The sequence below is a fragment of the Agromyces arachidis genome (assembly GCF_052805135.1).
Genome location: NZ_JBRBDK010000001.1, coordinates 112834 through 225581, shown reverse-complemented (window position 1 = coordinate 225581; position 112748 = coordinate 112834). Strand labels below are relative to the sequence as shown.

The following is a 112748-nucleotide window of genomic DNA, read 5'->3' as shown; positions in this document are numbered from 1 at the left end:
GTAGGGCACGGCGGCGACGTACGCGGGCGCCTCGACCGGCGCCTGGATCGTGAGGATGTCGGCCCAGCCGTGGACTGCGCCGATCGCGAGCCCCGCGAGGGAGGTGAGGCTCGGCAGCACGCCGAGCAGCGCGGCATCCGGCATCACGAACGGCGTGCCGACGAGGAAGTACAGCGCGATGCCGAGCAGCACGGTGGTGACGACGCCGAGGCGCAGGAGCGAGCCGGCGACGGCGGCGAGCGTGCCGACCACGATGCCGGCGACGGCCGCCGCGAGGAAGTCGAGGCCGCCGAAGCTGGTCTCGTAGCCGACGACGCCGACGAGCGACAGCAGCGACAGCACGCCGAGGTCGGCGAGTGCTGGGCGGGGCAGTCGGGTCACGGGCGCACTCTCCGCACGAGTCGTGAGAGCTCGTCGAGCGCGCCGACGGTGACGACGGTCGACTCCCCCACCCGGGCGATGCGCGACGCGGCGCCGATCTCGGCGCGGAACGCGATCACCAGCGTGTCGGAGCCGAAGACGGGCTCCACCGCCCGGAACTCCGCGACCGGGGTGCGCGAGCCTGAGACGACGATGACGACGCTCGGCGCCGGGATCCGTCGGGCCGCCACGCGGACGAGGTCGCGAACGGATGGCGCGGACGCGCCCGCGCCGCTCGAGGCATCGCCGGCCCCGAGGTCGCCGACGTGCTCGATGCGGCTCGTGTCGTCGAGCAGTGCCGTGGGCGTGGCGGTGGAGAGCGTGAGCCGGTCGGTCGCGACCGCGAGGCGCGTGGCATCCCGGATCACCTGGACGCCGAGCGACGCGAGCACCGAGACCGCGAGCTCGAACTCCGCCTCGGAGCCGTACTGGTCGGCGCGCGTGGCCTGCACGAGCAGCAGCTGCGAGCGCCGCGTCTCCTCGTACTGCCGGACCATGAGCTGCCCGGTGCGCGCCGACGTACGCCAGTGCACGTTGCGCAGCGCGTCGCCGGGCTCGTACGCGCGCAGGGCGTGGAACGAGATGTCGTTGTTCGTGATCGTCTTCGTGACCTCGCCCTCGAGGTCGCGCACGAGTCCGGCTGCCGACGGCTTCAGCCGGGCGGTGACGGGGTGCACGAACAGTTCGACGGGGTCGGTCCACCGCACCTCTCGACGCAGCAGGCCGAGTTGGTCGCCGCGAACGGATACAGCGGGGCCGGTCACGATCACGGCGCGCCGCTGCGTCGGCACGGCGAACAGCTCCTCGTGCTCGCCGCGGGGCGGGATCGCGGGGATCACGAACTCGGCGAGCCCGGCGCCGACGGGCAGCTCGAGCTGCGACGGCACCGACGCCGCCTCGCCCGTGTTCGCCACCACGAGCCGGCCGAGCGCCCGCTCACCGGCCACGACCCGGCGGGGGTGCAGCTCGATCGCGACGCGGTACCGCACGCGTCCGAAGACGAACGGGATCGCCACGACGAGCGCGGCCAGCAGCGTCGCCCCGACGAACGCGAGTTCGATCCAGCCGAGACCCCACGCGATGCCGAGCGAGATCGTTGCGACTGCGAGTACGAGCCATCCGGCCGGTGAGACGACGCCGGTGACCGGAGCGGCGAACGCCGCGACGCGGTCGCCCGCTCGTCGCAGCCGGGTGCCGTTCGCGGTGACGGATGCCGCGATCGAGCGCCGCACGGAGCGCAGTGCGATGCGCGCCTGCGACGGGACCTTCGGTGCCGGGGGCGCGCCGGATGCGGCCGTCATGCCGCCCGGTACGCCGGCGGCGAGACGTCGCCGACGACGCGCGCGACGATGTCCTCGGCCGTGACGCCCGCGAACTCCGACTCGGGGTCGACGATGATGCGGTGCGCGAGCACCGGCACGGCGAGCTCGCGCACGTCGTCGGGCGTCACGTAGGTGCGACCGCGCGAGATCGCCCAGGTCTTCGCCGTGCGCGCGAGCGCGAGCGCGCCCCGCATGCTGACGCCGAGTGCGGAGTCGCGGTGATCGCGCGTGGCCGAGACGATCTGGTTGAGGTACGACAGCACGGCCGCGTCGACGTGCACCTCGGACGCGAGGTGCGCCATCGTCGTGACCGAGCTCGACGCGATGATCGGCGAGACCTTCGAGGCGCGGGCGCGGTTGGCCGAGTCGAGCAGGAGCGTGACCGCGGTGTCGTGGTCGGGGTAGCCGAGCGAGGTCTTGACGAGGAACCGGTCGAGCTGGGCCTCGGGCAGCGAGTACGTGCCGGCCTGCTCGACGGGGTTCTGCGTCGCGATGACCATGAAGGGGCTGCCGACCTCGTAGCCCACGCCGTCGACGGTGACCCGGCCCTCCTCCATGACCTCGAGCAGCGCCGACTGGGTCTTCGGGCTCGCCCGGTTGATCTCGTCGGCCAGGACGATCGAGGCGAAGATCGGCCCGCGGTGGAACTCGAACCGTCCCTTGCCCTGGTCGTAGATCGTCACGCCCGTGACATCCGACGGCAGCAGGTCGGGCGTGAACTGGATGCGCGAGTGCGTGCCGTCGAGCGTGTTCGCGAGCGCCTTCGCGAGCACGGTCTTACCGGTGCCCGGGTAGTCCTCGAGCAGCACGTGACCGTCCGAGAGCATCGCCGTCACGACGAGCTCGATGACGTCGCGCTTGCCCAGGATCGCGCGGTCGACGTTGTCGACGAGCTTCGAGAAGGCGTCCTGGAACCACAGGGCCTGGTCTTGGTTCACGGTCATTGCTCGTTCGTCTCTTCCTCTGTCGATTCGTCGCGGTGGGATCCGCGGCTCACCAGTCGTTGCTCCGGATACCGTCGATGACGACCCACGCGTCGGGGTTGCCGCACCACGAGTCGGGGAACGAACCGGAGTACCGGCCGGTCCCGTTCCGGACGTCGATGCGGATGTTCGTCGACAGGCGCGTGCCGCTGCAGTAGGCGTACCCGGAGGCCACGCCGTCGGGGAATCCGTTCACCGTGACGTCGTAGTGCCAGCAGGTGTTGTTGCAGTAGCCGTACTGCCCGTCGTACGGGCCGAGCGTCGCGCCCTTGCGCAGCGTCACGGTCTTCGGCTCGTTCTGGACGCCGAAGGAGTCCGAGGCGGCGGCCCCGGCCTTCCCGCTGCCGAGGTTGACGGCGCGCACCTGGACGGTGTGCGATCCGGCGCCGACACCCGTGAAGCGATGGCTGCGGTCCTGTCCGGAGTTCTGCCAGCTCCCGCCGTCGATCCTGACGTCGTACCGGACTGCCCCGCCGCCGGTGTTGGACGGCGCGGCCCAGCTGACGTCGACGCTCGTCGGCGCGTAGCCGTTGGGCTGGGCGCGCACGTTCTGCGGCGCGCTCGGCGTTCCGTACGGCGTCGCCGACGCCGAGAGCGGCGACCATTCGCTCCAGCCCTTGGCGTTCTGGGCGCGCACCGTGAACCGGTACGCGGTGCCGTTGGCGAGGCTGCCGATCTGCTGGTCCACCCCGGCGGCGTTCGCCCCGAAGTCGCGGACGGAGCCGTTCACGTCGACCTGGTACGCCGTGATGGGCGAGTTGTTGTTCGCGGGAGCCGCCCACCTGACCGTCACCGTGCGGTCGCCGGACGAGACGATCGCCGGCGCCGCCGGCCGGTCGGGCTTGTCGCGCACCACCACCGTCACCCGGCCCTGCGTCTCGCGCGCGGGGTCCCTCGTGCCGTCCTGCACCCGGTAGACGACGCTGAGCGTGCCCGTGAACGCCGCGCCGGTGCGCACGGTCACGTCGGTGGCCGTGTGGCTCGCGGTCGCGTTCGCCCCGACATCCGCCTGGTCGATCTGCGCCGAGACGATCCGGAGCGGCGAATCGGGCGCGAACGGGTTGAAGTCATTGGCGAGCACGTCGATGGTGCGGGTCTCGCTGCGCACCATCTCGACCGGCCCATCGTCGTTGGCCTGCGGCAGCGCGCGCGTCGACGACACCACCGCGACGTCGACGTACCCCGGAACGCGGAAGTCGTTGAACACCACGTCGAACGAGATCCGGGCCCGCGTGCCGGGCTGCACGCCGAGCGGCGACGACACCCGCAGCAACGACCCCTCGACGATCTCCGCCCGGATGTCGGCGTTCGCACCGGACAGGTTCTGGTACGACACGCGCTCGATGTTGTCGCGATTGGGGTGGTCGGTCGACGAGCGGAGGTCGACGGTCAGCGGCGTCTCGCCCGCCTCGATGGTCTCGCTCCGCGGGGTGAACGCCGGCGGCGCGTCGTTGAAGTTCGGATCACCCACCGTGATCGGGATCGTGAGGATCGCGCTGCGCCCGACCGGGTCGTCCGCACCCTTCCCGTCGGTGACCTCGAAGGTGACCGAGGCCGGCCCGCGGTAGTCGGCGGCGGGCACGAACTGCAGCGCGGTGCCGCTCACGAACGGCGCCTCCCCCGAGTTCGTCGCCGACGCCGAGAGGATCGTCGCGGGGTTGCCCGACGGCACGACCACGAGGTCGTCGACGTTCCAGCTGATGCGGCCGTTCATGGGCACGATGATCTCGCCGAGCTCCTTGAGGTACGGCGCCGGGAACTTCGCCTTCTCCTCCGCGAGCAGCTCCTCGGGGGTCTTCGGCCGCTGGGTCTCCTCGACGGTGTCGTCGCCGGACGGCACGGGCGGCACGATCACGAAGGCCGTCGCCGAGAGGTCGTCCAGCGTGTTCGTCAGGCGGTAGGCCACGGCGTAGCGCTCGCGCCCGGGCTCGACGTCGATCGTGCCGTCGGATGCCAACCGGGCGCGATCCGCGTTCGGCCCCTCGAGCGTCACCTCGAGGTCCTCGACGAGGCCGCCGGGATTCGTGGCATCCGACAGCGGGTCGACCGTCACGGTCTCGCCGTCCACGACCTGCTCGGGCTCGATGACCCGGTCCTCCGCGGTCGGCGGTTCGATCACCGCGTCATCCGTCACCGCCACCTGGAGGAAGGCGGTGTCGGCACCGCCGCGGCCGTTCGAGATCTCGTAGCGGATCGTGTACGCCGCCTCCTGCTCGGGCGCCGTGACGACGATGCGCCGGCGATCGCGGATCTCGGCCTCGATGCCGTCGTCGACCTCGGGCAGGTCGACGACGCGCAGCCGGTAGCCGCTCGGGTCGGAGTCGTTCAGGAGCACCTCGACCGAGGCGGTCCGGCCCGGCTTCATCTCGATCGCGTCGTCGACGGCCTTCGGGGGCAGCTGCACGGCCGGGCGCGGGATCACGCCGATGCGGATCGTGCCCTCGGCGGTCGCGCCGTACGTGTCGCGCACCTCGTAGGTGAAGCCGTCGGTGCCCGCCGAACCCGAGAGGGCCTCGTACGTGAACGACGTGCTCGTGCGCTCGATGATGCGTCCGAGCGTCGGTGCCGAGCCGATGCCCGTGAGCGTCACGGAGTCGCCGTCGGGATCGAGCTGGTCGAGCGGCACGTCCACCGTGACCGCGGACCCCGCGAACGTGCGGGACGTGACCGGCGTCGGCAGCGGTTCGCGGTTCTCGCCGGCGTCCTTCGCGACGACCGTGAAGCGCACGGCGGCCCGCGCGGTCTGGTCGTGGTCGTCGCCGACGGCGTACACGACGCCGTAGGCGCCCGGCTCCTCCGGCGCCTGGAAGCGCACGGTGTCGTCGTCGACGAACGCGAGGCCGTCTCCGACCTCGACGTCGACCAGCTCGGGCGCGACGTGCAGGGTCGCGGCATCCGGGTGGTAGTCGTTCTCGAGCACGGGGACGGTGACGATGTCGCCCGCGCGCACGATCGCGCCGTCGTCGACGGCGACCGGCGGCTGGTGCTTCACGAGCGGCGGCACGGGCACGACGGTCACGGTCGCCGTCGACGCGTTCACGCCGTCGGACACCGTGTACCCGACCTGCACCTGCTCGTCGATCGCCTGCGAGGCCGTGATGCGGAGCGCGGTGTTCGTCAGGATCTCGACCGACACCAGGCCCTCTGCGGCCGCGTCGTCGACGGTCTGCACCGCCAGCACCCGACCCGACGGCGAGACGTCGTTCGCGAGCACGGGGACCGTGAGCGGCTCGCCCGCCCGCAGGTACGCCGTGTCCTTCACCGCGATCGGCGGCGGCGCCTCGCCGGGCGGTTCGACGACCTGCACTCGGACCAGCCCCTTGCCGACGGCCGCCCCGGCGCCGACGTCGTAGAGGAACACGTACTCGCCGGGCTCGTTCGCGGAGAACGCGATCGTGCCGCGTTCGACGTTCGGGATGACGGCGACCCCGTCGGGTGCGTCCGCCACGCCGAGCAGCTCGAGCCCCGCCCCCGAGGGCGAGAGGTCGTTCACGAGGGGCTCGAGGAGCTCGGTCTCGCCGACGAACGCCTGCGCGAAGTCGGGCGTGCCGATCGGGTTCAGCGTGCCGGTCGGCTTCACCTCGACGACGAGCGTGCCGGCCGCGGTCGTGCGGCCGTCCGAGACCGTGAACTTCACCTCCTTCGTGCCGAGCTCGGCGGAGCGGTGCTCGAACGTCACGAAGCCGTCGGGGCTCGATCGCACGGTGTCGCCGCCGGTGGGCGAGGCGTTGACGAGGTAGAGGTCGTCGCCGTCCGGGTCGTTCCAGTCGGCGAGCACGTGGTACGAGAGCTGCTGGCCCTGCTCGACGCTGATCGCGCCCGACCGCATCGAGACGGGGGCGGCGTTCTCGCCGTCGGGCACGATGCGCACGTTCACGGATGCCTCGGAGACGCCCCCTCGCCCGTCGTCGACGCCGTAGCGGAACGACACGCTGCCCGCGGCGCCCTCGGCCGGCGAGAACTGCAGCGCCCGCCCGCCGTCGATGAGCTCCAGGCGCCCGGCGGATTCGGGCACCTCGGACGTCGACGCGATCGTGAGCACGTCGCCGTCGGGGTCGGTGTCGTTCTCCAGCACCTCGAGGATCGTCGTGCGGGCCGGCCGCACGCCGTAGTCGTCGTCTCGCGCGACGGGAGGACGGTTGACGTCGGTGCGCTCGGCGAGCGTGTCCTCGAAGGTCTGCTGGGCGGACTTCTCGTCGCCCTCGAGCTCGTCGGACTCCTCGGGCGGCGTGACCTCCTCCCAGTTGTCGACGAGGCGCAGGTCGGAGTCGACGAGCCAGGCGTTGCCGTTGTTCAGGTCGTTCAGTGCGATGACGTCGCGGTTCACGCGGAACTCGAGGCGCGAGCCCGCGGTCGGCTGGTCGATCGGCACGCGCGCCGGCTCGGCATCGTCGCACGCGGCCAGGTACCGCTGCCCGGCCGCCCACGCGCCGTGCAGGCACGAGCCGAGTCGGACGGGCGCCGCGACCTCGTCGCCGTTCGCCGCGGCGACCTCCGCGCCGCTGTCGATCACCCGGATGTCGCCGCCGCCGAGCGGCACGTCGAGGAGCCCGGTCGCGGTGGCGAGCGCGACCCGGTCGCGGTCGGGCCCCGACTGCTGGATGCGGAGCGCGGGCTCCGGCAGCCCGATCTCGCGCCCGTCGACGATCACGGCGTCGGCCTCGACGTCGAGCACGACGGGCCGCTCGCCGATGGCCGCCAGCTGGTGCCGGCCGATGCGCGGCAGCGGGGACCGCGCCGGGTCGTCGGCGTCGCGGCGCAGCTCGATCAGCTCGCCGTCGCCGGGCGACGTGGCGAAGATCGTCCCGTCGCCGCTGACGGCGACGCGGCCGTCCTCGCCCACCTCGGCGATCGGGTCGGTGCCGCGGTGGTCGAACGACAGGTCCGCGCCGGCGGCCACGCGCCAGAGCTCGCCGTCGGGCGAGAGCACGGCGATGACGTCGCCGCCGTAGGCCAGCCGGGACGCCGGCGGCACGTCGATGCGCTGCACCAGGGTCGTGAACGAGGCGTCGATGCGCTCGACCGACCCCACGCTCGGGTCGTACAGGAACGCGTCGTCGCCGTGCTGGAGCACGTCGACCTCGTTCGTCGCGACGGCGACGGCGGCGTCGAGCTCCTCGATCTGGCGGTTCAGGCGACCGGCGAGCAGCTCCTCGGCGTTGGTCACCCAGACCTCGCGCGCACGGAGGTCCGGGTCGGTGACGGGGAAGCCCTGGTGCAGTGCGGCGATGCCGACGGGCACGCCGGCGAGCACCGCGAGGGCGGTCACCGAGGCGGCGCGGCGACGGGCGCGCACCCAGGACCTCAACGTGACCAAGCTCGTCTCCCCGCGTGCGTTCCGTCGGTAGGGCGTCGGATGTCGCCACCGGAGACCGGGCCGACCGCGGATCACGCTAACACGGCCCCCGGAGCCCCGGAAACGGGGACCACTGCCCATTCGAACGCATGAAACGGAGGAGGGGCTCCGGCGCCCGGACGCCGGTGCCCCGGGCGCTCACGCCTCGCCGGCGCGCTCCAGCAGGGCGAGGTCGTCACTGCTGACGAGGCGGGTCGCGACCGCGTATTCGACGAGCCGCGCGCGCCGGTTGGTCGCGAGTCTCCCCCGGCCGCCGCGCAGTCCGTCGACGCCGATCCGGTCGAGCTTCTCGCAGACGTTGTCGAGCTTGCGGTTGAACGTCGTCATGCTCCAGCCGAGCCGGGCGGCCGCCTCGGCCGAGCTCGGGACCGTGGCGCGGCCCGCCGAGGGCTGGGAGAGCACCTGCTCGGCGAGCGCGACCACGAGCAGTCGCTGGGTGGTGGTGAGCGTGACGGGCAGCACCGTGGTCCCGCCGTCGGCGGGCTGCGCGGTGAGCGAGGTGTTGTAGAAGTCCTCCTCGGCGTGGACGGTGAAGTCGTACGTCGTCGCGCCGGCGCTGAACATGACGTGCACGGTCTGGAAGACCAGCGGCAGCTTCGCGCCGGGAGCCACCCACGCCTGCACGCTCCCCGTGGCATCCGACACCGTCGCCGAGAGCAGCTGGCCCACGTTCGACAGCCACCACAGGCCGAACTCGCTCGAGAGCGTCAGGAACGTGCGATGCAGGTACGGGTTCTCGTCGATGGTGAGGTCGGACTCCCGCCCGATCCCGAACGTGCGCCCCTCCTCGACGGTGTACCACTCGCCGCAGTACTCGACGCGCAGCGGTCTCATCCGGTGCACCCCGTGACCGGCTCCGAGGTCTTGCTGCCGCGCTGCACCTGCACCTCGATGCACACCGTCAGCCCGTCGGCCACTCCCTCGACCACGAGCTCCGGCCCGTCGTCGACGGCCGTCGAGCCGGATCCGTCCGCGTTCCGCCACCGGTACCGGTCGCCCTCCTCGGCTCCTTCGTGGCGCACGGCGAACACGACGCGCCCCGTGCCGTCGGGCTCGCCCGGTGCGATCTCGGGCGCGGGCACGGTCGCGGCGACCACGGCGTCCTCCGCCACGACCGGGGTCGCCGGCCGGGCGCCGCCATCGCCGAGCGACCCGCCGAGCACGATCGCCGCCCCGGCGGCGACCACCAGGGCGGCGGTCGCGACCGCGCCGATCGCGGTCGCGACCGCGCGTCGACGTCGCATGCCCGTCGCGTCGTCGGTCTCGTCCGGCGGCCCCGCCGGGTCGACCGCAGGCGCCGCGGCGGGCGCGACGACCCGCCCGGGCACCTCGACCGCCACGGCCGCGCGGCGGGCGGCGACCGACGCGCCGCGCAGCACGGTTCCGTCGTCGACGAGGTCCGAGGCGGGGCCGACCGCGTCGGCCAGCGGCTCCTGGGCGCGGACCTCCCGCACCCCGCGTGCCCTCGTCGCGTCGTACTCGCGAGCCGGGTGCACCGGCACCGGGGGTCCCGCCGACCAGGGGCCGGCCGGGCCCACGGGGTCGCCCGGGTCCACGACCCGGACCGATCGCGCGCGCGTCGCGTCGTCGGCGGCGTGCTCGCCGTCCGCCGCCGTTCGATCGGCGTCATCCGTCGCCGTCGCGACCGGGATCGCCGGGACCTCGATGCCGGTCACCGAGTACCCCAGCTCGAGTTCGACGCGCTGCAGCGCCCGCCCGAACTCGACTGCGCTCTGGTACCGGTCCTCGCGCTGCACCGCCATGCCGGCCGCGAGCACCTCGCGCAGCGCGTCCGGGACGTCCTCGCGGTCGATCGGCGTGATGCGCCCCCGCTCGATGCGTCCGATCAGGTCGAGCGGCCCGTTGGAGCGCCCGGGCACCTCGAACGGCGTGCGCCCCGCGAGCAGGGTGTGCACCGTCGCGGCGAGGGCGAACACGTCGCTGCGGGTGTCGGGCCGGGGGTCGTCCTCGAAGAGCTCCGGCGGCGACCACGGCACGCTCATGCCGATCGCCGCGCGATCGGAGCCGGTCGCGGAGCCGGTCGCGAGCAGGTCGCCCGCGAACGACATGGTGTGCACGGGCAGCTCGCCCTCGAGGTCGCTGGAGATGCCGAAGTCGCTGAGCGCGGGCCACCCGTAGTCGTTCGTGAGCACGTTGGCGGGCTTGATGTCGCGGTGCAGGATGCCCGCGGCGTGCGCGGTCGCGACCGCGCCCGACAGTCGGATGCCGGTCCGCAGGGCGTCCTCCACGGTGAGCGGCTGGCGCTTGTACCGCTCCGACAGGCTCGGCCCGGAGCAGTACTCCATGACGAAGTACGGCCGTCCGTCGGCCGAGACGTCGGCGTGGAAGATCGTGACGATGAACGGATGCGCCGACAGCCGGGCCATCAGGTTCGCCTCGGCGACGAACTGGGCTCGGGTCCCCTGGTCGATGTCGTCGGCGAGGAGCACCTTCACGGCGACCTTGCGTCGCGGGAGCTTCTGCTCGTAGAGGAAGACGTCGGCGAACCCGCCGGAGCCGAGCAGCCCCATCGGCGTGTAGCCGGGGAGGTCGGGCGGCGACGACGGCGAGCGGCGCATCAGCGGACCACCACCTGGACGCTCCAACCGCCGCCGAGGTCGATCACCGTCTCGGGGAGCACGGGCATCGGCTCCGACGGGCGCAGGCGCATGGGGGGCTGGCCGGGGGCCACCACGCTGGTGCCGTTCCGCGACGCGAGGTCGGTCACGACGGCCGTGCCTCCCTCGTCGGCCACGCGCACGTGGGTCCGCGAGATGTCCGGGTCACCCGCGCCGATGACCACGGGCCGCGGCACGCGTCGACCGGCCACCCGCCCGATCGCCGGGGATCGGCCGAGGAGCAGCTCGCCCGTGATGGGCTCGAACGAGCCGTCCGGCATGCGCAGTGCGAGTCGGTCCTGGGATGGCGCTCCCGGGCGATCGCCGGCCGCCGACTGCGCCGACGATCCGTCGCCGCGCAGCCGGCGGAGGTCGGCCGCGGCGACGGTCAGTCCGTCGTGGTCGCCGAGCGGCGCCTCCTCGCCGACGTCGCGGGGCGGCACGATGGTCGTCGTCGACACCGCGGACCGGACCGCCGGGCTGCCGGCGACATCGGTCGGCCCGTCGCGGTGCGCCGCCGGCGACTCGATCCGGGGTCGCTCGGTGCGCGAGAACCCGACGACGGTGTCCTCCACGGGCGCCATGGCCTGCGCGCCGACGGCGCCGTCGGGCCATTCGACCACGGATGCCGCGACCACGCCCTCCACGATCGGCAGCATCGCGTCGGTGCCGCCGGCTGCGGCGGCCGCCTCGTCGACCGCGACGACGACGCTCGCCGGTCCGCTGAGGACCCGCTCGTTCCAGGTCGCCGCCGATCGGCCGTCGATCGCCTCGCCGCCGACTCGGACGGTCAGCGGACCGCGGACCACGACGCGTACGGAGCCCTCGTCGGGCTCCCGGACCACGAGCGCGAAGCCGGGAGCCGAGCTCACTCCGCCGGCGATGAGGCGGTCGATGACGCGTGCCGCGACCTCGGGCCCCTCGAACCCGGGCCAGAGCGCAGCGAGGTCGGCCGAGCGGTCGGCGGGAAGCAGCAGCAGCGCGCCGGCCCGCAGCGCCGCGAGCCAGCCTCCGGTCGGATCAGGTCGGTAGTCCGCCACCCTGATCCCCCGTTCCCCTCGGCCTGGTCTGCTCGACGTCGCGAGGCATGGCGTCGTCGCGGTCGCGGGTCGCCTCGCCCTCGTCGCCGGTGTCGCCGTCCAGGTCGGACTCGACCACCACGGCGGTGACGTTGTCGCGGGCTCCCGCAGCGAGGGCCGCCTCGACCAGCTCGCCGGCGAGTCCGCCCTCGTGCGTCGAGCCGCCCGAGAGGATCGCCGCGATCGCCTCGTCGCCGACCTCCTTGGACAGCCCGTCCGAGCAGATCAGGAAGACCTGCCGTCCGCCTGCGGGGATCAGCCAGACGTCGGGCTCGACCACGTCGTCGGCGCCGACGGCCCGCGTGATCACGTTCCGGTCGGGGTGGCGTTCGGCGTCGTCGGCGTGCAGCAGCCCCGCGTCGACCATCTCCTGCACCGCGGAGTGGTCGACCGTGACCTGGTCCAGCCGCCGACCGTCCCAGAGGTACACCCGCGAGTCGCCGACGTTGAACACCATCCAGTGCACGCCGCGCCCGTCGCCCGCTTCGACGAGGGCGACGCCGGCCACGGTCGTGCCCGCGACCGCGGTGCCCTCGTCGCCCTCGGTCGAGAGCGACCGGACGACCTCGTTGGAACTGTGGATCGCGTCGAGGACCTGTTCGGGGCGCGACGGCGCACCCGTGTCGAGGTGGCGACGGAAGGTGTCGACCACGGCGCGGCTGGCGGCGTCGCCTCGCGCGTGCCCGCCCATGCCGTCGGCGACCACGAACACCGGCGCGTGGGCGAGGAGCGCATCCTCGTTCACCGACCGGACGCGGCCCACGTGCGTGCGGGCGCTGTGTGCGATGCGAGCGGAACCGCTCGGGATCTCGACGACACCGCTGCCATCAGACGTCACTGGTCGGGTCCTCTCTGCGGGGTAGGGACGGCGCGGAGGCGCAGTGGCTCAACGGTAGCAAGACCGGGACGTGCTCCGTGCCCTCCGAGCCGTCCCGATCGGGCTCAGCGTTCGACGGCGGACTCGTCGCGCGGGGCGCGATCGCCTTCCTCGGTGAAGTGCGGGATCTCCTCGCCGAGGGTGTGCCCGCGGCGGCGGGCGTCGAGGTTCGCCTTGGCGACGCTCGCCACGGTCGCGACGACCATCGCGGCCACGATGACGGCGAGCGAGGCCCAGGTCGAGATCTCGGGCGCCCACTCGATGTGCTCGCCGCCGTTGATGAACGGCAGCTCGTTCTCGTGCATGGCGTGCAGCACGAGCTTGACGCCGATGAAGCCGAGGATGAACGCGATGCCGAACTTGAGGTACTCGAGGCGCTCGAGGAGCCCGCCGAGCAGGAAGTAGAGCTGGCGCAGCCCCATGAGCGCGAACACGTTGGCGGTGAAAACGATGAACGGGCTCTGCGTGATGCCGAAGATGGCCGGGATCGAGTCGAGCGCGAAGATGAGGTCGGTGGTGCCGATGGCGACGAACACGATCAGCATCGGCGTGAAGAAGCGCCGGCCGTCGATCGTGGTCCGCAACCGGATCCCGTCGTAGTCGTTCGTGATCGGCAGTCGCCGCCGCAGGGCGCGGATGAGGAAGGTGTCGCCGCCCTCCTCCTCGTGGTCGCCGAACGCCTGGTTGTACGCCGTCCAGAGCAGGAAGGCGCCGAAGATGTAGAAGACCCAGCTGAAGTTCTCGATCAGCTGCGCGCCCAGCAGGATGAAGATGCCGCGCAGGATGAGGGCGAGGATGATGCCGACCATCAGCACCTCCTGCTGGTACTTCCTCGGCACGGCGAACCTGGCCATGATGATGACGAAGACGAACAGGTTGTCGATCGACAGGCTGTACTCCGTCAGCCAGCCCGCGAGGAACTGCGCGCCGTGCTCGGCGTCGCCGATGACGAACATGAGCCCCGCGAAGACCAGCGCGAGCGCGACGTAGAAGACCACCCACAGGGTCGACTCGCGGAACGACGGCACGTGCGGCCGCTTGATGACGAGGAGCAGGTCGGCGACCAGGATGAGGGTCAGCACGACGAGCGAGCCGACTTCGAACCAGACGGGCAGTGCGGTCACGTGACGCCTTTCCGGGGTGTGAGGGGACGGTGAGGACCGAAAGTCTCTCCCGGCCGCACCTCGTGCCGCCGCCACGCCCGGAGCGGCATCGACGGCGCTCGTACTGACGATCGTGGCCCGAGGCGGAACCTCGGCGGGATACTCCCCTTCGTTCGGACGAGTCTAGCCGCAGCGAGGCGGAGGCGAGCCGGACGGATGCGGGCCGGGCGGATGCACGACGGGCGCAGGCCGGGAAACGACGAACGCCCCCGCATGCTGCGGGGGCGTTCGCCTGTCGTGGTGACCCCAGCGGGATTTGAACCCGCGCTACCGCCGTGAGAGGGCGGCGTCCTAGGCCGCTAAACGATGGGGCCTCGTTGCGACGTGAATGAGTATGGCATACCGATCCGGCGCATTCCAAATCGAGCCGGCGCAGCGGCCGCGGCGCACGTCAGGCGAACACCGACAACGCACCCGGGACCGCCTCGACCTCGACCGGCAGGGCGCCGAGCCGCTCGCCATCGGCGTACGCGACGATGCCCTCCCCCTCGATCCGCACCCGCCGCACCTCGGCGAACTCGACCGCCGGGTGGTTCACGTGCTCGCCGGCGAACACCCGCGGGAACACGCTCAGCAGTCCGGCGCGCGAGAGCGGATGCACGATGAAGACGTCGAGCATCCCGTCGGTCAGGTCGGCGTGCGGCACGATCCGCATCCCGCCGCCGAGGGAGGGCGTGTTCGCCACCGAGACCAGCATCGCCGCCTGCTCGCGCACGGCGCCGTCGAGGGAGAGCCGGTAGCGCAGCGGACGGAAGGTGGCGAGCTCCCGCAGCAGCGCGAGCGTGTAGCGGCTGGGGCCCCTCGGCCGCGTCATCCGGTTCGCTCGCTCGTTGACGACGGCGTCGAAGCCCGCCGACAGGACGCACGCGAACCACGTCGTGAGCTCGCCGTGATGGACCAGTCCGAGGTCGATGGACTGCGGCGGCCTGCGCAGCGCCTCGACCAGGGCGTCGATCCCGGCCTCGGGATCGTCGTGCGGCAGGCCGAGCGCGCGTGCCAGGTCGTTGCCGGTCCCCGCCGCGACGATGCCGAGCGGGACGCCGGTGCGCGCCACCATGTTCACGCCGAGCGAGACCATGCCGTCGCCGCCCACGACCACCAGCCCGTCGGTGCCCTGCTCGAACGCGGACTGGGTCTCGCGCCGGAGCAGCTCGAAGTTCGCCTCCCGCAGGAGGGTCACCTCGTAGCCCTCGTCGATGAGGCGCCGGGCCACGGCAGGGCCGACGCTGCGGTTCCGGCCGAAGGCCGCGGAGGGGTTCACTGCGAGCAGCAGCCGCCGGGGGGAACGGGGACTCATGGTCAGATTGTGGCAGCACCACCGGTTGCATGTCGCCGATGCACCGTGTTGGCTCTGAAGATGCGCGTCACGAAGCTGGAGCATGCCGCCCTCGTCATCGAGCACTCGGGCGATCGCCTGTTCGTCGATCCGGGCAAGTTCACGACCCCGATCACCGAGGCCACCGGGGCGCTCGCGGTCGTGATCACCCACCTCCACGACGACCACTGGACGCCGGAGCAGCTGGGCCGCATCCGCGACCGGAGCCCCGACGTGCGGTTCCTCGGCCCGCGGGGCGTGGTCGAGGCCGCCGCCGAGGCCGGGATCGAGGTGGAGCAGGTCGAACCGGGCGACGAGGTCGAGGCGGGTCCGTTCCGACTCCGCTTCTTCGGCGGCCGGCACGCCGTGATCCACGCGTCGATCCCGGTCATCGACAACGTCGGGGTGCTCGTGAACGACGCGCTGTACTACGCCGGGGACTCGTTCGCCGTGCCCGACGGGGTCGAGGTCGACGTGCTCGCCGCGCCGGCGGGGGCGCCCTGGATGAAGATCGCCGAGTCGATGGACTACGTGATGGCCGTTCGGCCCCGGCGCGCCTTCCCGACGCATGAGATGGTGCTCTCCCGTGCCGGCAAGGACCTGTCGAACACGCGGCTCGCGTGGGCGACCGAGGAGGTCGGCGGGGAGTACCTGGCGCTCGAGCCCGGCGACTCGTTCGACCTGTGATCGACGTCGCGATCGCGACGACCAGTCGCCCCCACTGTCGATGAGCGACAACGGACGCCGCGCTCGGGGACCGGTGTGTTGGAGGACAACTCCCGACTTCGCCGCTATCCATTGACGAAACCGCAGCGCGCTGACAGATTCATGCCACTTTCGGCGTGAACCCGGGTCGGCGGCCGCGATGACGAGGCCGACGCACCGCGACGCGCCGAGGTGGCGTCGCTCCCCGCACCCCGGCGCGCCGTCGTCCTGCACCGCACCCCGAACCGGGACGCCGTCGGCGCGCCCGGAACCACAGGAGCCTCAATGACGAGAATCGACCCTGCCCTGCATCGGCACGGGATCGGCGTCCGCATCGCCGCCATCGCCGTGACCGTCGCGCTCATCCTGCTCGCGGCGTTCTTCCTGCTGACCACGAGCACCATCTCGGCAGGCGCCGAGCGACTGTCCGACGGCGCCGGCCTCGCCGACGCCGGTTCCGCCGAGCTCGCCGAGGGGGCCGGTCGACTCGCGGACGGCTCCGGGGAGCTCAGCGACGGGGCGGTCGCCGCGGCGAACGGCGCCGAGAAGCTCTCGACGGGCGCCGAGTCCGCCGCTGCCGGCGCGAACCGGGCCGAGACGGGTGCGGCCAAGGCCGCCGCGGGCGCGCTCGAACTCTCGGACGGCGCGGCACGTGCCGCCGACGGCTCCCTCCGGCTCTCGGCGGGCGCCGAGCGCATCGCCGGCGGGACCGGCGCGCTCGCCGACGGGATCGGTCGGGCGAACGACGGCGCCACCGCGCTCGCGGACGGCGCCGGACGCACCTCCTCGGGTGCGTCGAGCCTCGCGGGCGGCGCGGCGACACTCGCCGGCGGCGCCGTCGCCACCGCCGACGGTGCCGCCAAGGTGCGCGACGCGGCGGCCTCGGCCGCCGCCGGCGCCTCGAGTCTCGCCGACGGCGCGGGCGCGCTCGCGACGGGCGCCGCCAAGGTGGAGGCCGGTGCCGGTGCGCTCGCGTCGGGTCTCGTCGACGCCGACGCGGGCGCGTCCGCGGTCGCCGCGGGCAGCGCGGCCGTCTCCGCCGGCGCCGCCCAGGTGAAGGCCGGCACCTCGCAGGTCGCGGGCGGCAGCGCCCAGGTCGCCGCGGGCCTCTCCCAGCTCCACGACGCCCTCGTCGCCGGCGGCGCGAGCGCCGAGCTCATCGCGCAGGCCGCGGCGCTGCGGGATGCCGCAGCGACGGTCTCCGGCGGCGCGGCTGCGGCCGCGAGCGGCGCCGCGAGCCTGGCCACCGGGGCGGAGGATGCGAGCGCCGGATCCGCGAACCTCGCCGCAGGGATCGACTACGCCGCCACGAAGGCCGGCGAACTCGCCGCGGGCGCCGCCCAGGTCTCGGGCGGTGCCGACGCGCTCCAAGCCGGATCCGCCTCCCTCGCCGCGGGGACGACGCAGCTGGCCGGCGGCGCCGGCCAGGTCGCCGCAGCGAACGCGCAGCTGGCCGACGGGACGCATCGCGTCGCGGACGGCGCTGCCGAGCTGTCCAGCGCCGCCGCACGCGTCAGCGCCGGAGCCGCCGCGGTGCGGAACGGAACCTCGGCCCTCGACCGCGGCGTCGAGGACCTGGTCAGCGGCACGCAGGAGCTCGCGGCCAAGTCGGGCGAGCTCGCCGTCGGCGCCCAGAAGGTCTCGACCGGAGCCGGCACGCTCGCCGCAGGCACCGGCACCCTCTCGCAGGGCGTCGCCGACCTCGCGGACGGCCTCGACAAGCTCGCGACGGGCGCCGGCGACCTCGCATCGGGCACGCAGACCCTGGCCGACGGCAGCATCGTGCTCGCGACCGGTGCCGGCGACCTGGCCGCCGGCGCCGGGGAGCTCCGTGACGGGAACGGCCAGCTCGCGACCGGGTCCGCCCAGCTCGCGGCCGGCACCGCGAACGTCGCCCCCGTGGCACTGCTCCCGTGGATGGTCGTCTTCGGGGCGCTCGCGCTCGCCGCGATCGCCGCCTGGGTCGTGCACCGCGTGCGGCACGGACGGCTCGTGACCGCCTGACGCACCCGAGCCGAAGGCGTCCCGCGCATCGCGCGGGGCGCCTTCGTCGTGTCGGGAACGTTCCGTCCTACCCCGGCGACGGCGTGACGGTGGGTTCGGCCGGGTCCGCCTGGCCCGGCGGCGCGACCGGAGCGGGCTCGACCGGCGTCGGCTCGGGCGCGGGCTCCGCGGTCGGGTCCGGTGCGGGCGGCGCCGGCGCGGCCGGCGGCTCGGGCGGTGCGGCCGGTCGTTCGACGGCGTTGGCATTGACATCGTCGTCGCCGTCGTCTCGCCCGGGCGACGTCGGTGCCGGGGCGGGCTCGATCCCGGGGATGTCGACGCGCGGCACGACCGGCTCCATGCCGGCCTGGGTGAACGGGTCGCCACCGTACTTCGCCGCGGCGACCGACATCACCTCCGGCCACATCCGGTGCCTCGCCTCGGCCGCACGGCCGGTCTCGAAGAAGATGCCCCGCTGGTTGGCGTCGCCGTTCACGCTGACGACGCCGACGGCGGTGGCGACCTTCGAGCTGGCGCCGATCATCCAGGTGTCCTTGGCACCATCCGTCGTACCCGTCTTGCCGATGAGCGGCACGGACGGCACGGTGTTGGCGTTCGACTGCTGGCCCGTCCCGCTGGTCATCACCGCGCCCATCGCGGTGTGCATGGCGGCGGCGACCTCGGGCACGACGGATTGCGTGCAGTTCGACTTCGGCGGCGCGATGTCCTGCCCGTCCCGCCCGATGATCCGGTCGATCGCGATGGGCGAGCAGGTCACGCCGTTGTTGGCGACTCCGGCGAAGGCCACGGCCATGGTGAGCGGTGCGACCTCGTTGGTGCCGATGACCGACGACGGGCCCTGCTGCAGCACGTCCCCGTTCGCCCGGTGCACTCCGAACGCCTCCGCGCGCTTGCGGATGCCGCAGAGGTCGAGCTCCTTGGCCATGCCGACGAACCCGGTGTTGATCGACCCGATGGTCGATTCCATCGCGCTGTAGTTCGCGCCGGCCTCGTTCGCGTCGTTGCGCGGATTCCAGTCGCCGGCGAAGTGCGGTCCGAGGCAGCTGTCCTGGAACGTGCCCCAGTTGCTCTTGCGCCGCGAGTCGACCCGCTCGCCGAGGCCGCGGCCCATGCTCAACCATTCCGCGAGCGTGAAGATCTTGTACGACGAACCCGGCTGGAAGCCGCGCGATCCGCCGTAGTCGTAGTCGGTGTTGTAGTTGATGCTCGTGTACTGCGGCCCCTTCGCGAGGACCGCCGGGTCCTGGCTGTAGGTGCGGTTCTGCGCCATCGCGAGCACCCGGCCGGTCCCGACCTGGACGGAGGAGATCACGCCGCCGACGTCCCAACCGGGATAGGTCGCCGGCACGTGCGTGGTGACCGCCTTGACCGCGGCGGCCTGCAGGTCGAGGTCGAGGGTGGTGTGCACCTCGTAGCCGCCGCGCCGGAAGTTGAGGAACCGCTCCTCCTCGTCCTCTCCGAACGTCGGGTCGTTCTGCAGGATGTTCTTGACGTAGTCGCAGAAGTAGGCGTTCGGGCCTGCGGTCTGGCATCCGGTGCTGGGCTCGGTGATGACCGGTTCGACGGGCGTGGCGAGCGCCTCGTCGAGTTGGGCGACCGTGATCTTCTCCTCGGCGAGCATCGCCCTGAGGATGTAGTCGCGGCGCGCGGTGTTGGCCGCGTAGCCGTTCTCGACGCCGTTCTCGGGGTCGGCCGGCTGGTCGAGGCGGAACTTGCCGGGGTTGTTCACGATCGCGATGAGCGAGGCGGCCTGCGCGAGCGTGAGGTCGGCCGCCGTCGTGCCGTAGTAGTACTTGGCCGCGGCCTCGATGCCGTAGACGGTTCCGCCGAAGCCCGCGATGTTGAGGTAGCCCAGCAGGATCTCGCTCTTGGTGTACCGCTTCTCGACGCCGATCGCGAGGCGCATCTCCTTCAGCTTGCGGTCGATCGTGGTCTCGGTCACCGCGTCGTAGCAGCCGTCGCGCTCCTCCTGGTCGGCGGCGAGCCGCTCGCATTCCTGGACCCGCACGTTCTTGACGTACTGCTGCGCGATGGACGATCCGCCCTGCGTCTCGCGGCCCGTCGCGGTCGTCGCCGCCGCGCGGATGGTGCCCTGCAGGTCGATGCCGTTGTGGTCGTAGAAGCGGGGGTCCTCACCGGCGATCGCGGCGTCCTTCACGAACTGGCTGACCTGGTCCCACCCGACCTCCACCCGGTTCTGGTCGTAGAACGAGGCGAGCAGGACCCGGTCGCCGTTCGACCGCTTCGCGTAGATGTTGCTCTTCTCGCTCAGCTCGCCGATCTGGAGGTAGCTCGGCAGGTTCTCGAACATCGAGATCGTGCTCGAGGCGGCGACCCCTGCCGCGGCGAGCGCCGGGGTGACGGCGACGGTCACGAGCATCGCCGCCGCCGAGCTGGCGGCGACGAGGCCGATGAACCCGCCGAGGACGCCGAGCGGCGTGCGCGTCTCGGCGAAGTCGCGATTGCGCATGTTGCGGCGGTCCACGGAACATTCCCCCGATCACTGCGAGCGGGTGCCGGCCGTTCGGTCACCGGTCCGCGACGCAGGTGTCCATTCCATCGAATCGCAGGGTGGTCGCGATGTAAAGCCGCCACGAGCGGGGACTCGATCACGGTCCTGTAACGCGAAAAGACCCGCGATCGCTCGCGGGTCTCATTGCTGGGGTACCTGGACTCGAACCAAGAACAACTGAACCAGAATCAGCCGTGTTGCCAATTACACCATACCCCAAGGCCGGCGAACCGAGGTTCCCGGGCCGACATGTAACTGTAGCCTACGGGCCCTCCCTCGCCAAACCGAGGGACCCTCAGCCGATGAGGGCCGCGAGCCGGTCGATCCGGTCGAGCGAATCGACGCGGCCGAGGATCTGCATGGACTCGAACAGGGGCGGCGAGACGCGCCGCCCGGAGACCGCGACGCGCACCGGGCCGAACGCGACTCGCGGCTTGAGCCCGAGTCCGTCGACGAGCGCGTCCCGCAGCGCCTCCTCGATCTCCGAGTGCGTCCACGACTCGCCGGGGATGCGCTGGAGCGCCTCGCGCGCCGCCGAGAGCACCTCGGGCGCGTCGGCCGGGAGCGTTCCGACCGCCGCCTCGTCGTACTCCAGCTCGGCGGCATCCGTGAACAGGAACCCGAGCATCACGGGCGCCTCCCCGAGCAGTCCGATGCGCTCCTGCACGAGCGGCGCCGCCTGGGCGAGCAACGCCTCCTCGGCCGGTGCGATCGGCGTCTCGACCACGTCGGCGGCCTGGAGGTAGGGAACGGTCCGCGCGGCGAAGTCGGCCGCGTCGAGGCGCCGCACGTGATCGCCGTTGATGGCCTCGGCCTTCTTCAGGTCGAAGCGCGCGGGGTTCGGGTTCACGTCGGCGACGTCGAAGGCGGCGACGAGCTCGTCGCGGCTGAACACGTCGCGGTCGGCCGAGAAGCCCCAGCCGAGCAGCGCCAGGTAGTTCAGGAGCCCCTCGGGGATGAAGCCGCGGTCGCGGTGGTGGAACAGGTTCGACTCGGGGTCGCGCTTCGACAGCTTCCGGTTGCCCTCTCCCATGACGTAGGGAAGGTGCCCGAATCGCGGCACGAAGCTCGTCACGCCGATGTCGATCAGCGCGTGGTACAGCGCGACCTGGCGGGGCGTCGAGCTCAGCAGGTCCTCCCCGCGGAGCACGTGGGTGATGCCCATGAGGGCGTCGTCGACCGGGTTGACCAGCGTGTAGAGCGGGGCGCCGTTCGGCCGCACCACCACGAAGTCGGTGGTCGATCCGGCTGCGAAGTCGATCCGGCCGCGCACGAGGTCGTCGAAGCCGAGGTCGACGTCGGGCACGCGCAGGCGCAGCGCGGGCTCACGGCCCTCGGCGCGGAACGCCGCGCGCTGCTCGTCGGTCAGGTCGCGGTCGAAGTTGTCGTACCCGAGCTGCTTCGGCCGGCCGGCCGCCTCGTTGCGCGCGTCGATCTCGTCGGCCGTCGAGTAGCTCTCGTAGACGTGACCGGCGGCCTTGAGGCGCTCGATGACGTCGGCGTAGATCTCGCCGCGCTGCGACTGGCGGTACGGACCGTGGGGGCCGCCGACGTCGATGCCCTCGTCCCACTCGAGCCCGAGCCAGGTGAGCGCGTCGATGATCTGCGCGTAGCTCTCCTCGCTGTCGCGAGCCGCGTCGGTGTCCTCGATGCGGAACACGAACGTGCCGCCCGTGTGGCGCGCGTAGGCCCAGTTGAACAGGGCCGTGCGGACGAGGCCGACGTGCGGCGTTCCGGTGGGCGACGGGCAGAAGCGCACTCGGACGTCGGCGCCGGTCGCGGTCGTGGTGGGGTGGGTCGTCTCAGGCATCGCCATCAATGGTACGGCCCGCCGCCGCCCCGTCCCGTCCGGAGACGAGGGCCGCGAGCAGGCCGGCGGCGGCCGCGACCGCGGGCACGCCGAGGGCGCCCTTCGCGGTGACGAGGTGCATGGTGCGTCGGTCGTCGTTGGCGGTTCGCCGGATGGAGACCCCGGGGCGGATTCCGGCGGATCGCACGGCCAGTTCGGGCAGCACGGCCACGCCGAGCCCGGAGGCGACCATCTCCTCGACGGCGACGAAGTTGTCGGTCTCGACGGCGATGCGGGGCACGAAGCCGGCGGCGTCGCAGAGCTCGAGCAGGTGACCGCGGCACCTCGGGCATCCGGCGATCCACGCCTCCCCCGCGAGACGCGCCAGCTCGACGACCTCGGCCTCCGCGAGCGGATGCTGCGCGGGGAGCACCACGCGCATGGGGTCTTCGCCGATGGAGACGACGTCGAGTCCGCGAGCGCTGTCGCGATGCGGGTCGGCGCGGTCGCCGGGATAGCTGAAGGTCAGCGCGAGGTCGGCGCGATCCTCGCGGACCGCCGCGACCGCCTCGGGCGGCTCGGCCTCCACGAAACTCACCCGCACGCCGGGATGACGCTCGGCCATGCGGGCCATGAACGCCGGCACCAGCGTCGGCGACGCCGACGGGAAGGCCGTCAGCCGCACCTGCCCCGACCTCAGCCCGCGGAGGTCGGCGAGTTCGCCGCGCGCCGCCTCGAGCGCGGTCGCCACTGCCGCGCCGTGCCGCGCGAGCACGCGCCCGGCCGGAGTGAGGCGGATCCCGCGGCCCGTGCGCTCGACGAGCGCCGTTCCGGCGTGGCCCTCGGCCCTACGGACCTGCTGGCTGAGCGCCGGCTGGCTGACGCCGAGCGCTGCAGCGGCGGAGGTGATGGATCCGTGCTCGGCGACGGCTCGCAGGGCGAGCAGGCCTGCGGCATCGACGGCGAACGGAGAGGTCGCGGTGTCGGAGCCCATGCGACCAGCATAAGCAATCCTTATGCGCCGAATGCGAGACTGCCACTTCCGCTGATCGTTCGCACGGCGCAGGCTGTCGGTATGTCCCGCTCGACCCCGCTCCCCCGCCTCCCGGAGCCGGCCGGTCCCCTCCCCAGCTTCGCGACCGGCCGCGGATACCTCGCCGCGTGCACGCTCGGCATCCCCGCGAGGGCGACCGTCGAGGCGCTCTCGAACGACCTCGACCGGTGGTCGGCCGGCCGGAGCTCGGCCGCCGACTACACGGCCGTGGTCGAACGGGCCCGCGGGCACGCGGCGAGCCTGCTCGGCACGAGCTCGGACCGGATCGCCGTGGGCTCGCAGGCCTCGGTGTTCGTCGGGCTCGCCGCCGCATCCGCACCGGCGGGCGCGCGCATCGTCGTCGTCGACGGCGACTTCAGCTCGGTCGTTGCCCCGTTCCTCGCACGAGGCGACCTCGACGTCCGCCAGGTGCCGCTCGAGCGCCTTCCCGATGCGATCGCTTCGGGCACGTGGCTGGTCGCGTTCTCGCTCGTCCAGTCCGCGACCGGCGAGATCGCCGACGCAGCGTCGGTGGTCGCGGCGGCACGGTCGGCCGGGGCCCTCGTGCTCGTGGACACGACGCAGGCTACGGGCTGGATGGCGACCGACGACCTCGGTGCCGACGTCGTCGTGTGCCACGCCTACAAGTGGCTCTCCGCTCCGCGCGGCGCCGCCGTCATGGCCGTCAGCGACCGGGCGCTCGCGGAACTCCTCCCGCTGACCGCGGGCTGGTACTCGGGCGAGGATCCGTGGGCGTCCTGCTACGGCCCGGAACTGCACCTCGCCGACGGCGCGCGCCGGTTCGACGTGTCGCCCGCCTGGCACGCGTGGGTCGGAGCAGAGGTCGCGCTGCGGCTGGCGGCCGGGCTCGACCTCGGGCAGGTGACCCGCCACGACCTGGCCCTCGCCGACGCGTTCCGGGAACGGCTCGACCTGCCGCCGTCGGCGAGCGCGATCGCGACGTGGCCGGATCCGGACGGGTGCGACCTGGCCGCGCTCGCCGCCGCGGGCGTCACCGCATCGGGTCGGGCGGGGCGGGCACGCGTGGCGTTCCACCTCTGGAACGACGAGGAGGACGTCGACCTCGCCGCGACGGCGCTCGGCCGCTGACGTCCGCCGTCGGCCGTGGCGTGCGGTCGCCGGACCGAGGGCTCAGCCGGCGGCGCGGACCGGGTTCGCGAGCGCGCCGAGCCCGGTGACGCTGACCTCGACGGTGTCGCCGACGGCGAGCGGTCCGACCCCGGCCGGCGTGCCGGTGAGGATGACGTCGCCCGGCAGCAGCGTGAACACGTTCGACGCGTAGGCCACGATGGCGGCGACGGAGTGGACCATGTCGGCCAGGCGGCCCTCCTGCCGGCGCTCCCCGTTCACGCTCGTCTCGATCGTGCCGCGGTCGAGGTCGACGTCGGTGTCGATCACCGGCCCGAGCGGGCAGAAGGTGTCGAAGCCCTTCGCCCGGGTCCACTGTCCGTCGCTGCGCTGCAGGTCGCGGGCGGTGACGTCGTTCGCGATCGTGTAGCCGAAGATCACGGATGCCGCGTCGGCCTCGCTCACGCGACGTGCGATGCGGCCGATGACGACGGCGAGCTCGCCCTCGAACTCGACCTGCGAGCTCTCCGGCGGGAGCACGATGGCGTCACCGGGCCCGATCACGGCCGTGTTGGGCTTGAGGAAGAGCAGCGGCTCGGCCGGCGACTCGCCGCCCATCTCGGCGGCGTGGTCGTGGTAGTTCTTCCCCACGGCGACCACCTTCGATCGCGGGATCACCGGCGCGAGGAGCTTCGCCTCGGCCAGCGGCACGCGCTCGCCCGTCGGGTCGTACCCCGCGAACATCGGGTCGGCCTTCAGGACGACGAGCTCGTGCTCCTCCTCGTCGACGATGCCGAACGAGATGGACTCACCGTGGGCGAAGCGCGCGACCTTCATGCCCCAAGCCTATTGGTCGGACCCCGGACGGCTCCGGCGCCGGCGTCAGCCGTCGAGGCGGAGCATCCAGCCGTGGCGGTCCTCGACGCGCCCGTACTGGATGCCGGTGAGCTCCTCGCGCAGCGACAGGGCCAGCTCGGAGGCCTCGGGCCCGTTGTGGACGATCTCGAAGTCCTCCGCGAGCAGGCGCCCGATCGGCGTGACGACCGCCGCGGTGCCGCAGGCGAACGCTCCGACGATCTCGCCGGATGCCGCGCCCTCGCGCCACTCGTCGATCGTGACCGGCCGGCTCTCGACCGAGTGGCCGCGGTCGCGCGCGAGCTGGAGCACCGAGTCGCGCGTGATGCCCTCGAGGATCGAGTCGGACTCGGGCGTGACGAGGCGACCGTCGCGGTGGACGAGGATCACGTTCATCCCGCCGAGCTCCTCGAGGTAGGTGCCCTGGTCGAGGAAGAGCACCTGCTGGCAGCCGTGCTCGGCCGCCTCCGCCTGGGGCAGGAGGCTCGACGCGTAGTTGCCGCCGGTCTTCGCCGCGCCCGTGCCGCCCTTGCCCGCTCGGGCGTACTTGGTCGACAACCAGATCGACACCGGCTTCACGCCGCCGTGGAAGTACGCTCCCGCGGGGCTCGCGATCAGGTAGTAGGCGACCTTCTTCGCCGGGCGCACGCCGAGGAACGCCTCCTTGGCGAACATGAAGGGACGCAGGTACAGGCTCGTCTCCGGCGCCGAGGGGACCCACGCGGCATCCACGGCGATGAGCTGCTCGAGCGAGTCGATGAAGTACTCGGTCGGCAGCTCGGGCAGCGCCAGCCGGCGCGCCGAGCGCTGCATGCGGGCGGCGTTCTCGTAGGGCCGGAACGACCACACCGAACCGTCGGCGTGCCGGTAGGCCTTGAGCCCCTCGAAGATCTCCTGCGCGTAGTGGAGCACGGCGGCCGAGGGGTCGAGCTGGATCGGCCCGTAGGGCGAGACGCGCGGACGGTGCCATCCGCCCTTCTCGGACCAGCAGATGTCGACCATGTGGTCGGTGAAGTGGTTGCCGAAACCGGGGTCGGCGAGGATGGCCTCGCGCTCGGCGTCGGTCTTCGCCGCCTCGTTGCGCGTGACCTGCCAGGTCAGGCCGGCCGGCGACGGGGTCTGCAGGGTGAGGTTCGTCGTGGTCACGATGTGCTCCTTCGAAGCGGGTCAGTGGGCGCCGACGGCGGCACCGATGCGGGCGGCGATCGCGTCGCCGATCTCGGAGGTCGAACGCCGCGCGCCGCCGCGTTCGGCGACGTCGGCCGAGACCGCCTCGCGCACCCGCTGGGCGGCGGCGGGGTACCCGAGGTGGTCGAGCAGGAGCGCGACCGAGAGGATGGCCGCGGTCGGGTCGGCGATGCCCTTCCCGGCGATGTCCGGAGCCGAACCGTGCACGGGCTCGAACATGCTGGGGAACCGGCCGTCGGGGTTGATGTTGCCCGAGGCCGCGAGTCCGATGCCGCCGCTGATCGCGCCGGCCAGATCGGTGAGGATGTCGCCGAAGAGGTTGTCCGTGACGATGACGTCGAATCTAGCAGGATCCGTGACGAGGAAGATGGTGGCGGCGTCGACGTGCAGGTAGTCGACCGCGACCTCCGGGTACTCGGCCGCGACGGTGTCGACGATGCGCTTCCAGAGCGAGCCGGCGAAGACGAGCACGTTCGTCTTGTGCACCAGGGTCAGCCTCTTGCGCGGGCGTGCCGATGCCGCCGCGAACGCGTAGCGGACGACGCGCTCGACGCCGTACGCGGTGTTCACGGACACCTCGTTCGCCACCTCGGCCGGCGTGCCGACGCGGATGGCGCCGCCGTTGCCGACGTACGGGCCCTCGGTCCCCTCGCGGACGACGACGAAGTCGACCTCGCCCGGGTCGGCGAGCGGGCTCGCGACACCCGGATGGAGGATGCTCGGGCGGAGGTTGACGTAGTGGTCGAGCTCGAATCGGAGCTTCAGGAGCAGCCCGCGCTCGATGTTGGCTCCGGCGAGCCGCGGGTCGCCGGGCACGCCGCCGACCGCGCCCAGCAGGATCGCGTCGTGCGTCTTGATCGCGGCGAGGTCGTCGTCGGTCAGGGTGTCGCCGGTCTCGAGGTACCGCCCGGCTCCGAGCGAGAAACGCGTCTGCTCGAACGCGACATCCGATCCCGCCGCCGCGTCGAGCGCCTTCAGCGCCTCGCCGACCACCTCGGGTCCGATGCCGTCGCCCGGGATGACCGCGAGCCTGACCGTGGGTACCATGAACTCTCCTTCGTGCGCCAGCCCTCCCAGAGTACTGTCCGAGTGAACCCCTGCTCACTACACTCGGCCTCAAGAGGGGAGGCCCCCCGCCTTCCCCGTGCGCGGCACACGCCGCCCGAGTGAAAGCAGGCACCCCCTATGAGCATCGGTCTCGGAATCGTCCTCTTCGCCATCGGCGCCGTCCTCGCGTTCGCGCTGAACCTGGCGGTCGACTGGATCAACCTGCAGATGGTCGGGTACATCCTGATGGCGGCGGGCGCCGTGGTGATCATCATCGGCCTCGTCCTGCTCGCCCGCCGTCGCAGCTCGGTGTCGACCTCGCGCACCACCGTGGACCCGGCCACCGGCGACCGCGTGACGCGCCAGGAGACCTCGCGACCGGACGACACGACCGCGGTCTGACCCGCACCGATCGCCCCCGCGGGGCGTCGCCTCACTGCGAGGCGGCGCCCCGCGGCTCGTTCAGGGTGGTCGCGGCGACGATCCCGGCGGCGACCATGAGCAGCGAGCCGATGAGGGCGGTGACCGTGATCCCCGAGGCGAAGGCGTCGGCCGCGGATGCCGCGAGCTCGGCGCCCGTCGCCGCGGGCAGGGACTCGGCGAGCGCCATCGCGCCCGCGAGCGTCTCCCGCGCCGCATCCGCCTGGCTGGCGGAGAGGCCGACGGGCAGCTCGATCGCCGTGCGGTACCACGCGGCGAGGATGCTGCCCAGCACCGCGGTGCCGAGCACGGCGCCCAGCTCGTAGGCGGTCTCGGACACCGCCGATGCCGCGCCGGCCTTCGCCGACGGGGCACTGGAGAGGATCAGCTCGTTCGAGACGGTCTCGGCGACGCCGATGCCGACACCGAGCATCACGAACGCGATCACCACCCCGGCCACCCCGTGGCCGGCCGTCATGGCGATCACCAGGTAGCCCGCGGCCGACAGTGCGATCGCCGAGGGGACGAGCACCCGCGGGTGCACGCGGCGCGAGATCGGCACGACCGCGAGACCGGCCGCGATCATGGCGACCAGCCCGGGGGTGAGGGCCAGTCCGGCCTGCACCGGCGAGAGCCCGACGATGAGCTGCAGGTGCTGCGAGACGAAGAAGAGGAACCCGACCAGCGCGATGACGCTGAGCAGGTTCACGAGCACTCCGCCCCCGAACGAGCCCTGTCGGAAGAGGCGCACGTCGAGCATCGGGGCCGACGAGCGCAGCTGCCGTCGCACGAAGAGGGCGCCGAGGGCGAGGCCGCCCGCCAGCGCGAGGACGCCGACCGCGTCGAGCCCGTCGATGGCGAGGTGCTTGATGCCGTACACGGCGCCGCCCATCGCCGCGAACGAGAGCAGGATGCTCGGCACGTCGATCGGCCCCGGGGCGGGGTCGCGGCTCTCGGGGATGAGCGACGGCACGAGCACCACGAGCGGCACGAGGACGGGCACCGCCAGGAGGAACACCGACCCCCAGGCGAAGTGCTCGAGCAGGACGCCGCCGACGATGGGCCCGAGCGCGCTGCCCGCGGCGAAGCCCGACGCCCAGATCGCGATCGCGAGTCGGCGCTGCTCCCGGTCGGCGAACACCGAGCGGAGCAGCGACAGCGTGGAGGGCATCAGCATCGCGCCGAAGAAGCCGAGCGCAGCGCGGGCGAGGATCAGTGCCTCGGCAGTGGGCGCGTACGCGGCGGCCACGGACACCAGCGCGAAGCCGATCGATCCGATGAGCAGCATCCGGCGCCGTCCGAACCGGTCGCCCGCACTGCCCATCGCGACCAGCAGGGCGGCGAGGACGAGCGGATAGGCGTCGATGATCCACAGCTGCTGCGCGGCCGTCGGCCCGAGGTCGAGCGCGATGGCCGGCAACGCGAAGCTCAGCACCGTGTTGTCGACCGAGACCAGCAACACGGGCAGCATCAGCACGGCCAGCGCGATCCACTGCCGCCGCGTCGCCCGCGCCCGGCGGCCGGGGTCGATGCGGTCGGCGGCGGATGCCGCGTGGGTGGCGCTCGTCGTCTGGTTCGTCATGGGTCTCGTCCTATTACTGTACCGTCTGGACGGTAGAGTATCAGATGCCGAAGACCCCCTCCTCGCTACGATCGGACGCATGAGCCGCCCACCCGCCGCACGCGACGCCGTGCTCGACGCCTTCGAGCGCATCCTCATCGACGCGGGCGAGCGCGCGGCCACCCTCGACGCGACAGCGAAGGCCGCGGGGGTGTCGAAGGGCGGGCTGCTCTACCACTTCGCCAACCGGGAGGCGCTCGTCGACGGCGTGCTCGAACGGTTCTCCCGGCTCGTCGACGACGACATCGCCGTGCTCGAGCGCGCCCCAGAAGGGGCGGTCGCGTACTTCGTGCGATCGTCGGTCGCGATCGGGTCCCCGCTCGACCGCGCGGCGGTCGCCGCGACGCGCCTCGCGCAGGCCGGCCACGAGGCCGCCGCCCGCACCATCCGCTCGGTGCGCGAGCGCTGGCTCGAGGCGGTGCGCCGGCACGTCTCCGATCCGACCGTCGCGCTGGCGATCACGCTCATCGGCGACGGCCTGTACTACGACTCGGCCCTGCACGGGCAGGACCCGGAACTCGGCATCGACGCGCCCGCCCCCGCGGAGATGGACGCGCTGGTGGCGCTCCTCGAACGCCTCGCCGGGGACGCCCCTACGACTCGGTGATGTCGATCTCGACCATGGCGTCGGCGTCGATCGCCGTGCGCACCCGCTCGATGACCTCGGTCGGAACGGGCGAGTCGACCGTGAGCACCGACAGCGCCTGGCCGCCCGCCTCGCGCCGCGCGATCTGCATGCCCGCGATGTTGATCCCGGCGTCGCCGAACTCGCTGCCGTAGACCGCCACGATGCCCGGGCGGTCGGTGTAGATCATCACGATGTGGTGGTCGGCGATCGGCACCTCGATGTCGTAGCCGTTGATGCCGACGAGCTTCTCGGTCTGCTTGGTGCCCGTGAGCGTGCCCGATACCGACACCTGGGTGCCGTCGGCCAGCGCGCCGCGGAGGGTGATGACGTTGCGGTACTCGGGGCTGTCGGCGTCGGCGATGAGGCGCACCGCGATGCCGCGCTGCTCCGCGAGCAGCGGCGCGTTGACGTACGAGACCGTCTCGCTCACCACGTTCGTGAAGACGCCCTTCAGCGCCGCCAGCTTCAGCACGCTCACGTCGTAGTCGACGAGCTCGCCGTGCACCTCGACGTCGAGGCTCGTGAGGGGCCCGTGTGCGAGGCCGGCGAACAGCTGGCCGAGCTTCTCCACGAGCGGGATGCCCGGGCGCACGTACGGGTCGATGACCCCGCCGGCCACGTTTACGGCGTCGGGCACGAGCTCGCCCGCCAGCGCGAGGCGCACCGACCTGGCGACCGAGATGCCCGCCTTCTCCTGCGCCTCGTCCGTCGAGGCGCCGAGGTGCGGCGTGACGACGACGTTCGGCAGGGCGAGGAGCGGCGACTCCTTCGGCGGCTCCTGCACGAAGACGTCGAGCCCTGCGCCCGCGATGGTGTTCGCGACGAGCGCGTCGTGCAGCGCGTCCTCGTCGATGAGGCCGCCGCGCGCGACGTTCACCACGTATGCCGTCGGCTTCATCTTCGCCAGCTGGGCGGCGCCGATCATGCCGGTGGTCTCCGGCGTCTTGGGCATGTGGATCGTGATGAAGTCGCTGCGCTCCAGGAGCTCGTCGAGGGTGACCGTCTGCACCCCGAGCTGCTGCGCTCGGGCCGCCGTGATGTAGGGGTCGTAGGCGATCACCTCGACCCCGAACGCCTGCAGTCGCGCGGCGATGAGGGCGCCGATGCGGCCGAGGCCGATGATGCCGACGGTCTTCTCGTAGAGCTCGGTGCCGGTGTAGGCCGAGCGCTTCCACTCCCCCTGCGCCAGCGCGGCGTGCGCGGCGGGGATGTGACGGGCCAGGCTCAGGATGTGACCCACGGTGAGCTCGGCGGCCGAGATGATGTTCGAGGTCGGAGCGTTCACGACCATCACGCCCGCGGTGGTCGCGGCCTTGATGTCGACGTTGTCGAGCCCGACGCCGGCGCGGGCGACGACCTTCAGCGATCCGGCCGCGGCGATGGCCTCGGCATCGACCTTCGTGGCCGATCGGACGAGGATGGCGTGCGCATCGGCGATCGCCTCGAGGAGCGCCGGGCGGTCGGTGCCGTCGACGTTCCGGATCTCGAAGTCGGGTCCGAGGGCATCGACGGTGGCGGGCGAGAGTTCTTCGGCGATGAGCACGACCGGCTTCGACACGATGGGTCCTTCACGGGATTCGGATGGGTGCGCGTGCACGCATGCGCCGGCATCGTCGGAGGCGCGGGGACGGGCTCATGCTACTTGAGCCGCCGGACGGCTCCGAATCGTGTGACGTGCGCAGGCGAGCGCGCACCCTCGCCCGAGGTGCTCAGGCGAGCAGGGCCCCGACGCCGAACATCAGCAGGATGTCGAGGTAGAGCAGCGCGGAGACGGCGAGCCCCGCGAGGTACACCGCCGCCTGCACGACGGCGGAACGCCGCCGTCCGATGAGGAAGGCCGCGGCGAACAGCGCGACCGGCAGGAGGATCGCCGCGATCAGGACGACCCAGCCCAGCCCGCCGATCGTGGTGCCGAGCGTGTCGGCGAGCCCGGCCACGCCCACGAGGTTGCCGACCGCCTCCCATGCGTCGTACGCGTAGAACAGGCCGAAGGCGATCGCGAGGGCGACCTCGATCCAGAACGGCGTCGGGCGCACCGGCGCCGGGGCCTCGGTCGCGCTCACGCCGTCACCCCCGCCACGAACGGGACGGGCAGCAGCACCACGGCGCCGACCAGCAGCCACACCAGGCGCGCCCTCGTCCGGCCGCGCGTCAGCGTGAAGCCGACCCCGAACCACAGGGCGGGCGCGAGCACCGCGATCCAGAGGCCGAGCGAGAACATGAACTGGCCGACGGGGTCGGCGGCGGGGTTCTGCACGCGGAGCACGGTCAGGATCCAGCCGAGCGTGTACAGCAGGTAGACACCGCCGAACACGCCCAGCAGCACGAGCTCGGCCGAGCCGGGCTGGTCGGGCCCGCCGACGGCGGTCTCCGCTTCCCGGTCCGCCGATGCCGCGGCGTCCGTCTCGCGATCGCGCGGCGCCGCCGCGGGCGCCGGCGCGCCGACGGCCCGCCACCCGGGCGCGAGCGTGGCGTCGTCGTCACCCTCCCAGCGAAGGGCCTCGTCCTCGTCGTCGCCGCCTCGGGTCATGGCGCCCAGCCTAGCGGCGCCACCCGCCGCCGGACATGCGGAGGCCGGTGGCGCCGGGATGATCCCCGCGCCACCGGCCCGTCGTGCATCCGCGATCAGAGCTCGCGCGATCAGAACACCGGAGCGCCGTCGCGCACGAGCCGCCAGTTCGCGACATGGAAGTCGGCCGGGTCGATCACGCCGGCCTCGCTCGCGTACGAGACGATCGCCTCGCGGATCGCGACCTGCGCGTTGTAGACGACCGGGGCGGTCGTGATGTGGGGGAACCCGCCACCGCCCGACTGGCGGTAGTTGTTGACGGCGACGAGGAACTGCTGGTCGGGTGTGACCGGGGTGCCGCCGTACGTGAGGTTGGCGATGCGCGAGCCCACCGGCTTCGAGATGTCGATGTCGTAGTCGATGCCCGAGAACTGGTCGAAGTTGTAGTCCGGGGTTCCGCCCGCGTTGGTCCACGACGTCGGCGAGACCGGGTCTCCCGGCCCCACCTGCGCGAAGTACTTCACGGAGTACTCGAGGTACTCGGCGATCTGCGCACCCGTGAGCACGGACGCGAGGAGGGTGTTGTCGTAGATGTACAGCCCCGCCACGTCCTTGATCGTGACCTCGCCCGCAGGGAAGGTGGCCGCCCGGTTGAACGGGGCCGCGATCGAGACGATCGGCAGCGCCGCCTCGGGGGTGCCCGCCACGGCCGCCGCGACGGTCGCGGTCTGCACCGCGTTGACGTAGTCGAGGATCGGGGTGTCCTTCCAGCACGCCTCCGCCGCCGACATCGCCACGACCGACGTCGCGACCGGGGTGTTCACGTACTGCACGACCGCGTCGTGCTGCGCGCGGACCACGCCGACCAGGGCCGGGTCGTCGACGACCGTGTTGGTGTTCACCGTCGTCGCCGAACTCGATGCGACGCTCCACTTGCCGCGGGCGAACTCGAGGGTGAGGTCGAAGACGCTGACGCGCTGCCCCCAGTTCTTCGGTTCGCTCAGGATCACCCGGCGCCCGGTCTCGGCGTTCGTGACGAACCGCTGCGGGACGTCACGGTGGGCGTGGCCGAAGAGGATGGCGTCGATGCCCGGCACCTGCTCGGCGACGAGCGCGGCGGCGTTCTCCACCGGGAGCTCGTCGCCGTACGACGAGAGCCCGCTGTCGCCGGAGTGGGCGCTCACGACGACGATGTCGGCGCCGTCGGCCTTCATGACCGGCACCCAGCGGGATGCCGCCTCGACGAGGCCCTGCACCTCGATGCGGCCGCTCACGTTGGCCTTGTCCCAGATGACGACGCCCGGATTGGTGAGTCCGAGCACGCCGACCCGGATGGGCGGCCGGCCGCTCACCTTGATCGTCTTGATCGTGTAGGGCGTGAAGGCGGGCACCTTCGTGTCGGCGTGCACGGCGTTCGCCGCGAGCACGTCGGCGTCCATCTGCGAGATCCAGTACTCGAGGAACTCGAGGCCGTAGTTGAACTCGTGGTTGCCGAGGGCGACCGCGTCGTAGCCGATCGCGTTCATCTGCGCCGCGATCGGGTGCGTGGCGCCCGACTTCGTCACCGGGTCGACCAGCGCGTAGTAGAACCCGAGCGGCGAGCCCTGGATCGTGTCGCCCGCATCGAACAGCAGCGTCCGGTCGCGGCCGCGCTGGGCGCGGATCTGGTTCACGACGCTCGACACGCGGGCGAGGCCGACGGCGTTGCCGGCGCTGTCGCTGTACGTCGCGTCCTTGTAGTAGTCCCAGTTGACGGCGTTGCTGTGCAGGTCGGACGTGCCCATGATCGTGATGGTCACGGCGCCCTCCGGCGGGGCCGCGTGCGCCGCCGCCGGCCATCCGGCCGCGGCGAGGACGCTGGCAGCGGATGCACCGACGAGCACGTTGCGCCGGCTGAGGCCGGTCGCGACAGGCGTCGCCGCCTCCTCCTCGGGGACGGCGCAGGAGCACCAGCGCGGGGTGGGTTCGGGGCGGGGGTGGGAATGACGGGTCATGAACTCAGATGTGACCACAACGGGTGCCGCCGAGACAAGGGGTACGAGGCGGAATTCCCGTGCTCATTCGCGCACCCGTCGGATCGCGACGCGGGTCGAAGTGCCTTGACGCCCGTCGCCGGGCCGTGCTGCCATGGCGCCATGGCATCAGTGGTCGAACTCGATGCGGACTACCTCGTCGTGGGGGCGGGGGCCATGGGGATGGCCTTCGTCGATGCACTCGTCGGCCACTCCGACGCGACCGTCGCGATCGTGGATCGGCGCCATGCCCCCGGCGGCCACTGGCTGGACGCGTACCCGTTCGTGCGGCTGCACCAGGCGTCGGCGTTCTACGGGGTCGCCTCCACGCTGCTCGGCGGGGGACGCATCCAGGTCGAGGGGCCGGAGACGGGCCTGCACGAGCGGGCGACCGCCGCCGAGATCTGCGCGTACTACGCCGAGGTGCTCGAGCAGCTCATGGGCACGGGGCGCGTGAGCTTCCATCCGGGTTGCGAGTACACGGGCGGGCGCAGCTTCCGCTCCCGCATCAGCGGGGTCGAGTACGTCGCGCCCCGGGCCCGCCTGGTCGACGCGGCGTACCTCGCCGGCGACATCCCCGCCACGACGCCGCCTCCGTTCACGACGGAGGGCGGCGCGACCGTCATCCCGGTGAACGACCTGGTCCGGGTGACCGATCCGCCCGACCGGTACGTCGTCGTCGGGGCGGGCAAGACCGCGGTCGACGCGTGCGTCTGGCTGCTGCAGAACCACGTCGACCCCGGCGCGATCTGCTGGGTCCGGCCGCGCGACGCGTGGATGCTCGACCGGGCCGTCGTGCAGCCCGACCCCGCGGTCTTCACCGGGATGGCCGCCGGCGTCATGGAGGCGGCGGCCGCGGCGAGCTCGGCCGACGACCTGTTCCTCAGGCTCGAGGATCGGGGGATCATGGTGCGGATCGACCCGGCCGTCACGCCGACGATGGCGAAGACGCCGACGCTCGCCCGCTGGGAGCTCGACCTCGCCCGGCAGGTGACGGATGTCGTGCGACGGGGTCACCTGCGCGCCGTGTCACCCGGCCGCCTGCGCTTCGACGACGGCGACGTCCGGATCCCGCCGAACGCGATCGTCGTCCACTGCGCCGCATCCGGCCTCGGTTCGAGGCCGCTCGTGCCCATCTGGCAGCCCGACGCGATCCGCCCCGGCCCCGCGGCGCGGATCGGGTTCCCGTGCTTCGGGGCGGCGCTCACCGGCTACGTGGAGGCGACGCGAGACGACGACGACGTGAAGAACGACGCCTGCCGTCCCTCGCCCTACGCGAACACGCCCGCCGACTGGATGACGATGCAGGTCATCGGCGGTGAGGCGGCCCGCGCGATGTCGCGGCATCCCGACCTCAGGGAGTTCGCGAACGCGACGACGCTCAACCCGTCGCGGATCCCGCCGGATCGAGCCGACGACCCCGACGTGGCCGCCGCGATCACCCGGTTGAAGGCGTCCGTCGGCCCCGGCCGGGAGCGGCTGGCCCGGCTCGCCGGGGGCGCGGCGGCCTGATCGCCTCACGGCGCGACGAGCATGCGCCGAGACGACGGTCGCCCCGACCCTCCGGGGCGGGGCGACCGTGCGCGAACCGGCGAGGCCGTCGTCGACGACGCCTAGCGGGCGACCTCGCCGTCGACGTAGTCGTCCTCGTCGACCTTGGTCCAGGCGAACAGCTTGCGCAGGTCGCGACCCGTGGTCTCGATCGGGTGGCCCTGGCCCTTCTCGCGCAGCTCGAGGAACTCCTTGGCGCCGTTGTCCTGGTCGTCGATGAAGCGCTTGGCGAAGGTGCCGTCCTGGATGTCGGCGAGCACCGCCTTCATGTTCTCCTTGACGCGCTCGTCGATGACGCGGGGGCCCGAGACGTAGTCGCCGTACTCGGCGGTGTCGGAGACCGACCAGCGCTGCTTCGAGATGCCGCCCTCCCACATGAGGTCGACGATGAGCTTCAGCTCGTGGAGCACCTCGAAGTAGGCGATCTCGGGCTGGTAGCCGGCCTCGGTGAGGGTCTCGAAGCCGTACTGCACGAGCTGCGAGACGCCGCCGCAGAGCACGGCCTGCTCGCCGAACAGGTCGGTCTCGGTCTCCTCCGTGAAGGTCGTCTTGATGACGCCGGCGCGGGTGCCGCCGATGGCCTTGGCGTACGACTTCGCGAGCTCCCACGCGCTGCCCGAGGCGTCCTGCTCGACGGCGATGATGTCGGGGATGCCGCGGCCGGCGACGAACTCGCGGCGCACGGTGTGACCCGGCGCCTTCGGCGCGACGAGGATCACGTCGACGCCCTCGGGCGCCTCGATGTAGCCGAAGCGCACGTTGAAGCCGTGGCCGAAGACGAGCGTGTCGCCCGCCTTCAGGTTGTCCTTCACGGACTCGGCGTAGATGTGGCGCTGGAACTGGTCGGGCGCGAGGATGACGACGACGTCGGCCCAGGCCGCGGCATCCGCCACGCTCTTGACCTCGAAGCCGGCCTCCTCGGCCTTCGCCGTCGACTTCGAGCCCTCCTTGAGGCCGATGACGACGTCGACGCCGGAGTCGCGCAGGTTCTGCGCGTGCGCGTGCCCCTGCGAGCCGTAGCCGATGACGGCGACCTTCCTGCCCTGGATGAGCGAGAGGTCGGCGTCCTTGTCGTAGTAGATCTCAGCCATGTGCGGTCTTTCTCCTCGTTGTGGTTCAGGTGAGCGGATGCCGCGGCGGCGCGCTGCGGCGTCCGCCGGTCAGTTCTTGTAGACGCGTTCGGTGATCGACTTGCCGCCCCGGCCGATGGCGAGCAGCCCCGACTGGGCGATCTCCTTGATGCCGTAGGGCTCGAGCACGCGGAGCAGGGCGTTGGTCTTGCCGGAGTCGCCGGTGACCTCGATCACGAGCGCGTCGGTCGACACGTCGACGACGCGGGCCCGGAACAGGTTCACCGCCTCGAGCACGGCCGAGCGGGTCGCGTTGTCGACGCGCACCTTGATGAGCAGGTGCTCGCGTTGGACGGACTGGGCGGGATCGAGCTCGACGATCTTGAGCACGTTGACGAGCTTGTTCAGCTGCTTGGTGACCTGCTCGAGCGGCAGGTCCTCCACGTCGACGACGACGGTGATGCGCGAGAGCCCCTCGATCTCGGAGTGGCCCACCGCGAGCGACTCGATGTTGAAGCCGCGACGCGAGAAGAGCCCCGCGACGCGGGTCAGCAGGCCGGGCTTGTCCTCGACGAGGAGGGAGAGCACGTGGGTCGACATGTTCAGTCCTCCTGGCTGAAGGCCGGCGAGTGGTCGCGGGCGTACTGGATGTAGGAGTTGGAGACGCCCTGCGGCACCATCGGCCACACCATGGCGTCGGCGGAGACGACGAAGTCGATCACGACCGGTCGGTCGTTGGTCTCGAGCGCGAGCTTGATGGCGTCGTCGACCTCCTCCTCCTTCGTCACCCGGATGCCGAGCGCGCCGTAGGCCTCCGCCATCTTCACGAAGTCGGGCACGCGCACGGTGTCGTGGCCGGTGTTCAGGTCGGTGTTCGAGTACCGGCCGTCGTAGAAGAGGGTCTGCCACTGCCGGACCATGCCGAGCGAGGAGTTGTTGATGACCGCGACCTTGATCGGGATGTCGTTCAGGGTGCAGGTCGCGAGCTCCTGGTTGGTCATCTGGAAGCAGCCGTCGCCGTCGATCGCCCAGACGGTGCGGTGCGGCTCGGCCACCTTCGCGCCCATGGCCGCCGGAACCGCGTACCCCATGGTGCCGGCGCCGCCGGAGTTCAGCCAGGCGTTGGGTCGCTCGTACTTGATGAACTGCGCCGCCCACATCTGGTGCTGGCCGACGCCGGCGGCGTACACGCCCTCGGGGCCGGTCAGCTCGCCGATCCGCTGGATCACGTACTGCGGGGCGAGGAGGCCGTCGGAGGTCGGCGAGTAGCCGAGCGGGAACTCCGAGCGCAGGCCGTCGAGGGTCGACCACCAGTCGGCGATGTCGGGCGTGGTCTGCTTGGCCACCTCGCGGTACGCCGCGAGGAGGTCGACGAGCACGTCCTTCGCGTCGCCCACGATCGGCACGTCGGCGGCGCGGATCTTGCCGATCTCGGCCGGGTCGATGTCGACGTGCACGACCTTCGCCTCGGGAGCGAACAGCGCCGCCTTGCCGGTGACGCGGTCGTCGAACCGGGCGCCGAGCACGACCAGCAGGTCGGACTCCTGCAGGGCGAGCACGGCCGGGACCGTGCCGTGCATGCCCGGCATGCCGAGGTGCTGCGGATGGGAGTCGGGGAACGCGCCGCGCGCCATGAGCGTCGTGACCACGGGCGCGCCGGTGGCGTCGGCGAAGGCCTCGAGCTCCTGCGCCGCACCGGCGCGGATGATCCCGCCGCCCACGTAGAGCACGGGCCGCTTGGCCTCGGCGATCATCTGCGCCGCGGCGAGCACCTGCTTGCCGTGCGCCTTGGTGATGGGGCGGTAGCCGGGCAGGTCCATCTTCGGCGGCCACTGGAAGGAGAACGTCGCCTGCTGCGCGTCCTTCGTGATGTCGACGAGGACCGGGCCGGGCCGGCCCGTGGTGGCGATGTGGACCGCGGCGGCGATGGTCGCCGGGATCTCCTCGGCGGTCTTCACGAGGAACGAGTGCTTCGTGATCGGCATCGTGATGCCGACGATGTCGGCCTCCTGGAAGGCGTCGGTGCCCATGAGGTTCGAGAACACCTGGCCGGTGATCGCGAGGAAGGGCACCGAGTCCATGTGGGCGTCGGCGATCGCCGTGACGAGGTTGGTCGCGCCCGGGCCCGACGTGGCGATCGCGACGCCGAGCCTGCCCGACGAGGACGCGTAGCCCTCGGCCGCGTGACCGGCGCCCTGCTCGTGGCGGACGAGGATGTGGCGCAGCTTGCGGCTGTCGAGCAGGGGGTCGTAGACGGGCAGGATGGCGCCGCCGGGCAGGCCGAAGACGTCGGTGATGCCGAGCAGCTCGAGCGAGCGGACGACCGCCTCGGCTCCGGTGAGCATCTCCTGGCCGCCGGGGGCCTGCGTCTGCGACAGGCTGGCGGGCGAAGGCACGGGACTGGCTTCCGTGGTCATTCGTTTCCTGTTCATGGTGCGATGGTGTTCGGGACAGGCGAGGGCCTCAGCCCGTGGTCGCGCCTTCGGCTGCGGAGCGCACGAGCTTGGAGTACTTCGCGAGGACGCCTCGGGTGTAGCGCGGGGGAAGCGGCGCCCAGCCGTCGCGGCGGGCTGCCAGCTCGGTCCCGTCGACCAGTAGGTCGATGGAACGAGCCGCGATATCGACCCGAATCAGATCACCATCGCGCACCAGCGCGATCGGACCTGCGTCGACCGCCTCGGGTGCTATGTGGCCGATGCACAGGCCGGTTGTGCCGCCTGAGAATCGTCCGTCCGTCAAGAGTAGTACATCTTTTCCGAGCCCTGCGCCCTTGATGGCGGCGGTGATGGCGAGCATCTCGCGCATGCCGGGACCGCCCTTCGGCCCCTCGTAGCGGATGACGACGACGTCGCCGGCGTTGATGTCGCCGGCGGTCAGGGCGTCCATCGCGGCGCGCTCGCGCTCGAACACCCGTGCGGGACCCTCGAACGTCGCGGCGTCGAATCCAGCGGTCTTCACGACGGCGCCCTGCGGCGCGAGCGACCCGTGCAGGATCGTGAGGCCGCCGGTCTCGTGGATCGGGTCGTCGAGCGTGCGCAGCACCTCGCCGTCGAGCGCCGGGATGTCCATCTCGGCGAGGTTCTCGGCGAGCGTCTTCCCGGTGACGGTGAGCGCGTCGCCGTGCATGAGGCCGGCGTCGACGAGCGCCTTCATCAGGACGGGGAGCCCGCCGCGGCGGTCGACGTCGTTCATGACGTACTTGCCGAACGGCTTGAGGTCGCCGATGTGCGGCACCTTCGATCCGATCCGGTTGAAGTCGTCCAGGGTGAGCTCGACCTCGGCCTCGCGGGCGATCGCGAGCAGGTGCAGGACGATGTTCGTCGAGCCGCCGAGCGCCATGCCCACGGCGATGGCGTTCTCGAACGCCTTCTTGGTGAGGATCTGCCGTGCCGTGATGCCCCGCTCGAGCAGGTTGACGACCGCCTCCCCGGAGCGGTGCGCGTAGGCGTCGCGCCGGCGGTCGGCCGAGGCGGGCGACGCCGAGCCGGGCAGCGAGAGCCCGAGCGCCTCGGCGACGGAGGCCATGGTGTTCGCCGTGTACATGCCGCCGCAGGCACCCTCGCCCGGCGCGAACGCGCACTCGATGCGCTTGGCGTCCTCCTCGCTCATGCGGCCGGCCTTCACCGCGCCCACCGCCTCGAACGAGTCGATGATCGTGATGTCCTTCTCCGTGCCGTCCGACAGGCGCACCCACCCGGGGGCGATCGACCCGGCGTAGAGGAAGACCGAGGCGAGGTCGAGCCGCGCGGCGGCCATGAGCATGCCCGGGATCGACTTGTCGCACCCGGCGAGCAGGACGGAGCCGTCGAGCCGCTCGGCCTGCATGACGACCTCGACCGAGTCCGCGATGACCTCACGGGAGACCAGCGAGAAGTGCATGCCCTCGTGGCCCATGGAGATGCCGTCCGAGACCGAGACGGTGCCGAACTGCAGCGGATAGCCGCCGCCGGCGTGCACGCCCTCCTTCGCCGCCTGGGCGAGCCGGGCGAGCGAGAGGTTGCAGGGCGTGATCTCGTTCCACGAGCTGGCGATGCCCACCTGGGGCTTGTCCCAGTCGGCGTCGCCCATGCCGACGGCGCGGAGCATGCCCCGACTCGTGGTGGCTTCGATGCCGTCCGTGACGACGCGACTGCGGGGCTTGCGATCGATCTCCGACATGGATCGAGTCTACGGCGACGTGCATATGCGTTGCGCCGCGCCGGCGGCGGGCGCCGCGGCATCCGTTCGCCGTCGTGTCGAAGGCGGTGCCGGATGCCGTGCGCCGGCGCTCAGCGGGCCGATTCGCGGGCGTCGGCGAGGACCTCGAGCAGTTCGGCCACGTCGTCCGGCCCGCGCAGGCGGTAGGCGGCGAGGGACTTGCCCTGGCCGACCTTCACGCCGATGTCGTCGGTCTCGAGCGTCGCGAACGCGTCCTCGTCGGTGACGTCGTCGCCGACGTAGAGGACCGCGTCGGCGCCCGCGTGCTGGCGCAGCCGCGTCAGCGCCTCGCCCTTGTCGCTGGCGCGCACGGCGAACTCGAGCACGTTCTTGCCCGTGCGCGTGCTGAGGCCCGGAAGGGCCTGCTCGACGCGTTCCCGAGCCTCGCGCTGCAGGGCGGCACCGGCGCTCGCACCGAGCTTGCGGGTGTGCAGCGCGATGCCGGCGGGCTTGTGTTCGACCCAGGCGCCGTCGGCGGAGGAGGCCGCCTGCTCGACGATCTCGATGAGCTGCTCGAGCCTGGTGAGCTCGTTCTCGCGCAGGTCGATGGTCACGCCGCCGCCGTCGAGCTGCAGCTCCACGCCGTGCGAGCCGCTCAGCAGGGCCGCGACCGGCGGCGAGGCGACGTCCTTGAGGCTGTCGAGCGCGCGGCCCGACACCAGGGCGACGCGCGTGTCGTCGTCCTCCGACATCCGCTCGATCGCCGCGCGGGCGCGCTCGGTCGCGCGGGCGTCCTCGGGACGGTCGACGAGCGGCGCGAGCGTGCCGTCGAAGTCGAGCGCGACGAGCAGTCGCGGCGCCTCGGCGATGCGGGCGATCGCGGCGCGCAGCCCCTCGGGCACCCCCTGCTCGATCTTCCCCACGCCCGTCAGGGTCTCGAGGAACGTGGCCGACCAGTTCGCCACGTCGTTGTCCTTCACGCGCTTGCGGAGCGCCCGCATGCGGCGCGCCCGCTCGCGGGTGGGCATCTGCGTCGCCTCCACCATGGCGTCTTTGAGCCCCTCGATGTCGTGAGGGTTGACGAGGATCGCCTGTCGAAGCTCGTCGGAGGCCCCGGTGAACTCGCTGAGCAGGAGCACGCCGTCGTCGTCGAACCGGGAGGCGACGTACTCCTTGGCGACGAGGTTCATGCCGTCGCGCAGCGCGGTGACGAGCATGACGTCGGCGGCGAGGTAGAGGGCCGCCATCTCCTCGCGCGGGTAGCCGTGGTGCAGGTACGTGATCGCCGGATGGCCCAGCGTGGAGTGGTCGCCGTTCAGGCGGCCGACGAGCAGCTCGATCTCGTCGCGCAGCTGCCGGTACGTGTCGACCCGCTCGCGCGACGGGCTCGCGACCTGGACGAGCGTCGCCTGCTCGACCGTGAGCCGATCGTCGCGCAGCAGTTCCCCGAACGCCTTGATGCGGTGCCGGATGCCCTTGGTGTAGTCGAGGCGGTCGACGCCCAGCATGACCACGTCGGGGTCGCCGAGGCTCCGCCGGATCGCACGGGCACGTTCCTGCACCTCGGGCTTGCGCGCGAGCTGCTCGAAGGCGGAGGCGTCGATCGAGATCGGGAAGTGGCGCGCGACCACGTGCCGGGTCTCGCCGTCGTGCTCGGGCACCTCGATCACGCTGCCGCGGGTGCGGTGGCCGAAGAGCCGGCGGACCGCCCGCGAGAAGTTGCCGGCGTCGGCCGCCCGCTGGAAGCCGATGACGTCGGCCCCCAGGAGCCCGTCCACGACCTGTCGCCGCCACGGCAGCTGCGAGTAGATGCCGTAGGCGGGGAACGGGATGTGGTTGAAGAACCCGATGACCAGGTCGGGGCGCGACTCGCGGAGCATCCGCGGCACGAGCTGCAGCTGGTAGTCCTGCACCCACACGACGGCGCCCTCGGCCGCCGCGCGCGCCGCGGCCTCGGCGAAGCGCCGGTTCACCCGGACGTACGCATCCCACCACTCGCGGTGGAAGCGCGGCGGCGCGATGACGTCGTGATAGAGCGGCCACAGCGTGTCGTTGCTGAAGCCCTCGTAGTACTCCTCCACCTCGTCGGCCGACAGCGGCACCGGGACGATCGAGATGCCGTCGTGCTCGAACGGGTCGAACTCGCGGTCCGCGACCCCCGCCCAGCCGACCCACGCCCCCTCGTTGGCCCGCATGACGGGCTCGAGCGCCGTGACGAGTCCGCCCGGCGAGCCCTTCCACTTCGTGTCGGCTCCCTCGCCGCCGACGTAGTCGACGGGCAGCCGGTTCGACACCACCACCATGTCGTAGGCGGCGTCGCGGTACAGGTCGTCGGTCTCGGATTCGGGCTTCACGGCGTCGGGTCCTCCTCGGACGGATCGTCGTTCAGGCTAACAGGGGCCGGAAGTCCTCACCCGGCGTCCAGACACCGGGTCTAGACTTCCATCCTCATGATCCGCATCGGTATGAGCACCACCTGTGTGTACCCTCTCGAACCCGAGCACGCCTTCCGTTACGCGAAGGAGGCCGGGTTCGACGGCGTCGAGATCATGGTGACCCAGGAGCTCACCACGCAGGTCGCCGACGGCCTCGTCGAGATGGCCGAGCGGTGGGAGCTTCCGATCCTCTCGATCCACGCGCCGGTGCTGCTGCTCACCCACTTCGTATGGGGTCGCGACCCGCGGGTGAAGCTCGACCGCACGGCCGAGCTCGCCGCCGCCGTCGGCGCGGAGGCCGTCGTCGTGCACCCGCCGTTCCGATGGCAGTCGACGTACGCGAAGGAGTTCCTCCCCGCGGTCCGCGAGTTCTCCGGCGCGCACGGCGTCGAGATCGCGGTCGAGAACATGTTCCCGTGGCGCGCCGCCGGGCGGAACATGAAGGCCTACGCTCCGGGCTGGGACCCGCGCGAGATGGACTGCGACGCGGTCACCCTCGATTTCTCGCACGCGTCGCTCTCGGGCGTCGACAGCCTCGAGTACGCGAAGGACCTGGGCGACCGCCTGCGTCACGTGCACCTCTGCGACGGCACGGGGGCGATCGGCGAGGGGCAGATCTTCGACGAGCACCTGCTGCCCGGCCGCGGCACCCAGCCGGTCGCCGAGACCCTGCGCTGGCTCGCCGACCGCGGGTGGAACGGCTCGGTCGTCGCGGAGATCAACACGCGCAAGGCCAAGTCCGAGGAGGAGCGCCTCGACCTGCTCCGCGAGACCGTGGCCTTCGCGCGCGAGCACACCGCGGTCGCCCCGGCTCCCGAGCCGCAGGCGCCCGAGTCGCCGCTGGCCCGGATGCGGCACGCGATCGACGCGTTCCTCCCGCACCGCGGCTGACGCGGGCGGACCCGCGTCAGGCGGGCACGGCCATCGCCGGCCCGACGGCCCGGATGCCGCGTCGGCGGGCGATGACCGCCGCCGTGCCGACCGCGCCCAGCAGCCCGAACAGCGCCACCGCCGCGGCCGCGCCGGCGACCTCGCCGCCGCCCGCGCCGCTCACGATGAGCTGCATGCCCTGCACCGCCCAGGTGAGCGGGAGGAACGGGCTGACGGCCTGGAACGGACCGCTCACCACCTCGAGCGGGTAGAGCCCGCCGGACGCCGCGAGCTGCACGACGACGAGCACGAGCGAGACGATGGTGCCCGCCCGGCCGAGCCAGGCGCCGAGGAAGGCGTGGATCGCGGTGAACGCCACGGCGAGCAGTGCGGAGAACGCGAGCGTCTGCGGCAGCAGCGACCAGTCGACCCCGAGCGCGGTGTGCATGAGCAGGACGACGAGGGCCGCCTGGGCGAGCCCGACCAGCGATCCCCGGAACAGCGTGCGGGCGACGAGGGTCCCCGTCGACGCGGTGCTCGCGAGCGCCTCCCGGCCGAACGGCCGGAACACGAGGAAGAGGGCCATCGCCCCGAGCCAGAGCCCGATCGGCGCGAGCAGCATCGCGATGAGCTGCCCGAGCGAGTCGATGGGGTTGTCCCGTGCCGACGCCATCGTCACCGGGTCGGCGACGACCGACGCCGTCTCCTCCGGGTCGAGGTCGGTCAGCGCGGACGAGCCCTCGGCGCCCTCGGCCAGTCCGTCGGCGAGCTCACCCGTGCCGTCGGCGAGCTCCGCCGCCCCGGTCGCCGACGACGCGGCGCCGGACTCGAGCCGGGTGAGCCCGCTGGAGATCCCGTCGACCCCGGTCGCCAGGCCCGCGGCCCCGTCCCGGATCGCGGGCGATCCGGCCGCCGCCTGGCCCGCTCCGGCGGCGAGCTGCGAGATGCCGGACTGGAGCCCGTCGACGCCCGACCCGGTGCCGGCGACCAGCTGCGCGCCACCGGCCGCGAGCTCGTCGAATCCGGTCGCGGTGCCGCTCCGCAGCGCCGCTCCCCCGGCCTCGAGCTGTTCGAAGCCGCTCGCGACCTCGGTCCGCAGGACCCCGCCGCCGGCGACGAGCTGGTCGAACGCCCCGCCGGTCTGGGCGACGAGGTCGTCGCCGCCGTCGGCCGCGGCGCGCACCTGCGCGACGTACGCCTCGACCGCCGCGCGGGTGGCCGGGTCGGCGATCGACGCGGCCAGCGCATCGCCGCCGTCGGCCAGCTGCGCGATCCCCGCGACGTACTGCGCGGTGCCCGACGTCAGGCCCTGGCCCGTCTGGTCGACCCCGCCGACGTAGCCGGCGATCCCCTGGTCGACGCCGTCGCCCGCGGCGCCCACGCCGGCGACGTACTGCGCGATCCCGTCGTCGATGCCCGCTCCCGCGGCGCCCACCCCGGCCACGTACTGCGCGACGCCCGAGGTGATGCCGTCCAGCGACGCGGCCTGCCCGTCGAGCGTCGACACGCCGCCGGCCAGCTGTTCGACGCCCGAAGTGTACTGGTCGACCCCCGATGCGAACGCCGAGGCGCCGGCCGCGGCATCCGAGGACCCGTCGGCCGCGGTTCCCAGGCCCGACGCGAGCTGGTCGAGCCCGCCGGCGAGCGCGTCGGCGCCGTCGGCGAGCCGCCCCGCCCCGTCGGCCGCCTCGCCGAACGCCCCGCCGACCTGGATGAGGTTGCCGTAGAGGCCCTCGAGGTACTGGGTGGTGAGCTCCTGGCCGAAGGTGGTCGCGATCGCGTCGCCCACCGTCGCGGCCACGGTCCCGGCGAGGTAGCCGTGGGCGTCGTCGGTCCGGATGTCGAGGGCCGCGGTCGTCGGCGACTGGCCCGAGAGCGAGGTCACCGACTGGGAGAAGTCCGACGGGATGGTGAGCACGGCGTACGCGTCCCCCGAAGCCAACGCCTCGGCGGCCTGCTCGTCGTTCGAGATGGTCCAGTCGAAGCCGGTCTCGCCGTCGCCGGTCAGCTCGGTGACGAGCTGGCGGCCCGCGAGCACGGGCTGCTCGCCCCCGTCGGGCAGCGTGAGCGTGACCATCTCGTCGTTGTTCACGACGATGGCCGGCACGGCGTCGAGGCGGTCGTCGGCGCCGCCGACCGCGGCGGCCACGAGACCGGCCACGGCGAGGGGCACGGCGACCACGGCGGCGAGCAGCGCAGCGCGGCGGCCTCGGCGCTGCGCGGGAGAGGCACCGCCGAGGGCGGCGGCGGAGTCGGGTCGGGTCATCGCAGGGCCTCCTCGGGGCGGGCGGCGAGGTCGAGTTCTCGGATACCCCGCGCGGCGAAGTGCGCGCGGGCGGGAGCCGGGTCGGCGTCGGTCGGGACGGTCGCGACCAGCGCGACGCCGTCGGGGACGAGCTGCGCCAGCGCCCGCCAGGTGCGTTGATCGGATGCGTCGAGGTCGACCACCAGGGCGCGCGGTCGCTCGGCGAGCGCGGCGGCGGCCGCGACGAGCAGCCGCTCGAGCGGGTCGAGCTCGGCCAGCGGTGCGGCCGGCTCGATCGCCGCGGCGGGCCACGGGATGGAGCCGGTGAACGGCCCCGCATCCGGGCCGGCGCCGGCGTCGGCCATCGTCCGGGCGGCGGCCACGTCGTCGAGCGCGTCGTCGACCTCGTGGCGGGTGGAACCGAGGCGGTACCACGGGCGGGTCGCGTCGACCCGGCGGGCGATCAGGTCGCCCGCGGTCGGCGCGGTCGCGGCATCCGTCGACGCGTCGGCGATCGCGACGCGGCGCATGACGGCGTTCGCATCGGTCGGGAGCGGCAGCCCGAGCACGGCGAGGCGCCCGCCGGCGGGGAGCAGGCGGCCCGCGAGGGTCGCCGCGACGAGGCGGCGCTCGGCAGGTCCGCCGCGCACGACCAGCGCACCGCCGCGCGGCACGTCGAGCGAGATCGGGCCGATGGGCGCGGCCGGGTCGCCGACCAGGAGCCCGTCGGCGAGCACGTCGGCCCCGCGCCCGGCGGCCCATTCGGACTCGGCGAGGTGGGCGCGCAGGCCCTCGCCCTCGATGTCCACGTCCGGCAGCACCCGCGCGAGCCACCTCGGCAGCCACCACGCGTGGCGCCCGGCGAGCGCCATGGCGGCGGGCACGAACGTCATGCGCACGAGGAACGCGTCGAACGCGACGCCGAAGGCGAGGGCGAACGCGATGCCCTTGATCACGCCCGTGCCCTCGGGCACGAAGGCGAAGAAGACGAAGAACATGATGAGCGCCGCGGCCGTGACCACGCGTGCGGCGTGCTGGAAGCCGTGCATGATCGCCGTGCGCGGCTCGCCGGTCTTCACGAACTCCTCGCGCATGCCCGAGACGAGGAAGACCTCGTAGTCCATCGCGAGCCCGAACAGGACCGCCATGAGCAGGATCGGGAGGAAGCTGAGGATCGGGCCGGGCTCGACGTGCAGCAGGTCGGCGAGCCATCCCCACTGGAACACCGCGACCGTGAGGCCGATCGCGCCGAACGCGGACAGCAGGAAGCCGAGCGCGGCCTTCACCGGGACGAACAGCGACCGGAACACGATCAGCAGCAGCACGATGGAGAGCCCGACCACGATGAGGGCGAACGGGATGAGGGCGTCGTTCAGCCGCTGCGAGATGTCGATCGAGACGGCGGTGTAGCCCGTCACGGCGATCGGCGTGCCGAAGTCGTCGGCGATCTCGGGCTCGAGGGCGCGGAGGTCCTGCACGACCTGCTTGGTGTCGGGGTCGGTGGGGCCGCTCTCCGGGATCACCTGGATGATCGCGGTGTCGACCGTCTCGTTCGGCAGGCCCTCGCCCACGTACGCCACGCCGTCGACCTCGGCCAGGCGCTCGCCGATCGCGTCGAGGTCCTCGAAGATGTCGGTCGTCTGCGTGATGTCGACGGTCACGATCAGCGGCCCGTTGTAGCCGGGCCCGAAGCCGGCCTCGATCATCTCGAAGGCCTCGCGCTGGCTCGACCCGGCTTCGCCCTCGCCCCCGGGGAGGTTGAGGTCGAGGCTCGCCGCGGGGATCGCGGCGGCGCCGAGCAGGCCGACCACGAGCAGCACGAAGACCACGGGGGCCTTCAGCACGGTGTCCACCCAGCGACGGCCGAGCGTCGGCTTCCCGCCCTCGTCGGCCGCGACGGCGCGACGGTGGGCGCGGCTGCCGGGCTTCGGAGCCAGGCGGCCCTTCGCCAGCCCGAGGAGTGCCGGCAGCAGGGTGGCGGCGCCGATCACGGCGATGAGCACCGCGAACGCCGCCCCCACGCCCATGACGCTGAGGAAGGGGATGCCGACGACGAGCAGGCCGAGCAGCGCGATGATGACCGTGAGCCCGGCGAAGACGACGGCGCCGCCCGCCGTGGCGACGGCCTCGGCCGCGCTCTCCTCCGGGTCCATGCCGCGCGCGAGCTGCGTCCGATGGCGCGACAGGATGAACAGCGCGTAGTCGATGCCGACGGCCAGGCCGATCATGACGGCCAGCATCGGCGCGGTGCTCGAGACCGTCGCGAAGGCGGCGACGAGCGAGATGCCGCCGAAGGTGGCGCCGACGCCGACGATGGCGGTCAGCAGCGGCATGCCCGCCGCGAGCAGCGAGCCGAACGTGATGAGCAGCACGACGCCGGCGAAGAGCACGCCGAACACCTCGGTGATCGTGAGGCCGAAGGAGGTCTCCTGGAACACCTCGCCGCCGAACGCGACGCGGAGGCCGGCGTCTGCCCCGATGTCGCCCGTCGCGACGACGGCCTCGATCGACTCGTCGGTGACATCCGTCACCTGCCCGTCGAACTGGACCTGGATGTACGCCGTGCGCTCGTCGCCGGACACCTGGTCGCCGGCGTACTCGTCGAAGGGGCCGAGCACGCTCGCGACGCCGTCGATGCCCTCGAGCTCGCGTTCCATCCCGGCGATCGCGTCGCGGTACTCCCGCTGCTCGACCGAGGCCCCGTCGGGCGCCTCGACGACCGCCTTGGCCGATGCCCCCGCGGTCTGCGGGAAGACCGCCGCGAGCTGGTCGATCGCGTCCTGGGACTCGGTGCCCGGGATCGCGTACGACTCCTGGAGTTGGCCGCCGAGTCCGAGGCCGCCGCCCACGAGCGCGGCGAGCGCGATGATCCAGGCGACGACGACGAGCCAGGCGCGCCGGTACGCGAAGCGTCCGAGGCGGTGGAGGAGCAGTGCCACGTTCGGGTCCTTCAGTCGGTGGTGCGGGGGCGGGCGGGGGCGAGCACCTGCGGCAGCACCGCGTGGAGCGCCGCGCGCAGTTCGTCGTCGGAGGGCTGCACGCCGTCGTCGGCGAAGGTGCGGCCGGCGGTGAGCAGGAACGCGGCGCCGCCCAGGGCGATGCCGAACCGCACCTGGTCCTCGACGCTCTCGCGCTCCTCGCTGACGGCGGCCGCGAGCCGGCGGGTGGCGGCGTTCGCCCTGGCGACGATCGGCAGGTCGGCGAGGCTCGGCCCCTGGATCAGGAAGACGTGCACGGCCTCGCGATGCGTCAGCAGCAGGTCGATCACGCGCCCGAGCAGGCGACGGCGACGGTCGGCGTCGCGGCTGGCGAGGTAGTCCTCGAGCACCTCCTCGAACTCGGCGACCGCCGGTTCGATCGCGGCTTCGAGCAGGGCCTCCTTCGAGGCGTAGTGGTACAGCACGCTCGACTTGGCGTAGCCGGCGTGGTCGGCGATGTGCTGGAGCGAGGTGGCGGCGAAGCCGACGCTCGCGAACTGCTCGAGTGCGGCGTGCTTGAGCTCGTCGGCGGCGCGGGCGCGCCCGGGCGCCTTGGCATCGGTGGGCATGGCCCCACGCTAGTTGACCGATCGGTCAGATCCTGCCCGATCGGTCAGACTCCGGGTGTTCTCCCAGCGGCCGTGTCAACCGGTCGCACGCCGAGGTACCGGCCGATAGGTTCATGGCATGCGCAAGTACCTCTTCAGCGGTGCCGTCCTCAGCTCCCTCTTCGGCGCGGTCGGCGTCATCAGGGCCACCAAGGCGGGACCGCACGACTGGAGGCTCGTGCTCATGTGGATCTCGTGGGCCGCCACGCTGGCGATCGCGATCGGGACCGTGGCCGACGAGCAGAAGCGACGCGAACTGGCCGAGTAGCGCGCTCCGCGCCCCTCGGGCGCGCGAGCCCCCCGAGCGGGGGCGGCTCGTGCGCCCTCCGGCGTGTCCGCCCCGGCGTCGGCGCGGGCGGGCGGACACTGGTCGGTGACCGTCGTTCGCCGAATGAGATCCGCCGACCCGACACCGACGAGAGGACACCGATGTTCCGCCGCTGGCGCCGCGCGCGTCTCGCCGCCCAGGCCGCCGCCCACACCGCACCCGCCGCTCCGTCGCCCGCCGCGACGGCCGCAGACCTGCGCGGGGAGCAGATCTTCGAGCTCGTCAACGCGCGACTGTCCCGCTTCATCGGCCCGGAGGGCGACTGGTCGCTCGTCCGGCGCGGCGACGACGACACCGATCGCATCTTCCAGTCCATGCTCACCCACCAGATCGCCGCGGAGGTGACCCGCGCCATCCTCGAGGAGCGCGAGCAGGTCGCCGTGGTGGTGCCGGCCGAGGAGGCCTCGCTCGCACTCGCCTGGACGCCCGCCCCGCTGGTGATCTGGGCCGACCCCGTCGACCCGATGCCTTCAGCGGATGTCGTACCTGCCGCCGACGCGGCGACGATCCCCGCGCCGATGCCGGTGGAGGACGCCGTCAGGGCCGCCTGACCTCCGACCCGGCGGATCCTCCGCCGCGCCCGCCGCGCCGAGCGACCTCAGAGGCGCTCGAACACCATCGTCGCCTGGATGCGATCCCCGCCGCCGAAGCCGCCGGTCCCCGAGGAGGTGGTGCTGATCGTGTGCAGGCGGTACCCGAGCGCGGCCTGCTTGTTGATCACCTTCTCGAGCTCCGTGAGGTTCCCCGATCCCGAGCCGAAGAACTTCTCCTTCAGGACGACCTGCAGCACGACGTAGCTCATGCCAGCCGGCGCGGGGCGGGGCTGGGCGCCGGAGACGGCGTCCGCCTGGGCTCGGCCGATCATCCCCTCGATACCGGGCGCCTTGGGCGCGGGAGGCTGCACCGAATCGGTCCACTTCTGGCCGTCCCACCACCGCATCGTCCCGGTTCCGTCGTCGTACCACCCTGCCTGTGTGCCGGCCACGCGTCCCGCCCCTCCGGATTCGGACTCTCGACGCGTCCCAAGGTAGTGGAGCCGTCGCGGAACGGGTCGGCGCCACGCGCCCGCCTTCAGTCGCCGGGCGGGCGGCGCAGTCGCTTGACGTCGGTGCGGCGCTTCTTCGCGTCGAGCCGCCGCTCGGTCGACCCGCGCGTGGGCTTGGTCGGGCGACGCCGGGGCGGCGGCGGGCGCAGCGCCTCGGCCACCGCGTGGGCGAGCCGGGCCCGGGCCGCGTTCCGGTTGGCCAGCTGTGCGCGGTGCTCCGACGCGGTGACGGTGAGGACGCCGCCGACGATGCGCCCGCGCAGGCGTGCGAGGATCCGCTCCCGCTGATGGGCGGACAGCACGGCCGAGCCGGCGACGTCCCACGCGAGCTCCACCCGGGAGTCGGCCGTGTTCACGCCCTGGCCGCCGGGGCCCGACGAACGCGAGAACCGCCACGAGAGCTCCGACTCCGGGATCGTGAGTCCGGCGTCGACCCGGAGACCGGGACGGTGGGCGGCGGGCATGGACCCATCATCGCGCGTTCGACCGACCGCACTCCAAAATCCGCCGCCGATTCTTGTACGGCCACCTCGCGCGGCCGCTCCCCCGCCGTTCGTACCGTGAGGAACAGGGCCGAGAGCCCATCACGCCGACCAGGGAGCATCATGTCCGCAACCCAGCCCGCCGCTGCGACCCGCCCGCGCAGCACCGCGCGCGACCTCGCCCAGATCGCCGTCTTCGCCGCGCTGATCGCCGCGCTCACGCTGCCCGGCGCGATCAACGTCGGCCCCGTCCCGATCACGCTGCAGACGCTCGGCGTCATGCTCGCCGGCGCGATCCTCGGTGCGCGCAAGGGCGCGCTGGCCGTCACCGTCTACGTGGTGCTCGGCCTCGCCGGACTGCCGATCCTCGCCGGCGGCGCCGCGGGCCTCGGCGTGCTCGCCGGTCCGACCGGCGGCTTCCTCCTGTCCTTCATCCCCGCCGCGTTCGCCATCGGCTGGCTCGCCGCGCGCATCCGCCCGCACCTGAAGCTGTTCCCCCTGCTCGCCGCGACCATCGTCGGCGGCGTGCTCGTCGTCTACGTGATCGGCGTGCCGTGGCTCGCCGCGGTCACCGGCCTGCCCTTCGACCAGGCGCTGCTCGTCGGCGCCCTGCCGTTCCTGCCCGGCGACCTCGTCAAGGCCGTCGTCGCCGCGGCCGTCGCCACCGGGGTGCACCGCGCCTGGCCCGGCCTCATCGCGGCGAAGCCGTGGCCGTGGGCGAAGCGCTCCGACGCGGCATCCGTCGACGCCGGCGACGAGGCGTTCGCGCCCGACGCCGACGCGAAGGCCTGATGCCCGAGATCGTCTTCGATGGCGTCACCCACCGCTACGACGGTGACGCCGTGCTCGCCGACGTGTCGCTCACCCTCGCCGAGCGACGCGTCGGCGTGATCGGCGCCAACGGGTCGGGCAAGTCGACGCTCGCCCGCATGGTCAACGGGCTGGTCGCGCCCTCCTCCGGGCGTGTCACCGTCGACGGGCTCGACGTCGCCCGGAACGGCCGAGAGGTGCGTCGCCGGGTCGGGTTCGTGTTCACCAACCCCGACAACCAGATCGTCATGCCGACGGTGCGCGAGGACGTCGCCTTCTCGTTGCGGCGGCTGAAGCTGCCGGCAGCGGATGCCGCGGCGCGGGTCGAGCGGACGCTCGACCGGTTCGGGCTCACCGACCTCGCCGACCGGCCGGCGCACCGCCTCTCCGGCGGGCAGAAGCAGCTGCTCGCGCTCGCCGCGGTGCTCGTCGCGGAACCGGACGTGATCGTGGCCGACGAGCCGACCACGCTCCTCGATGCACGGAACGCCGCGCTCGTCGAGCGGCACTTCGCCGCGCTCGACCAGCAGCTCATCGTCGTCACGCACCGGCTCGAGGCCGTCGAGGAGTTCGATCGCGTCCTCGTCGTCGACGAGGGGCGCATCGCGTTCGACGGCGCTCCCGCGGCCGCGATCGACGCGTATCGGGGCATCCTGGCGTGATCGGCGTCCACGTCCCGGGCTCGTCGCCGCTGCACCGCCTCGGCGCCGGCGTGAAGCTCGTGCTGCTCGCGGCATCCGTCATCGTCGTCGCCGTGCTGCCGGAGTGGTGGATGGCCGCGATCGCGCTCGGCGTCGCGATCGCGCTGTTCGCGGTGGCGGGCATCCCATGGCGGGTCGCCGTGCGCCAGCTCGTGCCGGTGCTGTGGATCCTCGCCATCGCGGCACCGCTGAACGCGCTCTTCAGCGGCTGGGAGTCGGCGCTGGCCATGTCGATGCGGGTCGCGGCGTTCGTCGCGCTCGCCGCGGTCGTCACGCTCACCACCCGCGTCTCGGACATGCTCGACGCGATGCAGCGCGCGCTCCGGCCGCTCGGCGACCGGGTCGACGCCGACCGCATCGGACTCGTCCTCGCGATGACGATCCGCGCCGTGCCGCTCATGGTCGAGATCGTCCGCGCGGTCCTCGAGGCGCGACGGGCGCGGGGCGCCGAGGGGTCGATGCGGGCGATCGCGGTGCCGGTCGTGGTGCGGGCGCTGCAGACCGCGGACGGCATGGGCGAGGCGCTCATCGCCCGCGGCGTCGACGACTGACCTCCGCCGGGGGCGATCGCGCGGGATGTCGCCCGGGTCCGACAGACTGGTCCTCCCTGCAGACCGAGGAGACCCGAACCGGATGATGGGCGTCACCCATGCCACGAGCGGTGCCGCCGCGTGGATCGCGATCACCAGCACGATGCCCGTCATCACGTGGGGCGCGTACCCGCTCGACCCCGTCGGCGTGCTGGCCGGCACCGCCGTCTGCGCCGGTGCGGCGCTGCTGCCCGACGCCGACCACCACAGCGCCACGATCGCGCGATCGGTGCCGTTGGTCGGGCGGCTGGCGTCGGGCACGGTCGGGGTCTTCGCGGGCGGCCACCGCCAGGGCGCGCACTCCGCGGTCGCGGTCGGCCTGGTCGCGGCGGCCGCCTGGGCCCTCACCCTCGTCACCGTGCCGACCGAGCAGTTCGGCCCGATCGCGCTCGGCGCCGGCATCGGCACCGCGGCGCTGGCCGCGTTCGGGCTGAAGGCGCGGCGCTATGCGCGATCGTGGCCGGTCGCCTGGCTGCTCGGGGTGCTGCTCGGCGCCTTCATCGTCGGTTTCGCTCCCGACCAGGTCGGATGGTTCCCGCTCGCGGTCACCGTCGGCTTCGTCGCGCACCTGGTCGGCGACTTCCTCACGACCGGCGGGCTCCCGGGCCTGCTCTGGCCGTGGGTGCTGCGCCCTCCGGAGCAGCTCCGGCCGGTGCCGGTCGTCAACCGCATCTGGCTCCCGAACGGCTTCGTCGCCCTACCCGTGCTCGGCGACACCGGGTCGTACCGCGAGGCGCTCTTCGGTACGCTGCTCGCGCTGTACTGCTTCGCGGGATTCGCCCACGAGGGGCTCGTGCTCGCCGGCGTCGACCTGTTCGCGATGCTGGGCACGGAGGCCGCGGGGCCGATCGGAGGCGCACCGTGACCGAACCCCGCCCGCCCGCCTTCGACGTGGCCGTGGAGACCGCCGGCCCGTCGGGCGACCCCGAACGCGCGGCCGCGATCGCCGACCTGGTCAATCGCGTCTACGACGAGGCGGAGGCCGGCCTGTGGCGGCCCGGCGCCGAGCGCACGACCCCCGGCGAGATCGTCGGGCTCATCCGCCGTGGCGAGATCGTGACGGCCACGTCGGGCGACATCGTGGTGGGCTCGGTCAGGGTGCAGCAGCTCGACGCCGCGACGGCCGAGTTCGGCATGCTCGCCGCCGACCCCGAGCATCGCGGGCTCGGCATCGGGCGCGCGCTCGTCGCGTACGCCGAGCAGGTCGCGACCGAGCGCGGCGCGCGCACGATGCAGCTCGAGGTGCTCGTGCCGACGTCGTGGGCGCACCCTTCCAAGGAGTTCCTGCGGGCGTGGTACGCGCGGCTCGGCTACCGCGTGGTGCGCGTCGGCCATCTCGCCGAGATGTACCCGGAGCTCGCGCCGCTGCTCGCGACCGACTGCGACCTCCTGGTGTTCCACAAGCCGCTCGGCCCGACGCCCACGTGAGCCCCGCCGGGCGCGAAAAAGCCCCGGCGCTGGCGAGAGCATCCGGGGCTGTTCCGTGCACCCCCAGGGACTTGAACCCTGAACCCACTGATTAAGAGTCAGTTGCTCTGCCGATTGAGCTAGAGGTGCGTTTCGGCGGGATTTCGTGAACCCCGAACCGAGGATCAACGGTAGCAGGTGCTCGGGCCGATCGCGAAATCGGCTCCGGCCCGGGCGCGTCCCGCCCTGCCGTCGCGGAGTGGTGCCCGGTTAGGCTGGCGGGGTGACGGATGCCGCGACCCAGCCCGAACCCGATCAGCCCGACGCCGACGCGGTCGACGCCGACCTCGAGGCGCTCGCGCTCGACAACGACCTGGCCCTGGCGCTCGAACTCGCCGACCTGGCCGATGCCGCCGCGATGGAGCGGTTCCGCGCGGTCGACCTCAGCATCGACACCAAGCCCGACCGCACGTTCGTGACCGAGGCCGACCTGGCCGCCGAACGCGCCGTCCGCGACCTGATCGCCGAGCGCCGCCCGGGTGACGGCGTGCTCGGCGAGGAGTACGGCACGGCGGGTTCCGGCGCGCGGCAGTGGATCGTCGACCCCATCGACGGCACCTCGAACTTCCTCCGCGGCGTTCCCGTCTGGGGCGCGCTCATCGCCCTCACGGTCGACGGCGCTCCCGTCGTCGGCGTCGCGTCGATGCCGGCGCTCGGGCGGCGCTGGTGGGGCGCACAGGGGCTCGGCGCGTTCACCACCGACGCCCCCGGTGCGGAGCCCCGCGGCATCCGGGTCTCGCAGGTCGCCGACCTCGACGACGCCTCGCTCAGCTTCCAGAGCATCGCGCAGTGGCGCGACGCCGGACGACTCGCCCAGCTCGAGACGCTCGCCGAGCGCGTCTGGCGCGACCGGGCCTACGGCGACCTGTGGTCGTACTGCCTGCTCGCCGAGGGGCTGGTCGACATCGTCGCCGAGTTCGACCTCAAGCCGTGGGACATCGCCGCCGCGGTGCCCATCATCGAGGCGGCCGGCGGCCGGGTGACCTCGGCCTCGGGGACCGCGCTCGGCGACGGCAGCGTGCTCGCGACGAACGGATCGCTGCACGAGGGCGTGCTCGACGTGCTCGGGCGAGCCGCGGCATCCGGCACCGCCTGAGCCGGGTCGGGCCGGCGGACCGCCCCCGTGCGCGTCACACGCGGTGACCGGGGGCGGGAAGCAGCGTACCCTTGTGCATAGGCCGGGGGGCCGTGATGGGGGAAGAGCCAGGTGGTCGGACGGAGACGTCATCAGGTCGAGGAGCAGCAGCCGCTGGGTCCGGACGACGACCCGTACCTCGCGTACCTCCTGTGGCGCGAGGAGCGCGAGGCCGCCGAACGCGACGAGCGCGGCGAACGCGAGCCCGATGAGACCGAGTCGACGACGACCGGCGCCACCGGCATCCGCTCGCTGTTCGGGCGGCTCTCGGCGCGCCGTCACGTCAACCGCAGCTCCTCCTGACGGCGGAGCGTGCAGGACGGGGAAACGCCCCGAAGGAGGGCCGGCGTCGACCCTCGCGCCTCACCCCGCCGCGCGCTAGGCTGGCGCGGCCCGGTGCGCCGGTTCCGGGCGCCCGCATCTCGAGACTGGATCACGATGGTCACCACCCGAACCCTCGCGCGCCCTGCCGCACTCGTCGCCGCCGCCCTCCTCGCCGCCTCCCTGACCGGGTGCAGCGCGATCGGCCAGTTCCTCACCGGGCCGGCGCAGCCGGAGCGCGACGCGACCACCCAGGAGATCACCGAGGCGGGCGACGCCGACGTCTTCGCCCTGCGCGTCGGCGACTGCCTCGACATGGTCGTGGCCGACCAGGTCGAGTCGGTGCCCGTGGTCCCCTGCTCGGAGCCGCACAGCGACGAGGTGTACCACGACTTCCAGATGCCCGACGGCGAGTTCCCGGGCGACGACGCGGTGAACAGCGCGGCGGAGACCGGGTGCCTCGACGCGTTCCAGCCGTTCGTCGGCATGGCCTTCGAGGAGTCGCAGCTCGACATCTCGTGGTACGTGCCCACCCAGGACTCGTGGAACCAGATGAACGACCGCGCGATCTCGTGCATGGTCTCCGACCCGGCCGGCGAGGTCACCGGAACGCTCGCGGGCGCCGCATACTGAGCGGCGCGCGCTAGGGCCGCAGCGTCGGCAGGGGCCCGCCCGTGCGGGCGTCGGCCCACAGGTCGACGTCCGAGTCGACCGCGTGCCGGTCGATCTCGCGGAGTTCGTCGTCGGAGAAGTCGAGCCGGTCGAGCGCTGCGACGTTCTCGTCGAGCTGCGACACCCGGCTCGCGCCGATCACGAGGCTCGTGACCCGCTCGTCGCGGAGCGCCCACGCGAGGGCGAGCTGCGCGAGCGACTGGCCGCGAGCCTCGGCGATGGCGTTCAGCGCGCGCAGTCGCTCGGCCGTCGCATCCGTCAGCATCGACTCGTCGAGCGACTTGTCGGCCGCGGCTCGCGAGTCGTCCGGGATCCCGCCGAGGTACTTGCCGGTCAGCAGGCCCTGCGCGAGCGCGGTGAAGCCGATGATGCCGAAGCCGAGTTCGCCCGCGGCGTCGACGAGCCCCTCCGACTCGATCCACCGGTTCAGCATCGAGTACGACGGCTGGTGGATGGTCAGCGGCGTGCCCCGCTCGGCGAGCAGGCGGGTCATCTCGCGGGTGGCCTCGGTGCCGTACGACGAGATGCCGACGTAGTGCGCCTTCCCGGACGCCACGATGTGGGCGAGGGCCGCCGCGGTCTCCTCGAGCGGGGTCTCGGGGTCGGGTCGGTGCGAGTAGAAGACGTCGACGTGGTCGAGCCCGAGCCGGCGGAGCGAGGCGTCGAGGCTCGAGACGAGGTACTTGCGGCTGCCGCCGACGCCGTAGGGACCGGGCCACATGTCCCACCCGGCCTTGGTCGAGATCAGCAGTTCGTCGCGGTACGGCGCGAAGTCGGTGGCCAGCAGCCGGCCGACGTTCTCCTCGGCCGCTCCGTACGGCGGGCCGTAGTTGTTCGCCAGGTCGAAGTGCGTGATGCCGTGGTCGAACGCGCGGCGGGCGATCTCGCGCTGGCGCTCGAACGGCACGTCGTCGCCGAAGTTGTGCCACAGCCCGAGCGAGAGCAGCGGCAGCTTGAGCCCGGAGGCGCCGACCCGTCGGTACGGCACGCGGTCGTAGCGGTCTGCGGCGGCGTCGTAGCTCATCCGGCGATGCTACCGAGCGGATGCCGTCACCCGGCTGGGAACACGACGAGGGCCGCCCATCGGGCGGCCCTCGCGCGGCTGACTCGAAACGTGCGATGACGGCCGATGGTGGAGATGGGGGGAATTGAACCCCCGTCCATCGCTGTGATTCCACGCCTTCTCCGGGCGCAGCCTGTGCAAGCGTTCTGCTCGGCCCCGACCTTTGCCACAGGCACCCAAGTCGACAGGCCCAGCCTGAATGAAGTCCCGCACGACGCTCAGGCGACGACGTGCAGCGAGTTCCCTAGATGACGCCAGCGACCGGGGCGGGAACGGACCCGGGCTGACGGACTAACGGGCTCGCTTAAGCAGCGAGGGCGTAGTCGGACTGCGGCTTATTGGCAGTTATTGTTTCGCAGAGATCGTTTACGAGATAACCCTGCATCCTCGGCCCGCTTCTCGTGGGTTCGCAGACGATGTCGAAACCGATCATCCCCATGCATCGCCGCCCGACCGGGGTCGGACTGACGGGCCGTCAATCGCACGCTGTGGAGTTGCCATGCCCGGGATGCGAGACGTTGAACGCCCCGGTACCCGGCCCTACAGTCTAGAACAGGCGCGACCGCTCCGCCATTCCCGAGCGGATGTCACGAAGGGGATCGCATGGCCACCGTCATCGCCGTCAGCGGGCACGCCGAGGAGCGCACCGAACCCGAACTCGGGGCGGTGTCGCTGACCGTCGGCTCCTCCGGCGGCGACCGGGAGTCGTTGCTGCGCGACGTCTCGGAGGCGCACGAGGCCCTGCTCGCCGACGTGCGCCGGCTCGACGCGTCGGGGGCGCTCGAGTCGTGGTCCGCCGGCCAGTTGCGCGTGTGGTCCCACCGCCCGTGGAACGCCGAGGGGCGGCAGCTGCCGCTCGTGCATCAGGCGAACGCCGACGTCGAGGTGGTGTTCGCCGACCTGAGCGTGCTCGGGGGCTGGATCGGCCGCGTGTCGGGCGAGGCCCACATCGCGCTGGGCGGCATCGACTGGCGGTTGACGGATGCCACGCGCGAACGCGTGCTCGAGGCGGCGCAGCGCGCCGCGGTCGCCGACGCGGTCCGCAAGGCCGCCGTGTACGCCGAGGCCCTCGGCCTGGGGTCGCCGGTGCCCATCGAGCTCGCCGACAGCGGCATGCTCAGCGCGCCGCAGCCGATGCCGCGCGCGCACAAGGCGGTGATGATGCGCGCGATGGAGCTCGGCAGCGCGCCGGAGCCGGAGATCGCGCCGTCGAAGCTCCTGGTCGAGGCGTCCGTCGACGCGAGGTTCAGCGCCGAGTAGCGCCCGTCCGTCGCGGCGCCGGCGGGCTCAGCCGCGGTCGATGAGCAGCGCCTCGAGCGCGGCGAGCTCGTCGCGGGCGAGGCCGGAGGCGAGCAGGTACTCGCGGGCGGAACCGTGGCCGCGCTCCACCTCGTCGAGCGCCGCCTCGAGTGCCTCGCGGGGGCTGCCTCCCATGAGCGTGCGCAGCTCCGGGGTGTCGGGGATCCCGTAGCGGCCGATCATCGCCACCATCTCCTCGAGCCAGTCGCCCGCGAGGTGCGACTCGGTGAGGGCGTAGTCGACGATGACGGCCTCGCGGTCGACGCCCGCGGCGAGGAGCGCGAGCGCGACGACGACGCCGGTGCGATCCTTGCCTGCGGTGCAGTGCACGAGGACCGCGCGGTCGCCGGAGGACGCGATCTCGCGCACCGCATCGACCACGACCGCGGAGTGTCGGGTGACGATCCGGTGGTAGAGCTTCTCGAGCGAGATGCCGCCCTCGCCCTGCGATGCTCCGGATCCCTCGAACACGGGCAGCCGCCGCACCTCGACGTCGAGCCCGTGCAGGTCGTCGGGCATGAGGCGGGCCTCGTTGTCGTCGCGGAGGTCGATCACGACGCCGACGTCGAGTCGGCGGAGGGCCTGGCGGCCCTCGTCGCCGAGGCGGTGCAGCCCGTCGGACCGGTACAGCACGCCGCGCCGCACGGTGCCGTCGCGCGCGGGCAGTCCGCCCACGTCGCGGAAGTTGTACGTGCCCGGCACGGGGATGCGCGTCGAGATGTCCACGGATCGGAGCCTACTCGCGGAAGTCGGGGGGACGACTGGGAGAAACTACTTTCCATTCTGGCAAGTAGTTGCTACGTTGTCGCCATGACGATCGACGAACCCTCCGGCACCGCGCCCCACGACCGCGAGTTCCGCGCCGAAGCGACCGGCGCCGACGCAGCGACCGCGGCCGCCCGGCTCCGCGAGGCCGCCTCGGCGGGCCGCGTCGTGGCCGTGCAGGGCTCGGCCTCCGCGTCCGCCTGGCTCACCGGCCTCGCCGCCGCGAGCGCGCTCTACCTCTTCTCGCTCGGGTGGTTCGAACGCGCCGACGAGACGCAGATCCTCGGCATGTCGCTGGCCTTCGGCGCCGTCCTGGGCGTGCTGTCGGTCGTGCACCTGCGCCGCCTGCGGGCCGCCAGCCTCGGCTTCTCGCGGCGCTTCGGCCTCGCCGTCGGCGCGTGGGGCGCGGTGTTCGCCATCGCGCTGACGCTCGGCCTGCTCGTCTTCCCCGCATCACCGCTCTACTTCGCGTGCGCCGCGATCGCGACCGCGGCGCCGCCGCTGTGGGGATCGCTGCGCGAGCTGGTGGTCGTCCGTGGCTGACCGGGCCGGGCCCGCCGACGCGACGGATGGCGCGCACCCGCGCCATCGGCTCGACGCGCTGCTCCAGCGCCCGGTCCCATTCTCGATCTGCGCCCTGCTCGCCGCCGCCGACGAGGCCGAGTTCGCCTTCGTCCGCGACGCCGTCGAACTCAGCGACTCCGCGCTGAGCAAGCAGGCGTCCGCGCTCGAAGCCGCGGGCTACGTCGCCGTCCGCAAGGGGTTCGTCGGCAAGTACCCGCGCACGTGGCTGTCGATGACCGCCCGGGGCCGGGCCGCGTTCGCCGCGCACCTCGAGGCGCTGCGCGCGATCGCGGGCTGACCGGACGCTCGCGGACTCCCGACGGGGCCGGGCCTACTCCCCCAGGTGCCGGCGCGACGCCATCGCGCGCTGCGCCTCGCGGGTGTCCTGCCGCTCCCGCAGGGCCTGGCGCTTGTCGTACTCCCGCTTGCCCTTCGCCACCGCGATCTCGACCTTCGCCCGGCCGTCCTTGAAGTACAGCGAGAGCGGCACGAGCGTGTAGCCGCCGGCCTTGGTCTTGTGGCTGATCTTCACGATCTCGTGCTTGTGCAGCAGCAGCTTGCGCTTACGGCGAGGGGCGTGGTTGTTCCAGGTGCCCTCGGTGTACTCCGGGATGTGCACCGAGTCGAGCCACATCTCGCCGCCGTCGATGAAGGCGTAGCCGTCCACGAGCGAGGCACGGCCCTGGCGCAGCGACTTCACCTCGGTCCCCGAGAGCACGATGCCGGCCTCGTAGGTGTCCTCGATGGTGTAGTCGTGTCGCGCCTTGCGGTTGGTCGCGACGACCTTCTCCCCGCGTTCCTTGGGCACGGTGCGCTCCTCGATTCGATGACGGATGCCGCCGGCGACGGCCGACGAGCCCTTCAGTCTAGTCGGCGACGCGACATCCGCTCACTCGAGCCCCGGGTCAGACCCGGAGGTACCGGCCGATCGCGATCGCCGCGGAGACGGCCGCGAGCACGACCCCGATGCCGACCAGCAGCGGCACGACCAGCAGCGCGTCGCCGAGCCCGACGAAGGTGAACGACAGCGCGTCGGCGAGGTAGCCCTGCACGAAGAAGTGCACGATCGCCACCACGGCCCCGCCCGCCAGCAGCGAGCCGATCAGCCCGGCGAACACGCCCTCGAGCACGAACGGCGTCTGGATGAAGCGGTTCGACGCGCCGACCAGCCGCATGATGCCGAGCTCCTTGCGCCGCGAGTACGCCGACAGCCGGATGGTCGTCGCGATCAGCAGGGCCGCTGCGACGAGCATCACGCCCGCGACCGCGACCGCCGTGTAGCTGGCGGCGTTCAGCACGTTGAAGATCTGGTCGAGGTAGCGTCGTTGGTCGACGACCTGCTCGACGCCGGCGAGCCCGGCGAGGCTCTCCACGAGCACGGCCGACTGCGACGGATCGACCAGGTTCACCCAGAAGGTCTCGTTGAGCACGTCGGGCGTGACGTACTCCGCGGCGGGCGTGCCCTCGAACTGCTCCTGGAAGTTCGCGTAGGCCTGGTCCCGATCCTCGAAGTAGTACTCGTCGATGAACGGGGCGAGCGTGTCCCCCGCCAGTTGCGACTCGACCGCCTCCTTCTGCTCCGGCGTCGCCTCGCCGTCGAGGCAGCCCGCCGAGGTCGACACCGCGGTGCACAGGTAGACGGCGACCTGGGCCCGGTCGTACCAGTACCCGCGCATCTGCTGGATCTGCAGCTGCAGCAGGGCGGCGACGCCGACGAACGTGAGCGACACGAACGTGACGAGCACCACGGAGACCACCATCGTGGCGTTGCGGCGGAGCCCGCTGCCGGCCTCCGCGAGCACGAGTCCGAGCCTCACTTGACCGGCCCCACTTCCTGGTCGTCGTCGCCGGGGCGGGGTCCGGCGGGGCTGCGCAGTCCGAGCCGCTCGGCGAGCGTGAGGTTCGCCGAGCGCGGCGGGCTCGCCGGAGGCGCCGGGCGCCCGGGCGGCGCATCGGCCTCGTCGGCCGACGCGTCGGCGTCCTCGAGCGGCTCGACCGGCGCGGTCGCCGCGGCCGTGATCGCCGCGGCCTCCTCCGTGACCTCGTCGGTGACCTCGGGTTCGACGTAGAGCGGGGGCGCGTCGCGCATCATCTGGGGGGTGACCTTCGGCGCGGCCGCGGTGACGGTCGCCGGTTCCGCGGACGGCGCGCGCTCGGCGGACGCCGCGGCGAGGCCCTCGTCCCCGGCGGGCGACTGCTCGACTTCCGTGTCGCGCCGGCGTCCGGGGCCCTTGGACCTCGGCACGGCCGTGACCTTCGTCTTCGGCTTCCCCTTCGGCTTCTCCTGCGTGCTGGACGCCGTGGCGGCGGCCGCAGCCGGCGCTTCCGGCGACGCGGTCGCGTCCGCGGCGTCGACGTCGTCCGCCTGCTCGACGCCGGCCGCCTCACCGGCGGCCACCGCCGCGGCGACGGCGCCCGGCGGCGTGTCCTCGTGGATGGGCAGGTCCATGACCTGCTGGTTCAGGGCGTATCCGGCGCTGCGCGCATCCCGCACGACCTCGCCCGAGGAGAGCTCGATCACGCGCCGCTGCATCTGGTCGACGATGCCGGCCTCGTGGGTGGCCATCACGACCGTCGTCCCGCTCGCGTTGATGCGCTCGAGCAGCGTCATGATGCCCGCGCTCGTGACCGGGTCGAGGTTGCCCGTCGGCTCGTCCGCCAGCAGCACCTGCGGCTTGTTCACGATCGCCCTCGCGATCGCGACGCGCTGCTGCTCGCCGCCGGAGAGCTCGTGCGGCATCCGCTTGGCCTTGCCGTCGAGGCCCACGAGCTTCAGCGTCTCGGGCACCGCGGTCTGGATGTACCCGCGCGACTTGCCGATCACCCGCAGGGCGAACGCGACATTGTCGAACACGGTCTTGTTCGACAGCAGCCGGAAGTCCTGGAACACGACGCCCAGGTTGCGGCGGAACAGCGGAACCTTGCGCGTCGAGATCCGCTTGAGGTCCTGTCCGAGCACGTGGATGCTGCCCGCCGTCGGCTTCTCCTCCTTGAGGATCAGGCGCAGGAAGCTCGACTTGCCCGACCCGGAGGCGCCGACGAGGAACACGAACTCGCCGCGAAGGATCTCGACGGTGACCCCGTCGAGCGCGGGACGGCTCTGCCCGGGATAGGTCTTGGTGACGGAGTCGAAGCGGATCATCGCGTACGAGCGTAGGCGGAGTCGCGCCGTTTCGGGGCAGCGACACCGGGAACCCGGCTCGCGGCGGCCGGATCAGGACGGCAGGGAGGCCAGCTCCGAGTCCACCCGATCGGTCCACGCATCGACGGCCGCCCAGTCGCGGAAATCACCCTCCGGCAACGCCGGGTTGGCTGGCATCCAGTCGAGGATGCGATCGGGGCCGCGCAGCTTGTCGAAGTCGAGCGCACCGAAGAAGACCATGGTGCCGCGCGGCCGGATGCGCTCGCCGAACTCCTCGAACTCCTTCGGCTCCGCCGACACCAGCACGTCGTTGCCCTCGGCGTCGACGCGTTCCGTGCCGAGCGGTCCGCTGCTGAACAGCCACGTCGGCCGCCCCGCGAGCAGCTCGGCGTTGTGCCGCACGAACCGCCGGGCCTCCTTGCGCCACTTGCCGAGGTAGGCGGCGCTGCCGATCACGAACGCGTCGAACCCCTCCGGGTACTCGACGTCGTCGCACCGCTCGATGTCGACCTCGTGGCCGAGTTCGGTCAGGCGCTCGCCGATCCGGTCGGCGATCCCCCGGGTCGCGCCGTACTTGCTCGAATAGGCGACGAGTACTCGCATGGCCTCCTCCTCACGCACCGGATGGCTCGTGGGGGCGACGCTACGCGCGCGACGGCGCGCCGTTCAGTGCCGAAGGTCCCTGCGAGCGGATGCTGCGCGGCGGGTGTCCGCGCCGCGGCATCCGTCGGCCGGTCAGTCGTCGGTCTTGCGCTTGCGCCACTTGATGCCGGCGGCGATGAACCCGTCGAGGTCGCCGTCGAAGACCTGGCTCGGGTTGCCGACCTCGTGCTCGGTGCGGAGGTCCTTGACCATCTGGTACGGCGCGAGCACGTACGAGCGCATCTGGTCGCCCCAGCTCGCGGTGATGTTGCCCGCGAGCTCCTTCTTCTGGGCCGCCTCCTGCTCCTTCTGGAGCAGCAGCAGTCGCGACTGGAGCACGCGCAGCGCGGCGGCGCGGTTCTGGATCTGCGACTTCTCGTTCTGCATCGACACGACGATGCCGGTCGGCAGGTGGGTGATGCGCACGGCGGAGTCGGTGGTGTTGACCGACTGGCCACCGGGGCCGCTGGAGCGGAAGACGTCGACGCGGATGTCGTTGTCGGGGATGTCGACCTCCTGCGCCTCCTCCATGAGCGGGATCACCTCGACCGCGGCGAAGCTCGTCTGCCGCTTGCCGGCCGCGCCGAACGGGCTCATGCGCACGAGGCGGTGCGTGCCGGCCTCCACGGAGAGGGTGCCGAACGCGTAGGGCGCGTCGATCTCGAAGGTGGCCGACTTGATGCCCGCCTCCTCCGCGTAGCTGGTGTCCATGACGGTCGCGCTGTAGCCGTGCTTCTCGGCCCAGCGCAGGTACATGCGCATGAGCATCTCGGCGAAGTCGGCGGCGTCGACGCCGCCCGCGCCGGCGCGGATCGTGATGACGGCGGGGCGCTCGTCCCATTCGCCGTCGAGCAGGGTCTGCACCTCGAGGTCGCCGACGGTCTTCTGCAGCGCCGACAGCTCGGCGCGCGCCTCGGCGGCGGACTCCTCGTCGTCGGCCTCGCGGGCGAGCTCGACGAGCACCTCGAGGTCGTCGAGGCGCGACTCGATGCCGGTGATGCGGCTGAGCTCGGACTGGCGGTGGCTGAGCGCGCTCGTCACCTTCTGCGCGGCGTCGGGGTCGTCCCACAGGTCGGGTGCGCCCGCCTGCTCGCTGAGGCGCGCGATCTCCGCCTTGAGGGCGTCGACGTCGACGACGGCACGGATGTCACGGAACGTGGAGCGCAGCGCGGCGATCTCCTGCGAGAGGTCAAGATCCAACATGGCGCTCCCAGCCTAGTGGGCGGCGCTGGGCGCGCCCTGCGTCGGGCCTACGATCGATCGAGTGACGTCCGGCACCCCTCACCCGTTCTCGTGGCGCTCGATCGTCCTCCCGGCGTACCTGCCGACGCTGCTCTTCTCGCTCGGCGAGGGCGCGCTCATCCCGGTGATCCCGGTGGTCGCGACGGAGCGCGGCGCCTCCCTCGCGCTCGCGGGACTGATCGCGGCGATGCTCATGGTCGGCCAGCTGATCGGCGACCTCCCCGCGGGCTGGCTGGTCGCGCGCATCGGCGAACGCGCCGCCATGATCGGCGCCTCCGCGCTCGCCGCCGCGGGAACGCTGCTCGCCCTCCTGGTGCCCACCACGTGGGGGCTCGGCGTCGGAGTGCTCCTGCTGGGCCTCGCGACGTCGGTGTTCGGCCTCGCGCGCCACGCGTTCCTCACCAGCTACGTTCCGGCCCGGGTCCGCGCGCGTGCGCTCTCGACGCTCGCGGGCGTGTTCCGGGGCGGCTGGGCGATCGGGCCGTTCGTCGCGGCGGGCGTGATCGCCTGGACGGGTTCGCCCACCGCGGTGTTCTGGGTGCTCGTCGCATCGTGCGCGGCGGTGGTGGTCCTGCTGCTGGTGCTCCCCGATCCCGAGCGGGCGTTCGGCGCCGCGGTCCACGCACGTGCGGCATCCGTCGCCACGCACCCGAGCGGCGGGACGGATGCCGCGCACGGCGGCGTGCGGCACGCGATCGTCGCGAACCGCGCGGTGCTCGGGCGCATCGGCACCGGCGTCGGGTTCCTCGCCGCGGTCCGCGCGAGCCGCACGGTGCTCGTGCCGCTCTGGGCCGTGTCGATCGGCATGCGGCCGGATGCCGCGGCCCTCGTGATCGGCATCGCCGCGGCGGTCGACTTCGCCCTGTTCTACGTGAGCGGGCAGGTGATGGATCGGTACGGCCGACTCTGGAGCGCCATCCCGGGCCTCGTCGGCCTGGGCCTCAGCCACGTCGTGCTCGCGTTCACGCACGACCTGCCGGGGGCCGCCGGGTGGTTCACCGCGTGCGCCATCCTGCTCGGGGTCGCGAACGGGCTCACCTCCGGCCTGATCCTCACGCTCGGCGCCGATCTCGCGCCGGCGGCGAACCCCGCGCCGTTCCTCGGCGCGTTCCGCACGATCGCCGATGCCGGCGCCGCCGGGGCGCCGCTGGCCATCGCCGCGCTCACCTCCGCCGCGTCGCTCATGGCCGCGAGCGGAGCGATGGGGCTCGTCGGGCTGGCCGGGGCGGCGATGCTGTGGCGGTGGATCCCGCGGTACGTGCCGCATCCGGGCCGGCATCGGTCGCCGGCGCCCGAGCGTGCCGAGCCCGACGAGGTGTGGACGCCGGCCGCCGACACCTGATCGCCGACCACGGCCGAGCTGGCGTCCATCGTCCGCCGGCGCCGGAACGCCTGCGCCGCAGGTCGCCCGCCCGGTAGCGTCGAGACGGCGAGGGACGAGCGCGAGCACGGGAGGCGCGATGCGGGCGACGGTGGTCGGGGCCGGGATGGCCGGACTCGTGGTCGCGCGGCAGCTCGCCCTCGCCGGGTGGCAGGTCGACGTGCTCGAGCAGGCGCCGGGGCCGCGCGAGGACGGCTACATGATGGACTTCTTCGGGCACGGGTTCGACGCCGCCGAGCGGATCGGCGTGCTGCCGCGACTCCGGGAGGCGGCCTACCGCATCGGCGAGGTCGAGTACGTCGACGACCGCGGCCGGCGACGGGCGAGCCTCGACTACGACCGGTTCGCCTCCGCCCTCGGGGGTCGCCTCATCAGCCTGATGCGGCCCGACCTCGAACGGGTGCTGCTGGAGTCGCTCGACGTCGCGCCATCCGGTTCGGTGCGGGTGCACTACGACCGCCGGGCGGGCATGGGCGTCGGCGACGCCGAGGCCCGCCGGATCATCGACGCGGCCGACCTCGTGGTCGGCGCGGACGGCATCCACTCATCGGTGCGGCGCGGGCTGTTCGGCGACGAGACGGCGTTCCTCCGACCGATGGGCCTGCGCGCGGCGGCCTTCACCGTCGACGACCCGGAGCTGCACGCCAGGTTCGCCGGGCGGTTCGTGCTCACCGACACCATCGACCGGCAGGCGGGGGTCTACAGCCTCCGCGACGGTCGGGTCGCGGCCTTCCTCGCGTACCGCGAGGGCGCGTTCGGGCCGGCGATCGCTCCCCCGGGTTCCGAAGCCGTCATCGGACGGAGCGACGCCCGCGAGCGGCTGCGTCACGTTTTCGCTGGCATGTGGCCGCCGATCGACCGACTTCTCGAGGGCTGCCCGCCCGCCCCCTACGACGACGTCGTGGCGCAGGTCGACCTGCCGCAGTGGAGCGACCGGCGCCGGACGGTGCTCGTGGGCGACGCGTGCCAGGCGGTGTCGCTGCTGGCGGGTCAGGGCGCGTCGCTCGCGGTCGCCGGCGCCGCACTCCTCGCCGAACTCGTGGGACCGAACCGCGACGCGGCCGGAATCGGGAGCGCCCTCGCCGAGTACGAGCGACGCTGGCGTCCGGTCGTCGAGGAGACCCAGCTCGCCGGTCGCCGCGCCGCGAACTCCTTCCTGCCGTCGTCGCGATGGCAGCGGTTCGTCCGTCGGATCGTCCTGCGCGCCACCCGCCTGCCCGGGGTGGACCGCCTGGTCATGCGTTCCCTCGCCGGGTCGAGCGGAGTCCCCTGACCCGGCGACCTCCGTGTCGCGCGCGGACGGTCAGTGGAAGACCGACCGCGCGTCGGCGGTGACCTCGATCGGCACGGTCAGCGGCGTGAGGTCGGTGTGGATCGGCGCGTACCAGGTGGCGCGCACGGTCACGGTCGCACTCAGGCCGTCGTCCGAGGTCGCCCGCACGAGCTCGACCCCGCGGAGCGAGTGGTCTGCGTCGGCGAGGTAGGCGGATGCCACGGCTCCGACCTCGGCGTCGTCCAGTCCGATCGCGAGCCGGTCGCCGTCGATCCGCACCTGCTCGAGCTGCCACGATTCGGCCGCCGCGAGCGCCGCGCCGTCGGCCAGCGTGAACAGGCGCTTGCGGTCGAGGTAGAGCGACGTCGCCGACACGACGACCAGGACGAGCGCCAGCGCGAGCGCGCCGTAGAAGATCGTGAGCACCAGCGTCGACCCGGATTCCTCCGCGGCGGCGGCCGCCAGGCGCGGTCGCAGGCGCGCGCCTGGCCGTCTCACGACGGACCTGTGAATCGCGACACGGTGTGCGTGGCGATGCCGTCGAGGCGAACCGTCCCGATCGAGCTCGTCGCGAGCGCCTGCGGCACCAGGGGCAGGGCGATGACCGCGCCCACGCGCACCGTGATCCGGGTTCCCGGTTCGTCGCACGGGCCGGAGCAGTCGACGACGACCGAGGTCGTGTCCGCGTCGACGCCGTAGTCGGCGAGGACGACGCGGACGGTTCGTTCGACGGATGCGGCGGGCGCGCCCTCCGCCTCGAGCACCGCCACGCGCGCCGCCTGGCGCGCGGCGCCCTCGACGCCGAGCGCCGCGGCCTGGATCGACGCCATCGCGACGACGAGGTAGACCAGGGGCACGAGCAGGACGAGGCCGACGGTGAGGAACTCGAGCGACGCCGAACCGATCTCGCCCGCGAGCCGCTTGCGGACGGCGCGCACCGCGGCGGCGCGGGGGCGCGGTCGGCGCGGGTCACTTGATCGTCTCCACGGCGGCATGCCCGGTCACCTCCAGCGCGCGCTCAGGGCCGAGCAGGCCGACGACCGGCAGCGTCGTGCGCACCGTCACGGCGACCGCGGGCACACCGCCGACCGTCGTGGGCACGGCGCGGACCTCGCCCGCGTAGTCCGGTGCGATCGCCGCGCCGATGAGCGCTCGCGTCCGCTCGGCTCCCGCCGACGGCGAGGACCCCGCGAGGGCGGCGAATCTCGCCCCCTCGGCGGCCGCGTCGAGCACGGTGTTGCGCACGTGCAGCGCGAGGGCGAGCTGCACCACCGCGAGCAGGAGCACGGTGAGCAGGACCCCGACGAGCGAGAACTCGGCCACCGCGGAACCCCGCTCGTCGCGCAGGCGTTCGACGATGCGGCGCACGCCGCCCGTCAGAACCCGGTGACGCGGCCGATCGCCTGGTCGAAGACGCCGCTCAGCGCCGGGCCGGCGAGTCCCCAGATGACGATCACGAGCCCGGCGGTCATCAGCGTGATGAGTACCCAGCCGGGCACGTCGCCTCGGTCGTCGGCCAGGCGTCGTCGGATGGTGCGGAGCATGGGCGGTCCTTTCGGGATGGACGGATCGGGTGGGGATCGACGGCATCAGAAGCCCGCCTGGAGGACGAGGTAGCCGGGGAACAACGCGAACGCGATCGTCACCGGGAGAATGAGGAAGACGAGCGGGACGAGCATCGCGATCTCCTTGCGGCCGGCCAGTTCGATCAGGGTCCGCTTCGCCTCGGCACGGGCGTCGCCCGCCTGCGCCCGCAGGACGGCCGCGAGGGGCGCGCCTCGATCGAGCGCGCCGAGCACCTGGTCGAGCGCCCGGGACAGCCCGGGGTGCTCGAGCCCGTCGCGGAGCCGCGTCAGCGCATCGGGCAGCGGCACGCCGGCGCTCACCGCGGAGACGACACCGGCGAACTCCCCGGGCAGCTCTCCCGAACCGGCGCGGGCGACGCGCCGCAGCGCGTCGAGCATGCCCTCGCCGGCGGTGAGGCTGAGCGTGAGGAACTCGAGCATGGTCGCGAGTTCCGCCGAGACCCGGGCCAGGCGCCGACGGGCTGCCCGCTGCAGGACCCAGTCGCGACCGACGGCTCCGGCGACCGCGACGAGCACGGGCAGCGCCACCCGGACGGTGCCCGGCAACGCACTGAAGGTCGGGACGAACAGCGCGAGCGCGGTGCCGGCCGCGAAGCCCACGCCCGCCCAGGCGAGCTGCTCGCCGCGGAAGCGCTCGACGGTGACGGTCGAGCCGGCCTGCCGGAGCCGCCGGGCCACCGTGTCGTTGCCCCCGAGCAGCGCCGACATGAGCTCGCGCATCCGGCGGACGGCGGGGAGGACGAGCAGGCCGAGGACGCCGCCCGGGTCGCCGTCCGGACGGGCGCGCATCGCGCGCGCCTCGGCCGAGACATCCGTGATGTACGGCGCGACGCGATCGACGAGCCGCACGCGGCCGAGCCGGGGCATCGATGCGGCGATGAGCCACAGGCCGAGCCCGAGCACGGCGCCGAGCGCGATCGAGACGGCGGGGAAGGCGCTCAGGTGAACCAACGGCGCTCCTCGGGCAGGCGGCCGAGGCCGATCATGAGTCGGTACGCGACGACGGTCACGCCCACGCCGCACAGGATCAGCGCGGTCCCCGCCGCGGAGTCGTAGGCCCGCAAGGTCTCGGGCCGGCTCGCGAGCACGAGCAGGAGCAACCACGGCGCGGCGACGCCGAGCCGAGCGGCATTGCGGATCCACGACTGGCGGGCCCCCACCTCGGCCCGGAGCGTGGCGTCTTCGCGGAGGTACGCCGAGAGGCCCCTGAGGACCGCGGTCAGGTCCGTGCCGCCGACCTCACGCGCCATCCGGAGCGTCTCGAGGATGCGGTCGGCGGTCGGGTCGGCCAGCCGCGCCTTCAACGAATCGACCGCGGCCGAGAAGTCGCCGGTTCGCCGGAACTCGTCGTCGAACGCCGCGAAGGCCGATCGCGTCGTCGCCGGACCCAGCCGCGCGAGTGCACCGACGCTGTCGGGCAGCGACATCCCGGCGCGCACGCTCGCGACGAGGTGGTCGACCACGTCGGGCCAGATCGCGCGGTTCGCCGAGCGCCTGCGGTTCGCCCGCATGCGGATCACGACCGGCAGCACGGCCGCGCCGAGGACGCCGCCGACCAGCGTGAGCACGGGCACCGCGAACACCGCCTGTGCGAGCGCCGCGGTCACCGCGGCCAGCACCGCCGCTACGGCCGCGACGACGGCGACGGGCGCGCCCGGGATGCCGGCGAGCGCGAGCTCGTCGCGCAGCGGTGAGCGACGGCGACCCGGACGCGGCGCCTCGCCCCGGGCGGGCCACAGCAGCGGCGACGCGATGAGGAGCAGCCCGACGCCCAGCGCCGCACCGAGGACCGCGCTCACGCGGCCGGCTCCGCGACCTGCGCCGATGCCTGGCCCATCGTCGAACCTCACCCCTCCCGTGGTGCGCATCGTCCTCGTCGACCTCCGCATCCGCGTGCGGCCCGGTGGGGCCGGGGATCGGATGCCGGAGATCGGGGCGATGCCTGCACGATGACGGTATCGGTGCACGTCGCACGCGATGCGCCGCTCCCCGTCGCCTGTGGACAACCGACCCGGCCGGGTCAGAAGTCCCGGCTCGGTCCCGGGACCACCGGGCTGGGACCGTTGACGATCGCGCCCGAAGCGCCGACGGCGTAGACGCCGTTGCGCAGGCGCTGCCGCACCCGGCGGACGGCGTCGGTGACCGAATCCGCGAGGTCGCCCAAGGTCGGATCCTCCAGCACCCGGACGCCCATCGGCGTGGCCTCCGCGACGGTCTCGTCGCACAGCGCCACCCATGAGACCGCCAGGTCCTCCACCGCGAAGACGGGGAGCACGCCGGGCACCCAGAAGCGGTCGGTGGGCACGCCCGATGCGAAGTCGCAGTAGTCGGCCATCCGCAGGTACGCCTCCACGACCTCGTCCAGCGGTCGGAACTCGCCGCCCGGGAACAGGTCGGGCCCGGCCGGTTCGGCACCGTCGTGCCAGTGGTACAGGGTCTCCAGCTCCGGCGGGAGCGGGAACCCGAGGGCGCGCTGGGCCTGCGCGATCCGGTCGGGGTCCACCCCCGGCCGGAGGCTCGCCTCGATCGGCGAGCCCGCTCCGCGGAGGTCTGCCACCAGGCCGTCGAGCGCCTCGACGGTCGCAGGAACGATGCTCACGATGGCAGCATCCCACCGACGAGCCCGGGACCGAAGACCTCGTTCATGCGACGAGCTCGGGGGCATCGAGGACGATGCCGGGGTCGAACCCGGCGGCCGCGTACTTCTCCAGTCGCGCGGGCCGAGCGCCGGTCGCCACGAGCGCCCCGGTCGCGGGGTCGACCCGGAAGATCGCGTCGGCGTCGACCTGCGCTCCGGTGGTGCCGCCGGTCGGGGCGTCGATCGCGACCACCCGCCGGTGCCCGCGCCGATCGATCGCGAGGTGCACCACCAGGTCGACGCACGACGCCACGGTCGGCACGACGAAGCCGGAGTCGATGTTGCGCCCCGCGAGCAGGGGCAGCGTGCACAGCTTCGCCAGTGCGTCCTGAGCCGAATTGGCGTGGATGGTGCACAGGCCCGGCAGGCCGGAGTTCAGGGCGATGAGCAGGTCGAGGCTCTCGGCCTCGCGCACCTCGCCGACGATGAGCCGGTCGGGACGCATGCGCAGCGCCTCCTTGACGAGCCGCCGGAGGGTGATCTCACCGGTGCCCTCGAGGTTCGGCTGCCGGCACTGCATGGCGACCAGGTCGCGCACGTCGAGGTCGAGCTCGAACGTCTCCTCGACCGTGACGACGCGCTCCCCCGGTCGGGCGCCCGACATCAGCGCGTTCACCATCGTGGTCTTGCCGGTGTGCGTCGCCCCGGAGACGAGGATGTTCGTGCCGGCCAGGATGCCCATCCGCAGGAACTCCGCGGCCTGGCGCGTCAGCGATCCGAGCTCGACGAGCCGGCCGAGCGAGCGGATGCGCTGCTGGAACTTGCGGATGTTCACCGCCCAGTGCGCGCGCGTGACATCCGGGATCGCGACGTGCAGCCTCGACCCGTCGGGCAGCGACGCGTCGACGAACGGCGAGGAGAGGTCGACGCGACGACCGGAGTGACGCAGCATCCGCTCGACGAGGTCGCGGACCTCGCGGTCGGAGAGGACGACCGTGGTGAGCTCGGCCACGCCCGCCCGGGCGACGAAGACGCGGGTCGGCGAGTTGATCCAGATCTCCTCGACGGTCGGGTCGTCGAAGAACGGTTGCAGCGGCCCGTAGCCGGTGAGGGAGGCCACGACCTCGCGCGCCGCGTCGACCTCGTCGGCGAGCGGCTGGTGCGCGCCGGCGAGCGCACGCTCCGAGTATCTGCGCACCTCCTCGGCCGCATACCGCGACGCGAGCACCTCGTCTCGGGCGAGGTCGACGCCCTCGCGGAGCACTCGGCCTCGCACCCGTTCGGCGATCGTGCGCACGGGATCGGACATGGGGTCCATCTTGGAGATGCGCACCGCGGCGGCCCCGAAGTTATCCACATCGGCCGCAGACCGCCGATCGGGTCATCGCGCGACGACTCGCGCGCGGGTGCCTGTCGCCCCGCCGGGATGCGGAGCAGGATGGAGCCGTGCGAGGGGTCCTGCTCGATCTGGACGGCGTCGTCTACGTGGGCGACGAGGCGGTGCCCGGCGCGCCGGAGGCGATCGCCCGGCTCGCGCGCGACGGGGTGCCGTACCGCTTCGTGACGAACACCACGTCGCGGCCGCGGAGCGCGATCGCCGAGAAGCTCGCCCGGCTCGGGGTCGCGGCCGACGCCGACCACCTGCTCACGCCGGCGGTCGCGGCGACGGCCTGGCTGCGGCGGCACGCCATCGAGCGCCCCGCCCTGTTCGTCCCGGACACGACGGCGGCCGAGTTCGCCGGGTTCGAGCCGGTCGCGGCGTCGGCCGAGGAGGGCGCGGACGCCGTGGTCGTCGGCGACCTCGGCGAGCGCTGGGACTTCGCGACGCTGAACCGCGCCTTCCGCCTGCTCACGGCCGATCCCGCGGCACCGCTGGTCGCGCTGGGTCTCACGCCGTACTGGCGCGCCCCGGACGGGTTGCGGCTCGACGCGGGCGCGTACGTCCGGGCACTCGAGTACGCGACCGGACGCGAGGCCGAGGTGCTCGGCAAGCCCGACCCGGCCTTCTACGACGCGGCGGTGGCCGCGCTGGGGCTCCCCGCCGACGACGTCGTGATGGTGGGCGACGACATCAGGACGGATGTCGCGGGCGCGCAGCGCGCGGGCCTCGCAGGGGTGCTGGTGCGCACCGGCAAGTTCACGCCGCGCGACCTCGACGGCGACCTCCGCCCCGACGCGGTGCTCGACTCGATCGCCGACCTGCCGGAGTGGCTCGCGCAGCGATGACCGCGCCGGCGAGCCCTCAGTCGAGCCGGTCGACGGCCGCCAGGGCTCCCTCGAGGTCGGCGCCGGCCCGGTCGGCGGCATGCGCCGCGGCGTCGCGGTCCCGGGCCGCGGCGCGCTCGGCGTGCTCGGCCTCCGCCAGCTGCTCGCGGACCGCGTCGAGACGCGACTCCAGCGACTTCCGCTCCCGCTTGAGCGCGGCGACCCGATCCCCCGCCGACGCCGCCTCGGCCTCCGCGTCGCGCAGCGCGAGCCGGGCCGCCTCCGCCCGCTCCTGCGCCGCGGCCAGTTCGGCGTCCGCGTTCCGCCGCGCCTCCAGGTCGCCACCGTCATCCGGTCGGTCGTGCGACCGCCGTGCCGCGGCCGGCCGGAGCGTCGGGACCCCGCCGGCGACCGCCCCGGCGAGGTCGACTTCCGACCCGACGGCCTGCACCGCGCGCACCAGGCGGCCCGAACGGACCGCGGAGCCCGCCTCGGCCGACACGGTCGCGGCGACGAGCGTGCGCTCGACCTCGTCGAGGACCGCGCGCGACGGCGCCCGGTCGGCGGCATCCGCGAGCGTCGCCGCATGCCGGAGCAGGTCGCCGATCGCACGCCGCCGCTCGCCCACGAGGGCCGTCAGGGCCCGTCCGTCGCCCGAGGCCTGGGCGAGGGCCAGCTCGCCGCCGATCCCGACGAGGTCGCCGAGTTCGTCGGCGCGATCCCGGGCGAGCCGGTTGACGATCCAGGCTGCCGGCGACGGACGCCGCAGCGCGGCGATCCGCTTCGCGAGCTCCGCGTCGGACGCCTTCACGTCGGCGACGCGGGCGTTGCGAGCCGCGGTGAACTCCTCCGGCACGAGCCGGTAGAGCGCGTCGGCCGCCTCGGCCACCGCGTCGCCCGCCGCACCGCTCATACGGTCTCGACGTAGCGGTGCACGAGGTTGACCGCGAGCGCACCCTGCCCCACGGCCGACGCCACTCGGCGCATCACGTCGTGCCGCACGTCTCCCGCCGCGAAGATCCCGGGGACGCTGGTCTCGAGCAGGTACGGGTCCCGCTTCAGCTTCCAGCCGGGTGGGCGGTGGCCGTCGTGCACGAGGTCCTGGCCGGTGATGACGAAGCCTCCGTCGTCGAGTTCGACGAGGCCGCGCACGAGATCGGTGCCGGGAACCGCGCCGATGAACACGAACATCGCATCGGCCGGCATCCGCTCCTCGGCGCCCGTCACCGTGTCGCGCACCGTCAGCGCGGTGAGTCGCGGTTCGCCCTCCAGCTCGGTGACCTGCGCGTTGGGGCGCACGGTGATGTTCGGCGTCGCCTCGATCTGGTCGATGAGGTACTTCGACATGCTCCGCGCCAGCGACGGCGCACGGACCAGGATGGTCACGTCGGCCGCGTACCGCGAGAGGAACATCGCGCCCTGTCCGGCCGAGTTCGCCCCGCCGACGACCACCACCCGGGCTCCGCTGTAGCTGACCGCCTCGCTCGCGGCCGCGCCGTAGTAGACGGATGCCCCGTTGAGCCGCTCCTCGCCGGGGATGCCGAGCGTCCGTGCCTGGACGCCGGTGGCGAGCACGACCGCGCGCGACCGCAGCTCGCTGCCGTCGTCGAGCGTCACGATCTTGTACGAGTCCTCCACCCGGATCCGCGTCACCGCCACCGGGCTGAGGATCTCGGCGCCGAGCCGCTTGGCCTGCGTCACCGCGCGCCGGGCGAGGTCGGCGCCCGAGATGCCCTGCGGGAACCCGAGGTAGTTCTCGATGCGGGAGCTCGTGCCGGCCTGCCCGCCGGGCACCTCGCGTTCGATCACGGCCGTGCGCAGGCCCTCGGAGGCGCCGTACACCGCGGCGGCGAGCCCGGCCGGTCCGGCGCCGATCACGATGAGGTCGTAGAACGGCGCCTGGGGCGGCGCGCGCAGGCCGATGCGCTCGGCGAGCTCGTGCAGGTCGGGGCACGCGAGCATCGTGCCGTCGGGGAGGAACACCACGGGCAGGCGCGTGCTGCCGGGGTTCGCGGCCTCGACGAGCGCGCGGGCTCCCGCATGCTTCTCGATGTCGAGCCACTGGTACGGGATCTGGCTCCGCGCGAGGAAGTCCTTGACGGCGTGCGTCGTCGGCGACCACAGCGTGCCCGCGACCCGGATGCCCTCGTAGACGGGCGGCGTGCTGGCCTGCCAGTCGGAGAGCAGGTCGTCGACCACCGGGTACAGGCGCTCCTCGGGCGGGTCCCACGGCTTCAGGAGGTAGTAGTCGAGGTCGAGCGCGTTGATGCTCGTGATCGCGGCATCCGTGTCGGCGTAGGCCGTGAGCAGCACCCGCTTGGCCTGCGGGTACAGCTTGAGCGCCTCGCGCAGGAACTCGGTCCCGGTCATCCCCGGCATCCGCTGATCGACGATGAAGAGCGCGATCTGGTCCTCGCGCGTGCGGAAGGCGGTGACCGTCTCCAGCGCGTCCTGGCCCGAGCCGGAGCGCACGATCCGGTAGTCGTCGCGGTACCGCGCCTGCAGGTCGCGCGCGATCGCGCCGAGCACCTGCGGCTCGTCGTCGACGGTCATGATGACCGGCTTCGCCATCGCTCAGTCCTCCTCGACGTGGTCGGCCGGCGCGACGCCGACGGGGAGCCGGGCGGTGAACCGCGTGCGCCCCGGCTCGGATTCGACCGTGAGGTCGCCGTGGTGCTTCTTCACGACGATGTTGCGGGAGATGGGGAGCCCGAGGCCCGTGCCCTCGCCGGGCGCCTTCGTCGTGAAGAACGGGTCGAACACCTGCATGAGCTGCTCCGGCGTCATCCCGGGTCCGTCGTCCTCGACTTCGACGAAGACCTGGTCGTCCTCGTGGCGTGCGCGCAGGGTGAGCGTCCCCTCGCCGCCCATGGCGTCGATCGCGTTGTCGATGAGGTTGGTCCAGACCTGGTTGAGCTCGCTCGCGAACGCCTGGATGACGGGGAGGTCGTCGTCGTACTCGCGGACGACCCGGACACCGCGCTTCAGCTTGCTGTGCATGATGATCAGGGTGTTGTCGAGCCCGACGCGCACGTCGACGTCCTGCACCGGCGTCTGGTCCATGTACGTGTAGGTCTTCAGCGCCTTGACGAGGTCGACCAGACGAGTGGTGCCGACGGTCACCTCCGCGAGGAGCGCGTAGACGAGGAACTTCTCGCCGAGCCACCGCAGGATGACGCGGCGCTCCTCGTCGGAGAAGTCGGCGCCGAGCTCCTCCAGGTCGGCCACGTCGTATCCGAGGCTCACGAGCGACGGGGCGAGCTCGGACGGCTCGGGCACGCTGTGGTCGTACAGCCAGTCCTCGACCGCCGTCTCCCGGTCGATGCGCTCCAGCGCGGGAAGGTCGGCAGGGCGTTCCGCCCGGCTGGCCGCGAGGCTGTCGAGCGCGCGCAGTCGTTCGATCTTGGCGCCGTAGAGGCCGAGCCGGCCGAGTTCGAGCTGGATCACCTGGAGCCGGGCGAACGCCGCCATCGCCTGCGCCGCGCCGCGCTGCGCCGCCGAGGCGGGGTTGTTCATCTCGTGCGCCATCCCGGCGCTGAGCTTGCCGAGCGAGGCCATCTTCTCCTGGAGGATGAGCTGGTCCTGGATCTGGCTGATCTGCTCGAGCGTGGCCTGGAGCGCCTCGTTCTTCTCGCGCAGCTCCCCCGTGCGCTCGCGGAGCTCCAGCTCGCTCAGCCGCAGGGCCTCCTCGGCGGCCTTGCGCTCGCCGATGTCGCGGATGATGCCCGTGTAGAAGCGGTCCTCGTGCACCGTCCAGGTCGAGAGCGAGAGCTCGATCGGGATCTCCCGGCCGTCCTTCGTGCGAGCGGAGAGTTCGACCGTCGACCCGATGACGTGCGCTTCGCCGGTCTCGGTGTAGCGCTTCATGCCGGCGCGGTGCTGGTCCTGGAAGTGCTCGGGGATGACCAGTTCGAGCTGCTGCCCGACCGCCTCCTCCTCGGTGTGACCGAGGATCCGGGTGGCGGCCGAGTTCCACGAGACGATGCGGCCGGTGTGGTCGGCGGAGATGATCGCGTCGATCGCCGACTCGGTGACCGACCGGAACTTCTGCTCCGCCTGCTTGCGCTCGCTGATGTCGCGGATGATGCCCGTGTAGTAGCGGTCCTCGTCGAGGAACCACGTCGCGAGCGAGAGCTCGATCGGGAACTCCGACCCGTCCTGCCGGATGGCGGCGAGCTCGACGGTCGTGCCGATCACGTGCGTCTCGCCGCCCCCGGTGACACGGCGGATGCCGGTGCGGTGCAGGTCGCGGAACCGCTCGGGGATGATCAGCTCGAGCTTCTGCCCGACCGCCTCCGGCTCGGTGTGCCCGAACAGCGCGGTGGCGGCGCTGTTCCAGCTGCGGATCACCCCGGACGCGTCGGCGGAGATGATGGCGTCGATCGCCGACTCCATGACCGACCGGAACTTCGCCTCCGACTCGCGGAGCGCCATCCGCACCTTCGAGACGGTGACCTGGCGTTCGATCCGCGCGAGCACCTCGCGCGGATCGAGCGGCACCGAGATCAGGTCGTCGCCGGCCTCGAGGCTGCGCACGCGCCGCTCGGTGTCGGCCTCGTGCGCCAGGAAGACCACCGGCAGGTCGACGGCGTGCCCGGCGTGGTGGAGTTCGTCGACGAGGTCGAACGCGTCGGATCGACCGAGGCCGGTGTCGACGACGATGAGGTCGGGCGCCTGCTCGAGCGCCGCGCTCGCGTGGTCGAGGTCACCGGCGGCGTGGACCACGGCGTAGACGCCCTCGTCGAGGATGCCGCGCAGTTCGTCGACCGCGCGCGCGTCGTCGGAGACGACGAGGATCACCCCACGGTCGCCCAAGAGTCCCACCTCCCCCGGCAGCGTCGCACTCAGGACGGATCACTCGTCAGGGTAGCGAGGCTTCGGGGCATGGTGCCAGCACGCCGGATGCCGCGTCGCACTCCCGGCGGCTCAGCCGCCCGTCGTCGCGAGGATCAGCAGGGCCCCCTGGCTGATGACCACGAACCCGCCGAGGATGATCGCGACGAGCGAGATCCAGCCGGGCCCGGTCGCGGGGTCGGCGCGGTACTGCCGCCGCCCGATCACGCCGAGCGCGACGGCCACGGCGGCGATGCCGAGAGCCCAGAGCGCCGGCAGCGCGAGGGAGAGCACCGCGAGCAGGGCGCCGATCACGGCCGGCGCCGACACCGTGCCGAACCACCTCAGCACCGCCCCGCGCTCGGGCGGACGCCCCGCGTCCCCGCCATCCGCTCGCTCCGCCATGCGCCCCAGTCAAGCGCATCGCGCCGCCTAGACTGAACGGGCACTCGCGGGAGTGGTGAAATCGGCAGACACGCAGGATTTAGGTTCCTGTGCCTTCGGGCGTGTGGGTTCAAGTCCCACCTTCCGCACGACACGACACGACACGACACGGCACGTGACCGGTCGGCGAGCCGCCGGAACGGGCTCAGGCCAGCGACAGCACGAACGAGAGCACGAACCCGGCCGCGGTGCTGAGGGCGACCGCCGGGCCGCCGTGCTCGTACGCCTCGGGCATGAGCGTGTCGGCCAGCGAGGCGATGACCGCACCCGCGGCGAAGGCGAGCGGGAGCGAGATCGTCTCGGGATCGGTGTTCGCGAGCGGTCCGGCGCCGATCACGACCGCGCCGACCAGCAGCGCGGCGCACGCGGCCCAGAGCGCGATGATCCGACCGCTCGACTGCCCCTGGCTCTTCATCGACGAGGCTCCGACGAGGGCCTCGGGCAGGTTCGACACGAAGATCGCCGCGAGCAGGGCGAGCCCGCCGGAGCCGGCGCCGCCGAGCGCGACGCCCAGGGCGAGGTTCTCGGGCACGCCGTCGAGCGTGACCGCGGCGAGCAGCGCGATCCCGGCGGCGCCCCGCGTCGAGGCGGAGGTCGCCGGGCGGTCGTCGGCCGCGGCATCCGTGTCGAGCTTCACGCTGCCCTCGATCTCGGAGGTCGGCTTCGACCCCCGGCCGGGCTGCGCCCACCGGTCGAGCAGGGCGCTGAGCACGGCGAACACGATCGCTCCGGCCAGCAGGCCAATCGCCGCCCGCACGATGCCGCCCTGCTCGTAGGCGTCCTCGAACAGTTCGAACGCGAGCGCGGTGATGAGCGCGCCCGCCGCGAATGAGAGCAGGATCGCGAGGACCCGCTTCGGCAACTCGAAGCGCACGCCGATGAACGCGCCGATGAGCAGCGCGCTCGACGCGATGAGTCCGAACCACAGCGCGTTCAGCATGGCCCCAGTATCGGGATCCGCGGAGCCGTGACGCGAGGGCTTGACGCGGCGCGGTGCAGCGCTGCGGCCGACTCGGTAGAATCGCCCCGTCCAGGCGTCGCGACGACGCCGGTGCTCGGAAAATGGGCACGAAGCGACCGGCCCTCCGGCTTTCGCGAGACACATACGGAATCGATCCCGTCCGTCACGTCTCGAAAGGCTCCGCCATGCCCTCCGTCTCCGCCCACGTCGCCCGCACGCTCGCCGCCCACGTCGACCACGTGTTCGGGGTGATGGGCAACGGCAACGCCTGGTTCCTCGACGCGCTCGAGCGCGAGACGGATGCCGCGTTCGTCGCCGTGCGCCACGAGGTCGGCGGCGTGGTGGCCGCCGACGCCCACTTCCGCGCGTCGGGACGCGTCGCCGCGGCGACCGCCACCTACGGCGCGGGCTTCACGAACACGCTCACCGGGCTGGCGGAAGCGGTGCAGGCGGGCGTGCCGCTGGTCCTCGTGGTCGGAGACGAGCCCACCTCGGGGCCGCGGCCGTGGGGCGTCGACCAGATCGCGATGGCCTCGGCGGTCGGCGCCCGCACCTACACGGTGGGCCGCACGGATGCCGCGGCCACCACCGTCATCGCGATCGAGCACGCCCTCGCCTACGGCGTGCCGACCGTGCTCGCGATCCCGTACGACGTGGCCCGGCACGACGCCGGCGAGGTCCCGGCGCCGCTCCCCCTGCGGTTGCCGGAGCCGATGGCGCCCGCGGGCGCTTTCGCCGAGCACGCGATCGGCGAACTCGCGGCGCGGCTGGCGGAGGCGCGGCATCCGCTGCTGCTCGCCGGGCGCGGCGCGTGGCTCGCCGGCGCCGGCCCGGTGCTCGGGGAGCTCGCCGAGCTGACCGGGGCGCTCACCGCCACGACGGCGCTCGGGCGGGGCGTCTTCCCCGATGCACGATACGACCTCGGCGTCGCGGGCGGCTTCGGCGCCGAGGGCGCGATGGAGCTCGTGCGCGAGGCCGACGTCGCCGTGGTGTTCGGCGCCGGGCTCAACCAGTTCACGATGCGCTTCGGCGAGCTGTTCGCACCGGGCACGCACGTCGCGCAGGTCGACACGGCGCCGGCGGCGACGCATTCGCACGTCTCGGCCTTCGTCCGCGGCGACGCGGCGATCGTCGGCCGGGCCCTCGCCGAGGAGGTGCGCCGCGCCGGCGCAGCGCCGTCGGGCTGGCGCGACCGCGTCGACGTCGCGGCATCCGTGCGGCGCGACCCCGGTACGGGCATCGCCGACGACGGCCGGCTCGACCCCCGGTCGGTCGCCGCGCGGCTCGCGGAGCTGCTGCCCGAGGACCGCGTCGTCGTCTCCGACGGCGGCCACTTCATCGGCTGGGCCAACATGTACTGGCCGGTCGCGTCGCCCGACCGCATGATCATGGTCGGGACGGCGTTCCAGTCGATCGGGCTCGGCTTCCCGAGCGTGCCCGGCGCGGCCGCCGCGGTCCCGGATGCCGCGATCGTCCTCACCACGGGCGACGGCGGCGGGCTGATGGCCCTCGCCGACCTCGAGACCGCCGTGCGCACCGCGGCGGGCCGCGGCATCGCCGTCGTCTGGAACGACGCCGTCTACGGCGCCGAGGTGCACGTCTACGGCGAGCTGGGGGTCGCCCAGGCGCCGATGCGGATCCCGCAGGTCGACTTCGCCGGACTCGCCGAAGCGGTCGGCGCGGAGGCCGTCACGGTGCGCGCCCTCGACGACCTCGACCGCGTCGCGGCCTGGGCGGCCGAGCCGGTCGCGACGCGCCGCTTCCTGCTGCTCGACTGCCGGGTCTCGCCGCTCGTGGTGGCGCCGTACCAGCAGGAGATCCTGAACGTGAACCGCTGACGACCGGCTCGGCCGAAGTCGCTCCCGTCACCCGTGCCGGTGCGCACCGCGGGATACGGTAGCGGCATGAGGTCGACGCGGGATGTGGTCCGGATTCCGGCCGGCACGTTCCTCATGGGGTCGGACGAGTTCTATCCCGATGAGCGGCCGGTGCACCGCCGCACCGTCGGCGAGTTCTGGATCGACCGCTACGAGGTGACGAACGAGCAGTACGCCGAGTTCGTCGACGACACGGGCTACGTCACCGTGGCCGAGCGGGACCTCGACCCGGCGATGTTCCCCGGCGCCGACCCGGCCGACCTCGTCCCCGGCGCGATGGTGTTCACGCCGACGGACGGCCCCGTCGACCTTCGGGACTACCGGAACTGGTGGCGCTGGCAGCCGGGCGCGTGGTGGCGGCATCCCGCGGGCCCGGGATCCTCGATCGACGAACTCATGCGCCATCCGGTCGTCCACGTCGCGTTCGAGGATGCCGCGGCCTACGCCGAGTGGGCCGGCATGCGGCTTCCGACGGAGGCCGAGCACGAGTACGCCGCGCGCGGCGGCGCCGACGGCGCGCGCTTCGCATGGGGGCGGGATCCGTACCCGGACGGGGTGCCGCAGGCCAACACCTGGCTCGGTCGCTTCCCGTACGACAACCAGGGCGTGGGCGGGACCGCGCCGGTGGGCTCCTACCCCGCCAACGGCTACGGCCTGTTCGACATGATCGGCAACGTGTGGGAGTGGACGAGCGACTTCTACACCCCTCGCCACCTGAGCCTGTCGGACGTGCCGGTGGATCGCGGGAAGCGAACCGACCTGCTCGCCGCCGCCAGCGCGGAGCCCGGGTTGCCGGCCATCCCGCGCCGGGTCCTCAAGGGCGGATCGCATCTCTGCTCGCCCGAGTACTGCCTTCGATTCCGTCCCGCGGCGCGGTCGCCGCAGGCGGAGGACACGGGGATGTCGCACGTCGGCTTCCGATGCGCCCGCGACGCCTGACTCCGCAGGATCTCCCCTATTGCGCGCACGTCGCGCGTGGTTGAATCATCACGGCGAGACGCTCTCGGGGGAAGGCGGAACTCATGGCTGACAAGCCCAACATCCTCATCATCTGGGGCGATGACATCGGCATCTCGAACGTGAGCGCGTACTCCGACGGGCTCATGGGCTACCGCACGCCGAACATCGACCGCATCGCCGACGAGGGCGTGCGGTTCACCGACTACTACGGCGAGCAGAGCTGCACCGCCGGCCGTGCGGCGTTCATCACGGGCCAGAACCCCTACCGGACGGGCCTGACCAAGGTCGGATTCCCCGGCGCCGACATCGGCCTGCGCGCCGAGGACCCGACCATCGCGACCGCCCTGAAGGCCCAGGGCTATGCGACCGGGCAGTTCGGGAAGAACCACCTCGGCGACCGCGACGAGTTCCTTCCCACGCAGCACGGCTTCGACGAGTTCTTCGGCAACCTGTACCACCTCAACGCCGAAGAGGAGCCCGAGCTGCCCGACTACCCGAGCGAGCAGGACTTCCCGGAGTTCCGACGTCGGTTCGGCCCGCGCGGCGTGCTCCGATGCCGAGTGGATGCCGACGGCGCGCAGCACGTCGAGGACACCGGACCGCTGACGAGGAAGCGCATGGAGACGTGCGACGAGGAGTTCCGCGATGCGGCGATCGACTTCATGCGACGCAAGACCGAGGAGGACGCCCCGTTCTTCGTGTGGTTCAACTCGACCCACATGCACTTCCGGACCCACACCCGGCCCGAGGACGTCGGGCGCGCCGGGCGATGGCAGTCGACGTACCACGACACGATGATCTACCACGACGAGATCGTCGGCGCCCTGCTCGACGAGCTCGACGCCCTCGGCATCGCGGACGACACGATCGTGATGTACTCCACGGACAACGGTCCGCACATGAACAGCTGGCCGGACGCCGGCATGACGCCGTTCCGCAGTGAGAAGAACTCGAACTGGGAGGGCGCCTACCGCGTTCCGGCCATGGTGCGCTGGCCGGGTCGGATCCCCGCCGGCACCGTGCTGAACGGCATCGTCAGTCACGCCGACTGGTTCGTCACCCTCCTCGCGGCGGCCGGAAACCCCGGCATCGCTGAGCAGCTCCGGGAGGGCGCGGACCTCGGGGGCACGACGTACAAGGTGCACCTCGACGGGCACGACCAGCTCGACTACCTCACCGGCGAGACCGACACGAGCCCGCGCCAGTACTTCTTCTACGTCTCCGACGACGGCGACCTGACCGCCCTCCGCTACGACAACTGGAAGGTCGTCTTCCTGGAGCAGCGGGCGGGCGGAACACTGCAGATCTGGCAGGAGCCGTTCACCGAGCTGCGCTTCCCGAAGCTGTTCAACCTGAAGACGGACCCGTACGAACGTGCCGATGTCACCTCGAACACGTACTGGGACTGGGTGCTCGACCATCTCTTCCTCTTCGTACCGGCACAGGCCTTCGTGGCGGAGATGCTCCAGACGCTCGTCGAGTTCCCTCCGCGGCAGACGCCGGCGTCGTTCACGATCGACCAGGTGATGGCGAAGCTGCAGGACGTCGGCGGGGCTTCCTGACCCGTCTGCGCCAGGCGGACCGCGGCATCCGTACGATTGGCGGGTGACCGACACCGAACCGAGCGAGCCCGCGCCGATCGAGCCGGGAGTGTACGAGCACTACAAGGGCGCCCGATACGAGGTCCTGCTGTCGGCCCGGCACAGCGAGACCGAGGAGTGGATGGTCGTCTACCGCCAGCTCTACGGCGACGGCGGCACGTGGGTGCGGCCCGCGGCGATGTTCGCCGAGCGCGTCCGACAGGACGACGGCCGCAGCCTGGCACGATTCCGGCGCGTCGGCGGGCCCGACGACTGAGCTGTGAGCACCGGCGCCCGTCCGACGGATTCGCGGCCGTCGCCCGATCGCGTGGAGGCATCCGCTCGGTAGACTGCACGGACACGAGGACGCCGGGAGCCCCGGCGATCGCCGTGTCCATCGACAGGAGCCGTCCGTGATCCACACCGCGCTGATCCCCTGGCTGGATCCCGAGACGATCATCGCCGGCGCGGGCCCGTGGGCGCTGCTGGTGGTCTGCTTCATCGTCTTCGCCGAGACGGGCCTGCTGGTCGGGTTCCTCCTTCCGGGCGACACGCTGCTCATCATCTCGGGGCTGCTCGCGCATTCGACGCCGGAGCTGCCGAACGGGGTGTTCGGGGTGCCCGCATGGCTCGTCGCGCTCCTCATCGGGCTCTCGGCGTTCGTCGGCGGCGAGGTCGGCTACGAGATCGGCCACCGCGGCGGACCACGCGTGTTCGAACGCAAGGAGAGCGGCGTCTTCAGCGTGAAGAACGTCGAACGCACCAACGCGTTCTTCGAGCGCTTCGGTGGGCTCACGATCATCCTCGCCCGCTTCGTGCCCATCGTGCGCACGTTCGCGCCGGTCGCTGCGGGCGTCGGCCACATGCAGCGCGGCCGGTACTCGCTCTACAACTTCATCGGCGCGGTCGTCTGGGGCTTCGGGCTGACGATGTTCGGCTACCTGATCGGCTTCATCCCGCCAGTCGCGTACCTCGTCCGCGAGTACATCGACGTGATCCTGCTCGTGGCCGTCGGCGGCACCGCTGCCGTGACGGCCTGGCACTACTTCCGCGAGCGCGCCAAGGCCCGCCACGCGGAGCAGGCCGGCGAAGACGTCGTCACCGACGAGGATGAGGCCGAGGAACTGGTCCTCGACCCCGACGTGTTCGACCGCCCGCCGCACTTCGACGGAGACCACCCGCACCACGGCGACGAGCACCCGCCGCACGACGGTCGCTGAGCCGCCGCCGTCGGCTCGGCGGCGGCGGCGGCCGCCGTGCGAAGGTATATCGCATTGCGATATAGCGCCGCACGATCTAGGCTTCCGACTGCGGCGGATGCCGCATCGGAGGTGGTCGGGATGACCGAACGCAACGGACGCACGTGGTGGATCGCCGGCGCGGTCGCCGGCTTCGCGGTCGGCGCCCTGTCATGGGTGCAGTCGATCGGCTACTGGATCCAGCGAGGCTCGGGCGCCGCCGAACCGGCGTTCCTGTTCATCGATCACGACGGGCCGAGCGTGACCGGGGCACTGCTCGGCACCGTGTTCCTGGCGACCGGCGCGTTCTGCGCGGTCATGGCCGCTCGCGGCTCGCGACGCCCGACCTGATCGGCGGGCGCGACCCTCAGGCGGGATGGGGTTCGCTCCGGCGCACCCGGTCGCCGGTCGGCGCGGGGGTGACCGCCAGCCCCACCGCGAGCAGGACCGATGTCGCGGGGACCAGCCACACGGCGACGACCATCGCGGGACCGCGGAGGAATGCCTCCATGGGCGCGCCGCTGGCGAATCCGATCAGGGCCACGCCCAGCAACAGGACCAGGCTGCCCGCGACCGCGAGCGGCGCGAAGCTGAGGGCACCGAGCGCGCGGGTCCGAACGGCGATCACGCCCGCGGCGATCAGCACCCCGAGGATCGCCAGGAAGCCCGGGCCGACGAGGATTCCGCCGACGAGGTCGAACGCGTCCCGCAACGCCACGCTCGGCAGGACGTACCCGAACATCGCGGCGCCCCCGAGGCCGACCATCGTGCAACCGGCCACGGCCGCGATGCGCAGGGTCGACGCGGTCGCCGCAGTGGCGGCGGAGAGGCGGCGCACGAGCGCGACGAGTCCGATGGCGGTCAGCAGGGCTCCGACGAGGACGATCGTCGGATGCACGGCGACGTCGCTCGAATCGAACCCGACGGCCGCGCCGGTCTGGCGGACGAGCCCCCAGAAGCCGTAGCTGGAGTAACTGGCGATGACCATGGGCAGGCCGATCGCGGTCGCGATGCCGGCTCCGAGGCCGGCGAGGTTGACGTGCATGACGGACTCCTTCCGTGCGTGTTCCCGCATCGCCGCAAGCATCACGTCGACGACGATCCGCGTCCGCGCCGATCGCGCCGACGCGGCGCCCTGCGACTGCGCCTCGCGGACGGTGTCGCGGGCGAGCACCCGGATCTCCTCTCCGTACTCGGAGCGGAACTCCCCGGGCAGCATCAGCATCGCGGCGCCGAACAGGCGCCCCTCGATGCCGGTCGTGGACATCAGGCCTCGCCCCACCCCGTGAGCAGTCGCTTCAGGGCCGCCTGGCGGGCGAGGGCCGCGACGCGCGCGGCCTCTGCGGCCGCGACGCGCTCGCCGAGGCCGGTGATGCGGTAGTACCTGCGCCGTTCGTCGTCGAGCTCCGGGTCGACCCGCGTGGCCGCCTCCTCGATGAGCCCGAGCGCTCGGAGGCGCTTGATCGCCCCGTAGAGCGTGCCGGGCGCGAGCACGACCGAACCCTCCGTGCGTTCGCGCACCTCGCGCATGATGCCGTACCCGTGCCGCTCGTCGTCGGCGAGCGAGAGCAGGATGTGGAAGACCGGCTCGCTCAGCGGCAGCAGGTCCTTCGGCTGGGTGTCGGCGGTCATGCGCTCCTCGATCGTCCGATGTATCGATCTGCGGTATATCGCGCCACGATACATCTGACGGCGATCTGCGTCAAGGGCCGGTCCCCGTGCCTCACGCGTGCGTCGTCGACTCGCGGCGTCCGTGACCCGACGGCTCGAGCTGGAAGGTCGAGTGCTCGACGTCGAAGTGGTCGTCGAGGCATCCGCCGAGCTCGTCGAGCAGCGCACCGACCCGGCCCTCGGCGAACACGGCGGGTTCGACCTCGACGTGCGCGCTGAAGACGTGGGCGCCGGTCGTGATCGCCCAGACGTGCACGTCGTGCACGGCGACCACGCCACCCGTGCGGAGGATGTGATCGCGGATCTCCGCGACATCCGTCTCGGCCGGCACCGACTGGCTGAGCACCCGCATCACGTCGCGCAGCAGCAGGAGCGCCCGCGGCACGATGAGCCCGGCGATGAGCAGTGATGCGATCGGGTCGGCGGCGTCCCACCCCGTGACGAGGATCACGACGGCCGCGGCGATCACCAGCACCGAGCCGATGGCGTCGCCCAGCACCTCGAGGTAGGCGCCGCGGAGGTTGATCGACTGCGCCGCGCCGCCGCGCAGCACCAGGAGCGCCGCGATGTTCGCGAGGAGCCCGACGATAGCGATGACGAGCATCGGGCCGCCCGCGACCTCGTGCGCCTCCCCCGACGCACCCGAGGCGAGCCGCCCGATCGCGCCCGCGGTCACCGCGACCGCGACGACGACGAGCACCACGCCGTTGAACAGCGCCCCGAACACCTCGAAGCGACGGAAGCCGTAGGTCTGCCGGTCGTTCGCGGGACGCGCGGCGACGATCGCCGCGCCGAGGGCGACCACCAGGCCGAGCAGGTCGCTCGTCATGTGCCCGGCGTCGGCGAGCAGCGCGAGCGAGCCGGTCAGCAGGCCGCCGACGAACTGCACGACGACGAACGTCCCGATGATCGCGATCGCGATCCCGAGCCGTCGCCGGCCGGCGGCGTGCGCGTCGGCGGCATGGTCGTGCGAGTGTCCCATCCCCTCAAGCGTAGGCACGGATGGTGCGCCCCGCCGGTGATGGGAATGAGACCCGTTCTCGCGGCCCGTCCGGTGCGGTCGGTCCGCGCACGCGCGGAGACGGACTCAGGCGCTTCCTGCGACGCGCTCCAGCTCGGGCAGCAGCGCCCGGAACGCGCGTGCGCGGTGGCTGTGCGCGTTCTTCACCTCGGGCGCGAGTTCGGCCGCCGAGACCTCGAACCCGTCCGGCAGGAAGATCGGGTCGTAGCCGAACCCGTTGACGCCCGCGCGCTCGGTCGCGATGCGCCCCGGCCAGGTGCCGACCGCGGCGAACTCGTACGGCTCGCCCCCCGCGGCATCCGGCACCACCAGCGCGATCGTGCAGTGGAAGTGCGCGGTGCGATGCGGGTCGCGGAGGTCGGCGAGCTGCGCGAGCAGCAGCTCGAGGTTCGCCTCGGCGCCGCGGCCGGGGCCGGCCCAGCGCGCCGAGAAGATGCCGGGTGAACCCCCCATCACGTCGACCGCGATGCCGGAGTCGTCGGCGAGGGCGATGCGACCGGTGTGGGATGCCGCGGCGCGCGCCTTGATGAACGCGTTCTCGTCGAACGACGTGCCGTCCTCGACGGGCTCCGGCCCGTCGTACGGCAGCACGGTGATGCCCGGGAACTCGGCGCCGAGGATCTGCTGGAACTCGGCGACCTTGTGGGCGTTGTGCGTGGCGAGGACGACCTCGAGCTCGCGCTGCGACATCCGCTCGCCGCCCTACTCGCCGCCGAGGGACGCCTCGAGCGCGGCGCGCTGGATGGCGGTGAGCTCGCTGGTGCCCGCGAGCGCGAGGTCGAGCAGCCGGTCGAGCTCGCTGCGGTCGAACGGCGCGCCCTCGGCGGTGCCCTGCACCTCGACGAAGAGGCCGCGGCCGGTGGCGACGACGTTCATGTCGGTCTCGGCGCGCACGTCCTCGACGTAGGCGAGGTCGAGCATGGGGGTGCCGTCGATGATGCCGACCGACACGGCCGAGACGGTGTCGATGAGCGGCGTCGCCTTCTGGCCGATGAACTTCCTCCCGCGCGCCCACTCGATCGCGTCGGCGAGCGCGACGTACGCGCCGGTGATCGCGGCGGTGCGCGTGCCGCCGTCGGCCTGGAGCACGTCGCAGTCGATCTGGATCGTGTTCTCGCCGAGCGACTTCATGTCGACGACGGCCCGGAGGCTGCGGCCGATGAGCCGGCTGATCTCGTGCGTGCGTCCGCCGATGCGGCCCTTGACCGACTCGCGGTCGTTGCGCGTGTTCGTCGACCGGGGCAGCATCGCGTACTCGGCGGTGATCCAGCCGGTGCCCTTGCCGGTCATCCAGCGCGGCACGCCGTTGGTGAAGCTCGCGGTGCACAGCACCTTGGTCTGCCCGAACGAGATGAGCGCGCTGCCTTCGGCGTGGGCGCTCCAGCCGCGCTCGATGACGACGTCGCGGAGCGCGTCGGGCGTCCGTCCGTCGGCGCGGGTGATGGCGGCGGTGGGGTCGGTCACGGGGTTCTCCTGTCGGTGACGGATGCGGCGGGGTCGGCCGTGCCGCGCAGGCGGGGGCCGGGAAGCGTGAGGGCGCCGGTCTGCACGAGCTCGACGCTCGGGATGTCGGGGCCGATGAGGCGGTGCGCGAGGTCGAGGAACGCGGCGGACGAGTCGCCCGTCGCCTCGAACCGGTGGCGCGGGGGCGTCGGCGTCCGGCGCTCGAGTCCCCGGGAGACGAGCACGCGGTAGACGTCGTTGGCGGTCTCGACGTCGCTCGAGACGAGGCTCACGCCGTCGCCCATGACGTACGAGATCGCACCCTTGAGGAACGGGTAGTGCGTGCAGCCGAGCACCAGCGTGTCGACGCCCGCGGATCGCAGGGGCGCGAGGTACTCCTCGGCGACGGCCAGCACCTCCGGGCCGGTGGTGACGCCGGACTCGACGAACTCGACGAATCGCGGGCACGCCGCCGAGAACAGCTCGAGGTGCGGCGCGGCCGCGAAGGCGTCGTCGTAGGCGCGGGACTGGACGGTGCCGGCCGTGCCGATCACCCCGACCCGACCCGTCCGGGTCGTCGCGACGGCGCGCCGCACGGCGGGCTGGATGACCTCGACCACCGGCACGTCGTAGCGTTCGCGCGCGTCGCGGAGCATCGCCGACGACGCGGTGTTGCACGCGATCACGAGCATCTTCACGCCCTGCGCGACGAGGTCGTCGAGCACCGCGAGCGCGTAGCGGCGGACGTCGGCGATCGGCTTCGGCCCGTAGGGCGAGTGCTCCAGGTCGCCGACGTAGAGGATCGCCTCGTTGGGGAGCTGGTCGCGCACCGCGCGCGCGACGGTCAGCCCGCCGACGCCGGAGTCGAAGATCCCGATGGGTGCGTCCGTCACGGTCATCCAGCCTAGATGAGCGGATGCCGCGGCTAGGCTGGCACCGTGACCGGGTCTGCTGCGCTGCTCACCGACCGCTACGAGTTGACGATGGTGGATGCCGCGCTGCTCGACGGCACCGCCCATCGCGAGAGCCTGTTCGAGGCGTTCGCCCGGCGCCTGCCGGACGGCCGCCGGTACGGCATCGTCGCCGGCACCGGGCGCCTGCTCGAGCTCATCGAGCGCTTCCGCTTCCACGACGACGAGCTCGAGTTCCTGCGCGAGCACCGCGTCGTGCGCGACGAGACGCTCGACTGGCTGGCCGACTACCGGTTCCGGGGCGACATCTGGGGGTATCGCGAGGGCGAGGCCTACTTCCCCGGCTCGCCGCTGCTGACCATCCAGGCCTCGTTCGCCGAGGCCGTCATGCTCGAGACGGTCGTGCTCTCGGTGCTGAACTACGACTCGTCGGTCGCGAGCGCCGCCGCGCGCATGGTGTCGGTCGCACTCGGCCGCCCGGTGGCCGAGATGGGCTCGCGCCGCACGAACGAGGGTTCGGCGATCGCCGCGGCGAGGGCCGCCTACATCGCGGGGTTCGATGCGACCAGCAACCTCGAGGCGGGCCGCTCGTGGGGAATCCCGACGATGGGCACCGCGGCGCACGCCTTCACGCTGCTGCACGATTCCGAGGAGGCGGCGTACCGGGCGCAGGTCGAGGCGATGGGCGCCGGGACGACGCTCCTCGTCGACACCTACGACATCGAGCGCGGCGTGGAGACCGCGGTGCGCGTCGCCGGAACGGGGCTGGGCGCGGTCCGCATCGACTCGGGCGACCTGCCGACGGTCGCCGCCGCCGTGCGGGAGCAGCTCGACGGGCTCGGCGCGGTCGACACCCGGATCACGGTGACGAGCGACCTCGACGAGTACGCGATCGCGGCGCTCGCGAGCGCACCCGTCGACGCGTACGGGGTCGGCACGTCGGTCGTGACCGGCTCGGGCTTCCCGGCGGCGGGCATGGTGTTCAAGCTCGTGGCCCGTCGCGGCGACGACGACGCCTGGGTGAGCGTCGCCAAGGCGTCGACGCAGAAGCTCAGCGTCGGCGGACGCAAGAACGCGGCGCGCCGGCTCGACTCGACGCGCACGGCTCGCGAGGAGCTCGTGTTCGTCGGCGACGGCCCCGGCGGGCACGAGGAGTTCGAGGCGGGCGACGAGTTGCGCCCGCTGATGGTCCGGCTCATGCACGAGGGCAGGGCGGATGCCGCCTACACGGGCCACGCGGGCGTCGTCGCCGCGCGCGCGCACCGTGCCGAGGTCATGCAGGAGCTCCCGGTCGAGGCGTTCCGCCTCGGTCGCGGCGAGGCGGTCATCCCCACCTCGTACCGCTGACCCGAGGGGTCAGCCCTTCCGCAGCCGCTCGTAGATCTCCTTGCAGGAGGGGCACACGGGGAACTTCTCCGGATCGCGGCCCGGAGTCCACTTCTTGCCGCACAGCGCCCTGACGGGCTTGCCGGTCACCGCGGACTCGAGGATCTGCTCCTTCTTGACGTAGTGGGAGAAGCGCTCGTGGTCGCCTGGTTCGATGGTCTCCTCTTCGAGGAGCTTCTCGAGTTCGCGGTCGAGCACCGTGGTGCCCCCGCCGGGCGCGTCGGGATCGGCGATGCTCGCCTGCACGGGACGGATCATGGGCACGAGTCTACGCCGGGCTCAGGCCCGGACCGCCGCCTGCAGGATCTCGGGGCTGCGCCGGGTGAACACCCGGCCGCCCGCCAGCACGCCGACGACCAGCGTCAGCAGGCCGAGCGCCACGCCGGCGGCGAGCGACGCCATGTGCCACTCCGGGTCGACGAGGATGCCGAGCCCGGCGAAGACCACGGACGGGGCCGCGACGACCAGCGCGCCGAGCATCGTCACCGACTGCACGAGCGCGGTCACCGTGCCGCTCGACTGCGGCTGCTGGAAGGGGCTGTCGCCCGGCTTGACCACCGGATACGGCAGCGCCGCCGAGGTGATCGAGCCGATGCCGAGCCCCGCGAGCAGGAGCGCCGTGCTCACGCCGAGCAGCGACGGGAGCAGGCGCCAGTCGTCGAGGATGAAGACGGTGACGGCGCTGCCGAGCCCGATCACGAGGATCCCCGCGATCAGGACCGGGACGAGCCGCCCGGCCCGGTCGGCGGCGCCCCGGACGCCGGATGCCACGTGCAGCCAGACCGCGGTGCTGTCGAAGGCCGTGTCGTTGTGCAGGCTCCAGCCGAGCAGCAGGCAGACGAGCGGCACCGGGATCAGCGCCAGGTACGTCGGCGGCACGCCCGCGACGGCGAGCGGGAGGATCACGAGGATCGGGGTGACCGGCACCATGACCAGCGACACCCAGTAGCGCGCGTCGCGGAACCAGTACGTGATGCTGCGCGCGGCGATCGCGCCCGTCGCCCCGTGCGGCATCCGGCCGAACCAGCCGAGGCCGTGGTACGAGCGCGGGGCCGCCTCGCGTCCCGGCGTGACGAGCATCTTGGCGACGAGGCGATCCCAGGCGCGCCATGCCAGCCAGGCCGTGGCCGCCGCGATCGCGAGCTTGACGAGCGCGGGTCCCCACTCGCCGGCGGAGGCGTCGCCCGGCACGGCGAAGGCGGCACCGAGCGGGGTCCACGACAGCACCTCGGCGATCGTCGCCACCACCTGACGTCCGGAGACCGCCCAGTCGATCGTCGCGAGCGCCACCAGGATCGGGGCGAGCATGACGACCAGGAGCACGCCGATCACGCTTCCGACCTCGCGCGCCCGGCGGGTCTCGAGGAGCAGGCCTGCGATCCCGGCGGTGAGACGGGCGGCCAGCAGGCACGTCGCGAATGCGAGCACGGCCGAGACCAGCGCGAGGAGCGTCTCGAAGACGCCGCGCGACCAGGTCACCACGGTGCCGGCCAGCGCGATGGCGAGGGCCAGCGCAGGCACGCCGATGGCCGCCGCCAGCGCCAGGCCGAGTGCGAGCGTGCGGTCGGGCACTCCGAAGAGCGCGAACCTCCGGGGATCCATCGTGTCGTCCACGCCGAACACCAGCGGCACGAGCAGGAACCCCACCACGACGGTCGAGCCCCCGAGCACGAGCACGTCGCGGAGGAACTCGACGTCATCGCTCGCGCGCTGACCCGTGAGGAACAGGAAGATCACCAGGGCGGCGCCCAGGCCGTAGATCAGGCCGACGACGATCCCCACGACCTGCAAGGGGCTGCGACGGAAGATGTTCCGGAGCAGCCGCAGCTTCAGTCGGAGAAACTGTGCAACCATTCCAACCCCTCCGCTGCCTTGCGCCCGCCGGCGAGTTCCACGAAGCGGTCCTCCAGGGTCTGGCCCCGACGCACCTCGTCGAGCGTGCCGGATGCCAGGACCCGGCCGCCGACGATGATGGCCGCCGAGTCGCACACCCGCTCGATCAGGTCCATGCTGTGGCTCGAGAGCAGGACGGTGCCGCCGCCGGCGACGTACCGCTCCAGGATGTCGGTCAGGTTGGCGGCGGACACCGGGTCGACCGATTCGAACGGTTCGTCGAGCACGAGCAGGCGCGGCGAGTGGATCATGGCGCAGGCGAGCGCGATCTTCTTCGTCATGCCGGCCGAGTAGTCGGCGACGAGGCGGTCGAGGGCGTCCTCGAGCCCGAAGGCGGCCGCGAGGTCGGCGCTGCGGTCGAGCACCGTCCGGTGGTCGAGCCCGCGGAGCGAGCCCGAGTAGTAGAGCAGCTCGGACCCGGTGAGGCGGTCGAACAGGCGGAGGCGGTCGGGCAGCACCCCGGTGGCGCGCTTGGCCGCTCGGGGGTCCTTCCAGACGTCGATGTCGTTCACGTGCACGCTGCCGGCGTCGGGGCGCAGCAACCCGGTGACCATCGACAGCGTGGTCGTCTTGCCGGCGCCGTTCGGGCCGACGATGCCGTAGAACGACCCGGCGCGGATGTCGAGGCTGATGGCGTCGACGGCGGTGGTGTCGCCGTAGCGCTTCACGAGCCCCTGGATGCCCAGCACCCGGGGCGCGTCGACGGGCGCGCTCCGCGCCACCCGCAGCGTCCGTTGCGTCCGCTTCGCGGATGACGGCGTGCGCGGCACCGGGATCACCGAGACCCCCCGTTCACCGCCGACCGCGCGATCCGATCCGTCGGCGTCGACGACGGCGAGCGGCACCGGGTCGTCGGCTGCCGGCGTCTCCGGCTCGGCGTCGTCGGCGCCCGATGCCTCGGCGGGGGCGTCCTCCTGCGTCTCGTCCCCCGGCTGGGCCGTCTCCGGAGCGGTCGTCTCCCGCTCGGCCGTCTCCGGCTCGGTCGCCGTAGAAGCTGTGGTCGCCGTCTCGGTCGTCTCCGCCTCGGTCGCCTCCGGAGCGGTGGTCGCCGCCTCGGTCGTCTCCGGAGCGGTCGTCTCCGGAGCGGTCGTCTCCGGCTCCGCCGAGGTGGGGGCGAGGTCCGGACCCGACCTGCGCGGAGGGCGCTCCGCCTCGGTCGTGTCGGTGGTCACCGCCGCGGCCACGCGCTGGCGGGCGTTCGCCCGGCTGCGCGCCTCGGCCGCGCGCTCCTTCGCCTGGGCGAGCGAGACCGCCGGCGTTCGGGTCGACTTCGACGCGCCGCGCTTGGCGGCCGCGGTCGTCGAGGTGGTCCGCGCCGCCGCCGTGCGCTTCGAGGTCGTCGGCGCCTCGGATGCGTCCGGCTCGGCGTTCGGTGCGGGCTCGTCCGAGGAGCGCGCCGCGCGGCCACGGGACGACGGGGTCCGCGGCGCCGGGCGGGGCTTCGGTGCGGTGGGCTTGGGAGCGGTCTCGGCCGATTCGACCGGCTGGACCGCGCCGGCTGCCGCCTGGCCGGCCTCGTCGCCCGGAGTCGCGGGCGCCGGGCGCTCGGCCTGGCTCGGACGCTTCGCCGCCGCGGGCTTCTTCGCCGCGGCCGGCTTCCTGGTCGTCGCAGGCTTCTTCGACGCAGCCGTCTTCCCGGCCGCGGCGGGCTTCTTCGTCGCCGCAGGCTTCTTCGCCGCCGCAGGCTTCTTCGCCGCAGCGGGCTTCCTCGTCGCGGCGGGCGTGGCCGCGGCCGCCGTGTCATCGGCGGATGTGGCAGGGGTCGATGCCGACGACGTCCGCTTCGCGGAGGCCTTCGGTCGTTCGGGTCGCGCTGCGCCGTCGCTCCCGGCTGCCGACCGCGCGGACGTCCCCCTTTCGGCGGACACCCCCGTGCCGGTGCTTTCTGGAGTCTCGTCGTCAGAGCCCGATCGCGAAACGGAAGTCACCACGACAACCTACCAAGTCGGTTCGCCGGCGCCTCCGAATCCCCTCCGCGCCGCGCCGCGCGGGGCCCGCGCGCAAGGCTGGGCGACCGCTGGGGATCAGGTCACGAAACCGCCACGACCGATCGACGGACTAGGGCTCCGGGGGCCTGACCGGGTATTCTGTCAGTCGGCATAACGGCGTGTCCACAGAACAACTTCCGGATGAACTCCTGGCGAACTCGCCGTGGACTCGGGCGCGTCGCCTCATCCGATCGATGAAGGAGATGCAGTGACCACCCAGATCGTGATCCTCGCAGCCGGCATGGGGAGCCGGCTCGGGCGAAGCCTCCCCAAGCCGCTCACCGAGCTCAGCGACGGCCGCACGATCATGGGTCAGCAGTTCGACAACATCGCGCACGCGTTCGGCCGCAACGCCAGCGTGACCATCGTCGTGGGCTACAAGCTCGAGCACATCATCGAGGCGTTCCCGCAGGCGTCGTTCGTCTACAACGAGGAGTACGACCAGACGAACACCTCGAAGTCGCTCATGCGCGCCCTGCAGGCCTCGCAGCCCGGCGGCGTGCTCTGGATGAACGGCGACGTCGTGTTCGACCCGCGCATCCTCGACCGCGCGCTGCCGCTCATCGCGCGCGACCAGTCCTTCGTGACGGTCAACACCGCGAAGGTCTCCGACGAAGAGGTGAAGTACACCACCAGCGCCGAGGGCTACATCAAGGAGCTCTCCAAGACCGTCAAGGGCGGTCTCGGCGAGGCGGTCGGCATCAACTACATCTCGAGCCGCGACAAGGCGACCCTGCTCGGGCACCTCGCACGCGTCGGCGACCAGGACTACTTCGAGCGCGGCCTCGAGCTCGCCATCGAGCAGAACGGCCTCCTCGTCGAGCCGATGGACGTCTCCGACCTCTACGCGGTCGAGATCGACTTCGCCGAAGACCTGGAGCGCGCCAACCACTTCGTGTGACCTGCGCACCCCCGACAGCGCGAGAAGCGGATGCCATGCGGCATCCGCTTCTCGCATGTCGGGGCCGACCCCGCCGGGCATCTACGATGAATGCCATGAGCTACGCCGACGCGCATCCGTTCTCGCGGACCGCGTGGTCGGAGTACCGCCACTCGCTCTGGCTGCTCACGACGCGCGACCTGAAGGTCAGGTACACGACCTCGGCGCTCGGCTACCTGTGGTCGATCCTCGACCCGCTCGTGATGGCGGCCATCTACTGGTTCGTATTCACCCAGGTGTTCGACCGGCTCGTCGGCACCCAGCCGTACATCGTCTTCCTGCTGGCCGCGCTGCTGCCGTGGATGTGGTTCAACGGTGCGGTCTCCGACTCCACCCGCGCGTTCCTGAAGGACGCGAAGCTCGTCCGCTCCACCAAGCTCCCCCGCACCATCTGGGTCAATCGGATCGTCCTGTCCAAGGGCATCGAGTTCGTGTTCGCCCTGCCGGTGCTGGCGCTGTTCGCGATCCTCTACGGCGCGGGCGTCGGGTGGCAGCTCGTGTTCTTCCCGCTGGCCGTGGTGATCCAGGCCGCGCTCACCGCCGGCATCGGGCTCATCGTCGCCCCGCTGGTCGTGTTCTTCCGCGACCTCGAACGGGCGACGAAGCTCGTGCTCCGGTTCCTCTTCTACGCCTCGCCGATCGTGTACGGCATCTCCAACCTTCCCGAGGCCCTGCAGTTCTGGGCCGCCTTCAACCCGCTCACGGGCATCTTCAGCCTCTACCGCGCCGGGTTCTTCCCCGGCGAGCTCGACTGGTTCGCGGTCTCCGTCTCCGCGGCGATGTCCGCGGCGTTCCTCGCGATCGGGATCTGGGTGTTCCGCAACTCCGAGCGCCAGGTGCTGAAGGAGATCTGATGGACGAGACCGCCATCCGCACCGCCGACCTCGGCATCCGCTTCCGTCGGAACCGTCGCGGCCGCCGCACGTTCAAGGACCTCTTCTCCCGCAGCCGGCGCAAGATCCGCCCCGACGAGTTCTGGGCCCTGCGCGAGGTCAGCGTCGACGTGCGTCCCGGCGAGGCCATCGGGGTGGTCGGCCGGAACGGCCAAGGCAAGTCGACGCTGCTCAAGCTCGTCGCGGGGGTCCTGATCCCCGACGAGGGCTCCGTCGCCGTCCACGGCGGCGTCGCCCCGCTCATCGAGATCACGGGCGGGTTCGTCGATGACCTCTCGGTGCGCGACAACGTCTACCTCACGGCCGGATTGCACGGCATGACCCGTGCCCAGATCGACGCGAAGTTCGACGACATCATCGGGTTCGCCGAGATCGGCGACTTCCTCGACACGCCCTACAAGCACCTGTCCAGCGGCATGAAGGTCCGGGTGGCGTTCGCGGTCGTCTCCCAGCTGGACGAGCCCATCCTGCTCGTCGACGAGGTGCTCGCGGTCGGCGACAAGGCGTTCCGCGAGAAGTGCTACCGGCGCATCGAGGAGCTGCTCGCCAGCGGCCGGACGCTGTTCTTCGTCTCGCACAACGAGCGCGACCTCCGCCGGTTCTGCACGCGCGGGCTCTACCTCGATAAGGGCCGTCTGGTGCTCGACGGTGCCATCGACGAGGTCATCGACCGGTACAACGCCGACTACGGCACACGCTGACCGGGCCCGTCAAGCCCCGTCGGGCCCCGAGCCCGTTCCCATGCAGTCGGCCTATCATCTTCGCCATGTCCGATCGAGTGCATCGCATCACGTCGATGGGGTCGAACGCGCCCGCCGAGGCGCCGGAGACCGTCGACGGTTCCGCGTCGGCGGGCCAGGGCCGCGCCGACGCCACGCAGCGGTCCGAGGGCCTCGAGCGCGGGCTCGACCGGCTCATCGCGATCCAGCGGCCGATCGTGCTCGCCCACCTGCGCGCCATCCGTCGCAACCACCCGCATGCCACCCCGGACGAGATCGTCCGGATCCTCGAGCGCCGGTACCTGACGGCCGTGACCACAGGTGGCGCCGCCGTCGGCGCGACGGCCGTGGTGCCGGGCATCGGCACCGGAGTCACGCTCGCGCTCTCGGGCGTGGAGACGGCGGCGTTCCTCGAGGCCACCGCGCTGTTCGCGCAGTCGGTCGCCGAGGTGCACGGACTGCACGTCGAGAACCCCGATCGGGCGCGTGCGCTCGTGATGACGCTCATGATGGGTCGCGAGGGCGTCGACCTGGTGCGGCAGTTCGCCGCGCGCGCGGCGGGCCGCGGGGTGAGCCGCGACGCCTACTGGGGCGAGATCATCACCAGCGGGCTCCCGAAGGCCATGATGGGCCAGGTCGTGGACCGGCTGCGCCGCCTGTTCATCAAGCAGTTCGCCGTCCGCGGCGGCGCGGGCATCATCGGCCGGGCCATCCCGTTCGGCATCGGCGCGGCCATCGGCGGCGCCGGCAACCACCTCCTCGGACGGCGCGTGCTGCAGCAGTCGCGACTCGCCTTCGGTGCCGCGCCCGCGCTGCTGCCGGTCGAGCTCGAACCGCGCGACGCGGGCGAGTCGGCGGCGTCGCGCACGGCCCGTCGCGGTGCGGCGATCGGCGCGGCGCTGGCCGGGGCGACCAGCCGCGGCATCCGCTCGGCCGGGCGTGCCCTCACCCGCCGGCGCACCGACGCGGCGGCGCCGGCGGAGCTCACCGAGGACTCGTCCTCCGACGAGCGGGGCTGACCGGCCGAAGCAGGGCCTACTCGACCTCGAGGTCGTCCGACTGCTCGGCGGCCTCGCCCTCGGCGTCGTGCTCCTCGACCTCGGGATCACCGGCGTGCAGCGCCGCGAATCGCTCCCACTCGGCCATCAGGTGGTCGACGGCCGCGTGGAAGCGCTCGGTCGTGACGCCCGGCGTCGTGTCGCCGAAGTAGCGCTCCACCCAGTACGCCAGTCGCTCGCGTGCTCCCGGGTCGTCCGCCACCTCCGAGACCCGCGCGAGCATCGCGTCGCCGTCGCCGTCGTCGAGCCACTCGCATGCGGAGAGGTACCCACCGGTGTCGATCTGGGCCTCCGGATTCACCGGCCGCGTGATGAGCAGCGGCTTCCCGGCGGCCAGCCGGTCGTAGACCATCGCCGAGATGTCGACGACGGCGACGTCGGCCGCCGCGAGCTGCCAGCCGAGGGACGGTCCGTCGTCGTAGACGTGCTTCGCCGACGGGTCGGCCGCGTTGGCCGCGGCGATGGCGTCGATGATCGCGCGGTTCGCCGCGCCGTACGCGGGATCGACGACGCCCGACCGGGGGTGCGGTCGGTAGATCACCCGGAAGCGCCCGTCGGCGAGCAGGCTCCGGACGAGCGCGACGCCGTGCGAGGCGATCGAGCCGTAGGCGGCGGCGCCGCGGTCGCCCTCCCACGTGGGCGCGTACAACACCACGGACCGGTCGTCGTCGGGGTACGGCAGCGGGGTGCCGTCGAGGTAGTGGTCGGCCTGCGGTCGCCCGATCGGGATGGCGCGCTTGTCGAAGTCGTAGTCCCACAGCACCTTGTCGAGCCGGGCGCGGGCGGCGTCGCCGGCGATCAGCGCGTAGTCGTAGGCCTTGAACTGGTTGGTGGTCATGTACATCTTGTCGGATTCGCCGTGGTTGATGAACACGTGCCAGCGGCGCCCGTAGCGCATCATCTGGAAGTTCTTGGCGTTCTGGTTGACGTAGAGGATCACGTGCAGGTCCTGCTCGTGGATGACCCGCTCGAGGTCGGCGACCCGGCGCACGTACGCCACGGGAAGCGGCGACTCCTCGAGCAGCGCCAGCGCCGCGCCGGAGGCACGGCTGAGCACCAGGACCGGGTGCGTCTCGGCGAGGCGGGCGAGCGGCTTGTACCACTGCCGGAGCTGGTAGAGGTTGACCTTGCCGTCGGCGAAGTAGACGCCGATGCGGTAGCGGTGCGGCTCGAGCGGAGGACGTTCGGCGAGCATGGCGCCCAGGCGACGCTGCGCACGGCGCGACCGTACGACGTTCTGAACGAGCTTCACGGCGCGGCGCGCGTCTCTCCTCAAACCCACCGTCCAAGGGTAGCCGCCGTGCGGACCGGTCAGACGACGGGGGGTCGCCCTGCCAGCGTCATCCGCCACACGGTGCGCCACGAGACCGGGCGCCGCTCCCCCGGGTCCTCGCGCCAGCCGGCGGCCCAGCCCTCGAACCAGGCCGAGAGGGCCTTCGGATGCCGCGCCCAGCGCAACACCTGGATCGCCGTCCACGACGCGACGTAGACCGGCACGAGCGGGGCGGGGAGGTTCCGCCGAGCGAGCCACACCCGGTTCCGCGCGTTCAGCCGGTAGTAGTACGCGTGACGTGCCGGGTCGATCACCGGGTGGGCCGCCTCGAGCCCGCCCTCGTACCAGGCGCGGCGGCCGGCGTCCCAGACGCGCCAGGCCAGCTCGATGCCCTCGTGGGCGTAGAAGAACGGGTCGGCCCAGCCGCCGGTGGCCTCGAACACCTCGCGGGGCATCAGGACCGCGCCCTCCCAGCACGAGAAGACGTCGCTCGAGTGGGCGGGATCGCCCTTGCGGATGCGCGGGATCCACCGCCGCGGCGCGGTGAGGCCCGTCGGGTCGACCACGCGGGGCTGCACGAGCCCGAGGTCGGGGCGATCGGCGAGCAGGCGGCATCCGTCGGCCAGGAACGTCGGACTCGGCAGGAACGCGTCGTCGTCGAGGAAGAAGAGCACGTCGCCCGCGACGTCGGGCACGCCCCGGTTGCGGCCTGCGGGGATGCCGAGGTTCTCGGGCAGGTGCCGCGTGCGGACCCCGGGCGGCAGCGGCGGGTCGGCCGTCGCCGGATCCCAGCCGTTGCCGACGCAGACGACGTCGACCTCGACGCCGGCCTGGTCGAGCACGCTCCGGATGCCGCGCGCGAGCTCGGCCGGGCGGCGGCCCATGGTGAGCACCACGACGCCGACGCGCGGCACCTGCGGGGTCGGGTCAGGCGCGGACACGGCGGGAGGCCATGATCGCGAGGAAGTGCCCGAAGAGCGCGAGGGTCGCGAGCGGCAGGAGCGCGAGCACGAGGATGCGGTCGACGAGCGGCTGGCCCGCCACGAGCCCGATCAGCGCGGCGGCGAACGCGATGAGCGTGAGCTCCACGGAGTGGTAGAGGCGGTGGAACGGCAGGAACCGCGCCGCCTTGCGCAGCGTCGCGATGAGGCCGCCGCGCGGCGCCGTCTCGCCGTGCGTGTCGGCGAGCTTGGGCAGGCCGGCGTTCGCCCGCGCGACGTGGACCATGTCGTTGAGCGCCTTGTTGAGCACGATCACCAGGGCGAGCAGGGCGCCCACGGTGGTCCAGAGGAAGTCCTCGGGGAACTCGAGCGGGTACGCGGCGGCGCGGATGCCGAGCGCGAGCGGGATCAGCGCCTCGGTCGAGTAGTGGCCGACCTTGTCGAGGAAGACCCCCGCGGGCGAGCGAGTGCCGCGCCACCGCGCGACCTCGCCGTCGCAGCAGTCGACGAGCATCTGCAGTTGGCCGAGCAGCACCGCGAGCAGCGCGCCCCAGACCCCGGGGATCAGCAGCGCGGCCGCAGTCGACCAGCCGACGAGGATCATCAGCCCGGTGACGCCGTTCGCCGAGATGCGCGTGCGCAGCAGCAGCCATGTGAGGTACGGCGACAGGTCGCGCAGGTAGAGCGAGGCGGTCCAGTGCTCGGCGTTGCGGCGGTTGCGCACCTCGGGCGGCTGGGTCACCGAGCGCAGCTCGCCGATGCTCGTCGGCCGGCCGCGGTCGGGCGTGGTCTCCGTCATGGTCACCTTCCCGTGTGGCTGGCGATGTTGCTCGTGAGCGCGAGGTAGCCGAGCACGAAGCCCGCACCCCATGAGACGTGGATGCACGGCAGCACCACGAGGAACCAGCCGAAGACCCCCGCACCGCGCCCGCGAGCGTAGGCGAGCGCCGCGACGAGCACGAACAGGAGGTACACCAGCGGCGCGGCGAACCCGATGAGCAGCCAGGGGGCCGCGCCGACCGCGAGCTGCACGATTCCGCCGAGGCCGAGCAGGATGCCGGCGACCACGCCGACGACCATGAGCGGCGGCACGAAGTAGCGGATGCCGTTGTCGCCGGGGAATCGGCGGGCGAGTTCGCCGCGCCACAGCCCGGTCGAGAACATCTGCCGCGCGAGCCGCTCCAGGCTCGAGCGCGGCCGGTAGGTGACGGCGAGCCTCGGGGTGAACCAGACGGTGCCGCCGGTGTCGCGGAGCCGCCGGTTCAGCTCCCAGTCCTGCCCGCGCTTGATCGTCTCGTCGAACAGCCCGACGCGCTCGAGCGCGCTGCGGCGGAAGACCCCGAGGTAGACCGTCTCGGCGGGGCCCTCCTCGCCGCCGACGTGGAACGCGGAGCCGCCCAGCCCGACCGGCGTGGTGTACGCGAGGGCGACGGCGCGCTCGAAGGCGCTCTCGCCGCGCGCATCCATGATGCCGCCGACGTTGTCGGCGCCGGTCCGGACGAGCGCCTCGACGGCGACACTGGTGTAGTCGGACGGCAGCATCGAGTGCGAGTCCACCCGGACGACGACCGGGTGGACCGCGGCGCGGATGCCGATGTTCAGCCCGGCCGGGGTCGACCCCACCGCGTTCTCGAGGACCTTCACGCGGTCGTCCCGCATCGCCAGGTCGGCGACCAGCTCGGTCGTGCCGTCGATCGACGGTCCGAGGGCGATCAGCACCTCGACGGGACCGTCGTACGCCTGCGCGAGGATCGATTCGACCGCAGCCCGCACGTGCGACGCGTCGTTCAGCACGGGCATGACATACGAGACGCCGATCGGCGGCGAGAGTTCCGCCGGGTGGTGCTGCTCGGGCATGTTCCTCACTCGTGCACAGGGTCGATCGAGCCTAGCAGTCGGGCACGGCGAAGGGCAGACGCGGCGAGGGCCGGACCACGCGGGTCCGGCCCTCGTCGAGAGCGGGTGCGCCCGGGCTCAGCCCTCGTAGGTGCCGAGCGTCACGGTGACGGTGCGCGAGTCGCCGCCTCGCGTGTACGTCAGCTCCGCCTCGGCGCCGCCGGGAAGGGCGCGGACCTGCGCCGTGAGGTCGGTCTGGTCGGTGATCGGGACGCCGTTGAACGCGGTGACCACGTCGCCCGATTCGAGTCCGGCGGCCTGCGCCGCGCCCCCGTCGCTGACCTCGGAGATCAGCGCACCGACGGTGGTGCCCTCGCCGGCGGCCTGGGCCGACGTGACCGTCGCGCCGAGCAGGCCGTGGGTCGCCGCGCCGTCCTCGATGAGTTCGCGGGAGACGCGCTCGGCCAGGTTCGACGGCACGGCGAACCCGACACCGATGTTGCCGGCCTCGCCCGACGCGCCGCCGGCCGAGAGGATCGCCACGTTGACTCCGATCAGCCGCCCCTGCGAGTCGAGCAGGGCGCCGCCGGAGTTGCCGGGGTTGATCGCGGCATCCGTCTGGATCACCGGGATGGAGATGAGCCCGCCGCCCTGCGACTGGCCGCCCTCCTGCCCGGGGACGTCGAAGTTCCAGAAGTCGAACGGGCTGTCGCCTTCCTCCTGTTGCTCCTCGTCCCCCGGCACGTCGGGCGCGGCAGACGACTGCACGTCGATGCTCCGGTTGAGCGCGCTCACGATGCCGTTCGTCACGGTGCCGGACAGGCCCAGCGGCGCGCCGATCGCGATCGCCGTGTCGCCGACGTTGAGCTCGTCGGAGTCGGCGAACTCGATCGGGGTGAGGCCCGACGCGTCGACGAGCTTGATGACGGCGAGGTCGCTCAGCGGATCGGTGCCGATGAGCTCCGCCTCGTACAGTCGGCCGTCGTCGCCCTTGACCTGGATGCTCGGGTCGCCGGTCGCGCCGTCGAGCGTGACCACGTGCGTGTTCGTGAGCACGTAGCCGTCCTCCGAGATGATCACGCCGGAGCCGGTGCCCTGCCCCTGGCCGCCGGAGACGGCGATGGTGACCACGCTCGGGCTGGCCGCGGCCGCGACCGCGGAGACCTGGTTGACCGACTCGGTGTCGTTGATCACGATCCGCTCGCCCGACGTGGTCGACTCGAGCACGCCGCCGTCGCCGCCTCCCGTCATGAGGGCGGTGATGCCGGCGCCCGAGGCGCCGCCGATCAGCGCGGCGGCGACGATCGCGGCGGCGACGCCGAGTCCGGCGCGGCGCGGCTTCTCGGCCGGCGGCTGGGCGGCGGACGGCGCGGGCGGGCCGCCGAACGCGGGCGGCACCGAACCCGAGCCTGCGGCGGGCGCGGGCGGGACGGGACGGGCGCCGGGGTTCGCCGCGGCCGCGGCGGCGGCCGCCCCCGTGAGCGGGGTGGTCGGCGCGGTCTCGCCCGGGGCGGGCGCGGTCGCGGGCTCATGGCGGTACTGCGGTGCGACGTACGGCTGCGGGGCCTGGCCCGGCGCGTACACCGTGCCGGTGGGGCGGGGCGCTGCCTCGGCCTCTGCGGGTGCGGGCGCCTCGGAGGCGGGCTCGACGGGGGCCGGTGCGGGCTCGGCCGGCGTCGACGCGGGTGCCTCAGTCATGGACTCGGGTGCCGTGGTCTCGCTCGCCTCCGGGGCGCCGGCCTCCTCGCGCGCGCGGGCCTCCGCCTCGTGGTCGTGGCCGCCGGGGGTGGTGTCGGTCATCTGTCGCTCCCTTCCAACGAACGCCAGCATCGCCCGTCGATCTGTGCGGGGCTTCTGCGATTCCTATGTCTCGGCTGTGCCGCGGCCGGGAAGCGCCCGGGCGGCCACGCCAGCGTAGCGGCCGGAGCGTGACGTACGGTGTGAGCGTGGATGTCACCGGAGCCCCCCGCCGACTCGCCCCCTGGCAGCGCACCGCCGCCGGCGCCGGCCTGCTCGCCGACGACGGCTCGGTCGCTCCCACCGTCTTCGCGGAGATGAGCGCCCTGGCCCTCGCCACCGGCGCGATCAACCTCGGCCAGGGCTTCCCCGACCAGGACGGACCGGCCGAGGTGCTCGAGGCCGCGCGCGCGGCCATCGCCGCCGGGGTCAACCAGTACCCGCCGGGACGCGGCCTTCCCGTGCTGCGCGACGCGATCGCGCGCCACCAGCGGCGCTGGTACGGGCTCGAGGTCGACCCCGATGCCGAGGTGCTCGTCACCGCGGGCGCGACCGAGGCGCTCGCGGCATCCGTGCTCGCGTTCGTCGACGCCGGCGACGAGGTCGTCACCTTCGAGCCGTCGTACGACGCGTACGCCGCGCTCGTGGCCCGCGCGGGCGGCATCCACCGCACCGTGCCCCTGCGATTCCCCGACTGGCGGCCCGACCACGACGAGCTGAGGGCCGCCGTGACCGACCGCACCCGGATCATCCTGGTGAACTCGCCCCACAACCCGACCGGAGCGATGCTCGACCGGGACACCCTGGAGCTCGTGGTCGAGCTGGCGCACCGCCACGACGCGCTGATCGTCACCGACGAGGTCTACGAGCACCTCGTGTTCGATGGAGCCCACACGCCGATCGCGACCCTCCCCGGCGCGTGGGAGCGGACGCTCTCGATCTCCTCCGGCGGCAAGACGTTCAACACCACCGGCTGGAAGATCGGCTGGATCACCGGGCCCGCCGATCTGGTCACCGCCGTGCTCGCGGTCAAGCAGTACCTCACGTTCGTGAACGGCGCGCCGTTCCAGCCCGCGATCGCGGCGGGCCTCGACCTGCCCGACCGGTACTTCGCGGATGCCGCCGCCGCCCTCGCGGCACGGCGCGACGTGCTCGCCGCCGGGCTCGACGCGGCCGGCTTCGCCACCGCGCTGCCGCGGTCCGGCTACTTCGTCGTCGCCGACGCCGCCGCGCTCGGGGTGACGGATGCCGCGGCGTTCTGCCGGGAACTCCCCCACCGCGTCGGCGTGGTCGGCGTGCCCGTCACCGCGTTCGTCCACCCGTCGCGTCGCGACGCGGTCCGCACCCTCGTGCGGTTCGCGTTCTGCAAGCGCGCCGACGTGCTCGACGAGGCGGCGGCGCGGCTCGCGTCGCTCTAGTCCCGACCGGGATCCGGTCGGACCGTGACGGCGAACCGGCGGAGCTCGAGCGCCGGATTGAGCCGACGGACGGCGACGAGGCGGTCGCGGGAGAGCCAGGCGACCGCGACATCCGTCTGCTCGCCGACCGTGGCCGCCTCGACGCCCATCGGGTCGACGACCATGCTGTTGCCGGCGCCGACCGGCGGGGCGTGGTCGGCCGCGGCGACGTAGATCGTGTTCTCGAGCGCGCGCGCGGTGGTGAGCGTGCGCCAGTGCGACTCCTTCAACGGACCGCGCACCCACTCGGCGGGGATGCAGACGACGTCGGCGCCGGCGTCGACGATGCGGCGGGTCACCTCCGGGAACCGCACGTCGTAGCAGGTCTGCAGGCCGAAGCGGAGACCGCCGGCCTCGAACAGCTCCGGCGGGGTGATCTCGCCCGGCGCGACCCACTCCGACTCGCGGTGGCCGAACGCGTCGTACAGGTGCAGCTTGCGGTAGCGCGCGACGACGCCCTCGCCGGGCGCGACCGCGACGACGGTGTTGGCCACGCGCCGCTCCCCCTCGACCCGCTCGATCATCCCTGCGACGAGGTGGATGCCGAGCCGGTCGGCGAGCTCGCGCAGCCCGGCCGTGAACGCGCCGTCGACCGGCTGCGCCGCGTCGAGCCACGCCTCCGACGGCGACGCGGTGAACCAGCTCGAGTACTCGGGGAACACCACCAGTCGGCCGCCGCGTGCGACCGCGAGCTCGGCGAGGCGCCCGATCTCGGCGAGGTTCGCGTCGGCGTCGTCGGTGGGCGCGAACTGCGCCACGGCGAGCGGGAAGCCCGCGGCATCCGTCTGCATGCCCTCAGCCTAGGCGCGCGACGCACGCGTGCGGCGAACGCGCCGGCGGAGTAGCCTCCCCGCAGAGGCAGGATGTCCACCAGGAGGTGCCATGCACCACCGGAACGCGCACGGCGCAGATGGCCACTGATCGGGCCTGCCTGATCATCGCCGACATCTCCGGCTACACCGGGTACCTGTCGGGCGTCGAGCTCGATCACGCGCAGGACATCCTCGGCGACCTGATCGAGACGATCGTCGACGGCCTGGGACCGGGGTTCCGGCTCGCGAAGCTCGAGGGCGACGCCGCCTTCGCCTACGCGCCGGGCGACACCATCGACGGCACCGTCCTGCTCGACGCGATCGAGCAGTGCTACTTCCGCTTCCGCCGACGACGGCGCGACATCCGGCAGGGGACGTCGTGCTCGTGCGACGCGTGCGCGCGCATCCCCGACCTGGACCTGAAGTTCGTCGTCCACCACGGGACTGTCCTCCGGCAGCGTGTCGAGGGCGCCGAGGAGTTGCTCGGACCCGACGTGATCATCGTCCATCGCCTGCTGAAGAACGACGTCGTCGCCTCGACCGGCCTCGGCGCGTACGCCCTCTTCAGCCAGCCCTGCGTCGACGCGATGGACGTGGACGTCGTCGAGCTCGGGATGCGGCCCACGACCGCGACCTACGAGCACCTCGGGACCCTGGCCTCGTGGGTGCACGACCTCGAGCGACGGTGGCACGAGGAGCAGGAGCGGACGCGCGTCGTGGTCGGCGAGTCCGAGGAGTTCAGCCGGATCGACCTTCCCACTCGAGCGGCGCCGGCGGTCGCGTGGGCCTTCTTCACGGTGCCGGGCCGCCGCATGGCGTGGCAGCCGGAGCTCAAGCGTCTCGACGTCGAGGCCGCGGGCAACCGGCGCGGCGTGGGAACGGTCAACCACTGCCAGCACGGGGCCGGCAACATCCTCGAAGAGGTCCTGGACTGGCGCCCGTACGAATACCTCACCGTGCGGTCGACCATGCCCACACCCCTCGGACCGATCCACCTGCGCACGATGACCGAGCTCGAGCCGACGCCCGAGGGCGGGACCATCGTGCACTTCCGGGTCGGCGCACCGTCGAGCGCCAGGGAGCGCATCATCATGCGGCTGCTCGGGCGCCGGCTCGACTCGACCCTTCGGGCGAGCTCCGCGCTGCTCGCGGACCAACTCGAAAGCGAGTCGCGTCCTCAGGCGTGACGTACCACGACCGACGGGAAACGCAAGAGGCCGGTATCGGATCTCTCCGATACCGGCCTCTGATTGGTTGCGGGGGCAGGATTTGAACCTACGACCTCTGGGTTATGAGCCCAGCGAGCTACCGAACTGCTCCACCCCGCGGCACAAGAGAAAACACTAGCACGGGGCCTGAGCGACGTCGAATCGAGGCCGCGGCCCGGGCGCGCCGCCCGAGCGTCGCGTCAGCGGGTGGGGCGCTCGGGCGCCGACGCGACGAGCTCGTACGACAACGGCAGCCACTGTCGGTCGGGCCAGCCGAACATCCCCTCGCCCTTCGGCTCCGCGATCGGGAAGATCTGCCAGGGCACCTCGCCGTGCTCGGCGAAGTGCTCGAGCCGCAGCCCGGCGTCGCGCAGCGCGCCGAGCACCTCGTCGAGCGGGTGCATCCACTCCCAGGTGCGCGCGTGCTGCAGCTGCGCCTCGGGGTCGGCGTAGTCGCCCGGTTCGTCGATGATGTCCGGTCCGTCGGGGCGGTACGGGTACGCGAAGTCTGGCATCCCGTCGCGGCCTCCGTCGCCGTCGAACACGAACGCGGCGGGGTGGCCGTCGGCGAAGAACAGTCGACCGCCGGGTGCGAGGAACCACTCGATGATGCGGGCCCATTCCGCGACATCCGGAAGCCAGCCGATCGTGCCCCACGTGGTGAAGACGAGGTCGAACGACTCCGGCTCGGGGAGGGCGTGGCGGGCGTCGTAGACGTTCGCCTGCACGAAGCGCGCCCGGTCGGCGACGCCGAGCTCGTCCGCCATCCGACGCGCCTCCTCGACGGCGGGCTCAGAGAAGTCGAGGCCGACCGCCGTGGCCCCGCCGTTCACGAGCGAGAGGGTGTCGGAGCCGAAGTGGCACTGCAGGTGCAGGATGCGCACCCCTTCCAGGCCGTCGGGGAACATGCGCTCGATGCCGGCCCGGGCGATGGGGTCGAGCACGCTCCCGCCGGCACGCAGGCGCGCGCGGTCGTAGAACGGGGATGCCACGTGCAGGGGCACCCGTTCGTCCCAGTTGGCGCGGTTCGCGTCGAGCCAGTCGCCGGAACGCAGGTCGACGGGCGACTCGGTCATTCGCCGTCGGGGGCGGTGGCGCCCGAGAGCTCGAGCAGGCGGGTGATCACCTGGTTCAGTTGCTCGTCGGCCTCGGCGAACGCGGCGAGGTCGCCCTCCGAGAGGGCGGCTTCCTTCTGCGCCAGCAGGTCGGCCGCCTCGGCGAGCAGCGCCGCCTCCTCGTCGGTGGGCGTCGTCGGCTCGGTCGGCTCGGTCGGCTCCTCGCCCGGCTCGGTCGGCTCGGTCGGCGCCGGCTCGGGCTCGACCTCCTCGTCGCCGGCGGCCGCACCGGAGTCGCCGCCGAACAGCACGTTGAGCGCGTCGTCCAGCGTGTCCTCGAACGCGATCTCGTCGCCGAACGCGACCAGCACCTTCTGCAGCACCGGGTAGCTCGTCTCACCCGTCGAGCGGACGTAGACGGGCTGCACGTAGAGCAGGCCGCCGCCGACCGGGATGGTCAGCAGGTTGCCGTTGATCACGTCGGACTGGCCCTGGCGGAGGATGTTCAGCTGCGCCGAGATCGACGTGTCGCTGTTGAAGGTGTTCTGCACCTGGCCGGGGCCGGGCACGTTGTCGTCCTCGGGAAGGTTCAGCAGGCGGAGCTTGCCGTAGCCCTCGGCGCGCTCGCCGTCCTCGGATCCGGCGTCGGAGTCGACCGCGAGGTAACCGCGCAGCACGTTGCGGCTGGCCTGGCCTCGCGCCTCGGGGATGAACGTCGAGTAGATCGAGTACGACGGCGCCTCCTGGCCGGGCATCTGCATCGTCAGGTAGTACGGCGGCTGCAGCAGCGTGCTCGCCTGCCCCTGCGTGGGGTCCAGCGGCGTCGTCCAGGCGTCCTCGCGCGAGTAGAACGCGTCGGCCTCGGTCACGTGGTACCGCCCCA

105 protein-coding genes, 5 tRNA genes and 1 other RNA gene (2 of these 111 only partly in view) are annotated in these 112748 nt (G+C 72.6%); 38 read left to right on the top strand and 73 right to left on the bottom strand.

Annotated features, from left to right (window positions below; genetic code table 11):
* The 11 genes from ACUY4T_RS01075 to ACUY4T_RS01025 form a co-directional block, all read right to left on the bottom strand.
* Positions 1 to 381 carry the 5' portion of a transglutaminase-like domain-containing protein gene (locus ACUY4T_RS01075; RefSeq protein WP_446017046.1) on the bottom strand. 1911 nt of this gene lie to the left of the window's left edge, so only the first 381 of its 2292 coding nucleotides appear in the window; it begins with the start codon at positions 379 to 381; the stop codon falls past the left edge of the window.
* On the bottom strand, positions 378 to 1721 hold the full coding sequence (locus tag ACUY4T_RS01070) for a DUF58 domain-containing protein (RefSeq protein WP_446017045.1): 1344 nt from the start codon (positions 1719 to 1721) through the stop codon (positions 378 to 380). The genes ACUY4T_RS01075 and ACUY4T_RS01070 overlap by 4 nt, the downstream gene beginning before the upstream one ends.
* Positions 1718 to 2686, bottom strand: coding sequence for an AAA family ATPase (locus ACUY4T_RS01065; RefSeq protein WP_446017044.1), 969 nt, complete (start codon positions 2684 to 2686; stop codon positions 1718 to 1720). The genes ACUY4T_RS01070 and ACUY4T_RS01065 overlap by 4 nt, the downstream gene beginning before the upstream one ends.
* A 49-nt stretch (positions 2687 to 2735) precedes the next feature.
* Positions 2736 to 8042, bottom strand: a complete 5307-nt coding sequence (locus tag ACUY4T_RS01060; RefSeq protein WP_446017043.1) for an Ig-like domain-containing protein — start codon at positions 8040 to 8042, stop codon at positions 2736 to 2738.
* 177 nt (positions 8043 to 8219) lie between these two features.
* Positions 8220 to 8915 carry an FHA domain-containing protein gene (locus ACUY4T_RS01055; RefSeq protein ID WP_446017042.1) on the bottom strand — a complete coding sequence of 232 codons (696 nt, stop codon included), beginning with the start codon at positions 8913 to 8915 and terminating at the stop codon, positions 8220 to 8222.
* Positions 8912 to 10660: a serine/threonine-protein kinase gene (locus ACUY4T_RS01050; RefSeq protein ID WP_446017041.1), complete on the bottom strand. Its 1749-nt coding sequence runs from the start codon at positions 10658 to 10660 to the stop codon at positions 8912 to 8914. The genes ACUY4T_RS01055 and ACUY4T_RS01050 overlap by 4 nt, the downstream gene beginning before the upstream one ends.
* Positions 10660 to 11739 (bottom strand): FHA domain-containing protein, encoded by a 1080-nt coding sequence (locus ACUY4T_RS01045; RefSeq protein ID WP_446017040.1) that lies wholly within the window; start codon positions 11737 to 11739, stop codon positions 10660 to 10662. Before ACUY4T_RS01045 ends, ACUY4T_RS01050 begins: the two co-directional genes overlap by 1 nt.
* Positions 11720 to 12616 (bottom strand): PP2C family protein-serine/threonine phosphatase, encoded by an 897-nt coding sequence (locus ACUY4T_RS01040; protein ID WP_446017039.1) that lies wholly within the window; start codon positions 12614 to 12616, stop codon positions 11720 to 11722. Before ACUY4T_RS01040 ends, ACUY4T_RS01045 begins: the two co-directional genes overlap by 20 nt.
* A 104-nt stretch (positions 12617 to 12720) precedes the next feature.
* Positions 12721 to 13779, bottom strand: a complete 1059-nt coding sequence (locus tag ACUY4T_RS01035) for a TerC family protein (protein ID WP_446017038.1) — start codon at positions 13777 to 13779, stop codon at positions 12721 to 12723.
* A 277-nt stretch (positions 13780 to 14056) separates the two neighbouring features.
* Positions 14057 to 14132: transfer RNA gene (locus ACUY4T_RS01030), tRNA-Glu, on the bottom strand.
* Positions 14133 to 14209: 77 nt separating this feature from the next.
* Positions 14210 to 15115, bottom strand: coding sequence for a diacylglycerol/lipid kinase family protein (locus ACUY4T_RS01025; protein WP_446017037.1), 906 nt, complete (start codon positions 15113 to 15115; stop codon positions 14210 to 14212).
* 60 nt (positions 15116 to 15175) lie between these two features.
* On the opposite strand from ACUY4T_RS01025, the gene ACUY4T_RS01020 reads away from it, so the two are divergent.
* On the top strand, positions 15176 to 15820 hold the full coding sequence (locus ACUY4T_RS01020) for an MBL fold metallo-hydrolase (RefSeq protein ID WP_446017036.1): 645 nt from the start codon (positions 15176 to 15178) through the stop codon (positions 15818 to 15820).
* A 303-nt stretch (positions 15821 to 16123) separates the two neighbouring features.
* A complete protein-coding gene (locus ACUY4T_RS01015; protein ID WP_446017035.1) occupies positions 16124 to 17842 on the top strand; it encodes a hypothetical protein in 1719 nt (572 codons plus the stop codon).
* A 67-nt stretch (positions 17843 to 17909) separates the two neighbouring features.
* Here ACUY4T_RS01015 and ACUY4T_RS01010 read toward each other — a convergent pair whose 3' ends face one another.
* The 4 genes from ACUY4T_RS01010 to ACUY4T_RS00995 all read right to left on the bottom strand — a co-directional run bounded on the left by ACUY4T_RS01010 (position 17910) and on the right by ACUY4T_RS00995 (position 23137).
* Positions 17910 to 20327 carry a transglycosylase domain-containing protein gene (locus tag ACUY4T_RS01010; RefSeq protein WP_446017034.1) on the bottom strand — a complete coding sequence of 806 codons (2418 nt, stop codon included), beginning with the start codon at positions 20325 to 20327 and terminating at the stop codon, positions 17910 to 17912.
* 174 nt (positions 20328 to 20501) lie between these two features.
* Positions 20502 to 20573, bottom strand: a tRNA-Gln gene (locus tag ACUY4T_RS01005).
* 76 nt (positions 20574 to 20649) lie between these two features.
* Positions 20650 to 22164: a glutamate--tRNA ligase gene (gene gltX / locus ACUY4T_RS01000; protein ID WP_446017033.1), complete on the bottom strand. Its 1515-nt coding sequence runs from the start codon at positions 22162 to 22164 to the stop codon at positions 20650 to 20652.
* Positions 22157 to 23137, bottom strand: coding sequence for a LysR family transcriptional regulator (locus ACUY4T_RS00995; RefSeq protein ID WP_446017032.1), 981 nt, complete (start codon positions 23135 to 23137; stop codon positions 22157 to 22159). The genes gltX and ACUY4T_RS00995 overlap by 8 nt, the downstream gene beginning before the upstream one ends.
* An 81-nt stretch (positions 23138 to 23218) precedes the next feature.
* On the opposite strand from ACUY4T_RS00995, the gene ACUY4T_RS00990 reads away from it, so the two are divergent.
* Positions 23219 to 24286, top strand: a complete 1068-nt coding sequence (locus ACUY4T_RS00990; protein ID WP_446017031.1) for an aminotransferase class V-fold PLP-dependent enzyme — start codon at positions 23219 to 23221, stop codon at positions 24284 to 24286.
* A gap of 42 nt (positions 24287 to 24328) precedes the next feature.
* Here the strand turns inward: ACUY4T_RS00990 and ACUY4T_RS00985 are convergent, their stop codons facing one another.
* Genes ACUY4T_RS00985 through ACUY4T_RS00975 form a run of 3 tightly spaced genes read right to left on the bottom strand, consistent with a single transcriptional unit; the run spans position 24329 to position 27355 of the window.
* Entirely contained in the window at positions 24329 to 25102 is a 774-nt protein-coding gene (locus ACUY4T_RS00985) for a fumarylacetoacetate hydrolase family protein (RefSeq protein ID WP_446017030.1), read from the bottom strand.
* Between the two features lie 45 nt (positions 25103 to 25147).
* On the bottom strand, positions 25148 to 26266 hold the full coding sequence (locus ACUY4T_RS00980; protein WP_446017029.1) for a branched-chain amino acid aminotransferase: 1119 nt from the start codon (positions 26264 to 26266) through the stop codon (positions 25148 to 25150).
* 21 nt (positions 26267 to 26287) lie between these two features.
* Positions 26288 to 27355: a 3-isopropylmalate dehydrogenase gene (locus ACUY4T_RS00975; protein WP_446017028.1), complete on the bottom strand. Its 1068-nt coding sequence runs from the start codon at positions 27353 to 27355 to the stop codon at positions 26288 to 26290.
* A gap of 138 nt (positions 27356 to 27493) precedes the next feature.
* Here ACUY4T_RS00975 and ACUY4T_RS00970 point away from each other — a divergent pair, with 138 nt between their 5' ends.
* The gene (locus ACUY4T_RS00970) at positions 27494 to 27757 is read left to right on the top strand and encodes a DUF6458 family protein (protein ID WP_446017027.1); all 264 of its coding nucleotides are present in this window, start codon (positions 27494 to 27496) and stop codon (positions 27755 to 27757) included.
* Between the two features lie 31 nt (positions 27758 to 27788).
* Here ACUY4T_RS00970 and ACUY4T_RS00965 read toward each other — a convergent pair whose 3' ends face one another.
* Positions 27789 to 29357: an MFS transporter gene (locus tag ACUY4T_RS00965; protein ID WP_446017026.1), complete on the bottom strand. Its 1569-nt coding sequence runs from the start codon at positions 29355 to 29357 to the stop codon at positions 27789 to 27791.
* A gap of 79 nt (positions 29358 to 29436) precedes the next feature.
* On the opposite strand from ACUY4T_RS00965, the gene ACUY4T_RS00960 reads away from it, so the two are divergent.
* Positions 29437 to 30003: a TetR/AcrR family transcriptional regulator gene (locus ACUY4T_RS00960; protein WP_446017025.1), complete on the top strand. Its 567-nt coding sequence runs from the start codon at positions 29437 to 29439 to the stop codon at positions 30001 to 30003.
* Here ACUY4T_RS00960 and serA read toward each other — a convergent pair.
* From serA to ACUY4T_RS00940, 4 genes are all read right to left on the bottom strand, one after another.
* Positions 29990 to 31582: a phosphoglycerate dehydrogenase gene (serA, locus tag ACUY4T_RS00955; RefSeq protein WP_446017024.1), complete on the bottom strand. Its 1593-nt coding sequence runs from the start codon at positions 31580 to 31582 to the stop codon at positions 29990 to 29992. The two genes, ACUY4T_RS00960 and serA, sit on opposite strands and share 14 nt — an antisense overlap.
* A gap of 151 nt (positions 31583 to 31733) precedes the next feature.
* Positions 31734 to 32087 (bottom strand): bacitracin resistance protein, encoded by a 354-nt coding sequence (locus ACUY4T_RS00950; protein ID WP_446017023.1) that lies wholly within the window; start codon positions 32085 to 32087, stop codon positions 31734 to 31736.
* Positions 32084 to 32554, bottom strand: a complete 471-nt coding sequence (locus ACUY4T_RS00945; RefSeq protein WP_446017022.1) for a DNA polymerase III subunit gamma/tau — start codon at positions 32552 to 32554, stop codon at positions 32084 to 32086. Before ACUY4T_RS00945 ends, ACUY4T_RS00950 begins: the two co-directional genes overlap by 4 nt.
* Positions 32555 to 32664: 110 nt before the next feature.
* Positions 32665 to 34527: a 5'-nucleotidase C-terminal domain-containing protein gene (locus tag ACUY4T_RS00940; protein WP_446017021.1), complete on the bottom strand. Its 1863-nt coding sequence runs from the start codon at positions 34525 to 34527 to the stop codon at positions 32665 to 32667.
* 141 nt (positions 34528 to 34668) lie between these two features.
* On the opposite strand from ACUY4T_RS00940, the gene ACUY4T_RS00935 reads away from it, so the two are divergent.
* Positions 34669 to 36057, top strand: coding sequence for a pyridine nucleotide-disulfide oxidoreductase (locus tag ACUY4T_RS00935; RefSeq protein WP_446017020.1), 1389 nt, complete (start codon positions 34669 to 34671; stop codon positions 36055 to 36057).
* A gap of 101 nt (positions 36058 to 36158) precedes the next feature.
* Here the strand turns inward: ACUY4T_RS00935 and ilvC are convergent, their stop codons facing one another.
* From ilvC to ACUY4T_RS00910, 5 genes are all read right to left on the bottom strand, one after another.
* The gene (gene ilvC / locus ACUY4T_RS00930; protein WP_446017019.1) at positions 36159 to 37187 is read right to left on the bottom strand and encodes a ketol-acid reductoisomerase; all 1029 of its coding nucleotides are present in this window, start codon (positions 37185 to 37187) and stop codon (positions 36159 to 36161) included.
* Between the two features lie 69 nt (positions 37188 to 37256).
* Positions 37257 to 37766 (bottom strand): acetolactate synthase small subunit, encoded by a 510-nt coding sequence (ilvN, locus tag ACUY4T_RS00925; protein WP_446017018.1) that lies wholly within the window; start codon positions 37764 to 37766, stop codon positions 37257 to 37259.
* A 2-nt stretch (positions 37767 to 37768) separates the two neighbouring features.
* On the bottom strand, positions 37769 to 39583 hold the full coding sequence (locus ACUY4T_RS00920) for an acetolactate synthase large subunit (RefSeq protein ID WP_446017402.1): 1815 nt from the start codon (positions 39581 to 39583) through the stop codon (positions 37769 to 37771).
* A 46-nt stretch (positions 39584 to 39629) separates the two neighbouring features.
* Positions 39630 to 41324, bottom strand: coding sequence for a dihydroxy-acid dehydratase (gene ilvD / locus ACUY4T_RS00915; RefSeq protein ID WP_446017017.1), 1695 nt, complete (start codon positions 41322 to 41324; stop codon positions 39630 to 39632).
* Positions 41325 to 41434: 110 nt separating this feature from the next.
* The gene (locus ACUY4T_RS00910) at positions 41435 to 43606 is read right to left on the bottom strand and encodes a bifunctional alpha,alpha-trehalose-phosphate synthase (UDP-forming)/trehalose-phosphatase (RefSeq protein ID WP_446017401.1); all 2172 of its coding nucleotides are present in this window, start codon (positions 43604 to 43606) and stop codon (positions 41435 to 41437) included.
* A 162-nt stretch (positions 43607 to 43768) separates the two neighbouring features.
* Between ACUY4T_RS00910 and ACUY4T_RS00905 the strand changes: the two genes are divergently transcribed.
* On the top strand, positions 43769 to 44629 hold the full coding sequence (locus ACUY4T_RS00905) for a sugar phosphate isomerase/epimerase family protein (protein ID WP_446017016.1): 861 nt from the start codon (positions 43769 to 43771) through the stop codon (positions 44627 to 44629).
* Between the two features lie 16 nt (positions 44630 to 44645).
* On the opposite strand, the gene ACUY4T_RS00900 is transcribed toward ACUY4T_RS00905, so the two are convergent.
* The 3 genes from ACUY4T_RS00900 to ACUY4T_RS00890 are packed head-to-tail and all read right to left on the bottom strand — an operon-like array spanning position 44646 to position 50400.
* Positions 44646 to 46874 carry a YhgE/Pip family protein gene (locus tag ACUY4T_RS00900; RefSeq protein WP_446017015.1) on the bottom strand — a complete coding sequence of 743 codons (2229 nt, stop codon included), beginning with the start codon at positions 46872 to 46874 and terminating at the stop codon, positions 44646 to 44648.
* Complete coding sequence (locus ACUY4T_RS00895) at positions 46871 to 49792, bottom strand: MMPL family transporter (protein WP_446017014.1); 2922 nt, start codon at positions 49790 to 49792, stop codon at positions 46871 to 46873. The genes ACUY4T_RS00900 and ACUY4T_RS00895 overlap by 4 nt, the downstream gene beginning before the upstream one ends.
* 11 nt (positions 49793 to 49803) lie before the next feature.
* Positions 49804 to 50400, bottom strand: a complete 597-nt coding sequence (locus ACUY4T_RS00890; protein WP_446017013.1) for a TetR/AcrR family transcriptional regulator — start codon at positions 50398 to 50400, stop codon at positions 49804 to 49806.
* Between the two features lie 118 nt (positions 50401 to 50518).
* Here ACUY4T_RS00890 and ACUY4T_RS00885 point away from each other — a divergent pair, with 118 nt between their 5' ends.
* Both ACUY4T_RS00885 and ACUY4T_RS00880 read left to right on the top strand, forming a co-directional pair.
* Positions 50519 to 50707, top strand: coding sequence for a hypothetical protein (locus tag ACUY4T_RS00885; RefSeq protein WP_446017012.1), 189 nt, complete (start codon positions 50519 to 50521; stop codon positions 50705 to 50707).
* A 161-nt stretch (positions 50708 to 50868) separates the two neighbouring features.
* The gene (locus ACUY4T_RS00880; protein ID WP_446017011.1) at positions 50869 to 51318 is read left to right on the top strand and encodes a hypothetical protein; all 450 of its coding nucleotides are present in this window, start codon (positions 50869 to 50871) and stop codon (positions 51316 to 51318) included.
* A gap of 47 nt (positions 51319 to 51365) precedes the next feature.
* On the opposite strand, the gene ACUY4T_RS00875 is transcribed toward ACUY4T_RS00880, so the two are convergent.
* The gene (locus ACUY4T_RS00875; RefSeq protein ID WP_446017010.1) at positions 51366 to 51752 is read right to left on the bottom strand and encodes a DUF2510 domain-containing protein; all 387 of its coding nucleotides are present in this window, start codon (positions 51750 to 51752) and stop codon (positions 51366 to 51368) included.
* 86 nt (positions 51753 to 51838) lie between these two features.
* Positions 51839 to 52276 carry an alternative ribosome rescue aminoacyl-tRNA hydrolase ArfB gene (gene arfB, locus ACUY4T_RS00870; protein WP_446017009.1) on the bottom strand — a complete coding sequence of 146 codons (438 nt, stop codon included), beginning with the start codon at positions 52274 to 52276 and terminating at the stop codon, positions 51839 to 51841.
* A 141-nt stretch (positions 52277 to 52417) separates the two neighbouring features.
* Here arfB and ACUY4T_RS00865 point away from each other — a divergent pair, with 141 nt between their 5' ends.
* The 5 genes from ACUY4T_RS00865 (at position 52418) to ACUY4T_RS00845 (ending at position 55823) form a co-directional block, all read left to right on the top strand.
* The gene (locus ACUY4T_RS00865) at positions 52418 to 53086 is read left to right on the top strand and encodes a biotin transporter BioY (protein WP_446017008.1); all 669 of its coding nucleotides are present in this window, start codon (positions 52418 to 52420) and stop codon (positions 53084 to 53086) included.
* Complete coding sequence (locus tag ACUY4T_RS00860) at positions 53086 to 53766, top strand: energy-coupling factor ABC transporter ATP-binding protein (RefSeq protein WP_446017007.1); 681 nt, start codon at positions 53086 to 53088, stop codon at positions 53764 to 53766. The genes ACUY4T_RS00865 and ACUY4T_RS00860 overlap by 1 nt, the downstream gene beginning before the upstream one ends.
* The gene (locus ACUY4T_RS00855) at positions 53763 to 54356 is read left to right on the top strand and encodes an energy-coupling factor transporter transmembrane component T family protein (RefSeq protein ID WP_446017006.1); all 594 of its coding nucleotides are present in this window, start codon (positions 53763 to 53765) and stop codon (positions 54354 to 54356) included. Before ACUY4T_RS00860 ends, ACUY4T_RS00855 begins: the two co-directional genes overlap by 4 nt.
* An 82-nt stretch (positions 54357 to 54438) precedes the next feature.
* Positions 54439 to 55260, top strand: coding sequence for a metal-dependent hydrolase (locus ACUY4T_RS00850; RefSeq protein ID WP_446017005.1), 822 nt, complete (start codon positions 54439 to 54441; stop codon positions 55258 to 55260).
* Positions 55257 to 55823, top strand: a complete 567-nt coding sequence (locus ACUY4T_RS00845; protein WP_446017004.1) for a GNAT family N-acetyltransferase — start codon at positions 55257 to 55259, stop codon at positions 55821 to 55823. The genes ACUY4T_RS00850 and ACUY4T_RS00845 overlap by 4 nt, the downstream gene beginning before the upstream one ends.
* A 56-nt stretch (positions 55824 to 55879) precedes the next feature.
* Here ACUY4T_RS00845 and ACUY4T_RS00840 read toward each other — a convergent pair.
* Positions 55880 to 55952: transfer RNA gene (locus ACUY4T_RS00840), tRNA-Lys, on the bottom strand.
* A 133-nt stretch (positions 55953 to 56085) separates the two neighbouring features.
* On the opposite strand from ACUY4T_RS00840, the gene hisN reads away from it, so the two are divergent.
* From hisN to ACUY4T_RS00825, 3 genes are all read left to right on the top strand, one after another.
* Positions 56086 to 56958 (top strand): histidinol-phosphatase, encoded by an 873-nt coding sequence (gene hisN, locus ACUY4T_RS00835; RefSeq protein WP_446017003.1) that lies wholly within the window; start codon positions 56086 to 56088, stop codon positions 56956 to 56958.
* 111 nt (positions 56959 to 57069) lie between these two features.
* Positions 57070 to 57300: a hypothetical protein gene (locus ACUY4T_RS00830; RefSeq protein WP_446017002.1), complete on the top strand. Its 231-nt coding sequence runs from the start codon at positions 57070 to 57072 to the stop codon at positions 57298 to 57300.
* A gap of 135 nt (positions 57301 to 57435) precedes the next feature.
* On the top strand, positions 57436 to 57951 hold the full coding sequence (locus ACUY4T_RS00825; protein WP_446017001.1) for a septum formation family protein: 516 nt from the start codon (positions 57436 to 57438) through the stop codon (positions 57949 to 57951).
* Between the two features lie 10 nt (positions 57952 to 57961).
* Here the strand turns inward: ACUY4T_RS00825 and mgrA are convergent, their stop codons facing one another.
* The gene (gene mgrA, locus ACUY4T_RS00820) at positions 57962 to 59014 is read right to left on the bottom strand and encodes an L-glyceraldehyde 3-phosphate reductase (RefSeq protein WP_446017000.1); all 1053 of its coding nucleotides are present in this window, start codon (positions 59012 to 59014) and stop codon (positions 57962 to 57964) included.
* A 106-nt stretch (positions 59015 to 59120) separates the two neighbouring features.
* Positions 59121 to 59490: a transfer-messenger RNA gene (gene ssrA, locus ACUY4T_RS00815) on the bottom strand.
* A 166-nt stretch (positions 59491 to 59656) separates the two neighbouring features.
* Here ssrA and ACUY4T_RS00810 point away from each other — a divergent pair.
* Positions 59657 to 60313 carry an SIMPL domain-containing protein gene (locus tag ACUY4T_RS00810; RefSeq protein WP_446016999.1) on the top strand — a complete coding sequence of 219 codons (657 nt, stop codon included), beginning with the start codon at positions 59657 to 59659 and terminating at the stop codon, positions 60311 to 60313.
* A gap of 27 nt (positions 60314 to 60340) precedes the next feature.
* On the opposite strand, the gene ACUY4T_RS00805 is transcribed toward ACUY4T_RS00810, so the two are convergent.
* Complete coding sequence (locus tag ACUY4T_RS00805; protein ID WP_446016998.1) at positions 60341 to 61078, bottom strand: tyrosine-protein phosphatase; 738 nt, start codon at positions 61076 to 61078, stop codon at positions 60341 to 60343.
* Positions 61079 to 61162: 84 nt separating this feature from the next.
* Here ACUY4T_RS00805 and ACUY4T_RS00800 point away from each other — a divergent pair, with 84 nt between their 5' ends.
* Positions 61163 to 61660, top strand: coding sequence for a hypothetical protein (locus ACUY4T_RS00800; RefSeq protein ID WP_446016997.1), 498 nt, complete (start codon positions 61163 to 61165; stop codon positions 61658 to 61660).
* Entirely contained in the window at positions 61653 to 61979 is a 327-nt protein-coding gene (locus ACUY4T_RS00795) for a winged helix-turn-helix domain-containing protein (protein ID WP_446016996.1), read from the top strand. The genes ACUY4T_RS00800 and ACUY4T_RS00795 overlap by 8 nt, the downstream gene beginning before the upstream one ends.
* A gap of 33 nt (positions 61980 to 62012) precedes the next feature.
* On the opposite strand, the gene smpB is transcribed toward ACUY4T_RS00795, so the two are convergent.
* The 5 genes from smpB to prfB form a co-directional block, all read right to left on the bottom strand.
* On the bottom strand, positions 62013 to 62489 hold the full coding sequence (gene smpB, locus ACUY4T_RS00790; RefSeq protein WP_446016995.1) for an SsrA-binding protein SmpB: 477 nt from the start codon (positions 62487 to 62489) through the stop codon (positions 62013 to 62015).
* A 97-nt stretch (positions 62490 to 62586) separates the two neighbouring features.
* The gene (gene ftsX, locus ACUY4T_RS00785) at positions 62587 to 63498 is read right to left on the bottom strand and encodes a permease-like cell division protein FtsX (protein ID WP_446016994.1); all 912 of its coding nucleotides are present in this window, start codon (positions 63496 to 63498) and stop codon (positions 62587 to 62589) included.
* Positions 63495 to 64823 carry a cell division ATP-binding protein FtsE gene (gene ftsE, locus ACUY4T_RS00780; protein ID WP_446016993.1) on the bottom strand — a complete coding sequence of 443 codons (1329 nt, stop codon included), beginning with the start codon at positions 64821 to 64823 and terminating at the stop codon, positions 63495 to 63497. The genes ftsX and ftsE overlap by 4 nt, the downstream gene beginning before the upstream one ends.
* A 72-nt stretch (positions 64824 to 64895) precedes the next feature.
* Positions 64896 to 65426: a flavodoxin domain-containing protein gene (locus tag ACUY4T_RS00775; protein ID WP_446016992.1), complete on the bottom strand. Its 531-nt coding sequence runs from the start codon at positions 65424 to 65426 to the stop codon at positions 64896 to 64898.
* Positions 65427 to 65558: 132 nt separating this feature from the next.
* Complete coding sequence (prfB, locus tag ACUY4T_RS00770) at positions 65559 to 66668, bottom strand: peptide chain release factor 2 (RefSeq protein WP_446016991.1); 1110 nt, start codon at positions 66666 to 66668, stop codon at positions 65559 to 65561.
* 61 nt (positions 66669 to 66729) lie between these two features.
* Between prfB and ACUY4T_RS00765 the strand changes: the two genes are divergently transcribed.
* A complete protein-coding gene (locus ACUY4T_RS00765) occupies positions 66730 to 68049 on the top strand; it encodes an MFS transporter (protein ID WP_446016990.1) in 1320 nt (439 codons plus the stop codon).
* 118 nt (positions 68050 to 68167) lie between these two features.
* A complete protein-coding gene (locus ACUY4T_RS00760) occupies positions 68168 to 69361 on the top strand; it encodes an FAD-dependent monooxygenase (RefSeq protein WP_446016989.1) in 1194 nt (397 codons plus the stop codon).
* Positions 69362 to 69391: 30 nt separating this feature from the next.
* Here the strand turns inward: ACUY4T_RS00760 and ACUY4T_RS00755 are convergent, their stop codons facing one another.
* The 8 genes from ACUY4T_RS00755 to ACUY4T_RS00720 form a co-directional block, all read right to left on the bottom strand.
* Positions 69392 to 69859, bottom strand: coding sequence for a pilus assembly protein TadG-related protein (locus tag ACUY4T_RS00755; protein ID WP_446016988.1), 468 nt, complete (start codon positions 69857 to 69859; stop codon positions 69392 to 69394).
* Positions 69856 to 70299, bottom strand: coding sequence for a hypothetical protein (locus tag ACUY4T_RS00750; RefSeq protein ID WP_446016987.1), 444 nt, complete (start codon positions 70297 to 70299; stop codon positions 69856 to 69858). The genes ACUY4T_RS00755 and ACUY4T_RS00750 overlap by 4 nt, the downstream gene beginning before the upstream one ends.
* Positions 70300 to 70330: 31 nt before the next feature.
* Complete coding sequence (locus ACUY4T_RS00745; protein WP_446016986.1) at positions 70331 to 70729, bottom strand: TadE/TadG family type IV pilus assembly protein; 399 nt, start codon at positions 70727 to 70729, stop codon at positions 70331 to 70333.
* A gap of 8 nt (positions 70730 to 70737) precedes the next feature.
* On the bottom strand, positions 70738 to 70905 hold the full coding sequence (locus ACUY4T_RS00740) for a hypothetical protein (protein ID WP_446016985.1): 168 nt from the start codon (positions 70903 to 70905) through the stop codon (positions 70738 to 70740).
* A 45-nt stretch (positions 70906 to 70950) separates the two neighbouring features.
* Positions 70951 to 71898, bottom strand: coding sequence for a type II secretion system F family protein (locus tag ACUY4T_RS00735; RefSeq protein WP_446016984.1), 948 nt, complete (start codon positions 71896 to 71898; stop codon positions 70951 to 70953).
* A complete protein-coding gene (locus tag ACUY4T_RS00730; protein WP_446016983.1) occupies positions 71886 to 72746 on the bottom strand; it encodes a type II secretion system F family protein in 861 nt (286 codons plus the stop codon). The genes ACUY4T_RS00735 and ACUY4T_RS00730 overlap by 13 nt, the downstream gene beginning before the upstream one ends.
* Before the next feature lie 221 nt (positions 72747 to 72967).
* A complete protein-coding gene (locus ACUY4T_RS00725) occupies positions 72968 to 73546 on the bottom strand; it encodes an SMI1/KNR4 family protein (protein ID WP_446016982.1) in 579 nt (192 codons plus the stop codon).
* A 43-nt stretch (positions 73547 to 73589) separates the two neighbouring features.
* Positions 73590 to 74834 carry a TadA family conjugal transfer-associated ATPase gene (locus ACUY4T_RS00720; RefSeq protein WP_446016981.1) on the bottom strand — a complete coding sequence of 415 codons (1245 nt, stop codon included), beginning with the start codon at positions 74832 to 74834 and terminating at the stop codon, positions 73590 to 73592.
* Positions 74835 to 74971: 137 nt separating this feature from the next.
* Here ACUY4T_RS00720 and ACUY4T_RS00715 point away from each other — a divergent pair, with 137 nt between their 5' ends.
* Positions 74972 to 75751 carry a TIGR01458 family HAD-type hydrolase gene (locus ACUY4T_RS00715; protein ID WP_446016980.1) on the top strand — a complete coding sequence of 260 codons (780 nt, stop codon included), beginning with the start codon at positions 74972 to 74974 and terminating at the stop codon, positions 75749 to 75751.
* Between the two features lie 16 nt (positions 75752 to 75767).
* Here ACUY4T_RS00715 and ACUY4T_RS00710 read toward each other — a convergent pair whose 3' ends face one another.
* The 4 genes from ACUY4T_RS00710 to ACUY4T_RS00695 form a co-directional block, all read right to left on the bottom strand.
* The gene (locus ACUY4T_RS00710; protein ID WP_446016979.1) at positions 75768 to 76643 is read right to left on the bottom strand and encodes a hypothetical protein; all 876 of its coding nucleotides are present in this window, start codon (positions 76641 to 76643) and stop codon (positions 75768 to 75770) included.
* On the bottom strand, positions 76640 to 78301 hold the full coding sequence (locus ACUY4T_RS00705) for an FAD-dependent oxidoreductase (protein ID WP_446016978.1): 1662 nt from the start codon (positions 78299 to 78301) through the stop codon (positions 76640 to 76642). The genes ACUY4T_RS00710 and ACUY4T_RS00705 overlap by 4 nt, the downstream gene beginning before the upstream one ends.
* Positions 78302 to 78304: 3 nt before the next feature.
* Positions 78305 to 80545, bottom strand: coding sequence for a PAS domain S-box protein (locus ACUY4T_RS00700; protein ID WP_446016977.1), 2241 nt, complete (start codon positions 80543 to 80545; stop codon positions 78305 to 78307).
* 111 nt (positions 80546 to 80656) lie between these two features.
* Entirely contained in the window at positions 80657 to 80968 is a 312-nt protein-coding gene (locus ACUY4T_RS00695) for a hypothetical protein (RefSeq protein ID WP_446016976.1), read from the bottom strand.
* Positions 80969 to 81014: 46 nt separating this feature from the next.
* On the opposite strand from ACUY4T_RS00695, the gene ACUY4T_RS00690 reads away from it, so the two are divergent.
* Positions 81015 to 81096 (top strand) — tRNA-Leu (locus ACUY4T_RS00690).
* Between the two features lie 56 nt (positions 81097 to 81152).
* Here the strand turns inward: ACUY4T_RS00690 and ACUY4T_RS00685 are convergent.
* Positions 81153 to 81947: a ZIP family metal transporter gene (locus tag ACUY4T_RS00685; RefSeq protein WP_446016975.1), complete on the bottom strand. Its 795-nt coding sequence runs from the start codon at positions 81945 to 81947 to the stop codon at positions 81153 to 81155.
* Between the two features lie 206 nt (positions 81948 to 82153).
* Here ACUY4T_RS00685 and ACUY4T_RS00680 point away from each other — a divergent pair, with 206 nt between their 5' ends.
* The 6 genes from ACUY4T_RS00680 (at position 82154) to ACUY4T_RS00655 (ending at position 87974) form a co-directional block, all read left to right on the top strand.
* Positions 82154 to 83806 (top strand): thiamine pyrophosphate-binding protein, encoded by a 1653-nt coding sequence (locus ACUY4T_RS00680; RefSeq protein WP_446016974.1) that lies wholly within the window; start codon positions 82154 to 82156, stop codon positions 83804 to 83806.
* A gap of 66 nt (positions 83807 to 83872) precedes the next feature.
* Positions 83873 to 84784, top strand: a complete 912-nt coding sequence (locus ACUY4T_RS00675; RefSeq protein ID WP_446016973.1) for a formylglycine-generating enzyme family protein — start codon at positions 83873 to 83875, stop codon at positions 84782 to 84784.
* 83 nt (positions 84785 to 84867) lie between these two features.
* The gene (locus tag ACUY4T_RS00670; protein ID WP_446016972.1) at positions 84868 to 86367 is read left to right on the top strand and encodes an arylsulfatase; all 1500 of its coding nucleotides are present in this window, start codon (positions 84868 to 84870) and stop codon (positions 86365 to 86367) included.
* Between the two features lie 43 nt (positions 86368 to 86410).
* Positions 86411 to 86662: a DUF1653 domain-containing protein gene (locus tag ACUY4T_RS00665; protein ID WP_446016971.1), complete on the top strand. Its 252-nt coding sequence runs from the start codon at positions 86411 to 86413 to the stop codon at positions 86660 to 86662.
* Positions 86663 to 86798: 136 nt separating this feature from the next.
* A complete protein-coding gene (locus ACUY4T_RS00660) occupies positions 86799 to 87605 on the top strand; it encodes a DedA family protein (RefSeq protein WP_446016970.1) in 807 nt (268 codons plus the stop codon).
* Between the two features lie 120 nt (positions 87606 to 87725).
* A complete protein-coding gene (locus tag ACUY4T_RS00655; RefSeq protein ID WP_446016969.1) occupies positions 87726 to 87974 on the top strand; it encodes a hypothetical protein in 249 nt (82 codons plus the stop codon).
* 16 nt (positions 87975 to 87990) lie between these two features.
* Here the strand turns inward: ACUY4T_RS00655 and ACUY4T_RS00650 are convergent, their stop codons facing one another.
* The 6 genes from ACUY4T_RS00650 to murI form a co-directional block, all read right to left on the bottom strand.
* A complete protein-coding gene (locus tag ACUY4T_RS00650) occupies positions 87991 to 88890 on the bottom strand; it encodes a hypothetical protein (protein ID WP_446016968.1) in 900 nt (299 codons plus the stop codon).
* Positions 88890 to 89255: a PadR family transcriptional regulator gene (locus ACUY4T_RS00645; RefSeq protein WP_446016967.1), complete on the bottom strand. Its 366-nt coding sequence runs from the start codon at positions 89253 to 89255 to the stop codon at positions 88890 to 88892. The genes ACUY4T_RS00650 and ACUY4T_RS00645 overlap by 1 nt, the downstream gene beginning before the upstream one ends.
* Before the next feature lie 91 nt (positions 89256 to 89346).
* On the bottom strand, positions 89347 to 90276 hold the full coding sequence (locus tag ACUY4T_RS00640; RefSeq protein WP_446016966.1) for a cation diffusion facilitator family transporter: 930 nt from the start codon (positions 90274 to 90276) through the stop codon (positions 89347 to 89349).
* A 105-nt stretch (positions 90277 to 90381) separates the two neighbouring features.
* Entirely contained in the window at positions 90382 to 91005 is a 624-nt protein-coding gene (gene rdgB, locus ACUY4T_RS00635; protein WP_446016965.1) for an RdgB/HAM1 family non-canonical purine NTP pyrophosphatase, read from the bottom strand.
* Positions 91006 to 91017: 12 nt separating this feature from the next.
* Positions 91018 to 91779, bottom strand: coding sequence for a ribonuclease PH (gene rph, locus ACUY4T_RS00630; protein WP_446016964.1), 762 nt, complete (start codon positions 91777 to 91779; stop codon positions 91018 to 91020).
* Entirely contained in the window at positions 91776 to 92651 is an 876-nt protein-coding gene (murI, locus tag ACUY4T_RS00625) for a glutamate racemase (RefSeq protein WP_446016963.1), read from the bottom strand. The genes rph and murI overlap by 4 nt, the downstream gene beginning before the upstream one ends.
* Before the next feature lie 45 nt (positions 92652 to 92696).
* Here murI and ACUY4T_RS00620 point away from each other — a divergent pair, with 45 nt between their 5' ends.
* Complete coding sequence (locus ACUY4T_RS00620; protein WP_446016962.1) at positions 92697 to 94016, top strand: nicotinate phosphoribosyltransferase; 1320 nt, start codon at positions 92697 to 92699, stop codon at positions 94014 to 94016.
* Positions 94017 to 94025: 9 nt separating this feature from the next.
* Here the strand turns inward: ACUY4T_RS00620 and ACUY4T_RS00615 are convergent, their stop codons facing one another.
* The 3 genes from ACUY4T_RS00615 to ACUY4T_RS00605 are packed head-to-tail and all read right to left on the bottom strand — an operon-like array spanning position 94026 to position 97120.
* Positions 94026 to 94313 (bottom strand): DUF3039 domain-containing protein, encoded by a 288-nt coding sequence (locus tag ACUY4T_RS00615; RefSeq protein WP_446016961.1) that lies wholly within the window; start codon positions 94311 to 94313, stop codon positions 94026 to 94028.
* Between the two features lie 21 nt (positions 94314 to 94334).
* Entirely contained in the window at positions 94335 to 95909 is a 1575-nt protein-coding gene (locus tag ACUY4T_RS00610; protein WP_446016960.1) for a hypothetical protein, read from the bottom strand.
* The gene (locus ACUY4T_RS00605; RefSeq protein WP_446016959.1) at positions 95885 to 97120 is read right to left on the bottom strand and encodes an ABC transporter ATP-binding protein; all 1236 of its coding nucleotides are present in this window, start codon (positions 97118 to 97120) and stop codon (positions 95885 to 95887) included. Before ACUY4T_RS00605 ends, ACUY4T_RS00610 begins: the two co-directional genes overlap by 25 nt.
* Before the next feature lie 112 nt (positions 97121 to 97232).
* Here ACUY4T_RS00605 and ACUY4T_RS00600 point away from each other — a divergent pair, with 112 nt between their 5' ends.
* The 5 genes from ACUY4T_RS00600 to ACUY4T_RS00580 all read left to right on the top strand — a co-directional run bounded on the left by ACUY4T_RS00600 (position 97233) and on the right by ACUY4T_RS00580 (position 101507).
* A complete protein-coding gene (locus ACUY4T_RS00600) occupies positions 97233 to 98051 on the top strand; it encodes a hypothetical protein (protein ID WP_446016958.1) in 819 nt (272 codons plus the stop codon).
* A 93-nt stretch (positions 98052 to 98144) separates the two neighbouring features.
* Complete coding sequence (locus ACUY4T_RS00595) at positions 98145 to 98837, top strand: phosphocholine cytidylyltransferase family protein (RefSeq protein ID WP_446016957.1); 693 nt, start codon at positions 98145 to 98147, stop codon at positions 98835 to 98837.
* 95 nt (positions 98838 to 98932) lie between these two features.
* Positions 98933 to 99730, top strand: coding sequence for an ABC transporter permease (locus ACUY4T_RS00590; protein ID WP_446016956.1), 798 nt, complete (start codon positions 98933 to 98935; stop codon positions 99728 to 99730).
* Positions 99730 to 100470, top strand: coding sequence for an ABC transporter ATP-binding protein (locus tag ACUY4T_RS00585; RefSeq protein ID WP_446016955.1), 741 nt, complete (start codon positions 99730 to 99732; stop codon positions 100468 to 100470). Before ACUY4T_RS00590 ends, ACUY4T_RS00585 begins: the two co-directional genes overlap by 1 nt.
* 65 nt (positions 100471 to 100535) lie before the next feature.
* Positions 100536 to 101507, top strand: a complete 972-nt coding sequence (locus ACUY4T_RS00580; protein WP_446016954.1) for a hypothetical protein — start codon at positions 100536 to 100538, stop codon at positions 101505 to 101507.
* Positions 101508 to 101523: 16 nt separating this feature from the next.
* On the opposite strand, the gene ACUY4T_RS00575 is transcribed toward ACUY4T_RS00580, so the two are convergent.
* The 5 genes from ACUY4T_RS00575 to ACUY4T_RS00555 all read right to left on the bottom strand — a co-directional run bounded on the left by ACUY4T_RS00575 (position 101524) and on the right by ACUY4T_RS00555 (position 107396).
* Positions 101524 to 102828: a CDP-glycerol glycerophosphotransferase family protein gene (locus ACUY4T_RS00575; RefSeq protein ID WP_446016953.1), complete on the bottom strand. Its 1305-nt coding sequence runs from the start codon at positions 102826 to 102828 to the stop codon at positions 101524 to 101526.
* Positions 102829 to 102857: 29 nt separating this feature from the next.
* Positions 102858 to 103703, bottom strand: coding sequence for a glycosyltransferase family 2 protein (locus tag ACUY4T_RS00570; RefSeq protein ID WP_446017400.1), 846 nt, complete (start codon positions 103701 to 103703; stop codon positions 102858 to 102860).
* Positions 103704 to 103746: 43 nt separating this feature from the next.
* Positions 103747 to 104559 carry a CDP-alcohol phosphatidyltransferase family protein gene (locus ACUY4T_RS00565; protein WP_446016952.1) on the bottom strand — a complete coding sequence of 271 codons (813 nt, stop codon included), beginning with the start codon at positions 104557 to 104559 and terminating at the stop codon, positions 103747 to 103749.
* Positions 104560 to 104561: 2 nt separating this feature from the next.
* On the bottom strand, positions 104562 to 105617 hold the full coding sequence (locus ACUY4T_RS00560; RefSeq protein ID WP_446016951.1) for a glycosyltransferase family 2 protein: 1056 nt from the start codon (positions 105615 to 105617) through the stop codon (positions 104562 to 104564).
* A gap of 117 nt (positions 105618 to 105734) precedes the next feature.
* Positions 105735 to 107396, bottom strand: a complete 1662-nt coding sequence (locus ACUY4T_RS00555) for a S1C family serine protease (RefSeq protein WP_446016950.1) — start codon at positions 107394 to 107396, stop codon at positions 105735 to 105737.
* A 146-nt stretch (positions 107397 to 107542) separates the two neighbouring features.
* Between ACUY4T_RS00555 and ACUY4T_RS00550 the strand changes: the two genes are divergently transcribed.
* Positions 107543 to 108751: a pyridoxal phosphate-dependent aminotransferase gene (locus ACUY4T_RS00550; protein WP_446016949.1), complete on the top strand. Its 1209-nt coding sequence runs from the start codon at positions 107543 to 107545 to the stop codon at positions 108749 to 108751.
* On the opposite strand, the gene ACUY4T_RS00545 is transcribed toward ACUY4T_RS00550, so the two are convergent.
* Positions 108748 to 109581, bottom strand: a complete 834-nt coding sequence (locus ACUY4T_RS00545) for a carbon-nitrogen hydrolase family protein (RefSeq protein WP_446016948.1) — start codon at positions 109579 to 109581, stop codon at positions 108748 to 108750. The two genes, ACUY4T_RS00550 and ACUY4T_RS00545, sit on opposite strands and share 4 nt — an antisense overlap.
* A 119-nt stretch (positions 109582 to 109700) precedes the next feature.
* On the opposite strand from ACUY4T_RS00545, the gene ACUY4T_RS00540 reads away from it, so the two are divergent.
* The gene (locus tag ACUY4T_RS00540; protein ID WP_446016947.1) at positions 109701 to 110789 is read left to right on the top strand and encodes a DUF2652 domain-containing protein; all 1089 of its coding nucleotides are present in this window, start codon (positions 109701 to 109703) and stop codon (positions 110787 to 110789) included.
* Positions 110790 to 110853: 64 nt separating this feature from the next.
* Here the strand turns inward: ACUY4T_RS00540 and ACUY4T_RS00535 are convergent.
* The 3 genes from ACUY4T_RS00535 to ACUY4T_RS00525 all read right to left on the bottom strand — a co-directional run.
* Positions 110854 to 110930, bottom strand: a tRNA-Met gene (locus ACUY4T_RS00535).
* A gap of 80 nt (positions 110931 to 111010) precedes the next feature.
* Entirely contained in the window at positions 111011 to 111886 is an 876-nt protein-coding gene (locus ACUY4T_RS00530) for a class I SAM-dependent methyltransferase (protein ID WP_446016946.1), read from the bottom strand.
* Positions 111883 to 112748, bottom strand: the 3' end of a protein-coding gene (locus ACUY4T_RS00525) for a UPF0182 family membrane protein (protein WP_446016945.1). 2023 nt of this gene lie beyond the right edge of the window; 866 of the gene's 2889 nt are visible here — the last part of the coding sequence; the start codon falls outside the window, past its right edge; its stop codon occupies positions 111883 to 111885. Before ACUY4T_RS00525 ends, ACUY4T_RS00530 begins: the two co-directional genes overlap by 4 nt.

Excerpts from the sequence above, each read along its gene's own strand:
- ACUY4T_RS01070 (WP_446017045.1), bottom strand. The coding sequence starts at position 1,721 with ATGACGGCCGCATCCGGCGCGCCCCCGGCACCGAAGGTCCCGTCGCAG.
- ACUY4T_RS01065 (WP_446017044.1), bottom strand. The coding sequence starts at position 2,686 with ATGACCGTGAACCAAGACCAGGCCCTGTGGTTCCAGGACGCCTTCTCG.
- ACUY4T_RS01055 (WP_446017042.1), bottom strand. The coding sequence starts at position 8,915 with ATGAGACCGCTGCGCGTCGAGTACTGCGGCGAGTGGTACACCGTCGAG.
- ACUY4T_RS01050 (WP_446017041.1), bottom strand. The coding sequence starts at position 10,660 with ATGCGCCGCTCGCCGTCGTCGCCGCCCGACCTCCCCGGCTACACGCCG.
- ACUY4T_RS01025 (WP_446017037.1), bottom strand. The coding sequence starts at position 15,115 with ATGAGTCCCCGTTCCCCCCGGCGGCTGCTGCTCGCAGTGAACCCCTCC.
- ACUY4T_RS01020 (WP_446017036.1), top strand. The coding sequence starts at position 15,176 with ATGCGCGTCACGAAGCTGGAGCATGCCGCCCTCGTCATCGAGCACTCG.
- ACUY4T_RS01015 (WP_446017035.1), top strand. The coding sequence starts at position 16,124 with ATGACGAGAATCGACCCTGCCCTGCATCGGCACGGGATCGGCGTCCGC.
- gltX (WP_446017033.1), bottom strand. The coding sequence starts at position 22,164 with ATGCCTGAGACGACCCACCCCACCACGACCGCGACCGGCGCCGACGTC.
- ACUY4T_RS00995 (WP_446017032.1), bottom strand. The coding sequence starts at position 23,137 with ATGGGCTCCGACACCGCGACCTCTCCGTTCGCCGTCGATGCCGCAGGC.
- ACUY4T_RS00990 (WP_446017031.1), top strand. The coding sequence starts at position 23,219 with ATGTCCCGCTCGACCCCGCTCCCCCGCCTCCCGGAGCCGGCCGGTCCC.
- ACUY4T_RS00985 (WP_446017030.1), bottom strand. The coding sequence starts at position 25,102 with ATGAAGGTCGCGCGCTTCGCCCACGGTGAGTCCATCTCGTTCGGCATC.
- ACUY4T_RS00975 (WP_446017028.1), bottom strand. The coding sequence starts at position 27,355 with ATGGTACCCACGGTCAGGCTCGCGGTCATCCCGGGCGACGGCATCGGA.
- ACUY4T_RS00970 (WP_446017027.1), top strand. The coding sequence starts at position 27,494 with ATGAGCATCGGTCTCGGAATCGTCCTCTTCGCCATCGGCGCCGTCCTC.
- ACUY4T_RS00965 (WP_446017026.1), bottom strand. The coding sequence starts at position 29,357 with ATGACGAACCAGACGACGAGCGCCACCCACGCGGCATCCGCCGCCGAC.
- ACUY4T_RS00960 (WP_446017025.1), top strand. The coding sequence starts at position 29,437 with ATGAGCCGCCCACCCGCCGCACGCGACGCCGTGCTCGACGCCTTCGAG.
- ACUY4T_RS00945 (WP_446017022.1), bottom strand. The coding sequence starts at position 32,554 with ATGACCCGAGGCGGCGACGACGAGGACGAGGCCCTTCGCTGGGAGGGT.
- ACUY4T_RS00940 (WP_446017021.1), bottom strand. The coding sequence starts at position 34,527 with ATGACCCGTCATTCCCACCCCCGCCCCGAACCCACCCCGCGCTGGTGC.
- ACUY4T_RS00935 (WP_446017020.1), top strand. The coding sequence starts at position 34,669 with ATGGCATCAGTGGTCGAACTCGATGCGGACTACCTCGTCGTGGGGGCG.
- ilvC (WP_446017019.1), bottom strand. The coding sequence starts at position 37,187 with ATGGCTGAGATCTACTACGACAAGGACGCCGACCTCTCGCTCATCCAG.
- ilvN (WP_446017018.1), bottom strand. The coding sequence starts at position 37,766 with ATGTCGACCCACGTGCTCTCCCTCCTCGTCGAGGACAAGCCCGGCCTG.
- ACUY4T_RS00920 (WP_446017402.1), bottom strand. The coding sequence starts at position 39,583 with ATGACCACGGAAGCCAGTCCCGTGCCTTCGCCCGCCAGCCTGTCGCAG.
- ilvD (WP_446017017.1), bottom strand. The coding sequence starts at position 41,324 with ATGTCGGAGATCGATCGCAAGCCCCGCAGTCGCGTCGTCACGGACGGC.
- ACUY4T_RS00910 (WP_446017401.1), bottom strand. The coding sequence starts at position 43,606 with ATGGTGGTGGTGTCGAACCGGCTGCCCGTCGACTACGTCGGCGGCGAG.
- ACUY4T_RS00905 (WP_446017016.1), top strand. The coding sequence starts at position 43,769 with ATGAGCACCACCTGTGTGTACCCTCTCGAACCCGAGCACGCCTTCCGT.
- ACUY4T_RS00900 (WP_446017015.1), bottom strand. The coding sequence starts at position 46,874 with ATGACCCGACCCGACTCCGCCGCCGCCCTCGGCGGTGCCTCTCCCGCG.
- ACUY4T_RS00890 (WP_446017013.1), bottom strand. The coding sequence starts at position 50,400 with ATGCCCACCGATGCCAAGGCGCCCGGGCGCGCCCGCGCCGCCGACGAG.
- ACUY4T_RS00885 (WP_446017012.1), top strand. The coding sequence starts at position 50,519 with ATGCGCAAGTACCTCTTCAGCGGTGCCGTCCTCAGCTCCCTCTTCGGC.
- ACUY4T_RS00880 (WP_446017011.1), top strand. The coding sequence starts at position 50,869 with ATGTTCCGCCGCTGGCGCCGCGCGCGTCTCGCCGCCCAGGCCGCCGCC.
- arfB (WP_446017009.1), bottom strand. The coding sequence starts at position 52,276 with ATGCCCGCCGCCCACCGTCCCGGTCTCCGGGTCGACGCCGGACTCACG.
- ACUY4T_RS00865 (WP_446017008.1), top strand. The coding sequence starts at position 52,418 with ATGTCCGCAACCCAGCCCGCCGCTGCGACCCGCCCGCGCAGCACCGCG.
- ACUY4T_RS00860 (WP_446017007.1), top strand. The coding sequence starts at position 53,086 with ATGCCCGAGATCGTCTTCGATGGCGTCACCCACCGCTACGACGGTGAC.
- ACUY4T_RS00850 (WP_446017005.1), top strand. The coding sequence starts at position 54,439 with ATGATGGGCGTCACCCATGCCACGAGCGGTGCCGCCGCGTGGATCGCG.
- ACUY4T_RS00825 (WP_446017001.1), top strand. The coding sequence starts at position 57,436 with ATGGTCACCACCCGAACCCTCGCGCGCCCTGCCGCACTCGTCGCCGCC.
- mgrA (WP_446017000.1), bottom strand. The coding sequence starts at position 59,014 with ATGAGCTACGACGCCGCCGCAGACCGCTACGACCGCGTGCCGTACCGA.
- ACUY4T_RS00810 (WP_446016999.1), top strand. The coding sequence starts at position 59,657 with ATGGCCACCGTCATCGCCGTCAGCGGGCACGCCGAGGAGCGCACCGAA.
- ACUY4T_RS00800 (WP_446016997.1), top strand. The coding sequence starts at position 61,163 with ATGACGATCGACGAACCCTCCGGCACCGCGCCCCACGACCGCGAGTTC.
- ftsE (WP_446016993.1), bottom strand. The coding sequence starts at position 64,823 with ATGATCCGCTTCGACTCCGTCACCAAGACCTATCCCGGGCAGAGCCGT.
- ACUY4T_RS00775 (WP_446016992.1), bottom strand. The coding sequence starts at position 65,426 with ATGCGAGTACTCGTCGCCTATTCGAGCAAGTACGGCGCGACCCGGGGG.
- prfB (WP_446016991.1), bottom strand. The coding sequence starts at position 66,668 with ATGTTGGATCTTGACCTCTCGCAGGAGATCGCCGCGCTGCGCTCCACG.
- ACUY4T_RS00760 (WP_446016989.1), top strand. The coding sequence starts at position 68,168 with ATGCGGGCGACGGTGGTCGGGGCCGGGATGGCCGGACTCGTGGTCGCG.
- ACUY4T_RS00740 (WP_446016985.1), bottom strand. The coding sequence starts at position 70,905 with ATGCTCCGCACCATCCGACGACGCCTGGCCGACGACCGAGGCGACGTG.
- ACUY4T_RS00720 (WP_446016981.1), bottom strand. The coding sequence starts at position 74,834 with ATGTCCGATCCCGTGCGCACGATCGCCGAACGGGTGCGAGGCCGAGTG.
- ACUY4T_RS00710 (WP_446016979.1), bottom strand. The coding sequence starts at position 76,643 with ATGAGCGGTGCGGCGGGCGACGCGGTGGCCGAGGCGGCCGACGCGCTC.
- ACUY4T_RS00705 (WP_446016978.1), bottom strand. The coding sequence starts at position 78,301 with ATGGCGAAGCCGGTCATCATGACCGTCGACGACGAGCCGCAGGTGCTC.
- ACUY4T_RS00695 (WP_446016976.1), bottom strand. The coding sequence starts at position 80,968 with ATGGCGGAGCGAGCGGATGGCGGGGACGCGGGGCGTCCGCCCGAGCGC.
- ACUY4T_RS00685 (WP_446016975.1), bottom strand. The coding sequence starts at position 81,947 with ATGCTGAACGCGCTGTGGTTCGGACTCATCGCGTCGAGCGCGCTGCTC.
- ACUY4T_RS00680 (WP_446016974.1), top strand. The coding sequence starts at position 82,154 with ATGCCCTCCGTCTCCGCCCACGTCGCCCGCACGCTCGCCGCCCACGTC.
- ACUY4T_RS00675 (WP_446016973.1), top strand. The coding sequence starts at position 83,873 with ATGAGGTCGACGCGGGATGTGGTCCGGATTCCGGCCGGCACGTTCCTC.
- ACUY4T_RS00670 (WP_446016972.1), top strand. The coding sequence starts at position 84,868 with ATGGCTGACAAGCCCAACATCCTCATCATCTGGGGCGATGACATCGGC.
- ACUY4T_RS00655 (WP_446016969.1), top strand. The coding sequence starts at position 87,726 with ATGACCGAACGCAACGGACGCACGTGGTGGATCGCCGGCGCGGTCGCC.
- ACUY4T_RS00650 (WP_446016968.1), bottom strand. The coding sequence starts at position 88,890 with ATGTCCACGACCGGCATCGAGGGGCGCCTGTTCGGCGCCGCGATGCTG.
- ACUY4T_RS00645 (WP_446016967.1), bottom strand. The coding sequence starts at position 89,255 with ATGACCGCCGACACCCAGCCGAAGGACCTGCTGCCGCTGAGCGAGCCG.
- ACUY4T_RS00640 (WP_446016966.1), bottom strand. The coding sequence starts at position 90,276 with ATGGGACACTCGCACGACCATGCCGCCGACGCGCACGCCGCCGGCCGG.
- rdgB (WP_446016965.1), bottom strand. The coding sequence starts at position 91,005 with ATGTCGCAGCGCGAGCTCGAGGTCGTCCTCGCCACGCACAACGCCCAC.
- ACUY4T_RS00615 (WP_446016961.1), bottom strand. The coding sequence starts at position 94,313 with ATGATCCGTCCCGTGCAGGCGAGCATCGCCGATCCCGACGCGCCCGGC.
- ACUY4T_RS00610 (WP_446016960.1), bottom strand. The coding sequence starts at position 95,909 with ATGGTTGCACAGTTTCTCCGACTGAAGCTGCGGCTGCTCCGGAACATC.
- ACUY4T_RS00590 (WP_446016956.1), top strand. The coding sequence starts at position 98,933 with ATGAGCTACGCCGACGCGCATCCGTTCTCGCGGACCGCGTGGTCGGAG.
- ACUY4T_RS00585 (WP_446016955.1), top strand. The coding sequence starts at position 99,730 with ATGGACGAGACCGCCATCCGCACCGCCGACCTCGGCATCCGCTTCCGT.
- ACUY4T_RS00580 (WP_446016954.1), top strand. The coding sequence starts at position 100,536 with ATGTCCGATCGAGTGCATCGCATCACGTCGATGGGGTCGAACGCGCCC.
- ACUY4T_RS00570 (WP_446017400.1), bottom strand. The coding sequence starts at position 103,703 with ATGGGCCGCCGCCCGGCCGAGCTCGCGCGCGGCATCCGGAGCGTGCTC.
- ACUY4T_RS00565 (WP_446016952.1), bottom strand. The coding sequence starts at position 104,559 with ATGACGGAGACCACGCCCGACCGCGGCCGGCCGACGAGCATCGGCGAG.
- ACUY4T_RS00560 (WP_446016951.1), bottom strand. The coding sequence starts at position 105,617 with ATGCCCGAGCAGCACCACCCGGCGGAACTCTCGCCGCCGATCGGCGTC.
- ACUY4T_RS00555 (WP_446016950.1), bottom strand. The coding sequence starts at position 107,396 with ATGACCGACACCACCCCCGGCGGCCACGACCACGAGGCGGAGGCCCGC.
- ACUY4T_RS00545 (WP_446016948.1), bottom strand. The coding sequence starts at position 109,581 with ATGCAGACGGATGCCGCGGGCTTCCCGCTCGCCGTGGCGCAGTTCGCG.
- ACUY4T_RS00540 (WP_446016947.1), top strand. The coding sequence starts at position 109,701 with ATGGCCACTGATCGGGCCTGCCTGATCATCGCCGACATCTCCGGCTAC.
- ACUY4T_RS00530 (WP_446016946.1), bottom strand. The coding sequence starts at position 111,886 with ATGACCGAGTCGCCCGTCGACCTGCGTTCCGGCGACTGGCTCGACGCG.